This window comes from Fodinicola feengrottensis (genome assembly GCF_039530045.1).
Classification (GTDB): Bacteria; Actinomycetota; Actinomycetes; order Mycobacteriales; family HKI-0501; genus Fodinicola; species Fodinicola feengrottensis.
The window spans coordinates 114,039-197,096 of sequence record NZ_BAAANY010000031.1; the positions used below are offsets into that span (position 1 = coordinate 114,039).

Sequence of the window (83,058 nt, forward strand, 5' to 3'; positions counted from 1 at the left end):
CCCACACTGAGAGAGTCGTACGGCAGCCTCACGGCTCGACTCGTTCCCCTTTCCCCAACACCACGATGCCCGACTCGGTGACCCGGTGCCGGGTCCGGTCCGTTGCCAGGTCCACCCCGAGAGTGGCGCCCGGTGGCACCAACACATTCTTGTCCACAATGGACCGTCGCACCACAGCGCCCGGCCCGATGCGTACGCCCGGCATCAGAACCGAGTCGTCCACGGTCGCGCCGTCCGCGACGTGTACGTCGGGTGAGAGCACCGAATTGCGTACCGTCCCGTGGATGATGCAGCCGGTCGACACGATCGACTCGGCGGCCGTCCCGGACAGCACGAACTTGGCCGGCGGCAGTTGCGGCGGGTTGGTCAGGATCGGCCACTGCCGGTTGTAGAGATTGAAAATCGGGTGCACCGACACCAGGTCCAGATGCGCCTCGTAATACGAGTCCAGGGTGCCGACATCGCGCCAGTAGCCGCGGTCCCGGCTGGTCGCCCCGGGCACCTCGTTGTGGTCGAAGTCGTAGACCTCGGCGTCGGATTTGCGGACCATCATCGGAATGATGTTCGCGCCCATGTCGTGCGCCGAGCCCGGATCGGCGGCGTCGGCCCGCAGGGCCTCCAGCAACGCGTCCGTACGAAAGACGTAGTTGCCCATCGACGCGAAAGTGCTGTTCGGGTCGTCCGGCAGACCGGGCGGATCGGCCGGCTTCTCCAGGAAGCCGATGATCGTACGGCCGTCGGGCGCGGTGTCGATGACCCCGAACTCGCTGGCCTGGTCGCGGGGCACCCGGATGCCGGCGACGGTCACGCCGGCGCCGGACTCGATGTGCGCGTCGACCATCTGCCGCGGATCCATCCGGTAGACGTGGTCGGCGCCGAAAACCACAATATGGTCCGGATTCTCGTCGTACACCAGATTCAGCGACTGGTAGATCGCGTCCGCCGAGCCGGTGTACCAGCGCGGGCCGAGCCGCTGTTGCGCTGGTACGGGTGTGACGTAGTCGCCGAGCAGCGTGGTCATCCGCCAGGTCTGGGTGATGTGCCGGTCCAGCGAGTGCGACTTGTATTGGGTCAGCACGCAAATCCGCCGAAAACCGGCATTGACCAGGTTGGACAACACAAAGTCGACCAACCGGTATTGCCCGCCGAACGGGACAGCGGGTTTCGCGCGGTCCGCGGTCAGCGGCATCAGCCGCTTCCCCTCGCCGCCCGCGAGCACAATTCCCAACACCGACTGTCCGTTGCCCACGCAATGCACCCTAGTGTGATCCCCATGCGGCTGGCATTGCTGACCAACGAATATCCGCCGACCATTTACGGCGGCGCCGGGGTGCACGTGGACTTCCTGGTCCGCGAGCTGGCCCGGATGATCGATGTCGACGTGCACTGCCTGGGCCCGGACCGGGAAGGCGCCACCGCGCACCGGCCACCGGCCGAGCTGCTGGACGCCAACCCGGCACTGCGGACACTGGGCACGGACATGCTGATGGCCGCAGCAGTGGACAAATCCACCGATCTGGTGCATTCGCACACCTGGTACACAGGCCTCGCCGGTCACGTGACGGCCCTGCTGCACGACATCCCACATGTGGTGACCGCGCACTCGCTGGAACCGTCCCGGCCGTGGAAGGCGGAGCAACTCGGCGGCGGGTACGCGCTGTCCAGCTGGGCCGAGCGGGTGGCGTTCACCGCCGCCGACGCGGTGATAGCCGTCAGCGCCGGGATGGCCGGCGACATCCGCGGGGCGTACCCGGAGGTGAAACCGGAGCGCATCCACGTCATCCACAACGGCGTCGACACGGATTTCTACGCCCCTGACGACAATCCTGAGGGCGTACGCGCGCTAGGCGTGGACCCGGACCTGCCGTACGTCATCTACGTCGGCCGGATCACCCGCCAGAAGGGCCTGCCGCACCTGCTCGCGGCCTGCCACCAGCTTCGTCCGGGCGTCCAGATCGTGCTGTGCGCCTCCGCGCCGGACACCGCCGAGATCGCCGCCGAAGTACGGTCCGAAGTGGACTCGCTGACCGCCGCGCGCGGCGGCGGTGTGATCTGGCACCAGGAAATGCTGCCACGGCCGGAGCTCGTACGGCTGCTGTCCCACGCCACCGCCTTCGTGTGCCCGTCGATTTACGAACCACTGGGCATCGTCAACCTGGAAGCCGCCTCCTGCGGCACCGCTGTCGTCGCGAGCGACGTAGGCGGCATCCCGGAGGTCGTCGCCCACGAGAAGACCGGACTGTTGGTGCACTACGACAACACCGACATCCCGTCGTACGAGAGCGAGCTCGCCGCCGCCATCAACACCCTCCTGGACGACCCGACCCGCGCCAAGGAAATGGGCGCCGCCGGCCGCGACCGCGCCATCCGCGAATTCGGCTGGCACATCATCGCCGACCAAACCCTCGCCGTTTACAAATCCCTACTCCGATAGACCCACTGCGGCTCGAAACTGTCGTACCGATGCTGTTTTCTAGCCCCCTCCCTGATTTGGGTGGGGGGTGGGTTTGAGGACGCGCCCGCGTGAAATTTTCACCGCGCCGGGGCCTTGAAGTTGTTGATCTTCGTTACTTTGCCCACCCAAACCCGACAATTCGGTCTCATGTCCGTTTTGGGTAGGCGAAGTAACGAAGATCAACAACGAATATCGCAGCGGGTGAGCGGAATCTCCTCATCACGTGACGGTGAGTGTTCGCCAGCTCCGGAGTCCGGGCATCAGCGACACGCCGTAGCGGCGCAAAATTGTCGTACCCAGGCTGTTTTCTAGGCCCCCACCCAGTGAACGGGCGGGGGGTGGGTGTGAGGCAGACGTACTAATTTTTAGTTGTCAGTTTTCCTCTTACCCGCCCCCCACCCGTTTTGGGTGGGGGTGATTTTTCGGGGTGGGTACGACAGTTTTGCGCCGCATCCGCTGGACGGGTGCGGCAGATTTGTCGGTGGCTGGCGCGGGATCGGCCTGCGGAATGCTGACTGTGGGACTTTGTCATGCGCTCGGTGTCGATTGCGGGACATTGTTCCGCACCGGGCGGCTGACGGTGCCTGTTGTGACTCCTGGGCCCTACGGTGCCTCGTGAGTCACGTCATGGACGCCGCCGACCGGCGACCGCCGGCGCACCTCGTGAGGGACGGAGAAATCCCGGCGCTCACCGCTGAAAGACGGAGATTCTCCGCCACTGGACGCAAGGACTTATCGGGCGAACGTCCGGGTGGGCCACAGTTCTAGTCCCGCCCGGCGAGAGTCGCGGTCGGCGTCCAAAGTCACGTTTTCGGTGGCGGCCGGCGACTGACACGGTTTTCGAGCCACTCGGCGAGAGGCGGCGAGCCACAGCGGGCGAGCGTTGTCGTACGGGACGGCCATGATGTAGGGCATGACCGTTGACCTGTCCGCGAAGCAGCCGTTCGACCTGCGCAAGTCGCTGCGCGCGATGGCGTATTTCCGGCCGGCGGCCGGCGAGCAGCTCGTCGTGGACGACACGGTGCGCAAGGCGTTCGCGGTGCGGCGGGGCGCCGCGGATCACGCGGTCGTGGTGGAGGTGGCGCCGTCGCGGACGGGCGTGCGGGTGGCCGTTCACGGCGCCCAGGAGAGCGAGCTGGACGGGGTGCACCGCACCGTCGCCGACTGGCTGTCGCTGGACGACGACCCGACGCCGTTCCTCGCGATCGCCGAAAAGGATCCGCCGATGGCGGACATCCTGCGGGTCACCCGGGGGTTGCATCAAGTGCGGTTCGCCAGCCTGGCCGAGGGGGTGTGTTATTTCCTGCTGACCCACCGGACCTCGCAGGCGGTGGCCGCTGGCCGCAAGAGACGGCTGGCGGTCGCGTACGGACCGCGGCTGGCACTCGACGGGGTCGAGCACGTCGCGTTCCCGACGCTGGAGAACCTGGCCGGGCGGCCGGCCAGCGAGCTCCGGGCGTATGCGGCGAACGACCAGCAAGCCGAGCGGCTGACCGCCGCCATCGCCGGGGTGACCGACCTCGGCGAGGCGTGGTTACGGGAAGCGCCGACCGACGAGGTGCACGCCGCGCTGCTACGGATCCACGGGATCGGCGAGTTCACCGCGAGCGCCATCGGACTGCGGGTGTTGGGTCGTCCGATCGGGCCGCCGATCCAGATGCGGCAGTTCGCGGACACGGTCGCCACGGTGTACGGCGACGAGCGGACCGCGGATGACGTGCGGCGCGGGTACGGCGAACAGTTCGGCGTCTGGAGTTACGTCACCCGTACGGGCCTCGGCTGGCTGGATGACAAGGCCTGAACCCGTTCCCCAGGCACGGAACAGGCCCCGGCGAGCGTCGCCGGGGCCTATTCAGCACCGGTCTCAGCCGGTGACGTTCTTCAGTGCCTCACCAAGGTCGGTCGCCTCGTCGGCCGACATCTCGACGACAAGTCGTCCGCCCCCTTCCAGCGGAACGCGCATCACGATGCCGCGCCCCTCCTTGGTGACCTCGAGCGGACCGTCACCCGTCCGCGGCTTCATGGCCGCCATGTCGAAACTCCCCTCGACCGGTGGCCGCCGCGACACGACAGCCACTCCCTAACCGCCCGCGGTCAACCAGCGAAACCTGCAGCGCCAGCGCACGCTGCGGGAATGCCGGCCCGGCCACGGGACAACGGTCATTATTCTCCTGCATGAGGGCTGCCGGTCCCAAACCGGGGGATCATTGCCGGCGCGTCGGACCGAATTCCACCGGTAGTGTCGACACTGGCCACGAGCCAGACAACCGCCGCAGTCACCGGAAGGACAATCCGTGTCGGACTCGCTGATCGTCGACCGCACAGAGGCCGTCGCGACGGTAACTTTGAACCGCCCCAAGGCAATGAACGCCCTCAACCTGGAGCTCAAGGAAGCGCTGAAGCAGGCGCTGACCGAGCTCGCGGCGGACCGGGCGGTACGGGCGATCGTGCTCACCGGGGCCGGTGACCGGGCCTTCTGCGTCGGGCAGGACCTGCGTGAACACCTGCAGCTAATCGAGGCCAAGGACCCGGCGCCACTGTCCACAGTGACCGACCACTACAACCCGATCACCCTCGCGCTGGCGCAGGCACCCAAGCCGGTGATCGCCGCGGTCCGTGGCACCGCGGCCGGTGCCGGAGCGTCTTTCGCGTACGCCGCCGACTTCCGCCTCGGCGGACCGTCCACGTCGTTCCTGATGGCATTCGCCAACATCGGCCTGACCGCCGACTCCGGCGCCTCGTGGACACTGCAGCGGCTGGTCGGCTACGCCAAGGCCATTGACCTGATGATGGTGCCCCGCAAGGTCGAGGCCGCCGAGGCGCTGGAGCTGGGGCTGCTGACGACGGTGATGGACGACGACAACAAGGTCCTTATGGCAGCGCAGCAGTTCGCCGCCCGGATCGCCGCCGGGCCAACGGTCGCGTACGCGCAGATCAAGCGAAGCCTGGCTTTCTCGGCCACCCATTCGCTCGCCGACTCGCTCGCCCTGGAAGCGCAAGCCCAGGCGACCGCGGGTGCCACGGCCGACCACGCCGAGGCCGTCGCCGCGTTCGTCGCCAAACGCCAACCGAACTTTCGCGGTGAGTAGCTGAAATCAGCGGGTCGGCACGTGGCAGCCGGCGACGTGGTCGTCAAGCATGCCGGTCGCCTGCATCAGCGAATAGCACGTGGTCGGGCCGACAAACGCGAAGCCAGCCTTCTTCAGCTGCTTGGCCATCGCGACTGACTCAGCGCTGATCGTTGCCTGATCGTGCACCGACGCGGGCCGCGGTGGCCGCGGGTCCGGTGCGTACGACCAGAGGTGGTCCGAAAGCCCGGTCTCCAGGTCCAGCGCGGCCCGGGCGTTGCGGATCGCCGCGTGGATCTTGGCCCGGTTGCGGACGATCCCGGTGTCCGTCAGCAGCCGCTGCACGTCGTCGTCACCGAAGTCGGCGACCGCTTTGAGGGAGAAGCCGGCGAAGGCGGCCCGGAAGTTCTCCCGCTTGCGCAGGATAGTCAGCCACGACAGCCCGGACTGGAAGGCCTCCAGGCTGAGCCGCTCGAAAATCGCGTCGTCGCCGTGCAGCTCACGGCCCCACTCGGTGTCGTGGTACGCCCGATAGTCGGCGGTCGAGTTTCCCCAGGCGCAGCGCGCCACCCCGTCTTCGCCGAGCGCCAACCCGACCGGCAGCTCAGGCATCGTCACTGACCTGCTCGTCAACCCGGTGATAGCTCGCGGACAACTGGCTGAGCTCGTCCTCCAACGCGCGGATGTGGGTGTCCCGTACGTCGATGTCGTACGCGAGCCGGGTCAGCGCGTCGTCGACCTGGGCCATCCGGTAACCACGCAGCACCACGTCGAACCGGAGCGCGTGCACGTCCGCGCCGGTCGCCGGCCGGTCGTCGGGCAGCGAGGTGGGCACCATGTCCGGCGCGGGGTCGGCCATGCCGGGGGTCCGACCGATGGTGAACGCCGCCCCGGCGAACAACACTCCGGCCAGTACGACAGCCACCAGGACCGCGATAAGCACTTCATCCACGGTTTCATGGTGTCATGTGGCGGGAGCGCCCCGCGCCATGGGCGCGCGGAAACCGCGACGCCGGGTACGTACCGGCTGGATCCCGATAGACTCCGTAGGTTGTGCCGATGGCATCGGCGCCGGCCCCGGCCGGCTCCCGACTGGCTTCCGGGCTGGCCCGGCCGGCCCGGCTGGCTCTGTGGGCGGATGCCGCGCGACGTGAACCAGCTGAAAGGACCTCATGCCGGAGCTGACCTTGCGCGGCCGTGCCGTCTCGGCCGACCGTGCGCTGATCATGGCGATCATCAACCGTACGCCCGACTCGTTCTACGACCGGGGCGCCACCTTCGCCGAGGAGGTCGCCCAGCAGGCCATCAAGCAGGCGATCGAGGACGGCGCGGACGTGATCGACATCGGCGGGGTGTCGGCCCGGCCCGGCCCGGAGGTCACCGTCGCGATGGAGATCGAGCGAGTGGTGCCCACCATCGAGTGGGCCCGCGACCAGTTCCCGGACCTCGTCATCAGCGTGGACACCTGGCGGCACGAGGTGGCCGAGCAGGCGTGCCTCGCCGGCGCGGACCTGATCAACGACAACTGGGCCGCCGACGACCCGGAGATCATCGACGTGGCTGCGCAGTTCGGCGCCGGCTACGTCTGCTCGCACACCGACGGGCTGCCCGCTCGTACGTATCCGGTCAACCGCCCACAGTTCGACGACGTGGTCGCCGCGGTGATCGACGACTGCACCCGGCTCGCCGAGACCGCGGTCGCCAAGGGCGTCCCGCGCGAGGGCCTGATGATCGACCCGGCGCTGGACTTCGGCAAGAACACCATGCACAGCCTCAGGTTGCTGCGAGACCTGCGCAAAGTGGTCGACACCGGTTGGCCGGTGCTGATGGCCATCTCCAACAAGGGTTTCATCGGCGAGACGCTGGACGCGCTGATCGACGACCGGGTGGTGGGTACGCTCGCGTGCACGTCGATCGCCGCCTATCACGGCACCGCCATGTTCCGGGCCCACCAGGTTCGGGAAACCCGGCAGACCGTCGAGATGGTGGCCACCATCGCAGGCACCCGTCCCCCGGCCCGCCACCGGCCCTGATGTCGTCGCCGGCAACCGCCTTAAGAAGACTGGGCGCGGTCGAAGACGTAGCGGAGCAGGACTGTGTCGCCATCGGTCAGGGTGGAGGCCAGTCGTACCGGTGCCGGTGAGAGCGGCGGGCCGGCCGCGATCCGGCCAGCGGCCCCGCTGACCAGCTTGGGCGACACGGTCAGCCGCAGCTCGTCCACCAGCCCGGCGGCCAGCAGCGAGCCGAACAGGTGCGGCCCACCCTCGCCGGCGATCCGGCGCAGCCCGCGACCCTCCAGCTCCGCCAACGCGGCGGCGAGATCCACCCTGTCCTGCCCGGCCAACACCACCTCGGCACCGGCGGCTGCCCAGGCAGCGCGCACGTCGGACGGGGCGGACGCGCAGGTGAGGACGTACGTCGGCACTCGTACGTCAGTGACGACCAGCGCGTCCGGCGGCAGCGAGACCCCGGTGGTGACCACCGCGACCGGCGGCACCTCGGACAGGCCGTGGCGGCGCCGACGCTGGACGCCGATCTCGTCCGGCCGGATGCCTCGATAGCGCTCGGCAACCGCGGTGCCGGCGCCGATCAACACCACGTCGGCCAGGTCCGCCCCCAACCGGTAGACCCGCCGGTCGGCGGCATTGGACAGCTCGGCCGAGCGGCCGTTGACCGCGACCGCACCGTCGACGCTGGACACGAAGTTGATCGCCAGCCAGCGCCGGTCCGGCGGATACCCGTACAGGCGCTCGAGCTCGTCGTCGCTCGGCGGCATCTAGCCTTCGATCGGCTCGGCGGTCGGGTCCGCGCCGGACGGCGGCGGGTCCGCTGTGCCGGCCAACTGCTTCTCGGAATCCACGATGACCTGGACGGCTTCGTCGATCTCGTCGGTGACGGTGATCAGGTCCAGGTCGGCTGGGTTGATCTTGCCGTCAGTGAGCATCGTGGACCGCAGCCAGTCAATCAGACCGGACCAATACGACCGTCCTAAAAGGACGACTGGGAAGCGGGTCACCTTGCGGGTCTGAACCAGTGTCAGCGCCTCGAAAAGCTCGTCCATGGTGCCAAAACCGCCCGGCAGCACACAGAAAGCCTGCGAATATTTCACGAACATAGTTTTGCGGGCGAAGAAATACCGGAAGTTGATGCCGAGGTCGACATATTCGTTCAGGTGCTGTTCGAACGGCAGCTCGATGCCGAGGCCGACCGACGTGCCGCCGGCGTCGACGGCACCGCGGTTGGCGGCCTCCATGATGCCCGGGCCACCGCCGGTGATCACCGCGTAGCCAGCCGCCGCGAGGGCCGCGCCCAACCGGCGGGCCATCTCGTAGTCGGGACTGTCGGCATGCGTACGCGCCGAACCGAACACCGAGACCGCGCTGCCCAGTTCTGCCAGCGCGCCGAAGCCCTCCACGAACTCGGACTGGATCCGCAACACCCGCCACGGGTCGGTGTGCACCCAGTCAGTCGGACCGCGGCTGTCCAGCAGCCGCTGGTCGGTGGTACTGGCGGAGATGTGGTGCCGGCGCAGCGTGACCGGGCCACGCTGGCGCTGCGCGCCACGCCCGGTCGGCCGGGAGCCGTTGTTCTCGCTCATACCCCCACGGTAGACAGCCCAGGTAAACCCCCGGCAATCAGCTGGCCGCCATCGCACCCGCGGTACGCGTCCGCCGAACTTGGAAGCGCTCAGTTTAGACGAGGCCGACCCACGCGCGATGTAACGGCATGGCGAGGTTTTGTCCGTTTTGCGCACTGCTTCGTTGCATTCGCGAGTGGTTGAGCGCTCAGGAGTCACTCGAGTCGCAGGGGTAACGCTGAGCCTGGAGTGTGAGACTCTAATCCCGACATGTGGGAACTGGTCCGGTCAGCCGCATTCCGCCGTTCTTATTGGGACTGGTGGTACCAACTTTCACCGCCAGTAACCAGATTCCGCGAACATCGCCACCCACCATGTCCGTTTGTAACGTTGTTGCCCATCCTGGGCCCCAGAATGGGCAACAGCGTTCCAATCGGACATACCCCCACCCAGTACCCGGTCACCCACAGTCAAAAGCCGCACCCACACCAGGTCTTACCACCCCACAAACGTGACGCTGGTTCGCTCTCCCCGTCGGCGGGCGCAGCCCACCCGTCGACCCCGTTCTTCCTTGAGGCTTCGCCCGAAGGGCTCCCACCCACCCACCTGCACAGGGTGCGGCGCGAAACTGTCGTACCCACCCCGAAAAATCACCCCCACCCAGTGACGGGTGGGGGGCGGGTTCGAGGACCAATGTCCAACTAAAAATTAAAGTCCACCTCTCAACCCACCCCCCGCCCGTTCAAAGGGAGGGGGAAAGAAAAACAGACACCTACGACAATTTCGCGCCGCACCCGAGGGAATTACCCGGCGAGAAATCTCACCAGGGCCTCGGCGGCGGTGGTGATCTTCGGCATCTCGACGTATTCGTCGCGTTTGTGGGCCGTGTTCGGGTCGCCGGGGCCGAAGTTGACGGCTGGGATGCCGAGAGTGGCGAGCCGGCCCACGTCGGTCCAGCCATATTTTGCCACCGGGGTGCCGCCGATCGCCCTCACGAAGGCCTGCGCGGCCGGGGCGGACAGGCCCGGTGGGGCCGATGGCGCCGAGTCGGTGATTTCCACGTCGAAGCCGTCGAAAACCTCTTTGACGTGGGCGGCGGCCGCTTTCTCGTCACGGTCGGGGGCGAAGCGGTAGTTGACCGTCACGACGCACTCGTCCGGCACGATGTTGCCGGCCACGCCACCGGTGATGTTGACCGCGTTCAGGCCTTCGCGATAAGTGCAGCCCTCGATCGGCACCACCCGTGGCTGGTACGCGGACAGCCGGGTCAGGATCTCGGCGGCCGCATGGATCGCGTTCGAGCCGAGCCACGAGCGAGCCGAGTGCGCGCGCGTGCCGGTGGTCCTTACGACTGCACGCAAGGTGCCCTGGCAGCCGCCTTCGATCTGGCCGGAGGTCGGCTCCAGGACGATCCCGAAATCGCAGTCCAGCCAGTCTCGGAGCGTACGAGAAATCCGCCCGAGGCCGTTGCGATCGGACTCGATTTCCTCGCAGTCATAGAAAACGAGCGTCAGGTCGTACGCCGGTTCGGCCAGCACCGCGGCCGCGTGCAGCATCAGCGCGACGCCGGACTTCATGTCCGAGGTGCCGCATCCGTACATCCGATCACCGTCCACTGTGGACGGCACGTTGTCGGCGGTCGGCACGGTGTCCAAGTGGCCGGCGAGCAGGATGCGGCGCGGCTTGCCGGTGTTCGTACGCGCCAGCACCGCCTGGCCGTCGCGCAGCACCTCAAAGCGGCCAAGCGCCCGCACGGCCGCCTCGACCTGGTCGGCGAGCTCGCGCTCGTTGCCGGACACCGACTCGATGTCCACGAGCGCCCGGGTCAATGCGATGGGGTCAGCAGTCAGATCAAGAGTCACCCCTCTGACGCTAGCGGTCCGGCGGGAAAGCGCAGAACACGTTGCCCTCCGGATCGGCCATGATCGTCCACCACTGGTCACCGGCCGCCGGTCGCAGCACGGTCGCACCGGCCGCCACCAGGGCGGACGGCTCGATACCCGGCGCCAGGTCGACATCCCAGTGCCAGCGGTTCGGCCCGTTGCCGGGCTCGGGCTCCTCCTCGAACCACCAGCTTTCCCAGGGCAGGCTCGGCGCGCCACCCACCCATGCGCGCGCTCCGGACCGTGAGCTGCCGGTCTGGCCGCCGATCAAATCGGCCCACCAGGCGGCGAGCGCCCGGGGCTCGCGGCAGTCGACGGTGACCGTGCTGATGGTGGTCAGGCGCCGGCGTACGACAGTCAGCGAGAATTCGTTGCCCTCCGGGTCGGCCAGTGCCCACGGCTCGTCCGGGTCGGACGGGTCGTCCAGCACCTCGGCGCCCAGCATCAGCAGCGGCTTCAGATCCCAGTCTGGTACGACAAGATCCAGCCGCACCCGGTTCTGGTCTGCCGGCAGCTGGGCCGCGGTGTTGACCCATAACCGGCCCGGTGGCAGCTCAGCGCTGAGCGGCAGCTCGACGAAGCCCTCGGCGGACAGCGGACGGCGCAGCGCGGCCGCCCAGAACTCGCCAAGCGCGCGACCGTCAGTCGCGTACAGACACAGCGCACGAAAACTCGCGAGGCTCATATCGCCGGCACCACGCCGCACTGCCCGATGACCTCGGGATCCGCCGAATCGACGACGAGATCCATGAACTTCGCGATCACCATGATGCCAAGCCTCCTTGTCTAGCGGTCGATTTCATCATGGCGGACACGTCTGACACATTCTCTCCTGCTAGAATTCATACCATGCTGCCAATTTTTCGTACGGACAGTATAACGGGAGGTGAAAGGGATGATCGAGGTCGGCAAGCACGTCACGGCGACCTTCCTGGGCATGACCTTCAACTTGGACACCATCGCCGCGACGCTGGTGGCCGGCGCGATCGTCGTCGTGTCCGGGCTGCTGATCGGCCGGCGGGCACGCAGCGGCGTGCCGTCCAAGCCGCAGTTGCTGTGGGAGACTGTGGTCGGCCAGATCCAGGACCAGGTCCGGGAGAACATCGGCATCAAAACGGCCCCGGTCGTCGTGCCACTAGCGGTCAGCGTCTTCTTCTTCATCTGGGTGGCGAACTGGCTGGAGGTGATCCCGACCAATCACCTGCTGCCCGCCCCGACCGCCGACGTGAACCTGACCTACGCGCTCGGACTGTTCACGGTTGTGGTGGTGCATGTCGTGTCGATCAGACAGAAAGGCGTGCTGCGCTGGGCCGTCGACATCGCCAAAGGACACGAGCCGGGGATGGCACCGATCTGGATCTTCGAGGAACTGACCCGCCCCTTCACGCTGGCGCTGCGGCTGTTCGGCAACATGTTCGCCGGCGGCATCATGCTCAGCATCATCGCGCTGCTGCCGATCTACGTGTTCTGGCTGCCGGAGATCCTCTGGAAGCTCTTCGACCTGTTCGTCGGGGTCCTGCAGGCGGTCATCTTCGCGCTGCTGATCATCCTCTATCTCGGCTTCCAACTGGACGAGGAGTAGCTTCGGCAACCGTGCAACACCGCGGCACGTTCATCGAGCAGGCCCGGCGGGCCCAGATGGTCCAGTGCGCGGTCGAGGAAATCGCCGAAAACGGCTACCCGGCCGCCTCGCTGGCCGCCATCGCCCGCCGGGCCGGCGTCAGTCGCGGGGTGATCTCGTACCACTTCGCCGACAAGGACGACCTGGTCGAGCAGGTCATCGCCGACTTCTACCGGCTAGGCGCTGCGTTCATCGGCGAGCGTCTGAAAGGTCTCACCGGCGTACGAGCGATCGTGCGGGCGTTCATCGAGGCGAACGTCGAGTTCTTCGCCGCCTATCCGGTGCACGTACGGGCGTCCCGGGACATCGTCCTCACCTACCGCACCGCGGCCGGCGCCCGGATCGACCAGCGTCGGCCCGAGGCCGCGCAAGGCCGGGCCGCGCTGCTCGACCTTTTCGCCCAGGGCCAGGCGTCCGGCGACCTGCGCCGCTTCGACCGGGAGGCGATGGCCACCGCGATCCGGGCCGCCGTCGATGGCGCGGTCCCCGAGCTGACGCTCAACCCGGACTTCGACCTCACCGCGTACGGCCGCGAACTGGCCACCACCTTCGACCACGCCATTCGTTCCTAAGCGGTCCCGCGTACGAGTGCGGAACTCATCCACCACTGGCTGGCGCTGACCGCGCTTTTACGATGAACGGGAGCCGGCAGCCGGCGCTGTTTGCGGGTTTGAGCGCTCGTACCAACGCGAACCCGAGCACCGCGACCACAGCGACGACACCGACCACGGTCATGCCGACGTTCAGCCGCTGGGTGACCTCGACGCCGACCAGGTAGCCGAGCGTCACCAGGCTGGTCGCCCACAGCACCGCGGACGGCACGTTGGCGAGGGTGAACCGGCGCCAGGGCAGCAACCGGCCGGACAGCCACGGGGTGAGCATCCGCGCGCTGACCAGCCACTGTCCACAGGCGACGGACAACATCGGGTGACGGACCAGATATCCCTGCACCCGCTCGGTGATCCCGGCCGGCACCCGCGCCAACCACCGGGACGGCACCGCTCGCCGCCGGCGGCCGCGGAAATAGCCCACCTGCGGCCCGAGTACGGCGCCGACCGCGGCCGCCGCAAGCGCCGCCGCCAGGGGCACCATCCCGGCGTGGGCGCAGAACCCCAGTGCGAACAGCAGGGTCGTACCAGGCAGGAAGAATCCGATCGCGAGACCCGACTCCGGAATCAGCAGCAGGCCGGCGACCAGCAGCAGGACCGGGCCCTGCAGCGAGCTGAGGAATCCGACCAGGCCGGTCACCGGACCACCGGCCGCCGGCAGACGTAGGTCAGCGCCGGCGGCAGGTTGCGCCAGACCGTGCTGGTCACCACGACCTCGTCGAAAGCGTGCCGCAGCTGGCGGCGAAAACGCTGGCCTCGCGGCATCATCACCCCGGACAGGTACGCGATGGTGCTGAACGCCCCGCCGGGGCTCAGGACACCGGCGATCTGCCGTACGACCTGCGTCTGCAGTGCCGCCGGGAACAGCGTCCAAGGCAGCGCCGACACCACCGCATCGACCGCGCCCACGCCCGCGTCGGCCAGCAGTTTGCCCAGGTCAGCGGCATCACCAAGGAGAACTTCCAGGTCCGGCTTGGCGGTCCGCAAATGGGCCACCAGGGTCGGGTCGATCTCGACCGCCACGTGCCGGCCGCGACCTCCCAGCCGGCGCGAAATCACGTCGCTGACCGCGCCGGTGCCCGGCCCGAGCTCGACCACCACCGGGTCGCCGCTGCCCGGTACGACCTGCGCCAGCGCCGCGGACGACGCCTCGCCGGTGGGAAAGAACGTACCCATCTGGGACGGCTCCCGCAGCGCCGCGGCCGCGAACACCCGCCAGTCATGCTTCGGTCTATTGATCGTGCTCGTCATCGAGCCCTCCTCGGAATCCGTGACATCCCCTGCGTCAACCGTGCCGATTTGGACAGGTACGGCGCCATCGTGCTGCCCCATCTGCTGGTGGCGCGATTCCCTACCTTTCGTGGTGGGGTTAGCCCCACTGTGCCGATTCGGGTCACCGGGCCATGATCGACGGGAGGGAGGTGAACGGTGACCGAGCAGGTGCCCGCTTCTGCGGTCGGGCCGGGTTCCCGGCTGGGCCTGCGGCAGGGCGGGAGGGCGCTCGCCGGGCTCGGGCTGAACCTGTTCACCGGCTTCGTTGGCCTGTTCTTCCTGCTCATGGCGGGTATCGGGCTGGTCACCGCGATCGCTGGCGTCGGGCTGCCGATCCTGTACGAGGCGCTGCTCGGCATTCGCCGGTTGACCAGGCTGCAGCGTCGCTGGGCCGGTCAGCTGTCCGGGCGACCGCTGGCCAGCCCGTACGTCGGCGGCCTCGATCGCGGGATGTTCGCCAGTCTGCGGGCGGCGGCCCTGGATCCAGCCACCTGGCGGGACATCGGCTGGCTCGCCCTGCAACCCCTGGTCGCACTGGCTCTGGGCCTGGTGCCGCTTGCTCTGCTCATCAGCGCGTACAGCATCTTCGACTCGGCGATGGGGAACGGGCCTGCCCAGGACATGCTCGGGCTGGTGTTGATCAGCGCTCTGGTGGCGGCGACCTGGTGGTTGCTGCCGTGGCTGACCGCCGCCCAGTGCGCCTTCAGCCGCTGGCTGCTGTCACCGTCCAGCCGGACCGAGCTGACCGAGCGGGTCAGTCAGCTGTTCGCGTCCCGCGCGGACGCGGTGGACGCCCAGTCGGTCGAGCTGCGCCGGATCGAACGGGACCTGCACGACGGCGCGCAGGCCCGGCTGGTCGCGCTCGCGATGGACCTGGGGCTCGCCGAAAAGGCGATCGACGAGAACCCGGCGATCGCGAAGCAGCTGGTGTCCGCGTCCCGCGCGTCCGCCCAGCAGGCACTCGCTGACCTGCGCGGACTCGTACGCGGCATCCACCCGCCGGTACTGGCCGACCGCGGCCTCGCCGGCGCCATCGAGGCCGCCGCGCTACTGTGCCCAGTGCCCATCCGGCTGGACATCATCATTCCGGCCCGGCCAGAGCCGCCGGTCGAGTCGGCGCTCTACTTCGCCGCCGCCGAGGCGCTCACCAACCTGGCCAAACACAGCGACGCGACCCGAGGCTGGATCCGGCTGCGCTACCTCGACGGTGCCCTGCGGCTGGTCATCGGCGACGACGGCCGTGGTGGCGCGGCGCTGCAACCCGCCGGCACCGACGACTCCGGCGGGTTGGCGGGCATCGGACGGCGGCTGGCCGCCTTCGACGGCAGACTGGAGGTCGTCAGCCCGGTCGGCGGGCCTACCGAGGTCATCATGGAGCTGCCTTGCGCGTCGTCATCGCCGAAGACCTGAGCCTGCTCCGGGACGGGCTGATCCGGCTGCTGACCGCGAACGACTTCGACGTGGTCGACGCCGTCGACACCGGCCCCCGGTTGGCCGAGGCCCTGCGCCAGCACCGCCCGGACGTGGCCGTGGTGGACGTACGACTGCCGCCCACCCTCACCGACGAGGGCCTGCGGGTCGCCATCGCGGCCCGCCGCGAACAACCGGGCCTGCCGGTGCTGATCCTGTCCCAGTACGTCGAGCAGCTATACGCCCGCGAGCTGCTCTCGGACAACGCCGGCGGGGTCGGCTATCTGCTCAAAGACCGCATCGCCGACGTCGACCAGTTCGTCGACGCGGTCCGCCGGGTGGCCGCCGGCGGCACCGCCATGGACGCCGAGGTCATCTCCCAGCTGCTGTCCCGGCACCGCGCCGACCGCCCGATCGGCCAACTCACCCCACGTGAGCGCGAAGTCCTCGAACTGATGGCCGAAGGCCGCTCCAACGCCGCCATCGCCGGCCGCCTTTTCGTCACCGAGAAGGCCATCGGCAAGCACATCAACAATATTTTCGGCAAACTCGGCCTCGCTCAGTCCGAAGACGACAACCGCCGGGTGATGGCCGTCCTCGCCTTCCTCCAAGCCGACCCCCGCTAATGCCCAGCTGTAACGCGTACGAACAGCCGAGCCAAGAGGGGACGTAAGAAGGAGGGGAAAGGGGAAAGCATTTGAGTCAGCCACCGGATCCGGACGTGAGCCGGATCGGTCACGATCCCGACGCGTTCGAAGCCTTCTACCGCGCTCATGTCGAGGCGATCCAGCGGTTCGTCGCCCGCCGCGTCGAGGACCCGTACCTCGCCGCCGACCTGACAGCGGAGGTGTTCCTGGCCGCCATCGACTCGGCGCGTACTTACCGCGCGAGCCGCGGCCAGCCGATCGGGTGGCTTTATGGGGTGGCCCGCAATGTCATGGCCGCCGAACGGCGCCGGTCCGCCCGCGCGTTGCGGGCCGGGAACCGGGTCGCCGGGCGAGCCCTGGTCGACGGCGACGACCTCGTACGACTCGAGGAGCGCATCGACGCCGAGGCACGGACACGCGCGCTATACCGCGCGATGGATGAGCTGTCCGAAGCCGAACGCGCCGTGCTCGAGCTCGTCGCACTGGACGGTCTGGCCGTACAAGAAGCCGCGAAAGCCCTGGGCATAAGACCAGTGACCGCGCGCGTACGACTGCACCGCGCCCGCCAAACGCTCAAAGAACGGCTCTCCCCCGCCACCGCCGAACAGCTCACCATCCTGTCGGAGGCATCGTCATGAAGAACACGTACGAGGAACGGCTGCTCACCGAGCTGCGTCAGATCGTCGCCGAAAACGCCACCCCCGGTCCGGCTCGCCGGTTCGGCTGGAAGCCGCGACTGGTCGTCGGCGGGGTCGCCGCCGCACTGATCGCGGTCGGCGCGGTCGCCGTCATCGAAACCACCGCGACGCCAGCTTTCGCTGTGGACAAAAACAATGACGGCTCAGTAAGTGTCACGATCAACAAACTCAGTGACGCCGAGGGTCTGCAGCGCCAGCTGATCGCCGCTGGCGTCCCGACGGTCGCGAAGTATCTGCCGCTGGGCAAGAAATGCTCGGACGACTGGTATCGGCCAGCTCCCAGCGGCTCGATGTACACCAGCATGCGGATAGATCAAGACCACGTCACCTTCACCATCGGCCGGTATCAGCTTGGAAAGGGCCAGACGCTGGTGATCTCCACCGAGGGCGGGGTGGCTCCTGGCCCGAACGGCAAGCCGGCCGACGTTTCCGGAATCGGTCTGGGAATCGCCCAAGGCCCGGTCGGGGTGTGTCACGTGGTCGACATCAAGGTCCCGCCACCGGGACAGTCCGGCGCCGGCGGCGGCGCCGTCCGCGTCGACGGCAACGGATCCGGCAGCACACCGCTCAAGTAGCCCGTTCCCTCTCTCGGTACGGCCGCGTTGTCCGCATGCCCGCATGCGTGCTTTGGACGCACGCATGCGGGCATGCGGACATGGCGCGGTGACCGAAGGTGGCGGGCGGTCTCGTACGCTCACGGGTATGACCTCGAGCGAATCTCCGGCCAGTGCCTGGGGCATCGGCATCGCGACCGTGACCAACTCCGGGACCGTGCTCGACACCTGGTATCCGAGCCCCTCCATGGTGGTGGACCCCAAACCGGTGCAGCAGCTGGGCATCGGCGACGGCGGCACGGTGGCGCTGGACGACGAGCAGGGCGAGGCGATGCTCGGCGTCTCCGGCGACCTGCTCGGCTCCGATCCGCGCCGCGGGGTGCACCGCGACCTGGTCGTCACCCACGTCCGGGACCTCGCCAACCCACCGGCCGACGCGTACGACGCCTATCTGCGGCTGCACCTGCTCTCGCACCGGTTGGTCGCGCCACGCGAATTGTCGATGGAAAAGATCTTCACCGTGCTGTCCACTGTGGTCTGGACGAGCATTGGTCCGTGTGCGGTGGAAAAATTCGAGACGACCCGGCTGCGGCTGCGGGCCGCAGGCATCGCGGTGCAGGTTTATGGCGTCGACAAATTCCCCCGCATGACCGATTACGTGGTGCCTTCCGGCGTACGGATCGCCGATGCCGACCGAGTGCGGCTGGGCGCGCATTTGGCTGACGGCACCACTGTTATGCACGAGGGATTCGTCAACTACAACGCGGGCACCCTTGGCGCCGCCATGGTAGAAGGCCGCATTTCCGCTGGCGTGGTGGTCGGCGACGGCTCGGACATCGGCGGCGGATCGTCGATCATGGGTACACTTTCCGGCGGTGGCACCGAAATCGTACGGGTCGGCGAGCGCTGCCTGCTGGGCGCGAATGCCGGCATCGGCATTTCCCTGGGAGACGACTGCGTCGTCGAGGCCGGCTGTTATATCACCGCTGGCACCAAAGTCCTGCTGACCGATGGCCGAGTGGTGAAAGCGCGCGAGCTTTCCGGTGTTTCGGGTCTGCAGTTCTGGCGGAACTCGCAGTCCGGTGCGATCGAGGCCCGCAGTCGTACCAGCGAAGGCATCGCACTGAACGAGGACCTGCACGCGAACTAACTGCCCGAACGGGCCGACGTTAGGGATAGAGAATTTTTCCCTTAGTGGCCGCGATATGCGGATTTTGGCTGCGCCTGTCTACTTTGGATCCCGCGGGCCGCGTCAACACAACAGGCCTGGGCAATACCGGACAGGTAGCCTCGCATTTCTCGGTCACTCTATGAGGGAGATTTCATGCTGACTGCCCACCGCGGTCGACTGGCCACCGCCGGCGCGACCACGCTGCTGGCCGGCGCGGTCGCACTGGCGATCGCCGGCTGCGGCCCGACCAAGGGCGTCACGGCCGCGCCGGCCACCAGTGCCCCGGCCACCAACGCGCAGGTACCCGCGTCCGCGCCGCTGCCCAACCCGTGCGACGGCATCACGGACGCCGACATCACCTCGCTGACCACCCTGCCGGTGGACACGGACGGCAACGGCAATGGCGCCCAGCCGTACAAGGACGGCGACTCGCAGCGGGAGTGCGCGTGGGGCCTCAAGGGCGGCCATCTGCTGCTCGGTGTCCAGCACACCACCAAGGCGGAGTTCTCCCCTCCCGGCGCGGCGACGACCGTCGACGGCATCGGCGACCAGGCGTATTTCATCAAGGCCAACAACGAACTGCACGTGCTGCACGGCACGCTGGAGATCGTGGTCAGCTTCAGCAAGGACAGCAGCCCGTCCGACGACGAGACCCTCATCCCGACCCAGAAGGCGCTCGCCAGCAAAATCCTGGAAAAGGTCGGCTCCTAGGACACTAGTGTCGGCCCATGGTGACTCGGCAGCGGCGGGACGAGGTTCGGCGGGCCAGCGAGCGGTTCCTGCAGATGCACGGGCCGACCGTGATGGCGGACCAGCTGACGGATCTTGCCAGCCGGGCGCGGGGGCGGGATCGTGACTCGTACGGCACCGGCGAGCTGATCGAGGAGCTGGAGGGCCGGCTGGCCGACCTTTTCGGCACTGAGGCTGCGGTTTTCCTGCCCAGCGGGACCATGGCCCAGCAGATCGCGCTGCGGATCTGGGCGGAGCAGGCCGGCCGTGACACGGTCGGGCTGCACCCGCTGACCCACCTGGAAGTCCACGAACTCGGCGCGGTCTGGGAACTGCACCGGCTCCGGCCGCGCTTTCTCACCGACGCACCGCGCCAACCCACCCTCGACGACCTGGCCGCGGTCGCGGAGCCGCTGGGCAGCGTGGTGGTCGAGCTTCCGTTGCGGGAGGCCGATTTCCAGCTGCCGACCTGGGACGAGTTGTCGGGTTTCGCGGCGGCGGTGGGAGAACGTGGTGCGCGTCTGCATGTCGACGGTGCCAGATTGTGGGAAAGCACGGCACACCTGGGCCATTCGCTGGCCGAGATCGCCGGACTCGCCGACAGCGTTTACGTGTCGTTCTACAAAGTCCTCGGCGCGATGTCCGGCTCCGCCCTGGTCGGTCCGGCATCCTTTGTCGCCCAGGCTCGCCGTTGGCAGCGCCGCCACGGCGGAACGCTGTTCGCACAATATCCAGCCGTGTTGGGCGCACTGCGCGGACTCGACGAATACCTGCCGCGGGTGCCGACTTATGTCTCGTACGCCCAAAAACTGGCTGCCCGCCTCGCCGAACTTCCGCGCGTACGCGTCAACCCGAATCCCGTCCACACCAACGGCTTCGCCGTCTACGTCGACGCCGATTCCGATCGCCTGGACGAAGCCACCGTCGCGTACGCGGCAGAGAAGAAGACCACCACCTTCTGGTGGGGTCCGACGGTGGTCCCCGGCTGGTCGAAAACCGAGATCAGCGTCGGCGAGGCGACCCTGGGCTGGAAACCCGGCGAAATCGCCGACACCCTCCAAGAACTCGTCGACCGCGCCAGCTAGCCCAGGTGTTTCACCAGGAAGCGGGCCGGATCGGCGACCTCGTGCCGGACCCCGTCGTCGTCAAGGTAGTGGTATCGGTCCAAATACCGGCAGTCCACGTCCTGGTAGCCGATCCGAAGATAGAGCGCGGCGGCGGCTGGATTGTCGTCATCCACCCCGAGGCCGATCCGGTCGAAACCGCGCTCGACGGCGAGAGCCTCGGCGGCCCGGATGAACTGGCTGCCGATGCCCTGCGACCGGTGCTCGGCCGGCCAGATGGTCAGGCCGTTGATTTCAGGGCAGTCCGGAAAACGCCGCAGGACCTCCGGCGCTTCACAGCCCTCCCACCGAATCTCGCCGGAGCCGGTCGGAACGTCGTCCAACCAGGCGACCAGAAACGTGCCGACGCCCTGCTCCTGACGGCCAAACCGCATCTCGTTCACCTTGGTCCGTCCGGGACCGGGATGATATTTCTCCAACAGCTCGACATCCGCGGCCCGGCACTGCCGCAACTCAACCACCAACAACGGACACTCCCCCCGTCGGGACGACGACACAGCCGGCAAGTGCGTAAGACAAACTCGACTCTATCGCTGGCCTGCCGGCTGATCTCCCTGCCAGCTATCTACTTCTTCGGGCCCCGCGGTCCGCGCCTCGCGTTGTGGTACCTGTCGCAGTCAGCGCTCGGCCGCTGACCTGGGTCATGCTGGGGCACAGGCGTCCGCGACAAACTGGTCGCGGTCCATCTCACGCGGAAATTCTGGTCGCGGATCTGGCCGAAAAGATAGTCGGCCGCCCGCGGGATCATCGTGTGCGGCATGAACTGCGTGCTGCCCTTGGCAATCTCGATCGTACGAACCTGCCCGGCCCACGGGTAAACCTTGCCGAAGATTCGGCCGTGGATCGCCCCAAAACTGGCTGCCCACCTTGGCGGAGTCGCGTCGCCGTCATGACGGCCACGCGGCCGCGAGGTGCGTCAAGACGAAGTCAGCTCTTTCCCCGACCGGGACCAGTGGCAGCTCAACAAGATCGTAGCCATGATCCGCGTACGCACCAATGATCGCTTCGTACGTCCGCTGAGCTTCTGCGAAAGTCTGCTTACGCTCGGAGTCCTGGGCGTAGATCGCCGCCCAGGGTGGCGCGACGAAGACTTTCCGGTGGTACCGGAATTTCCTGATGGCGGCCTCGAAATGGGCCGGAACCGGACGCCGCAGGAGGCGCAGATATCCGGCGAGATCCGGCACCCCGCGATCGAAGAACACGATCCGGGCCGGATCGCGCTCAGCGCCACGATATGACCGCAACTCCCAGGTCAGCATGATTTCGGCGAACAGTGCGGTGTCGTCCCACGGCAATGCCAGGCCGCCGATCGCCACCTGCTCCCGGATAATCGCCCGCCCGGCCTCCTCGGTGATGCCAAAGCCTCGCCGGCCCAACGCCTCGATCAACGTCGTCTTCCCAGCCCCCGGCCCGCCGGTGACGACCACCAACCGATCCGGGTCTTTCGTTGCTACGTCAGCTGTTTTGTCGATCAAGGCACATCCGTTCGGCGAGGCCGCCCGCCGCCCAGCGTCGTGCACCCAGCACTGTGGACCCGACATTGCGGGAGCGGACAGAATTGGGATTTACGCTGGAGGAACCCTCAACAGCGGCGGCCGCACCAAACGGCCTACCGACCGACTCTAACGCACCAGCGCCTCGCCGTCAGCGACCGCCTCGGGGGCAGGTTCCAAACCTTAGGCCCGGAGGGACGCGTCGACGTACGCGACAGACTCAGCAGGGGTCGGCCTCGCTTCGTCCTGGTCTCCCAGGATTACCTCCCGCGACTGGCAGGTTTGGCAGGGTCAAGAGGCGGGGTCGGCGGACTTTTGTGGGGGCAGGGGTGGGAGGTTGCCGTCCTCGTCGAGGTCGAACTCGCCGTCCTTGGCGCCCAACACGAAGGCGTCCCACTCGGCCTGAGTGAAGGTCAGCACCGGACCGTCCGGCTCTGCGCCGTTGCGCATGCAGATCTTGTCCTCGACGAACGCGATCTCCACGCGGCTCTGGTCGGGGTCGGCGTCGTCGCCTTCGGCGCTCTGCCAGACGGCGTTCGTCAGGTCCGGCTGGATCTTGATCTCGGGCTGCGGTTCTGCTTCGGTCACAGGACAAATCTACCGGCTCGGCGGCGATGAATGCGTACCAGGCATCCATCCTTCAAGCATGAAAAAGCCCCCGACGAACCAGCAACTGAGTCGATGGTTCGTCGAGGGCAAAGCCGAGCGGTCAGGCGGTAGAGCCACCGCGGATTCGTGGATAGAGCGCGGCCGTCAGGCCGACCAGGATGATGCAGACGACGAGCGAGATTCCCCAGCGGATCCAGTCGACACCTGGCGTGCTGGCAACGTGGAAGAGTCCGGCGATGAAGTAGCCGATCAGCACTGCCACCACGCCGACGACGACGGTCAGCCACCACGGCATGGCCTGCCTACCCGGCATGACCAGCCGTGCCAGAACTCCGATGATCGCCCCGGCGATGATCGTCGTGATGATTGTCCACATGACGTGCCCCCTCTGCGAGCCGGCGATGTGCCCTCGCGATAGTTGTACCGCTTACCGCGTTGGCTCGCCCCTCGAGCGATGGCCCGTTATGCGTAGTACGTCCGGGATTGACTGACCAGTCGGTCACCTGGGTGAACAGTATTCGCAGCTCACCGGGCCTTGGTGAGAACCTGACTTATTTCTGCGCGGTCAGCCGGGCCGCGGCCGCGTCGACCCGCTCATCGGTGGCGGTGAGGGCGATGCGTACGTGCCGGCCGCCCGTTGGGCCGTAGAACTCGCCCGGCGCGACCAGGATCCCGCGCTCGGCGAGGAAGTCGACGGCCGCCCAGCAGTCGTCGCCGCGAGTCGCCCACAGGTAGAGGCCGGCGTCGGACTGCTCGACGGTGAACCCGGCGGCGCCGATCGCCGCTCGCAGCACCTCGCGTCGCCGGCGATAACGTTCGCGCTGCTCAGCGACGTGCTCCTGGTCGCCGAGGGCGGCGACCATGGCGGCTTGTACGGGGGCGGGGACGATCATGCCGGCATGCTTGCGGACTTCTAGCAATCGCTTGATAAGTGCCGGGTCACCGGCCACGAAACCGGCCCGGTAGCCGGCGAGGTTGCTGCGCTTGGAGAGCGAGTGCACTGCGAGGACACCGTGGTGGTCGCCGTGACACACGTCCGGGTGCAGCACGCTGACCGGCTCTGTTTCCCAACCCAGCTCGATATAACACTCGTCCGACACCACGATCGCGTCGCGCTCGCGGGCCCACGCGACCACCTTGGCCAGGTGCTCGGGCGGCAGCACTCGACCTGTCGGGTTGGACGGCGAGTTAATCCAGACCAGGGCGGGCGACCGGGGGCCAAGAGCCGTCGTGCTGTCGGCACGTACCAACTCGGCGCCCGCGAGACGTACGCCCACGTCATAAGTGGGGTAGGCCAACTCCGGCACGACGACCGTGTCACCAGCGCCGACGCCGAGCAGCGTGGGCAGCCAGGCGACCAGCTCCTTGGAACCGATGCTGGGCAGCACCCCATCGATGCCCACCGCGGCACCGAGCCGCTGGGTGCACCAGGCGGCCATCGCCGCACGCAGCTCCGGCGAACCGATGGTGGTCGGGTAACCGGGAGCGTCCGCGGCCGCCGCTAGCGCCCGCTGTACGACGACAGGCGTCGGGTCGACAGGCGTACCGATGGAGAGGTCAACCAGTCCGTCCGGGTGGACCGCCGCGGTGCGCTTGGCTGGCGCGAGGCGGTCCCACGGAAAGTCGGGGAGCTCGATGGCCCGGCCGCCTACTCGCCCTGCGGCGGCAGCGCGGCGACCAGCGGATGGTCCCGCTCGATCTTGCCGAGCTTGGAGGCGCCACCCGGCGAACCCAGCTCGGAGAAGAACTCCACGTTGGCGGTGTAGAAGTCCTTCCACTGGTCCGGCACATCGTCCTCGTAGAAGATGGCCTCGACCGGGCAGACCGGCTCACACGCTCCACAGTCGACGCACTCGTCGGGGTGGATGTAAAGCATCCGCTCGCCCTCGTAAATGCAGTCGACAGGGCATTCCTCAATGCACGCCTTGTCGAGCACATCGACGCAGGGCTCGGCGATGACGTAGGTCACGGATGCGGTCCTCTCGCTGCGGTTACGACACAAACCGTACGCGATATCGCGTTCTTACTGCTTAGTATCCTGCTCGGCCGAGCATGTTTGTAGTCCGGGGGTTAATGGTGGCATGGGACACAGCAGCGGTGGACGACCTTGAGCTGGAACGAGTCGCGGCGGCCGGCTGGCCGGGCCTGGAAACCAGGTGGCTGGGCGACTGGCGGCTGCGAGCTGGCCGAGGCTTCACCGGCCGGGCCAACTCGGCGCTGCCACTGGGCTCCCCCGGCCGGCCCGTTGGCGAGGCGCTGACGGCGGTGGCCGGTTGGTACGGGCAGCGAGGGCTGCCCGCGATGCTCCAGGTGCCGTTGCCCGTACGGGCCGAGCTGGTGCGGCCGCTAGAGGACGCCGGCTTCGTACGCGGACACGGGGCTCGGGTGTTGACCGCTTCGGTGTCGTCGGTGGCGGAGGCGGTGCGTACGGACCTGCCCGCCATCGAGTGGGCCGCCGCGCCGGACGATGGCTGGTTGTCGCTCTACCACTACCGCGGCGGGGACTTGCCGGACAGCGCGGTGCCGGTGTTGGTGGCCGGCGCGGACGTACGCTTCGGGACGCTGCGGATCGACGGTGCGGTGGCCGGGATCTGCCGTACCAGCTCGGCGTCGGGCTGGCTGGGGCTGACCGCCGTCGAGGTGTCGCCGGTGTTCCGGCGGCAGGGGTTGGCCACCCACCTGCTGAGGTCAGCCGCCGCCCGTACCGACGCCGAGGGTGTGTATCTGCAGGTCGAGCACGGAAACGCGACGGCCTTGGCGCTCTACGCACGCTGCGGCTTCACCGTCCACCACGAGTATTTCTACTGGCGTCTGGACGCCCTCTAAGAGGGTGTCTGGGAACTGTGGTGGGTCGAGAGTCGAGATCCAGGTGTTGTCTGGTGGTGCCGCCGGATCGAGTGCATACCGGTGTTGTATGTGCTCGGTCCGGCGGTGCCGCCAGGCGGGGCCTGGGCTCGGCTATCGCCCGCCACAGTTCCCAGACACCCTCTTAAGAGCGTGACGAGGACTTGGTGGGCTTGGACGGCTTAACGTTGTGGTGGGTGTGCGACTGCCGGCGGGACACCGACGGCTTCACCTCGGACTGCACCTTCCAGGCGCGGCTGACCGGGTCGAGGCCGAGGGCGATCGCACCGAGCACACCGGCCGCGAAGCCGATGATGAGCAGGCCGGCGTGCAGGGCGAGCTGCAGCCCGGTGGCGGTGAAGTCAAAAGACGGCTTGCCCGAGATGTACGCGGCGGCGAAGACCACCAGCAACGTGGACACCATGGTGACGAGTAGCAGGTCCAGGGCGGTGGGCAGCAACCGCTGCTGACGCGCCAGCCAGAAGCCGATCACCGCGGCGGCGACCACCGCGACCAGCAGCGAGATCAACGCCGGCGTCAGCGCGTCGACCGAAGCCGGCAACACGAACCGGCTGATCGCCCGGGCGATCACGTTGACGACCACGATGATCACCGTGGCGATCCCGATCCGGATGAGCCGCGATGACAGCGCTGGGGACATGCGTACCTCCGTGGCCGGCGGTGCGGCCGAGTCTGACAGTGGAAAGTACGCAGATCCTAGGCGCTCAGGTCACCGCCGGTCAGCCAGACCGGCAGACTTGACCTCAGCTTTTCCGATCTGTGGCCGATCGGGCCGAGCACCGATGAACAGTCCGACCGCGAAGGCGACCGCGCCGACGAAGACGGTCGCCAGCGCGACCCAGTCGTTGCCGACGATGACCAGGTCGCCCGCGCTCGTCTGGGTGCCCAGCAGGGCGATCGCCGCGAACCACGAGATCGCCGGCGCGACCGGCGCGAGCTTGTTGCCGGTGACATACCTGGTCCAGAGCGCGATGCCGGCATTGGCCACGATCGCCACCAGGATGGCGATCGGCACCCGCATCTCACCGGCGCGCAGCGGAATGAGGAAACCCTCGACCACGCCCGCGCCGAAGCCGGCGACGACCGCCACCACCCCACCGACGATCGCGATGACGAGGTTGGCGAGGCGTTTCACGCCCGGAGCGTAACTAAACGTCCAACCCCGCGAAGAGGTCGGTCTCCCAACCGCGCTCGTCGGTCTCGCCACGCTCGCCGTACGCGAGAGTGAAGTGTTCGGTGGCCCGGCCACCCATCTCGGCGACCTTGAACAGCCAGTCGTCGGTGGCGATCTGACTGGCGTGCGCCCGCATGGCGGCGAGCTTGTTCGGGACATACTTCTCGCCGTCGATCGCGGCGGCGATCAGCTCGTCCGGCGTACCGAAAGGGAGGTCGTCGACGGTCTTGATGTCCTTGAACGGGTTGTCGGCCGCGTCCGCGAAGTGCTGGAGACCCTCGAACATCTCTTTCTTGGGCACCGCGACCCAGTAGATCTTGGAGACCTGCCAGGGCTCGCCCTCGCCGGAGTCCTTGCCGGCGAGCTCGACCGCGCGCATGGCGACCCGGTGGGCCTGGATGTGGTCCGGGTGGCCGTAGAAGCCGTTCTCGTCGTACGTGATGACGACCTGCGGCCGGATCTCCCGGATGATGGGCACCAGGTAGTCGGCGGCGGTCGCGTCCACATCCGCTTTCCAGAAGCAGCGCGGATTGTCGTTGGCCGGGGTGTCGATCATGCCGGAGTCGCGGAACCGGCCAGGCCCGCCGAGGAATCGGTGATCGGTCACCCCGAAGGCGGCGCAGGCCTTCTCCAACTCCCCGATCCGGTAGCCGCCCAGCTGGTCCGCCTGGTCCGCGGCGAGCTGCGCGAGCTCAGGCACCCTGATCTCGCCCTCCTCGCCGAGCGTGCAGGTCACCAAGGTCACGCGCGCACCCTCGGCGGCGTATTTCGTCATCACCAGACCGCTGCCGGTCGTCTCATCATCCGGGTGCGCATGGACGAGGAGCATGCGGCGGGCCGGGAGCTGATCACTCATACCGACGAGCGTACTTCGCAGCACCGACAGTCCAGCCGCCTCGGTGCTGGGCACATCGGCTTTGGTCGTAGCCGAACTCAAGTGACGTGTTGACAAGAAACGAGTGTCGTCGCCGCCGACACGCCGGTTGGTGCGCGAAATTGTCGTACGTGTCTGTTTTTCTGTCCCCCTCCCTTTGAACGGGCGGGGGGTGGGTCGAGAGGTGGACCTTAATTTTTAGTTGAACATTGGTCCTCAAACCCGCCCCCCACCCGTTCTTGGGTGGGGGTGATTTTTCGGGGTGGGTACGACAGTTTCGCGCCGCACTCTGTCGAGGCTTGAGAATTTGACGCACTTTGTGAGCTATTTGTCCGGTTTGGATGGCTGGTTGGTCGTCGAGTGCGGCACAATGTCCCGCACTCGATGTCGAGTGCGGGACATTGTGCCGCGGTCGATGAGTCGCACGACCGGTCCAGCGGAGAAAACCCGGTTTAGCAGCGCAGGCGGGGTGCGAGGCCGGTGGTGGTGGCGGGGCGGTTGGTGTACGTGCGCTCGATGAAGGCGACCAGGCGCTCCACGTCCTCGACCGTGGAGACCAGGCCGAGCGACACCCGGACGGCGCCGCCGGTGGGCAGGCCGAGGCGGGTGAGGTAGTCGTCGATGGTCCGCGGGCGGCGGCCGATGGTGCCCCGGAGCGTACGGCGAGTGATGGCGAAAGCGTCCTCGCCGGCGCCCGGATTGCAGAAGCAGCCGGTACGCAGCGAAATGCCGGCGGCGGCGGATTCGGTGGAGACCAGCCGCTCGTCGATGAGTACGCCGGTGGGGTCCACGATGTTGAAGGTGACCGTGCCGCCGCGACCTACGGTGGTGGTAGGGCCGTAGATGCGGATCATCGGGCGGGAGTTTTCGTGGCGCAGCGACCGAAGTCGCTCGAGCAGCCAACCGGTCAGGGAGCGGACGCGGCGGCGGATCAGGTCGACGCCGATTTCCTGGATCCACCGGATCCCGACCTCGATGTCCGGGATAGCAAGGAAATTCAGCGTGCCGTCCTCGAAAGCGGACTCGTCTTCGGCCAGTACGTGCCAGTTTCCCTGCACGCTCACGGCCTGGATCGTGCCGCCGGCGAACCACGGGCGACGCAGTTGGGCGAGCGCGTCGCGGCGGGCCAGCAAGCAGCCAACGCCGGTGGGATAGCCGAAAACCTTGTACCAGCTGACCGGTACGAAATCCGGTTTGACCACGCTGAGATCGAGCGGATTCGTCGGCACGTACGCGGCCGCGTCCAGCAGCACCTGATAGCCGCGGCTATGCGCGAATTCGACCCAGTCCAACGGATGCTGCACGCCGGTGAAATTGCTTTGCGCCGGATAACAGAAAAGCCCGCGGCCGCGCAGCGTCCGGTCAATATCGGCAAATGACACTCGCAAATCGCCACCGCGCGACGGAACGTACCGTACGGACGCGCCGGCCGACCGGGCGAACTGCCGGATCCCGTTCACCGAATTGTGGTTGTCGAAAGTCAGCACACAGCGGCGGCCGCGGAAATGGTACGACTCCCCCACCAGCCGGCAGGCCGCCGAGGCGTTCGCGGTGAAAATCGCCGCGTACTCGGCCGGATCGGCGTTGAAAAAGGAAAGCACCGCACGGCGGGCGCTCTCGACCAACTCGGTGGACGCCCGCGAGGTCGGGTTTTCCGAGTGCGGGTTGCCATAACAGCCGGACCTCAGCCGATCGGCGTGCGCGCGATACTGCGACTCCGCCGCGACGCCCGCACCGGTGTAGTCGAGATAGATCCCGCCGCCCGCATCCAGATGGCTGTATTCGTTGGCCCGCAACAGATCCAGGGCGGCGGTGTCAGCATATTCGGGATGGCTGGCCAGGAACCCCGGTGGTACCGGTGCCAGACCGGTCATCGCACCGGCCTCCCGCCGCGCCGCGCGGCCTTGAGGGTAAGGATCAACCAGCAGGACACCAGGAAAACCACTGCCATGCCACCGATAATCAGCCAGTCGACCCAGGCCGGCCGGGAGAAGGTGTCCTCATAGGACGCCAGCAGCGGCGCGCCGAGCGGGGAGGCGCCACTGCTCCACAGTTTTTCCACCCCGGCGGTGTGGCCGAGCGCCTCGAATGCCCAGCGGTTCGACATCACGTAGCTCATCCAGCGGCCGACCAACGCCATCACCGGCACCGGCAGGAAAGCGCCGACGAAAAGGACCTGCGGGAAACACAGCATCGGCAACATGAGCGTTGCCTGGCCCGGCTCGGAAACCGCGGCCGAAGCCAGGAGGCCGAGCGCCATCGCGCACACCGAGGCCAGCAACAGGGTGCCGAAAAGCTCTGCCAATTGACCAAAATCACCCTTCGGCAACCGGTCCGTCCAGCGCAGCACCGCCAACAGCAGGGCGTCGACGAGAATCAACAGCGGCAACAACGCGGCGAGTTTGGACAGCACGTACGGCCAGATCCGTACGCCGGCAAACCGTTCTCGGAAGAAGATCGGGAATTCCGTACAGATCTGCAACAGCCCATACGTCAGACCGAAGAAGAACCCGCCGAATGCGATCCAGAACAGGATCATCGCCGACGTGTTCGGGATCGGATGCACGGGATCGAAGGCACCCGGCTTGAAAAGCATCAGGAACATCAGCAGGATCGCCACCGGCGACCCCAGCACGATCAACAGGGTCAGCCGGTTGTGGACGAGGATGTCCAACGCTCGTACGGTCAACAGGAACCACTGCCGGAACGGTCCAACCCGGCGCTCCTGCACCAGCTGCGGTTCCAGGATTTCGTTGAACGGCTCGGAAACGGACGTGGCCGTCGGGATGGCGAACAGGTCCGTACGACCGGCCCGGTCGTCGGCGAACCGGCGCAGCCAGTAGTCCCGGTTGTGCTCGACCAGCCGGGTGTAGATGCCGGTGATCGCCGGCACATCGAAGAACTCGCGCGCTTTCGCCGGTGTTCCACCAAACGCCAGCCCGCCGCCGGCCGCGATCACCAGCACCTCGTCGCAGAGGTCCACGTCCGGGGGATTGTGACTGGTCATGATCACCGTACAACCGGAGTCCGCGATTCGCCGCAGCGCTCGCATCAACTCGGCCGCGGTCGCCGGGTCGAGCCCGGAAGTTGGTTCGTCCAGGAAGAAAAACCGCGGCCGTGCCAGCAATTCGACAGCGATGCTGGCTCGCTTGCGCTCCCCACCGCTCAACCGGCCAACCCGGACCTTCTCCCGGTCTTTGAGCCGCAGCACGGTCAAAGCCGAGTCGACCGCCTCCTCGATCTCCGCATTTCCCACGCCGGCGGGCAACCGCAGCCGAGCCGCATAGCGCAAGACCCGCCCCAGCGGCAGGTCGCGGTGAATGATGTCTTCCTGCGGCACGAAACCGAGTGCACCCGAGCCGGCGCGGCGTACGACGCCGGTGCTCGCCGGGCGCAGGCCGGCCAACGTTTCCAGCAAAGTCGTCTTTCCCGCGCCGCTGGGCCCAATGATCGCGACCAACTGACCCGGCTCGACCACCAGCGACATCGTCCGCAGGATCGTCTGTTTGCCGCGTACGACCTTGCTAATCCGGTCAGCCGTCAACCGACCGGCCACCGCGCTCTGCGGCGCGGCCACGACCGCCGGCACGGCCGGGATGGCGGTCGGGCCTGCCGGCATGGTCGCCGCCGGCACCACCACGGGCATCGCCGTGGTCTGCGACGAGACTCCCGCGGACGCGGGCTCCGGGCGTACCACTGGCTGCGCGGTCGTCGGCAGCGTCGGACGGGTGACCGGCGGCAGCACCGAAGGACCCGCCGGCCGAATGACGGCCGGCGGTGCGGGCGGCTTGCCGGGCCGCACCACCGGAGGCATCAGCGACGGCACGGTCGCCGACGCCGGTGGCCGGCCCGCTGGCGGCCCAGGCTGAGCGGTCGGGGGTACGGCCGAAGGCGGCTCGGTTGGTCGAGCGGGCGGCCCTGCCGGTGCGCCTTGCGGCCCGGCCGGTCGGGCCGGCTGAGCACCATGTTGTCCCGGCTGTCGACCGCCCGGCCCGGTGGCGGGCGACGGTGGTCGTACGGCAGCGGGTCCCGCCGACGGCCGTACAGCTGCCGGCGAGGACGGCCGCACCGCGGCGGGTCCATCGGCTGGTCCCGCAGGGGGTGCGGTCGGCCGAGCGCCCGGCGCGGACGGATCACCGGCGGATCCGGCAGGCGCGGGCGGCGCGGTGGGCCACTGCGGCACCGCGGCGGCGGCATCGGCTGGTTCGTCCGGGTGTACGGCCGAAGGACCACCAGCAGCGGGCGACGTGGGCCGCTGGGCGGGGGACGGAGAGCCGGCTGGCGGCTGAGGGCGCGAAGCGCTCATAGCGGTGAGACTACGGACGGAACGGGCACCTCGGAATCGGATATTCGGCCGGATCCGGACGCCTCGGCAGGCCCGTTTGCGGCGCCATTTGACAGCATGGCTGGTGATGCTCCTCTGGTATCTCAACTGAGCCGACCCTACGAATAGGGGTCTTACCTGCAAAGACACGCCGGATGGCGCGAATACTTGCGTAGCATAGCGCTTTCAGTCAAGATACCGCTATGGCCTTCACCGCCGCCGAGCTACACACACTGCTCACCTCGTGGGCGCTGCACCTCCGCGCCGAACGCAAGTCGCCGAACACCGTATCCAGCTACACAACCGGCGTCCGGCTCTTTCTCGACTGGGCCGCCGAGACCGGCACGCCACCTGCACTGACCAAGGACATGCTGGCCGCGTTCACCGTCTCTCTACTAGATGGTGGGGCCGAACCGGCGACGGCACACAACCGACACAGGTCGGTCAAGCGGTTCTCGGCGTGGCTGGCGGAAGAGCGTGAGATCCCCGAAGACCACCTGGTCAACGCGCGCTCCCCGAAGGTCGACACGAAGGTCGTCGATCCGCTCACTTTGGATGAAGTGAAAGCGTTGATCAAGGCGTGTGACGGCCGGGATTTCCGGGAACGTAGGGACGAGGCGCTGGTGCGTTTCATGGCTGAGACCGGTACCCGCGCGGGTGAGACTGCCGCGTTGACGTTGGATGCGGTCGACCTGGCCGCCGGGCGGGCGACAATCGAGCGCGGCAAGGGCGGCCGCGGGCGGGTGGTGCCAGTCGGACCGCGCACAATACGCGCGCTGGACCGGTACCTCCGATTACGGGACAAGCATCGGCTCGCAGGCAGTCCCGCGTTCTGGCTCGGCGATCGAGGCAAAGGGTTCAGCTATCCCGGCCTGTACGAGGCATTGAAGCATCGCGCGGAACTGGCCGGTCTTAAGGACTTTCACCCGCACCGGCTCCGGAACACTTTCGCAACGCGTTGGTTGGCCGGTGGTGGGTCTGAGGGTGGTTTGATGGCGGTTGCTGGTTGGCAGCGCCGCGAAATGCTGGACCGGTACACGCGAGCGACGCAATCCGACCGGGCCGCCGAAGAAGCCGCCCGCTTGAATCTGGGGGACCTGTGATGACTGCTGATCGAACCGAGTCGAAAGTGCTTTGCGACCGGTCCAAGCGCCCCCATGTGATTGGCCAGGTAGTCGCGGCCGCGAGCGGACGGGCCGTGACATTCGCTGAATACGTGCCGCCGGGTGATCGGGAATTGCCGTGGTCGCGGGTCGCCGCTGATAGCCCGGACGCGGATTCTCTGCGAGTGGCGTGGTGTCGGCATTGCCGCCGGCAGTTCCCGCTGGTGCCCGCCGATCTCCTGCGTCAGCGCGAAAAAACTGTGACTCTGTGGCCGACCCCGACTCTGGACGATCCTTTCTTTGACGCGTCGATCGCTCGGCGTGTCATTCCCGGCAAGTAGAAGCACACCGCTGTAAGGTTCCCGTACTGCCGCTCTCCCGTAGGGATCTGAGGAACAGTTCGGATTGGCAACCGGCGACTCCTGATCGACAGGACTCGTCGTGCCTGGAAAACCCTCCCCCGAAGTCGCACACCTCCGAGCGAAAATCGCCGCCGAGACATCCTGGTCTCGCACCGTCGACCGCTCCGCGCGCACCCGCCCTGCCCGCGAGGCAAGCCTCAAACGGTTCGAGCAGCAGGTTGACCCGGATGGAACGCTACCGCCGGCCGTGCGTGCCCAGCGCGCCGAGCATGCGAAACGTGCGTACTTCGCCAAGCTGGCGTTGCTGTCCGCGCACGCCCGCCGCCGGAACAAGACTGCGGACGGTGCCGCATGAGCGCGGAAAACGGCCCCCCGGGGGGAACCGCCTCCCAGACACCCGCCGCCGCCAAGCCGCGAACCGTCACGCCGATTCTACCGCGTGACCTGCTGAAACCCGTGATAATCCCGCGCGACTCCGCTGAAGACGTGATCGTTCACTACGAGATTGGGTTTTCCGATGGGTACCGGCGCGCCATAAATGACGTGTGCGAGAACCGGATCTCAGAACTATGGTGCCCTGCCCCGGAACTGGACGCGGCCGCGCGCCGGCTCGGGCTGTCGGAGCGCCCGCGGTGACCGGGCCTCTGCACTACGAGGCGGACGAGCTGGACGAGCTGGACCAGGCGCCGCCGCTGTTCGTAGACGTGGCAGCGTTGCTGGCCGGCGGCATCCCGGAGCCACCCAAACCGGTCCTGCTGACGCGGGAGGACGGGCATTCTCTTTTCTACGCGGGGAAAACGAACATTCTGTTCGGTGACCCGGAGTGCGGCAAGTCGTGGATCGCATACTCGGCGGTCGCGGAAGCGCTGACCGACGGCCGGCGAGCGGCGATCGTTGACGCGGACCACAACGGAGCCGCCGAGATCATTCCCCGCCTGTTGGCGCTCGGGGTGCATCCGAAGATCCTCGGTGACCAGGACGTGTTTCGCCTTGCTGAGCCGGAGGAGTCCGAAGAGTTGCTAGCCGTGGTCGGGGAACTACGGGATTGGCGGCCGGCTGTTGCCGTAGTGGATAGTTTGGGTGAAATCATCCCGATGTTGCGGCTGTCGTCGAATAGCCCGGATGAGTACACGCAGGGCCACCGGTTGACGTTGAGCGCGCTGGCCAGCTCCGGCGCGGTCGTGGTTGCGATCGACCACTTGCCGAAGTCCGATGACGCCCGCGACAGGGGCGCTACGGGGACGCTGGCAAAACTTCGGGCGATCAACGGCGCCAGTTACCGCGTAACGGTGGCTGAGCCGTTCTCTCCGGGCCTGGGGGGCGCGGCGAGCCTCGTTGTCCACAAGGACCGCCCTGGGGGCGTGAGGGAGCACTGCACGGGCGAGAAACGGACCCTGGCGGGCCGGTACATCCTGGACGCGCTACCGAACGGTGGGGTGCGGTGGCGGATCGTCACCGCGACCTTGCCGCTACCACCGATGGACCGTTCGTACGCCGACGTGGCTGAAGTCGACGCATTGGACCCGCCGCCGAAATCCAAACGCGACGTGATGGACCGCACCGGTTGGGGCAGCGGACGGGCTCTCAGAGCGCTCCAAGACTGGCACAAGATGCAGTCTGATGAGGCGCGGTCCGGGGGGTGGTCCGGGTGATCATTTTGCTTCTCGTAAACGTGCAGGCCAGGGGGCGGTCCGGCGGTCCCCCTTATAGGGGGGGGGACCACCGGACCACCGCCCTGGGAAGTGGTCCCGGACCGGTCCGGGACCGGTCCGGACCACTCCTTTGACAAACACCCCACCAACTGACAGGAGACCGCCGCCATGTCCGCCGACCGCACCTCAACCACACGCAACTGGTTCGTCTATGGCATCGCCATTGGCGTTTCAGCCGGCCTCAACGCGGGGGCCCTGATCGTCATCATCAGCCAACACATCTGGGGCTGACCGCCGGCGGACCTGGCCTGCACTGAGCGCAGGTCGGGTCCGCCGGACTGTCACTGCTCCGCGTAAAAGGACACGGTCGCGAGGCTGAAATAGTTGACGCCGCCGGTTACGACAGCCGGTCCTTGCCAGACGATTTGACCAGCGCTGTTCACGTCGACGCGACCGAACACGTTGGCGCCAGCGTTTGTCCCGGCGACCGCGAACACCTCCGTACGTCCGGCGGCCGGACGAAACCCGGCAGGCAGTGTGGCGACGACCGCGCCCACCACCGACGCGGCACCACCAGTCACTTGCCCGCGCAGCGAGACACGCCCAAATGCGTCCCGGAAATACCCCGCCGGCGAGCCCCCGTCCTTGAAGCCGTTGACGTAGCTGGGTCCGGTCCAGGTCAAGGCGACGGTACCGCTCGCCGGCTGCAATGGCTGGCCGGCGATCTTAGGGGTGTGCGCGCCGCCGGGATATGGGGCGAGATTGCCGTCAAGATAGACGTTGCTTGCGCTCATGAAGATGGTGTCCGCGCTAGTGCTCAGCACCTCCGGCGTGGTCGCTCCGCCGACGATGACGTTGTCCCCGAGAAGACCGATTCGGCAGCCGAGACCGTCCGCGTTGTCGCCCTTGTTTCGCAGCAATATCTGCGATTGAGTGTCACCGACCTGGTTCGCATTCCAGGGCGAGAGTAGCGCCACACTAGCGCGAGTCGCGTCCGTTCCCGATGGGATGGTCCCGATAGCACCAGGATTCCAGGCCTGCCCACTGACGTTCTTGGGCTCCAAAGCTATCCACGCGCCCAAAAAAGGACCGCTAGTGGTCGAATAGCTGCCAGCGAAAGTCTTCACCTGCGAGCCGTCAGTGAACGTCACGATGACCGTTCCACCGTCGATCAGCAAGGACGCAAACTCAGCGGTGCCGTCCGCGTTGACCGACCATCCGGTCGACCCGGCCACATAGTTCGGACTCTTGATCGCACTTCGAACCAGCGCGGTGCCGGCGACGATCGGGTTGCTGAAGGGCACGGTCACTGCTCCAAGGGTGCTTGGCCGGGTGGGTACTGGACGACCTGACATACCAGCGTTGCCCTTGCGCCCGCGTCCCCACCGGCCCACACGCAAAACAACGTCTCGCCCTGGCGGAGCACGATCCGCGTGTTGGAAGAGTCGTTCGCGCCCGTGTATGAGCCTTCGATGAAGTTCACTTGGGCCGGGAAGTTCTTGAACAGCTTCGCGGTCGGTTGCAGCGTCGAACTGGACACCGAAACGCCCATGTTCACCAGGACCCAGTCACCGCCGGTCGGGGTGATGAGCACCTGCCCGGCGCCCGTCGCGTCCAGGGTCACTGACGATGCCTTTGGAAATTGCTGCTGCACTTACATCGCCGCCTGACGCTGGGCTGTGCGGGTCGCGGTGATCTTCGAGACGTGCGACGGGGATAGCTTCGTGGCCCGGGCGATGACTCGGATCCCCATCCGATCCGAAGCGTCCGCATCCTCGATCTCCCGGTCCCGTGCCTCTCTGTCCTCGGCTGCTATCTGGGCAGAGATCCGGGCGGCCTCGGCGAGTGCTTCGAGTCTTTCAATTGTTGCCATGTAGAACACCCTTCAGGGCCTGCAACGGATGCTAAATTCCTACCTCAAGGGTACCCCTACCCCGTACTAGTAGCGAACACTGATGTTAGGTGTCGGAACAGAAAGCAGGGTGTTCGTGACTGACACACCGAAACTCAGGGTTCGGGGTGCCTGTCCGAAATGTAAGCGGATCGTCAGCCACTTCGCCCCCAAAGGCCGCACCACTTGGCGCGGTCCCTGCCCGAAACCGGACTGCGGCGGGATCGTGTTCGCCCGCCGCATTCCCGACTCCGAAGCAGCGACCGCGCCGACCGCAACGCCGGACGGCGACCCGCCCACGGAGACACCGAAACCCACCGGCACACCACGCAAAAAGATTGTGAAGGTCCAAGCGTATGAGCGAGCCGTACGACCCGGAGCTGAGCTCGATCCCAACGTTCAGCCAACCCCGCCCCCTGGATCCCCCGATCCCGGAGCCGACGCCGGAAAACCCCGACCAGAGCAGCCCACCGCCGGAGGACCCGACCCCAAACCGGGGCCTCCTGTCAAGGCTGACCGGCCGGAAGTCGAATCGCACGACGTTTACGGCCGATACGGGTACTGAACCCCGCGCCAAGGCAACGGCGGCTGATGTTGAGGCCCTGATGGTCGGGGTCGTGGGGCTGGTTTTCCTTGGTGGCGCGTGGATGTACCGGCAACGGACCCGGCAGAAGCTCCGCATGCCCACCGACACCGAGTCCAGGCGGATCGCAGCCCCCCTGGGGCGCATCGCGGCCCGGCACGCCGACCTCGGCATCCTCGGCCCGGACCTCACTGACGTGATCCTCGCCGGCACAGCTTTCGGCGCGTACGTGAACAAAGCGCCACTCGCTGACGGTCCGGACATTAACCCCAACCTGGCAGAGCAGCCCGAACAAACCGACTACCTGGAGAACTGACATGCTCGCGAAACTTCGCGCAATCGCTCAACAGACCGATATGACCACCCTTCTTGCGGTGGCCGTGGTCGGCTGGGGCCTCACCCACCTCGGAAAGGCCCTCGCCGAGCGGCAGGACTCCGTCGCGGCTTTGACCAACAAAGCCGCCCAGGTGGCTGGGGAGCTGGCGCAGCGGGAACAGGAGCTGGCGCACGCAAACGCTCAACTGGCCGCCATCCGAGCGCAGGCCCGCGCGGAGGCGACTTACCCGACCGTGGAGGACGTTGACCCGCTGGCGACCGGGGAAAACTGACATGCTGTCCGTCTTTTGCGACATATGCGGGAAACGCTGATGGCGGGCACGTTCGACCAGCGCGGGCAGCTGGTCATCGGTGACGGCCGGATCATCTCTTGTTTCGGGAAAAAGCGGTCTGGTAAGTCGATCATGGGGACCCTGCTTTTCCGCTCGTACCCCGGCGACCGGATCGTGATTGACGTTGCCGGCGACGACGGGCCGATGGGTCCCGACGTGGTCGACCTCAAGGGCACCGTGGTGGATCTGCCGCGCCGCTGGCCGGAATCAAAGCGCAAGGACAAGGAGCGCATGACGCTCCGCTATGTCCCTGACCCCGGCTCGCCGACGAGGCTTGAGGACGTAGACGCCGTGGTCGCGCTCGCGCTTTCGCACGGTGACTGCGCTCTGCTCATCCACGAGGTCAACTATGTGGCCCCGTCCGGGCGGGTGCCGGCGCACATGTCCCGTCTGCTGCACCAAAACCGGCACCGCAACGTGACCGCGATCCTGTGCGACCCGCGCCCGATCACCGTCGACGCGTTGGTGTTGGCGCAATCCGATGTGGTGTACGTGTTCGAAATGAACGTCGTGCAGGACCGCGAACGGATCGCGCAAACGATCGGGTGGAACACGAAAGACTTCGCTGAGGGTGTGACCGATCTCGGGCCGCATGAATACCTGCGGTACGACGCGAACCAGCCGAAACCCGCCAGCGACGACGACCCCGACTACCGCCTGGTGCACTTCCCGGCCCTGCCGGAGGACGTAGCCAAGCAAACGTACGACTGGGCCCACGGAGGCAAATAGTGGAAAAGCATCCCGATGGTGAGGACCGCGTCCAGATCGACGGCTACGTGTGCTCGGACTGCGGCGGCAAGAACAACTTTTGCCGCTGGTGCTTCGGAACCGGCATCCTCTCCGAGGAGCGCCTGGCCGCGCTGAACTGGCACTACACCCAGATCATGGCCAAGGGGGCGGAGTGATGGACGAGCAGACCGTACGCGTGATCCTGGTGAAGGCGCCCCGCAAGACGGAGCCCTGGGAGAAGGCTCTCTGCGTGGCCCTGGTCGTGATGGCTGCCTACGAGATGGTCAGGCCGCACCGATGACCGATGTTGGTTACGCCCGGGTATCGACCGTGGACCAGGACCCGGAACTTCAGGTCAGTGCACTGAGGGCCGCCGGGGTGGAGAAGGTGTTTACCGAGCACGCCAGTGGGGCCAAGGTCGACCGACCGGAGTTGGCGGCGGTACTGGACTACTTGCGGCCGGGTGACACGCTGAAGGTCTGGAAGCTGGACCGGCTCGGGCGGTCACTGCCGCACTTGATCCAGATCATCACGGACTTGGACGCGCGTGACATTGAATTCGTGTCACTGACGGAAGGTTTCGACACTCGCACGGCCATGGGCCGGCTCATCTTTCAGATCATGGGCGGCCTGGCTGAATTTGAGCGCGAGCTGATCCGGGAACGCACCATTGCCGGGCTCGCGGTCGCGCGCGCGAACGGCCGGTTCGGTGGCCGGCGGCGGGTGCTGAATGGCGCACAGGTCCGTCAGGTGCTCCGGATGCGGGACGAGAAGATCCCCGTTGCTGAGATCGCGCGCGTGTTTGGGTGCGGCCGGGCGACCGTGTACCGGGTACTGGACGCGGCATAATCAAGGCTGACGCTCCCCAGGGGATGTTCCTGGGCCAGGTCGGGAGTGCTGCCGGACGACCACAGCCAAAGAAGGCAGATGTGCCCCTGGGGAGCCGTTGTCCGAATCCCAGAGTGCCTGGAGAATGCGAGGCATTCAATTGAGACGGCTTTTCGGACGCATGGAATCCCTGTAGCGGGACGGAAAGCGTCCACTGTTCGGCATTGCCCGTTTACGGACAATTCCCGAAGTACCTTTCTGATGATTGGTCGCCGAGCGCGGCCACAATCACAGAGAGAGGTGTTCACACAGTGAACATGAAAAGCATCGCCACCTCTGCGGTGGTCGCGCTGATCGTCGTCATCGCGTACGACCAGGTCAAGGCTCGGACGGGAAAGTAACCGTGAGCATCAGGCTCGCCGGTAAGCGAGCGTCCTTCTGGATCGCAGTGGGCGGCGTGGCTCTGCTGGCGAACTTCGCCGCCGAGCTGGCCGCTCAGAAGATCCCGCTGCCCGGCCTCCGCAAATTCGTGGCCTTCACCCACTGCGGACCCACCAAAGGAGAGAACCAGTAATGGCTGTTGGAGCCGCAGTTAACCCAGGGTCCGCGCTCGTGCAGAGCGTGCAGGGTGTCCAGTCCCCCGGAATGGTCTTCAACCCGGATTTGTTCTTCAAGGCCACGCGTCGGCAGCGTTTCCCTATGCAGCCGAAGAAAGCCATCAACGGCATCGGGTCAAGCGATGTGATCACGCTGACCCAGGAAGGCATCGTTTCGGCGCTGGAAGTGCGCGTGTCGGGAACGGTGACCTTCGGCGGAACGATCGGCACGACCACGATGTCGTACGAATGGCCGCTGAACTTGATCAAGAACCTCGCGCTTTCCGCGAACGGGCAGAGCACCCTGATTTCCGCGCGTGGCCTGCTCTTGCGGTCGGTGGAGTTCATCGCGAACCCGAAGCTCGATGATAATGGGCTGGCCGCGACTTTCGGCACCACGGCGGTCACGTCCGGGTCGCTGAAATTCCCGACCGACGACTGGGGCACCTCGGCGGGTAACTCGCTGAACCCGGGCGCGAACGTCCCGGCGGTCGGCACCTACACCGTCGACTTGACATTCTTGGTTCCGATCGCAGCGGATCAGCGGTCGCTGGTGGGATCGCTGTTCGCGCAGACCTCGGCGTCGAACCTGACCTGCACGATCAACTGGAACACTCAAGGCGCGGCGGCCGGCGGCACCTCATCGTCCGGTCTGATCTCGGCGATGGGCGCGTCGGCTACGTTCGCGTCGGCGCTGAACGTTGAGGTAGTGGGCCTGGCGTACAGCATCCCGATCGTCAATGGCACCCCGGTCATTCCGGACCTGTCGACTTTCCACGGTCTGAACGAAATCCAGTACGGCGGGCTGACCCAGGGAACCAACGGGCCGATCCTGTCGGGTACCGGCGTTGGCCGGACCATGCTTCGTCTGATTTCCCAGGTCACGACCGGCGCGACCGCGACCGTCCCGCTGGCCGTCAACGACACCAACTACGCGACGGTCGGTTGGGGTTACGGCGGAAATACTGTCCCGGAGTCGTACGATCGGGGTGGTACCTGGAATGTTCAGACGTACCGGACTGCTGGCGTCAACCTCGGCGTGAACTGGGGCGTCGGGCTGTGGGACTTCTGCTCGGATAACGCCGTTCGCGACGTGATCGACCAGGGCACCACTTCTAGCCTCCGGATTCTCCTGGGTCTGGTCGCTGCGCCGACCCAGGGCATCGCGTACATCACCCAAGAAACCCTGTTCGCTGGCGCGGTCGGCGCGTAAAGGAGATCGACCATGCTCGCAGATGGAAGCCCGTTCACCGACTCGTCGCATCTGACGGCGAGCGGTCTGTACGGCTACGCGGGTCAGGGTCCGACCTACGGCATCGCGTCGCCGATCCAGCAACTGGCGTCCGATGAACTGGACCAGGGGTGGCGGGCTCTCATCGACCCGCATAATCCCTTGGTTTGGTTCGGGGCGCTGCTTCTGGTGACGGTCGGCGCGGTCGGTGTGGCCGGCTCTGTGAAGCTCGGGCCGGCGAAGGTGTCGGCGTCGGTCGGTAAGAGCTGACATGTCCGCTCGCGGTGCCGAAGCCATCCTGAAAGCCAAGGGTCTCACGCCCCCAAAGCCGAAACCGATCAATGGACCGGGTTCTGACTCTGGGGATTCCGCGAAACCTCAGGAGGATGGCTCTGGGACAACTCCGAACCGCGCGGTTCGGGGAACAGCGCGCCAGCAGGTCACCGATGAGAACATCCGACCGAAACTCAACGCGGCCAAGGAAGCCGCCGATGAGGCCGAGGACGACGGCAGCGGCCGAGCGTCGGCAGTCGGCGAAAAGGTCGGCAAGGCCGTAGGGCAACCGATCGGCGCTGGTTTGTCGATGGGCAATGAGGCCGCCGGGTTCATCCTCGGGCTGATGGTCTGGGGCTGGGTGGTGCGGCCGTTCCTTCAGAAGGGCGTGCCGGGTGTCAAGGCGGTGCTGATGGCGAAGTTCTTCAACAAGAAGGCTGATGGGAGTGACCTGACATGACTGGTGGACTGCTGCTGGTTGTCGGCGGCATCTGGGTGCTTTGCCAGGTGTTTGGCGGTAAAGCTCTTCAGCGGCTCGCGATCCTGCCGCCGGCCGGGAGCTGACCGTGTGGGGTTTCTTGTCCGGGACGCTGCTGTTGATCGTCATTCAGCAGGTTGTGCAGCCCGGCGCGTCCGACCGGCTAGCGGCTGGCGGTGGGGTCATCGCCAGCGCGCTGTCCCGGCTGTTGTCCGAGAGCGTGGCCGGCGTCCCCAAGACCAAGGGCGCGAAGGCGGCCGAGTCGGCTGCGACGAGCCAGCAGGGCAACGGGGTGGTGCCGGGCAACGTGCTGCCCGGTTGGGGTGCGCTGGGGCAGACCGGCTCGCCGGGGCCTAATGCGACACCGGAGCAGCTTCAGCAGTGGGCCGGGAAAATGTTCAATGGATAGGGGAAAGTGATGCTGCGTAAGGGACTTCTCTACACGGCGGCCCTGGTCGGTGTGTACCTGTTGGTCGCGAACGCGACCGGCGCTGGGCGGGTCATCTCCGCTGGCGCGGCCGGGTACGCGACCGGCGTCAAAGCACTCCAGGGGCGCTGAACCGTGGCCTTCTCCTTCAAGCGCCGCAGGACGGTGCCCGGCAACGGAACCGTCGTACCGGTGCCGGTTTACGGCCCCGATCAGCTGGCGGTCGACCGCGCGAACAGCATGTTCGTGTCCAGCAACCCATCCTCGCCGATGTCCCGGGGTATCTACGAAGGGCAGCCGGCGTTCCTGTCCGGTGACCGTGGCTCCGGAATCTCCGGCCACAAATACTCCGGTGGGGTATACGTGGACGGGCACAACGTGCAGGTCCAAAACTTCTATTCCGCCGTCCACCCGCAGGCAAACCCGATGGACGCGTTGGTCGGGGTTTCGAGCCTGCCCAACACCGGCAGCGTCACCGGGACCGGCGGCACCGCGAGCGCGGTCGCGCTGATGGGTCTTGGTCAAGGCTCGCTGGGTCTGGGGAACTGACGTGCCTTTCAACCTGGACGAGATCAAGGGCGTGTTCAAGAACAAGTACGCGCTCGCGGGGGTCGCTGTGGCGGTCGGTGCCGGCGGGTATGTGCTCTACCGGCGGAGCAAGGTGTCAGCTGGCACTGGGTCAACCACCCCGGATGCTTCTACGGCGACCGGGGTTACCGGGGTTGGCAGCGGCACCGCCGACACCACCGGCAACGACGTGGCCACATGGCTGGGGTCGTACTCGCAGAACTTGCAAAACACCCTGAACCAGCAACTGTCCGCGTACGGCACGACCCTCAACGACGCCCTGAAGGGGATCACGCCGACCACGCCGGCGCCGACCACCACGGACGTTGGCCCGTACCCCGGCACCCCGCGACCGACCGGGACGACCGCGTATGTCACCAAGGCCGGGCAGGGATGGGCTGACGTGCTGTCCGCGCTCGGGTTCTCCGGTACGTCGGACGCGACTGCCCTGGAGCAGTGGAACCGTACCCACGGGACGACTGCGGTCGTGAACGGAAAGGCTCAGAAGAGCAACGCTGCCGCATCCGGCTACCAGACGTTCGGCGTCGGCACGGTGCTCGCGGTCCCGACCTCCAGTCCCGGGAAGCTGTAGGCGCGCCGTGACGACCCGGTCCCCGGAGCAGGTCTATGTTTTGGCGCGGCAGGCGGGATTCACCGACCAAGGCGCGGTGATCATGACCGCGATCGCGGGCGCGGAGTCCGGGTACGATGACGCGGACCTCGGCGACGTTGGACTGGAGAACGAGACCTGGGGGCCGTCCTATGGCCTGTTCCAGGTCCGTACGCAGAAATCGGCGACCGGCACGGGCGGCGACCGTGACCAGACTTGGCTGGCGGCCTCGGACCTGAACCAGGCCAAGGCCGCGTACGCGATCTCCAGCGGCGGCACGAACTTCGGGCCGTGGACCACCTACACCAGCGGCAAGTACCAGTCGTTCCTGTCCGGCGCGAAGGCAGCGGCCAGTTCCGTGGGCGCCAACCTGGGGTCGTTCGTTGACGGCCTAGGCGACGCCTTGACGAACCCGCTGGGAGCCGCGCAGAGCGCGGCTACCTCCACCCTGGACGCCGTCATCACCCCGCTGCTGGAGGGCGGCAAACAACTGGGCTTCACCGCGGGCTTTGCCGCGCTCGGTGGGCTGCTGCTCATCGGCGGCCTGGTGGTGTTCGTCTACCCGCACGCGAAGAAGAACGCGGCGACGGTCGCCAAGGTCGCGGGGGCCGCGATATGAGCGGTCTGGACACGTTCCTGGCGCTGGCGGCCTCGGAGGTTGGCAAGCCGTACGTTTTCGGCGCGACCGGCCCGAACACTTTCGACTGCTCCGGGCTGGTGCAGTTCGCGCTGTCCGCAGTCGGGATCAAGGCGCCCCGGCTCGCGCTCGACCAGGAGCACTGGACCACCCCCGTAACCAACCCCCAGCCCGGTGACCTGGTCTTTTGGGGCAATGGTGACCACGAGAGTGCGCATGTCGCGATCTACGTCGGCGGCGGCAAGGTGATCTCGGCGCCACAGCCCGGCGAGAACGTGAAAATCCAGAACGTCTGGCAGGGCGACGCGTCGCAACCAGGCCCCCGGTACGGGCGGGTCCCAGGCCTGGGAGCGGCCACCGCCGGCCTGGTCGGCAGCGTGCAGGGCGCAGCGGGCAACCTGGCCAGCTCCGTCAGCAGTTCGTTTGTCGGGCCGCTCCTGGACGGCCTCAAGGGCATCGTGATGCCGCTCGGGTTCGCCGGGATCGGCATCGCTCTCGTGGTGGCCGGCGGTTTCCTGGTCGCCCGGCCACAGATCAAGAAGCAGACCGACCAGCTAACGGAGGCACTCACATGAGCGTGATCGATGTAGGCGGTCTGCCCGCTGGCTCCGCGCGCGGCAAGACCGCTGAGCGGATCCTGTTCGCGGAGATGCTGTCCCGGCTGGAAGCGATGCAGGCCAGCCAGACCAGCTTTATGGAACGGTTCCAAGGCCGGCTGCTGAATAGTGTTCTCGCTGTTGAGACGGCGATTTTCGACGCGTCGGGGATGATTTCCAGGAACTACCACGCCCCGGCTGGTTGCATCCAGGTCCGGAACCCCGGCGTGCACATGATCACCGTCTCATCGGCCGGCCCCACCGGTTCCGCTCCGCAGGTCGGTCCGGGGGTGTGGCAGATCCCGGCCGCGTCACGTGACACGGTCTCGCTGGGGTCAACGATTTTCACCTTGTACGGCACCGCCGGGGACACCGTCTCGTTTCAGGTGTTCACGATCGGACCGCAGCCGGGGGCCGTGTGATGGCCGTCCCGAAGCCGCTGTTCAAAGACAAGAACGTGGCGGTGGCGGTCGGGGTGGCGCTGTTCCTCGGCGGGTCGTTCTGCCTCTACGACGCGTGGGAGCGCCGGGGCGGCAAGACACCGCTCGTGGCGCGCTGGGCGACGTGGTGGTGACGGTGGATCTCGTAGCGTTGTCCAGCGTCCTCGGTGGGTTCGCGGGCGCGGCCGTGGTCATCGGGGGCGCCGTGAAGTTCATCGTGTGCCCGCTCCGGAAGTTGATCCGGCAACAGGAAGAGTTCCGGGAGGACTGGTACGGCGAGCTGGCGCGGCCCGGCCGGCCGGCTGTTCCCGGCGTACCGGAGCGAATCCGCGCGATCGAGGCAGAGTTTCAGCCCGACCACGGCGGGTCGATGCGCGACGCAGTCAACCGGCTGGAGCTGGGTCTGACGGAGCACATCAGCCATCACCAAAACCCCTGATCAGACCGTCAGTCGGCGGCGATCTGGTAGACGAGCTGGTAGCGCTCGCTGGACATGACCATCCGGTTCGCCTCGATCGGCCGGTCTCCGGCGTACGCGACCCGGATGACCTCGATAACGGGGTACGCGGCGGGGATCTGTAGCTGTTCGCTCTCGCGTGGGCGTGGCGGGCGCGCGGACACGAGTTCCGTGTAGTGGGTCAGGTGGGTGCCGGACTCTTCGATCCGGGCGTACATGCCGCCGGGGCCGGTGTCGGTTTTCTCGATGCCGGCGGCTTCCGCGATGTCCACGGGGATGTACGAGACGGCCAGCTGCACGGTCTCGCCGTCTGCGCGCATGATCCGGTCACGTACGGCCACGTCGGTGCCGGGCTCGATGTCCAGGTACTTGGCGATGTCCGCCGGTACGGCCTCGCGGTAGATCTTCACCGTGACCGCTGGTTTCCAGTTGCCGGTGGCGGCGTCGGACATGAACGTCCCGCGCCCGGCGGCGCGCTCGGCGGCGGAGAGCCGGTTGCGGGATAGGCGTATGACGGGTTTGCGTTCGGACACGAACCAGCCGCGTCCGGAGACGCTGACGACCAGGCCCTCGGCGCGTAGCTGGTCAATCGCGTTTTGGATGGTGTTGCGGGCGACTCCGAAGCGCTGCATCAGTTCCGTACCGGACGCCAGCCGAGCGCCGGGGGCGCTGCCCGCGATCTCCTGGCGGAGCGTGTCAGCGATCTGTGACCACGGTCGTACAGCCATCCGGAGAGCGTACCTGAGCTACTTGCGTAGCCGGTGTGGCGACGCTACGTTAGCCACCTATCTGCGCTACTTAGATAGGTGGTCCGATGCAGAGGCACTACCTCGGAGGCCCGTTGTCCCCACGTGGCGTACGCAACGCGTTCTTGGTGACTTTCCCCAGCAAGGACGCGAACACTGCCGAACGTGCCCTGTCTGGCTGGTACGCCACCCTCACCCGCGAAGCCAAGACCCGGCACGAGATCCAATGGCTGAGCGCGACGGGCATCGCGTACACGCCACGCGAGATGGACACGGCCCGCGTCCAGCAGCTCCTGGAAGACCTGATGAACGGCCTTCGGGCGATATGACCGGCCAACACGAGCAGCCTGGCTCAGAGCCGTCCCGGGAGGTCCCTTCGGGTGAGGTCCGTGCCGATTACCTCGCCCGAGCTGAGGACGCCGAGCGTCGGGGGCTCCACTACGTCGCGTACCTGTGGCGCACGCTGGCCGATGGCCGGAAACCGAACTACGGCTACTGGCGCGGCTAACGAGCCGCTGGCTCCCTGCTGCCGCAGCGTCGCGAGGCGGGGAGCCGGCAACCAACCCTCCGGGCACCACCCGGAGCGGACCGAACGACCCCACCGGTAAGGGGGCCCCGGTGGGGTCGTTTGCTGCCCGCCTACGACTGGTCCTCAGGCGTCTTGACGGGCTGGATGCCGAGCGCGGCCAGGACCATGCTGGCCCCGATGACCGCCCTGTCCATCTCTTGGCTGGTGAGGAGCGGGTGCAAGCCCTTGCTGGCGAGCAACGTCATTACGTCGCCGATGAAGACATGCGGGCTGTAGTTTTCGGGCATGGGGACCGGCTTTCCGGGCCGATCTCAGTTGAGGATATTTCAGGCCACAGCGCTACCGTCGTTTACGTGTGTTCCGTGTCCACGTACAGCGCTGAGCGGCCGATGCTCCTCTGGTATGTCAGCTACGGGTCCAACCTGAGCGCAGCGCGGTTCGGCTGCTACCTCTATGGCGGCCGCCCGACCGGTGCCCGGCGAACCTACCCGGGCTGCCGTGACCGCTCGGCGCCGCGCCGGACCGAGCCGGCCTGGCTGCCCGGTGGCGTCTATTTCGCCACCGAGTCGCCGACCTGGACCGGTGGAGTGGCTTTCCTGGATGCCACTATCGCAGATGCGGTGGCGGCGCGCCGCTACCTGGTGACGCCCGGTCAGTTCGCCGATGTGGTGGCACAGGAAATGCGCCGGCCTCCCCAGGCGGATCTCGACCTCACCGAGCTGCTCGATACCGGCCGGCAGCGGCTCGGAGGCGGTCGCTACGAGACGCTTGTACGGGTCGGCGAGCACGCCGGTTTTCCGATGGTCACTTTCACCGCGCCCTGGTCATTATCCGATGTGGACACCCGCGCCCCGTCCGCGGCTTATCTGCGGATGATCGGGCTGGGCCTGATGGAAACACATGGCTGGGATCCACTTCGTACGGCCGACTACCTGTGCGCTCGCCCCGGCGCGGCCGGGCATTGGTCGGTGGATGAGGTCAGTTCCCTGCTTTCTTCCTAAACTGTCCGCCAAACCGAAACCACCGCTACTGTCGGGCGTATGGCTGCTGTCGATGTGGCGCAATGCGAGGAATTCGTACGAACTGAGCTCGCCGAGCTGACCGGCGAGCCCGACACCGCCGCCGCGGAGGCGTTTCTGCAGCTCGGCGGTGATTCATTGCGGGCCGAGTTACTGGCTGGCGCGATTGAGGAAAGGTACGGCATTTCGATCGACACCGTGGCGATTCTGCATGCCGGCTCGATTCGGGCGCTGGCCGAACTCGTCGCCGCCAGTTAGCGCCATCGCAGGTCTGGTGACTCCAGTCCGGATGCCAGCATTGCCTGCCAATCCTTGGCAATCCGCTCGACCGACGACCGTGAGATCAACCGCGGCGCGAACCGCAGGATGACCCGCAACTCGCTGCCCTCGTCCAGGATCTGGATCCACAGGGCTCGGCGGGCGGTGAAGTTGAAGGCCCATTCCGAGGTCACCCGCAAGCCGGGAAAGTCCAGATCGCGGCGGTGACCGCGATAGCTCAGCGCGATCGCCGGTCGCACGCCACCGCCGCGGACCGCGCGATTCACTGGAATACGGCGAAATCGCTGCAACTCCCGCATTCTCGTATGCAGTGCCGTAGACAGCGCCCGAAAACTCCCGCCGAGGTGACCGGGCGCGGCCAGTGGCACCTCCTCGGCGAACATTCCGATGCTGTTGATCGTCGACCGCGTCCGGAGCCCGACCGCTACCCCGACGACCGGTTCCGGGTTTCCGTACCGATAAAGAATTCCGTAGAGCGCGGTTTGTATCAGCTCGAACAACGTGACCCCTAAGGCACTGCCGACCTCACGCATGTGGGCACGGGTGGCGCCGTCGAGGACGAACTCGTAGTAGTCGCCTGGATCGGTTTCCGGCGGCACCGCCGAAAGGCCGGGCAAGATGACCTCATCTGGCCGTCTCCAGTGTTCTCGCCAGAACTCCCGAGCCGCTGGCAGCATTTCGGTGAGATGCCTCTGTTCGTCCTGGAAATATTCGTCGTACTGGTAAGGCGGCGGGAAGGTCGACTGACCACTACCGGACACGATTGCCGCGTACGCCCGGGAAAGTTGCCGGCCGAAAAACTCCATCGATTCGCCGTCGAAGACGATGTGATGTGCTGTCACCAAAAGAACATGACATTTGTCATCGACAGCCACCAGTGTCATCCGCAGGAGCGGGCCTCGATCCAGCTCGAAGGGGCGGATCGTACGCTCCCGCAGCACCTCGGCGAGATCACCGCCAGCGGGCAGTTTCACCTTCTCCACAAACGGAAGCTCACCGCTCGCTCGCACAAAGGGCTCACCGTCGCGCTCGGGCAGCACGCTTGTCAGGACCGGATTGGCGGCGACCACCGCCCGGGTCGCGGCCAGCAAAGCCGACTCGTCCAGGACGCCTTCGAAGGTAAGTGTGAAGGGAAGGTGATACTGCGTCCGCACCTGGCCTCGGCGCTCACTGAGCCAGACGCCCTGTTGCGCCAACGAGGCCGGACCGTCCGCTGGCGCGGGTGCGTTCACCATTCACACTCCCTCACTATCCTTGTGCGGCAACAGAATGCGCGCACCACCATGGGCGGGGAAAGCAGAATCGTACGCCACCGTGGCACGGCCTGGTCATCTTGCGGACGTCCTGGGACATATCCGGCCGAGCTTCCTTCGTTAGTTTAATTCTTTCTGTTGACGACATGATTTTGCCGCAGTAGCGTCGCCACAACGCCGTGGCAGGAATATTTCCTGCGGCGGCGCTGTCCACGGGGAGGTTGGGCGAGAGAGAGCGCGGATTTCGGTACCACGCTGACAAACCCAAAACGAGCACGGGCGCTTTCGCATGCCCGTAAATAGCCTTGTGTCAAAAGAAGCAGGAGCAGGACAAAGATGACCGACCTGTCCGCGCGCACGGCGGGACAGTCGGCTGACCGCCGTTCCCTGGTGGCCGAGCGGTTGCGCCGGCGCGCGGCGCAGGGACCCGGGACGATCGGACGACTCGATCCGGACGGGCCCATCCGGATGTCTTTCCAACAGGAACGTCTGTGGTTCATGGACCAACTCGCGCCGGAGTCAACCGCGTACACGATTCCGCTCGCCGCTGCGCTTCACGGCCAGATGGACCCGGCGCGACTGCGACGTGCGCTCGCCGCGCTGGCCGCCCGGCACGAGGTGTTACGGATGTGTTTCCCGGCCGCCGCGACCGGCGAACCACGGGTGGAAATCCAGGAGCGGACCGAAATTCCGCTGATCGTACGCGCGGCGCAGAGCCAGGCTGAGGCCCAGGACATTATCCGGTCCGCCCATCTCGAGCCGTTCGATCTGGCGACCGGGCCGCTCGCGCGAGCGGTGCTGGTCCGCCTCGGCGCAGACGAGCACCAGTTGGCCTTGCCGATCCACCACATCGCGAGCGATGGCTGGTCCACCGCGCTCGTGCTTTCCGACCTGATCGCCCTCTACAACGGCTCAACACTCCCGGACCTGCGCTGCTCGTACTCGGACTACGCGTACCGGCAGCGAACCCAGCCGGTCCAGCTGCAGCTGGCCTACTGGAAGGAGCGGCTGGCCGGGCTGCCCAGGCTGGAACTGCCCACCGACCACATTCGGCCAGCGATCCAGACGTACGCTGGCGCGGCCCATCATTTCGTTGTCGACCCGGCGCTTTCCACCGAGCTGGCGGCGTTCGCGAACACCCATCGCGCCACCCTCTACATGGTTATTCTGGGTGCCTTCCAGGCACTCCTGGCACGCGCCAGCGGCCAGCACGACTTCGCGGTCGGCTCCCCGGTGGGCGGTCGTTTCCTTCCAGAGACCGAAGACCTCGTCGGCTGCTTCATCAACATGATCACGATGCGTGCCGACCTTTCCGGCGATCCATCGTTCGCCGAGCTGCTGGGCCGTACCCGTGACCATACGTTGGACGCCCTCGCGCACCAGGAGCTTCCGTTCGAAAGGCTCGTACAGGAACTGAACGTGCCCCGTGACGCAGCGCGGTCACCGCTTTTCGGGGTTATCTTCGCCTTGCAGAACTATCAGAACATCGACCAGCCTGCGATCGGGCCACAGCTGGAAATCCTGCCGGCCGAGCTCACCTCGACCCGATTCGACCTGGAGCTTTACTGCGCCGAGAACGCGAGGGGCATTGCCGGGACTTTCGTCTACAACACCGACCTCTTCGAGGCCGGAACGATTGCCCGGCTCGGCGATCAGCTGATCCGACTGCTCCACGAGGTGGTACGCCGACCGACCGCTCGGCTGTCCGAAGTGGACCTCAGCGACCCCGCCGAACGGGAACTGCTGGCCAGCTGGAATGCGACCACCGCCGATTTCCGGTCGAACGCCACCCTGCATTCACTGATCGAGCAACAGATCGCTCGTACGCCCGATGCTCCCGCCCTGTCTTTTGACGGCCAGACCGTCAGCTATCGCGACCTCGACGATCGCGCCAACCGGCTGGCGTTCAGGTTGCGTGGACTCGGCGCCGGTCCCGGCGTACTGGTGGCCGTGTGTTTGGAACGGTCGGAAGAACTCGTGATCGCGCTGCTCGCGACGCTGAAGACCGGCGCCGGATATGTGCCGCTGGATCCGGGATATCCACCGGCCCGACTGGCTTTCATGCTGGCTGACTGCGCGGCACCGATCGTACTGACTCATACACAGGCGGTGGCCTCGCTGCCCGAAACGGCTGCGACGATCGTCCGACTCGATGGGGACTTTCCCGACAGCGCAGGAATTCCGCTGCCTGCGGTGGATTCGTCGAACATCGCGTACGCGATCTACACGTCCGGAACCACCGGGCAACCCAAGGCCGCGATGATCAGCCACCGCGCGATCGTCAACCGGCTGGAGTGGATGCAGAAAGAATATCCCCTTGGTCCGGGCGACGCCGTTTTACAGAAGACACCGGCGAGTTTCGACGTGTCCGTCTGGGAATTCTTCTGGCCGCTGCTGACCGGCGCCCGGCTCGTACTGGCGCAGCCGGACGGGCACCGAGATCCCGCCTATCTGGTAAAGACCGTTCAGACCGAGTCGATCACCACGATCCATTTCGTCCCGTCCATGCTGGCGATGCTGTTGGCCGAGGAGGGGGTGACAAGCTGCCACGGCCTGCGGCGGATTTTCTGCAGTGGCGAAGAGCTTCCCGTCGACCTGGCCCGCAAATGCCTGGCGACTCTGCCGGCGGCCCTGCACAATCTGTACGGACCAACCGAAGCCGCCGTTGACGTATCTGCCTGGCACTGCACCGCCGACCAGCTCGCCGGCCTCGCCCGGGTGCCGATTGGCCGGCCAATCCAGAATATCCAGCTGTACGTACTCGACGACACCCTTCGCCAGCTGCCGGTCGGTATGCCCGGCGAGCTGCACATCGGCGGAATCGGGCTGGCCAACGGCTATCTCGGCCGTCCATCGTTGACCGCAGAGCGATTCATCCCGAATCCATTCGGCGCGGGCCGGCTCTATCGGACCGGCGACCTGGCTCGGTGGCGGCCGGACGGCACGCTGGACTTTCTCGGTCGAATCGACGATCAGGTGAAAATCCGCGGCCAACGCATCGAGCTCGGCGAGATCGAGGCCGCACTGCGCGAACTCTCCGGGGTCACCGATGCGGCCGCCGCCGTTCACGAATTTTTCCCCGGTGACAAGAGAATCGTGGGCTACCTCGTCGCCAAGGACTCGATCGCCAAGGACCGGGCCCAGCTCCAGCAAGCGCTGAAGAAGCGGCTACCCGCGTATATGGTGCCGGCCGCTTTCGTCGAGCTCACAGCACTTCCGCTTTCCTCCAGCGGAAAGCTGGACCGCCGCGCGTTGCCAGCGCCGCCTCCGGACGACACCGAAAGCGGTGACTACCGGGCTCCAGCAGCCGGCACCGAGACTGTCATCGCCCAGGCATGGGCGCAAGTGCTGGGAAGAAAGGGCATCGGGGCTGACGACAACTTCTTTGATCTGGGCGGCCATTCCTTGGTTGCCACCCAGGTCGTCGCCAAGGTGCGCGCGGCTACCGGCGTCGCGCTGTCGGTGATGGATCTGTTCACCTCGCCCACTATTCGTGAACTCGCCACGCTCGTCGATAGGCCTGCGGACACCCATCGGCCTCGGCCGCTGTTGTACGAACTGACCGCTCCGGTGCCGGCCGGGCAACGGGTTCTCAGTTATGTCTGCATCCCGTACGGCGGCGGGACCGCGGCGATTTTCCAGCCACTGGCGCAGGCGCTGCCGGCCGGGCATCGGCTGTTCGCGGTCGCCGCGCCCGGCGACGAGGTGGGCCTCGCGGAAGAATCGATCCCGCTTGACGAGCTGGCGACCAAGTGTGTCAACGAAATCCTCGTGCGGGTCGACGGGCCGATCGCACTTTATGCGCACTGCGCCGGAGCGGCGCTCGCCGTGCAGATCGCGCGCCGGCTGGAAACCGCCGGGCGTACCGTGACGGCGATCTACTTCGGCGCGGTCTTTCCCTTCGCCAAGCCCGGAAAACGGGTCTGGTCCGGATTGAGCACACTCGCCGGCATGAAACGGTTGCGGGCCGACCAGGCTTTCGCGAACTGGTTGGCGGTCATCGGCGACCTGGATCCGGCCAGCGCCCGGCAGGTCGTACGCATTGCCCGCCGAGCGGCGGTCCGTGCTGAGGAGTTCTTCACGGACCTTCTGCGGGAACCAAAAGATCGCCTGCGCACGCCGATCATCTCGGTCGTTGGCGAGCACGACCCGGACACCGAATTCGCCGCCGAACGCTATCGTGAATGGCATTTCCTCACCGACACGACCGCGTTGGCGACCCTCGACGAGGCCGGCCACTTCTTCGTGACGTACCGGGCCAAGGAACTGGCCGATATCGTCACCACCGCACATCATCAGCTCGCCGACGAAGAACCGGGCCCTGTTGGCGACGAAAACTGGCGGATAGCAGGTGTTTCCCGGTCCGCCGCCACGGTCATCGGCCCACAGCCGAGCATGCGCAGATTTCTCACGGTGGCCTCCGGCCAGCTCGTCTCGATCGTCGGGTCGGCACTGACCGAATTCGCCCTGCCGATGTGGATCTACCTGAAAACCGGCTCACTGCTCAGTTTCGCTTTGCTGGCGGTGGCCGGCCTGCTGCCGGGAATGGTGGTCGCACCGCTGGCCGGCGCACTGGTCGATCGCTACGACCGTCGGCTGATCATGCTCCTTGGCGACTGCGCGGCCGGCGGCACCCAGCTGGCGCTCGGGATTCTGTTCTTTTCCGGGCATCTCCAGCTGTGGCAGATCTACCCGCTGGTGGGTCTGTTATCGGTGGCCCTTTCGTTCCAGCGCCTCGCCTACGGCTCGGCCGTAGCGCAGCTGGCGCCCAAACACTATCTCGGCCACGCCAACGGGGTGGTCCAGATGATCGGCGGCGCGTCACAGGTCCTGGTGCCGCTGGTCGCGGTCGGGCTGTTGGCCTCGATCGGCCTCGGCGGCATCCTCATTTTCGATGTCGCCAGCTATGTTTTCGCGATCGCCGTGGTTTCGCTCGTACGCTTCCCCACCACGCTCGCCCGGCACCGCAAGGAACCACTGTTGGCCGAGACAGTCAACGGCTTCCGGTTCTCCTGGGGGCAGCGCGGCTTCCGTGCCATGCTGCTGTTTTTCATGGTGCTGAACATCTTCTTGGCGCCGATGTTCATGCTCGTCTCACCGACCGTACTTTCCTTCGCCAGCCTCGCCGACGCTGGCCGGGTGGCTCTCGCGGGCGGAGTGGGGGTGCTGCTGGGCGGGCTGGTGATGGCTTTCTGGGGCGGCCCACGGCACCAGCGACTGCGCGGCGTTTTCCTCTGTGCGTTGGCATGCGGAGCCGCCTGCGTGATCACCGGCCTGCGGGCCAACCTCTGGGTGCTGGCGGCCGGCGCGCTGTTGATGTCGCTTTGTGTGACCCTGCTCAACAGCCTCTACGCCACCATCGTGCACGTGAAGGTGCCGCAACGATTCCACGGCCGGGTTTTCGCGGTGAACACCCTGATCGCGTGGTCCACGCTTCCGCTGGGATGGGCGATTATCGGACCGTACGGGATCCATCTCCTGCAGCCGCTGATGAATCCAGGCGGCGCGCTGGCCACCAGTGTCGGCGCGGTCATCGGCACCGGACCGGGCCGGGGCGCCGGTCTCGCCTACTTGCTGTTCGGCGCGGCAATCATCATCCTGGTGCTGGTGTCCATGCGCATTCGGTTGCTGAGGAATTTCGACACGGATGTACCAAACGGTGCCATGGATGACCTCGTCGGATATGAGATCATCCGGCAACGAACGGAAAACCGGTGACGAGCGGGTTGGCGGCCGCCCGCCGGGGCCACACCGTACCCGACCTGCTCGCCGCCAGAGCCGCCCACCAACCCGACCGGTTGGCTCTCGCGGTTGGCGCGCACTCGCTGACTTTCGGCGAGTGGGAAGCAAAGTCCAGCGTGGTCGCGGGGGCGCTGCGTCATCGAGGCGTCGAGCGCGGCGAGCGAGTGGCGCTGGTGTACGGGACGCGGCACTGGATCGACTTCGCGGTGGCTTTCTGCGCTGTACAGAAGGCCGGCGGAGTGCCCGTACCGGTGTCCGAACGGCTGGCCCCAGCCGAACGCGACTATATTCTGCACCACTGCACCGCGGCCGGCGTCCTGCATGCCGAAGATGTCCATGTCACAGCGGAAAATGCGTGGTCCGCGACACTGGCGAAATGCCAGGACGGATCCGAGCCAGTCAAGGGGACGGCCTCGCCGTCCGACCTGGCCCAGATCATCTACACGTCCGGAACGACCGGCCGCCCCAAGGGCGTCAGTGCCACTCACGGCAACCTGACTTTCGGCTGCACGACCGGCGAGCGTCGAGTGAAGCTGGCGCATTCGGACCATTTCCTGCACGCCTTTCCGGTCGGCACCAACGCCTGTCAGACCGCGCTTTTGACCGCTCTGGATGCCCGGCCGGCCGGTGTCGCAATGTCCCGGTTCACCCCGGGCCACCTCGGCCGGCTCATCGAGAAATACCACCCCGGAACACTCTTTCTGGTGCCCACCATGGCGATCGAGGCACTCACCGCCCGCCTTGCCGAGCGGTTCGACCTGTCCTCGGTAGTCATGGTCGGCGTGAGTGCGGCGGCGCTGCCCCCGGCGGTCGCGGTGGCCCTCACCGAAGCCTTCGAAAACGCGACCGTGGTCAACACTTACACCTCAACCGAGGCGGCTCCGGCGCAGACCACCATGGTGTTCGACCCGCGCCGGCCGACGGCGTTGGGCCGGCCGGCATCAGCGGCCGACCTTCAGATCGCTTCGTCAGAAGGAAAGCCCGTACCGGCCGGCGAAGTGGGCGAGGTCTGGTTGCGGTCACCGGTCCGGCCACGGGAGTACTACGCCGATCCGGCCGCGACCGCCGCGGTTTTCCGGGGCAGCTGGGTGCGGATGGGCGACCTCGGCCGGCTTGACGAGGAGGGCTATCTCTACCTGGTTGACCGGGAGTCGGAAGTACTCAAGTCTGGCGCCGAAAAAGTCTCGACGCTGCAGGTGGAGGCGGCCCTTTACGAGCATCCCCGGATAGCCGAGGCTGCTGTTTTCGGTATCCCTCATCCAGTGCTGGGCACCGCCATCGCGGCCGCCGTGGTGCCACGCGGCGAGGTCGTGCCGAGCGAATTACGTGCCTTCCTGGCCGGGCGGCTCGCCAGCCATCAACTGCCCAGCACGATCCACGTACGGGATGCGTTGCCCCACAACGAGAACGGCAAAGTGCTCAAGCGGGCGCTGCGAGATCAGCTGATCGCCGAGCAGGAAGGCAACTGAATGTCCGAGCAGCTCAGCGTCACCCTCCAAGACACCGTCCTGGACCATTTCCTTCGCAGCGCACAGCAAACTCCGGAAGCCGTGGCGGTGGTCTTCGACCAGACCCGGCTGACCTACCGAGAGCTGGACGCGGCGGCGAATGCGTTGGCCGCACGACTCTGGGCGGCCGGAGTGCGGTCGGGCGGCTTGGTCGGTGTCCACATGGGACGCTCGGCCGAGCTGGTGGTGGCGGTGTTGGGCATTCTGCGAGCTGGCGCGGCTTATCTGCCACTGGACCCCTCCTACCCCACCGAACGGATCGCTTTCATCGCCGCCGATGCGGCCGCTCCGGTCATGGTGACCCGGTACGGCGAGGAATCACCGTTGCCTGGGAAGGTGGTGACGGTCGATCTGGCAGAACTTCTCCGCACGCCGGATCTGCCCCCGCCTCAGGAAAATGGCGACCTCGCTTACGTGATCTACACGTCCGGATCGACTGGACAACCCAAGGGCGTGGAGATCGGGCATCGGGCCCTCGCCAACCTGATTGGCTCTTTTTCTGCCGAATTAGGGGCTTCGCCGGCGGACCGCTGGCTCGGGCTGACCTCACTGTCGTTCGACATCGCGGCTTTGGAGATATTCCTGCCGTTGACGTCCGGCGGCCGACTGGTCATGGCGCCGGACACGGCCGTACGGGATGGCCGCGCGCTCGCGAGGATGATCCGCGACCAGGCCGTCACGCATGTGCAGGCCACTCCGTCGAGCTGGCGACTGCTGGTTCCTGAACTCGGCGGCGAGCCCACCCTGGTCGCACTGTGCGGCGGAGAGCCGCTGCCGGTCCCGCTGGCGAAAGAAATCCGGGTACGGGTTCGCCGCCTCCTGAATGTCTACGGCCCGACCGAAACCACGGTCTGGTCCACAGTGGACGATCTGCCCGCCGACCCGGACACCGTTACCATCGGCCGCCCGATAGCCAACACTGACCTCTACGTGCTGGATGAGTCGCTCGCGGCCGTCCCGGCCGGCTCCCCCGGCGAGCTTTTCATTGGCGGTGCAGGACTTGCCGCCGGCTACCACAACCAGCCGGAGTTGACCGCCACGCGGTTCGTGTCGAACCCGTACGGGCCGGGCCGGATCTACCGCACTGGTGATCTCGCACGCATCCGGGCGGACGGTCGGCTGGATTTCCTTGGCCGGCTGGACGATCAGGTCAAGATCCGCGGTCACCGGATCGAGCTGGGCGAAATCGAGGCCCGACTGCTGTCCCACCCGACCGTGGCCGAGGCGGCGGTCGCGGCCGTTGGCGAAGAAGATCCGCAGCTGGTCGGATACGTGGTGGCGGCCGCCGGATCCACCGTGGACAGTGCGGTGTTGTCCGACCACCTGAGCCGATCGCTGCCGGCGGTGATGGTGCCCAACGCGTACGTATGGCTTGGCTCGCTTCCGTTGACTCCGAACGGGAAACTCGACCGATCGGCGCTGCCGGCTCCGCCGCGTACGCGAGATGTCGAGGCGGCGCCCGCGTACACCGGAGTCGCCGCCCAGGTGCAAGAAGTCTGGTGTGAGGTGCTGCGGATCGACGACATTGGGCCGAACGAGGACCTTTTTGACCTCGGCGGCCACTCGTTGACGATGACCAAGATCATCGCGCGGCTGCGGTCGCGGCTCGGGGTGGAAGTCCCACTCGATGTTTTCTTCGACACGCCCACCATCTCCGGCGTGGTGGCGGCCGTCGTCGGACTCCAGCAGGAGATGGCCGAATGAGCGTCCGAGAGAAAGTGGCCGCACTGGTGGCCGCGGCGTGCGATCACACGATCGGCGCCGACGACGTGCTCGCGCACGGTGATTCGTTGGCATCGCTGGGCGTCGGCTCGCTGGCATATCTGCGGCTCATCGACTCACTGGAGTCCGAATACGACGTGCGGATCGACTTGGACGCGGACGTGACCTTCCTGGAAAGTCTGGACGCGATGGTCGAGCAGCTGGCCAGGCTCGGCGTACGAGAAACCGGGACCTAACCGTGCGAACGGTCGGATCAGGCTTTCTGGGTCAAAACCTGGCGGCCATCGCGAGCCGGCACCCGGACGCGGTGGTCTTCGCGGCCGGGCCGTCCAGTGGCGCGTCAACGGAAACCTCGGATTTCGACCGGGAAGCCGTACGGCTGCGGGAAACCCTCGCTCATTGTACGACTTCCGGCGAACGTCTGGTCTATATCTCCACCGCATCGGCCGGGCTTTACGGCCGTGCCGAACCGGTCAGCCGAGAGTCGGGTCCGGCGCGACCTGAATCGCCCTACGGACAACACAAACTCCGAATGGAGGACATTGTCGCCAAGGCCGACCCAGCACATCTGACTGTCCGGCTGGCCTATCCGGTGGGCCGCCGGCAGCCAGCGCACCAGCTCGTGCCGGCGTTGGTCGCGAACATCCGGTCCGGCAAGGTGAAAGTCCTGTCCGGAGCCCGTCGAGACCTCATCGACGCGGCCGATTTCGTTCGTACGGTGGACAGTCTGCTCGACGCCCGAGTGACCGGTGTGGTCAATGTCGGGTCCGGTCATCCGGTGCCGGTGTCCGAACTGGTCGCCGAGCTGGAGAAACGGCTGGGTATCACGGCCACTATCGAGCTGGTGGCAAGCCCGGCGGATCCCCGGATCTGTACGGAAAAGCTCCGCCAGCTGGTGCCTGCGGTGGCGGATTTCGGTTTCGGCGCGGACTACTTCCGCCAGGTCCTTGATCGGTACGTGCTCCGATGAACCAGCGAAAGCGCCACACCGTGGGAGTCGTCATCGCCGCGATGAACTCGGCGGAGTTCCTCGACCAGGCGCTCGGGTCGTTGGCCACCCAGACCCGGCCGGCCGACCAGATCGTGGTGGTCGACGACTGTTCCGACGACGACACCGAAAAGCTGGCTCTGCGGTGGGCCACGGTGCTGCCGGTCACGGTTATCCGTACGCCCCAGCGGCTGGGAATCTGGGGTGGCCGGCGGACCGGCATCGCCGCACTGACCACCGATCTGGTCGCGCAGCTCGACGCCGACGACATGGTTCTGCCGCATCACCTGGAAATCCTGTCCGACGCGTACGCGGAACGGCCGGGCCTGATCAGCCCGCGACCGCTCAGCTGGACCGGCTCCGGCCCGGCCAGCCCCGCCACGTACACGAAAGATCGCTTTCCGCTGCCGGGAGACCAGCTCGCCCAGTTGCTCGTCACCAACTACGTGCTCGTCGGCGCCCTCTACTCTCGCGATCTTTACCATCGGATAGGCGGATACCGACAGATCGCGCTCGGCGAGGACTGGGACCTCTGGGTGCGGCTGGTGGCCGGTGGTGCGCCGATCACCAAGGTGCCCGACCCCAGCTATCTCTATCGAGTCCGGCCAGGCAGCTACTCCACTCGGTTCGATCGGAACACCGCACAGACCGAAGTGTTGAGCAAATTCTTGGAAAGTTGTGCAGATCCGAACTACCGCCGAGTTGCCAAGTTGGCCATCATCCAACGACTGGGAACCGGTTACGATGGCGCCGACAGCGATCCCGACCTCGGCCGGATCGTTCGGACGGCGGACCGGATCGAGGTTTACGACCGAGACGATCGGCGGCTGTTGGCCATGCACGGTCGCGAAATCGAGTACGTGTACGACGAAACGCTGCGCCGGGACACCTCGTCCTTGCGCGACATCCTGGGAGATGGCCGGTGATCGTGACCTTCACCGGCATGCGGGCCACCGCGGCGCCGCTCAGCTGGGGACAGTCCATTGTGTACGACGCGCTGTTGCGGCGGACCGCGGACGAGGACTACAACTACAACCTCACCCGAGTGGTGCCGGTGCCGGCTGGATGCACCTCCGACGACGTGGCCACGGCGGTGGCCGCGCTGGTCCGCCGGCACGACTCGCTGCACACCATCTTTCCCGGCCGGACCCAGGAAGTGATTGCTGCCGGCGAACTGGAGATCCGCGTCGGCCACGCGGATACCGCCAGCGCGGTCGAGAAGCTGGCCGCTGAGCCGTTCGATCCTGCCCACGACTGGGGAATCCGCGCCACCCTGGTGTGTTTTAACGGCCAGCCACGGGAAATCGTGCTGGGCCTGTCACATCTGGCGGTTGACGCCTGGGCGGCTGGCATGCTGACCGCGGAGTTACGCCGGCTGTTGCGGCGCCCGGACGTACGCTTACCGGCCGCATGGCAGCCGGCGGATCAGGCTCGACACGAACAAAGCGAGGCAGGCATCCGGCGCAGCGAACGCGGGCTGGAGTATTTGCGATCGGTAGCTGGCGGCGCGGCGCCCACCGGACCGCTTGAAAACGTGCCGAGTCTGCGACATGGCGAACTGCGTTCGCAGGTGGCTGAGGTAGCTGCGGCCCGTCTCGCCGAACGCTGTCGTACGTCCGATTCGACCGTCTATCTCGCCGCTTTCGCTCACCAGCAAGCGAAGATCGCCGACACAGACACCTGTTTCCTGAAAACCGTGGCATACAACCGGACAACCGACAACGAACGCGGCTGCGTGGCTCCTTTCGCGCTGGACGCGTTCGTGTCCGTATCAGTCGCCGGACCCGATGGCTTCGCGGGGCTGGTCAAGCGATCGTGGGCCGCGTCCATGCGGGCGTACCAACACGCCCAATGTGACCCGGCGGCTGCCCGGGAGCTGGTCGAGACCGCCGGGGTGAATCCGCCGGTGATGTTCAACGATGCCCGCTCACCGGTCCGGCCGAGCCCGCCGCGCCAGCCAACCGGCACAACTTTTCGCTGGCTACCTGATTTTCGACCACCGGGCCTGCGGTGCTATCTCGCGATCGCCGACGACAGGGACGGCCAGACGCTGTCACTGCTGGCCGACCATCGGGCCGACGTCGTCCGGGATTTCCTTTATAGGATGGAAGAACTGCTGATGAGGGCGGCATGAGGACCGAGACGCTCCAAGCCGTCGTCGACTTCGACCGGTGGTGGGCGCAGCGGCAGGTAACGCACGACTTCACCGTCCGGCGGATCCCGCTGAACGACTTGCGCGGCTGGCGGTTCGCGCCCGGCAGTGGCAACCTGTGCCACGACAGCGGGCGTTTCTTCACTGTCCGCGGGCTGCGGGTGACAGATCCCAGTGGTCCGGTGAAAAACTGGTCGCAGCCGATCATCGACCAGCCGGAGATCGGCATTCTGGGGATCCTGCTGAAGCGGATCGATGGAGAACCGCATTGCCTCATGCAGGCGAAAATGGAGCCTGGGAACGTGAACATGCTCCAGCTCGCACCGACTGTGCAGGCCACCCACAGCAACTACACGGGAGTGCACGGCGGCGCGGACGTACGCTATCTGGAGTTCTTCCGTTCGCCACGGCCCGGCCGGGTGCTGGTGGACACCCTGCAGTCCGAACACGGCTCGTGGTTCTACCGCAAACGCAATCGAAACATCGTCGTCGAAATCACTGACGAGTTGGTTCCGACGCACGAGGATTTCCGCTGGATTCCGCTCACCGAGCTCGGCGGACTGCTGCGGCTCGACAACCTGGTGAACATGGACGCCCGTACGGTGTTGGCGTGCCTTGCGGCGGCCGGCGCACCGCACCCGGACACCGAACTGCTGAGCTGGATCACCGAGGCGAAATCCCGGCATCCGCAGGCCAGTGAGCTGATCGATCTGGCCGATGTCCGGGACTGGTACCGATATCCGGACGAGATCGCCCGGACCGACCGCCGGCATTTCAGCGTACTGGCGGTGTCCGTGCGGGCCGGCACCCGGGAAGTCACCCATTGGACCCAGCCGCTCTTCCGGCCGCACGGGCAGGGGGTGGCGGCTTTCCTGTCACGGCGCCGTAACGGCATCGCCGAGGTTCTCGTGCGGGCCCGAGCCGAGGGTGGCCTGCGCAACGGCGTGGAACTGGGGCCAACCGTCCAATGTGTACCCAACAGCTATGCCGATCTGCCGGCGCCGCCGTATTTTGACCTCGTGCTCACCGGGCGGGCCCGTTATGACACGGTGCTTTCCGAGGAAGGAGGCCGATTCTATCGCGCTCAGACTCGCTATCGGGTGGTCGATGCACCGCCCGACCTCCCGCCCCCACCACCGGACTACCGGTGGCTCGCGGTCGATCGGCTGACCGGATTGTTGCGGCACCCACATTATGTGAATGTGCAAGCCCGAACCCTGGTGGCGGGGTTGAACCTGTGCTGAGATTTGGCGTGCTGGGCTGCGCCTCGATCGCCCGCCGGCGGATGCTGCCGGCACTCGCCGACGCAGCCGGCATCGAGGTGACGGCGGTGGCCAGTCGGGATCTGCGTCGTGCGCAGGAAACCGCCGCGCCGTACGGCTGCGCGTCGGTCGAAGGCTACGACAACCTGCTGGCCCGCGATGATGTCGACGCCGTCTATCTCCCGCTGCCCACTGGACTTCACGCCGAGTGGATCGAAAAGGCGCTGCTCGCGGGAAAGCATGTGTTGTCCGAGAAGGCTTTGACCGTACGGCTGGAAGAAGCCCAGTCGCTGGTGGCATTGGCCCAAGCACACGGTCTGCTGCTGGTGGAGAATTTTGCTTTCCTGCACCACTCCCAGCATGCCGTCGTACGGGAAAGCCTCCCGAGAATCGGGGAGATCAGGGCTTTCAGCGCAGCCATGGGAATTCCGCCGTTGGAGCCCGAGAACCCCCGCTATCTGCCGGATCTTGGCGGCGGAGCGCTCCTGGACGTAGGCGTCTATCCGATCCGAGCCGCGCAGCTTTATCTCGGATCGGAACTGGAAGTCGTCGGCGCGGTGCTGCGACGAGACCCGGGCGCACGGGTCGACGTGGCCGGGAGTGTGCTGCTGACCACTTCTGCCGGAGTGACCGCGCAGCTAGACTTTGGTTTCATACATGCATACCGGACCGTCTGTTCGATCTGGGGAAGCCAGGGATCGCTGGAGTTGCGGCGACCATTCACGCCGCCAGATGATTATCCGCCGGTCCTGCGAATGGAGGTCGCCGGCGAGGTGACCGAGCGGGTGCTCCCGGCGGACCGGCAGTTCGTCAAGGCCGCCGAGGCCTTCGCCGCGGCGATCGCCGCCGGCACCGACGGCGCGCAAATCCTGCGCCAGGCGGCCCTGGTCGAGGCGGTTCGGTCCAGCGCCCGCTGGGTGGATGCCCTCCACTAGTAGCGTGGCGTTTCTAAGTTTGGCGATATTTGTTGGCGTGAATCTTCTCAAGTTTCACAGCAGTCACAGGAGCAACCGCACAGTCCGTCTGATGGGTTCACCACCCAACAATCGGAGCGCCGTCGCTGGGGCGAGCCACTCCAACACCAGCGGCCTCAAAATATCAGCGCCACGCTACTGGGTCATTGCGTCTGAGAGACTGTTGGGTATGTGACTGGTTACGCTGCGAATTTGGTCTCTATGGTGAGTCGTCGGGCTGCTTCGCGTTCGGTGGCGTTGGGCCAGCGGATGGTCTGGCCGGACAGCCGATTGGCCATGAGCTGAATCATCGCCAGTTTGATCATGGTTTCGGAATTGCTGGTGAGGCGTTCATAGTCTCGGGCCAGGCGGCGGTTGCGGATCAGCCAGCCAAAGGTGCGCTCGACGACCCATCTCCGCGGTAATACTTGGAAGCCTTTGACGTCATCGTTACGTTTCACGATTTGTAACAGCAGGCCGAGTCTTTCCTGTGCCCAGGCCACCATGCTGTTGTCGATCGAGTTGGCGTATCCGCCGTCAGCCCACACCAGGGCGATCGAAGGAAATCGGGAGGCCCCATATTGCAGAATCCGGCGTCCACCGGGGCGGTCCTGCACGGATGCGGCGGTGACTATCACGGTCAGCAGCAAACCCAGAGTATCGACAATGAGATGCCGTTTACGGCCGGTGGTTTTCTTGCCCATGTCGAACCCGCGGGCCTGCCCGCCCTCGCTGCTCTTGATCGACTGGGCGTCCAGAACGGCGGCTGACGGATTCGGGTCGCGACCGGCAGCGACCCGAATCTGATCGCGAAGCGCGTCGTGGACACGATCGAACGTCCCGTCCTTAGCCCAGGACCGATACCAGCGGTAGGCGGCGTCCCACGACATCAAGTCATGCGGGATCATCCGCCACTGACAACCCGAACGCCGCACAAAGAAGATCGCATCCAGCACCAACCATCACCATATTTCCTTACCATACCGCCCTTTTACTGATCACGGACCGGCATCAACGGCGCCAGCAGCGCCCACCCGCGATCGGACAAACTGGACGGATAACATGGACGTGGATCATACCCACCAGGCTGACAGTTGCACACAACGTGATCTTGGTGGGAATGATCTTTTTACCCGCCGACACGCCGATCATGATCAACATCACCACCGGACGTCACGACTCAGTTACCCCAACAGTCTCTGAGGCCCAGCGCTCGCGCCCGCAAAGACTTGAACGCGCGCGCTCTATGTTTCGTTGGGGTTATTGTGAAAGTATCCAATTCCTGATCACCCGTACGCGACCAAACTGTCGGCGCCGGCGGTAGAATTAATGTCATGGCCGCCGGCGACGAAGTCACCTCTCCAGAGCTCTGGAGGTGTGACCCGGATGAGCTAGGTGAGTTGCTGCAGGAGAAAGAAAAAGCGGTCCGGCTGCTGCAGGTCGAGGTGCTGGACATTGTCGCGGCGATCCACCGGGGAAACGTCGGCAAGACGCTCGGGCACCGCAACACCCTGGGGATGCTGCAGGATCTCCTTCGACTGTCCCCCACAGAGGCGACCCGGCGCTACAAACGAGCCCTGAACCTGTGCCCCAGCCAAGCCCTCACCGGTGAAACGCTCGCGCCCACACTCAGTATCGCCAGTGAGGCGATGCGCCGCGGCGAACTCGCGGACTCCCAAATCGACACCATTGTTGGGGTCGTGACCAGGCTCCCGGCCAGGGTGACCATCAAAGACCGCGAAGAAGCCGAAGCGTCCCTGGTGGAACACGCGAAACGCTACACCGCACCAGGCCTAGCCAAAGTCGGCAGGCGCATCCACGATCACCTGGACCCCGACGGACCCGCGCCCTCCGAACACGAAAACCAGAAACCACGCCGCGAACTATCCCTCCACACCGGACGGGACGGGCGCCTCAACTTCACCGGCTCCTTCGACAGTGAAACCGGGACCCTCTTCAGCGAAATCCTCAGCCCGCTGGCCAAACCCCGGCCCGCTGAGAACGGGACCCCTGATCAGCGGTCAGTGTCCGAACGCAACGGGGACGCGCTCGCGGAAGCCCTGAATCTGATCGCGGACTCCGGGAAACTCCCCACCCAGGGCGCCGAGCGACCGCATCTCACCATCACCATCAACTGGGACATGCTCCGCGACCGCCTCGGAGTCGCTTACCCGCACAGTGGCGCACCTATTTCCCCAGAGGGCGTCCGGCGGCTCGCTTGTGACGCGGACATTATCCCGATGGTGCTGGGCAGCGACAGCGTACCGCTGGATGTCGGACGCAACGAACGACTCATCACACCAGCCCTACGCAAAGCCCTTATAGCACGAGACAAAGGCTGCGCCAGATGCGGCCGACCACCCCGCTGGACACGAGGGGGCACCACGTGCAGCACTGGGCCGATGGTGGGCATACTTGCCTTGACAATTGCGTGCTCCTGTGCGACCGCTGCCATCGCTTAGTGCACCACGGCGGCTGGGACGTACGCATCGTCGACGGAATCGTTGAATTCCTGCCGCCCGCGTACGTTGACCGCGAACGAAGACCCATCCGCGGGATTAATCAACTCGCCGCATAGAAAACCCACCTGGCCGCCGGGCACTATCACGCCCGGCGGCCCACAACTCTGCAGACGAACCATCACCGATCGTCCTCAGCAGACCTGAACCCGAGAACCTCGGACAAGCAGCGCCAGATTTAGGAGCGACACGCTACTGGTGTCCCGCGCCTGAAGTCCGTTGAGGATATCGTGCGAGAGAGTTGAGGATCTCTTCGGCGCTCTTCTTCCAGACGAATGGCTTGGGATCCTCGTTCCAGATCTTGATCCATTCACGGATGCCCTTTTCCAGCGTTTTCACGCTTTTGTGGACGCCTCGCTGCAGGAGTTCGGTGGTCAGGTAGGCGAACCAACGTTCTACTTGGTTGACCCAGGACGATCCGGTCGGGATGAAGTGCGGGTGGAACCGGGGATGCACAGCGAGCCATTCGTGGATGGCAGGGGTCTTGTGAGTGGACAGGTTGTCGCAGACCAGGTGCACGTCTAGTCCGGCTCGAGGAACTTGACGAGAAATGGGGGAAACAGCATGGCGCGATGATCCGCCTGTGGCGCAACGCGTGGGAAGAATTCATCCCTTTCCTGGATTACGATGTCGAAATCAGGAAAGTCATCTGCTCCACGAACGCGATCGAGTCACTCAACGCTCGACACCGACGCGCGGTACGCGCACGCGGGCACTTCCCAACCGAGCAGGCAGCCATGAAGTGCCTGTACCTTGTGACACACGACCTGGACCCCACCGGAACAGGCCGCGCCCGACGGACGATGCGCTGGAAGCCCGTGCTGAACGCCTTCGCCATCACATTCGGTAACCGCTGGCCGGCCGCCGAAACGTACTAACGCAAACGCCAGAAACACCGTTCGTGTTGCGGACCCAGACGTCCTGCCGAGCGCGGGAGTCTGCGGATGGAGGTTGTGGATGTTTGAGGCTGGTGTCTCTTACTCACTACTGGCTTGGTAGGACAGCAAATTCGCTACCTCCGCGTCGGAGAGTTCGTCGACAGCGGCGGTGAGCAGCACCTCTACGTGAGCGGCGAAAGCGGTCAGCGTTGAGTAGTCGAAGACGGCGCGTACGGGCACGTCGATTTCCAGAGTGGCGCGCAGCCGGGAAATGACCCGAGTGGCCAAGAGCGAATGGCCGCCGAGGGCGAAAAAGTCGTCGGCGGCACCGACTCGTTCGACGCTGAGCACCTCGGTCCAGATTTCGGCGACCAACTGCTCGGCATCGGATTCCGGTTCACTCCACTGCACGGCGACCACAGCGGCCGGATCGGGCAGCGCTCGTATGTCCACCTTCCCATTGTTTGTCAGGGGAAGTTTTTCCAGTCGTACGAACAGATCGGGCACGAGGTAACTGGGCAGCGTACGAGCGAGGCCGGCCCGCATTGCCTGGTCCGTGGCTGTCCCGACGAGGTAGCCGACGAGCCGGTCCTGGTGAGCAACGACGACGGCCTGATCGACACCGGGCTCGGCCTCCAATGCGGCGCGCACCTCGGCCGGTTCGATCCGGTGACCGCGAACCTTCACCTGATCGTCGAGACGGCCGAGAAATTCCAGCTGGCCGTCTGGTCGCCAGCGGCAGCGATCCCCGGTCGCATACCAACGAATCCCTTCCGTTACTGGGAAATCCGGTTGGCCCAGATATCCCTGCGCCACCCCCGCGCCGCCAATGTGCAGTTCTCCAGACACCCCGGGTGGCGTCAGATTTCCGGCCGGATCCAGCACTTTGACCACGGTGTCGGCGATCGGGCAGCCAATAGGCGGACGTGCGGCGGCGTTCGGCACGAGATCGCATGCCGTGGCGATAATGGTCGCTTCGGTCGGACCGTACGTGTTTACCAGCCGGGTACGCGAACCCCACCGCGCAACCGCTTCCGCTGATGCTTGTTCGCCGCCGAGGATCACCAGCCGCAACCCGTCGGGCCAGCGGACAGCTTCCGGGCTGGCGACCAATTCATGCCAGTACGCGGTGGGCAGGTCGAGCACAGTGACCGCGCGGCCCTGGGCAGACCGCAGGAAATCCGGCAGTGCCGCGGACTCCGTGACCACCTCGACCCGCGCCCCAGCTACCAGTGCTGGGTAGATTTCCTCGGCGTGGGTGTCGAAACCCCAGGACGCGACCTGCGCGACGCAATCATCCGGAGTCAGCGCGTAGACGCCGGTCATCCAGGCCACCCTGGCTGCCAGTGCGCCATGCGACACCGCGACCGCTTTCGGGGTGCCAGTCGATCCGGACGTGTAAATCACGTACGCGAGCCACTCGGGCAGCACCTGCACGGCAGTCATCGCTGGCGCGGTGGCGGAAGGGGAAACCCTGACCACACCCGGAAGTGGCTCGTCGGAGATGACGACCTCGACTCCACTTCCGACGATCATCAGGTCTTTCCGGGCTGCCGGCAATGCGGGATCCAGAGCAAGGTAAGCAGCCCCAGCGAGCCAGGTGGCGAGCAAGGCGATCACACCATGGGGCGAGCGCGGCAAATGTACGCCAACAACGCTCCCCGGACCGACACCGGCTTCCCGCAGCGCGCCAGCCAGCTTTTCGGCGCGCGACAACAGTTCCGCGTACGTTAGGGACCCCACCGCCACGGCGTCCGACGCCTTGATCAATAAAGGGACCACCGCGGGAACCGGTTGCCCAGGCCCGGTGCCCCAGGCGGACAACTTATCCAACTCACCTGCGGCCAGGCATTCCAGCTCACCGATGCGAGCGTCAGGGCGTCGTACGATATCTCGCAGCAGGACCAAGAAACGTGCGGCTATGCCGGCCACTGTGGCTGCGTCGAAGACGTCGTCGCGGTAGCCAAAGGCGGCGCTGAGACCTCCGTCCGCCAGCGGAAACAACTGCAAGGTCAGATCCAGCATGCTCTGCCCGAAGCCGGTGCCGAACCACTCGAGTTCCAGGTCGCCGAACGAACTCAGCGCGAAACCGGTCTCCTCCGGCGAATTCAGAACCATGATTGTCTGGAACTGTGCGGCTAAAGGCACGTCCGGCCGGCCGAAGGTCCCTAATACATCGGACCGGGTTTTTCTCAACAGCCGGGAGAATTCCGGGTCACCAGAGAGGTCGCCCCGGAGCACCTGCAGCTGGGTGAAATACCCGACGATCGTCTCCCAGGCCAGCTCCGTACGCGAGGCCATCGGCGTGCCCACACAAATGTCGTGCTGGCCGGTGTGCCGGGACAACAGCAGCTGGTACGCACTGAGCAGGACCATAAAAAGCGAACAGCGTTCCCGTCGGGCCAACGCCACCAGGTCAGCAACCACATCGGCGGGCAGCGTGACGGTTTCGAAGCCACCGCTGGTAGACCGCTCGGCGGCGGGTGGCCGGTCCGTCGGCAACGCCAACTCTGTCGCGCCGATCGGCCGATCCCGCCAACGGGCCACCTCAGGCGCCGGATCGACGGCCCGCTGAGCAGTGACAAAATCGCGGTAGGTCGCCGAAAGCGGCGGCAGCTCGCGACCCCGATACAGCTCAATCAACTCACTGTTGAGCAGGTTCAGCGACCACCCGTCGCCGATGATGTGGTGCAACACGACACTCAGTACGTGATCGCGTGGGCCGAGCCGTACCAGCAACAACCGGATCGGCGCGGCCGCGGCCAGCTCGAAAGCGCCGTTCGCCTCAGCCGACACCAGTTCCCGCGCGTGATTCTCGTCGCGGGCGTCCACCATCCGCAGCGGAGCCGACCCAGGTGGGCTGAGCACAGCCACCGGACTGCCATCCACGTCCGGAAATCGCGTCCGCAACATTTCATGCCGCGTCACCAGCGCATCGAGAGCATTCCGCAACGCGCCGACATCCAAAGAACCGCGCAGTCGCAGCGCCTCACACAGATTGTACGAGGCGTCACCGGGCTGTAACCGGTCGAGAAACCACAGTCGCTGCTGGCCGTACGACAGACGTTCCGTCATTTCCGGATGATCTACCAGCGACGAAGGCCCTGACAAGGCCCGAGCGTCCAACGACGCTGGCCTTGCCACCGATGTCAGGGTTTAGCGTCCGATGGTGGACAACCACGACTCAAGAATGGACCCCAGGTGCAGAACCTGCTTACTTTCGATCAGAAGTTCTTCGAAGCGCTCACCAACGGTGACACCAAAACCCTCGGCGACCTGCTCGCCGACGATTTCCTGCTGGTCTCGATCGCCGACGGTGCGATGGTGTCCAAAGTGGACCTGATCGGCGCGATCACGTCCGGCGCTGTCCAGTTCGGCGAGATCCAGTCCTACCCCGAAGAGGCTTTCGTCCGGCACGTCGGCGACATCGGCATCGTGGTCGGGCGTACGAAGATGACCTTCACCGGCGTCACCGCCGCCAGCCGCTACACCCACGTGTTCGTCCGGGTGCGCAGCGGCTGGCGGTTACTTTCGGCGCAGGGCACCGAGATTAAGGACTAGTTCTTCGGGGGGCGGTTCTTGCGGCCGCGGAGCTTTTCCCGGTCCTGCGCGGCCAGCGTGACCTTGCGGATGCGGACGAAGCCGGGGGTGACCTCGACGCATTCGTCTTCGCGGCAGAACTCCAGGGCCTGTTCCAGCGACAGCACCCGGTGCGGGATCAGCGGCACCAGGATGTCGCCGGAGGACTGGCGCATGTTGGTGAGCTTCTTTTCCTTGGTCGGGTTGACATCCATGTCGTCCTGACGGGAGTTCTCACCGACGATCATGCCCTCGTAAACGTCGGTGCCGGGACCGACGAACATGGTGCCGCGCTCCTGCAGGTTGGCCAGCGCGAAACCGGTGGTCGGGCCGCGTCGGTCGGCGACCAGCGAACCGGTCGGGCGGGTCCGCAGCTCGCCGACCCACGGCTCGTACCCGTCGAAGACGTGGTGCATGAGGCCGGTGCCGCGGGTCTCGGTGAGGAACTCGGTACGGAAGCCGATCAGGCCACGGGCCGGCACCCGGTATTCCATCCGGACCCAGCCGGTGCCGTGGTTGATCATCTGCTCCAGCCGCGACTTGCGCAGCGCCATCAGCTGGGTCAACACGCCGAGGTAGTCCTCGGGGGCGTCGATCGTCAGCCGCTCGACCGGCTCATGCACCGCGCCGTCGATCAGCCTGGTGACGACCTGCGGCTTGCCAACGGTCAGCTCAAAACCCTCGCGGCGCATAATCTCGACCAGGATCGCCAGCTGCAGCTCGCCACGGCCCTGCACCTCCCAGGTATCCGGCCGCTCAGTCTCCAGCACCCGGATGGACACGTTGCCGATCAGCTCGGCGTCCAGCCGGTTCTTCACCAGCCGGGCGGTCAGCTTGTTGCCGGAGGTGCCGGCCAGCGGCGAGGAGTTCGTCCCGACCGTCATCGAGATGCTCGGCTCGTCGACGGTGATCACCGGCAGCGGGCGCGGGTCCTCGGGGTCGGTGAGGGTCTCGCCGATGGTGATCTGCGGGATGCCGGCGATCGCGATCAGGTCGCCCGGCCCGGCGGTCTCGACCGCCACCCGATCCAGCGCCTCGGTCATCAGCAGCTCGGTGATCTTGACCCGCTGGATGGTCCCGTCCGTACGGCACCAGGCGGCCTGCTGGCCCTTGCGGATGGTGCCGTTGCGAATCCGGCACAGCGCGAGGCGACCCAGGTACGGCGACGAGTCGAGGTTGGTGACGTGCGCCTGCAGCGGCGCGCCCTCGTCGTACTGCGGCGGCGGCACGGTCTTCTTGATGATGTCGAAGAGCGGTTCGAGGTCTTCCGAGTTCGGGCTTTCGCCGTCCAGCGGGCGCTCCAGCGACGCCTTGCCGGCCTTGGCGTGGCAGTAGACGATCGGGAAGTCGATCTGCTGCTCATCCGCGTCCAGGTCCAGGAACAGCTCGTACGTCTCGTCGACGACCTCGGCGATCCGGGCGTCCGGCCGGTCCACCTTGTTGATCACCAGGATCACCGGCAGCCGCAGCGCGAGCGTCTTGCGCAGCACAAACCGGGTCTGCGGCAGCGGGCCCTCGCTCGCGTCCACCAGCAGCAGCACACCGTCCACCATGGACAGCGCGCGCTCCACCTCGCCACCGAAGTCGGCGTGGCCGGGGGTGTCGACGATGTTCAGCGTCAGGTCGCTGTGCTTGACCGCGGTGTTCTTGGCCAGGATGGTGATGCCCTTTTCGCGCTCCAGGTCCATCGAGTCCATCACCCGGTCGTCGACCGAGGAGCCGACCCGGAAAGCGCCGGACTGCCAGAGCATCGCGTCAACCAACGTCGTCTTACCGTGGTCGACGTGCGCGATGATCGCGACATTGCGCAGGTCATCACGAGTGGGCATGGAGTACTCGATCCTTGTCGGCGGGCGAAGCGGCCCGTACGGAGTGCTGGCCAGCGGCTGGCCTCATCCTCGCCGAGTGTACGGACCGGTCGGTCAGCGCTGGTCACCCAGCCGCTTCGTCCAGTGGGTCAGGGCACCATTCGCCGCGCACCCGAGGCTCTTGTTCACCGCAATCATAGGAGCGTTGTCGTCAGCGTTCCAGGTGGTCACCAGGGTGGTGACCGGAGACACGTCGGCGAGCTGGCGCAGGTTCGCCACCTTCATCCACGCGCCGAGCCGATGACCACGGTGTTCACGGCGTACGAGGGTGTCCCACTGGTAGCCGCGCTCGGGCGCTCGCAGCGGGAATCCGACCTCGGTGAAGCCGACCATCCGGCCGGACGCCTGGTGGATGGCGCCGACCGCGACCCAGCTCCGGTTCTGCGCGAGCTGCAGCCCTTCCCGGTCCCGGACTCGGTCGGCGTCCCAGTGCTCGGCGGCCCGCTCGAGGTCGCCCATCGGCGCGTCCGTACTCATCCGAGCGGCCAGTACGGCCCGGTCGTCCACCAGGTCCTGCGGGCAGCGGTCTCGCCAGGTGCGCAAGGCATAGCCGCTGACGTACCGGCGGCACTGGACCTCCAGCGTGTCGATCCGCTCGCGGTCGGCCGGCAACGTGAGGTCGCGGCGTACGGCCACCTGCGCGCACTCGAAGCCGTGCCGGCCGGCGAAGATCCGGCCCGGATCCGGCACCTCCGGCCAACCGGGTTCGTCCAGGTCGGCCTCCAGCAGGTCCCGGCCGGCCGCGGTGGCCAGCCGCTCGACCTCGGCAAGCAGTGCCGTTCCGATACCCGCCCGCCGCCGGTCCGGCCGTACGGCGAGCTGGGACAGGCCAACCAATCGCAAGTTTTCCAGCAGTGGCAACCCCAAGCGGGCGGCTCCGACCACGGCGCCGTCGTCGATCGCCGCCACGTCAACGAAACGCTCGGCCTTGGAGCCGCGCCCGCGCGCCTGCAGCTCCTCCAACAGCCAGTTCCGCTCGCCCGGCCGGTCGTGCTGATACGACGCCTCGACGACCGAGAACCAGCCGGCGAAAGCCTGGTCGTCGTTGGGATCCACTGTTCGCAGCCGCACCCAGACACGGTGTCAGCAACAAGGCGTACCGGCAAGCAAGGACTTTTCCCGGGATCGTGGAAAGAAGCTTGATTAAGCTGGCGCGCCCTGCATACGGTGACGGTTCATAACGTATTCGGAAGGACACACCCTGTGACCGCCACCGAGGAACTCCCCCAGCTGCCGTTCGCACACGGTGACACCGTGCTGGATGTCCCGCCGACCTACCTCGCGCTGATGCGCGCCGAGCAGCCGATCGCCCGGGTGCGGACGGCCGTCGGCGACCTCGCCTGGAGCGTCACCCGCTACGACGAGGTGCGTACGCTGCTCGCCGACCCGCGGCTCGGCCGGTCCCATCCGGAGCCGGAAAAAGCCTCCCGGTTCACCGAGTCGGCGATCCTGGGTGGACCGCTCGGCGACTACGCCACCGAGAAGCAGGAGCACGTACGGCTGCGCCGGGTGCTGACGCCGGCCTTCTCAGCCCGCCGGATGACCGCGCTCCGGCCCCGAGTGGCCCGGCTGGTCGCCGAACTGCTGGACCGGATCGCCGACCAGGGACCGCCGGCCGACCTACATGAGGAGCTCGCTTTTTCGTTGCCGGTGCTGGTGATCTGCGAGCTGCTCGGGGTGCCGGCCACGGACCGGGCCAAGTTTCGGGTCTGGTCCACGAAAATGGCCAGCATGCTCGATGGCGAGTCGGCCCAGGACGCGCTGGCCGAATTCTCCGCGTACATGCGAGACCTCATCGAACGCAAGCGGGAGGACCCCGCCCAGGACGTGATCAGTGACGTGATCGCCGCTGACGAGGAATGGCATTTCGGCATCGACGAGATGACTTTCCTTGCGGTAGCGCTGCTTTTCGCCGGCCACGAAACGACCATGGCACGCATCGACATGGGTACGGTGCTACTGCTCAGCAATCCTGCCCAGGCCGCCGCGCTGCGCGACGACCCGTCGCTCGTACCGACCGCTGTCGAGGAAATTCTCCGGATGACGGTTGGCGGCCAGTCCGGCGGCGTCACCCGCTATGCGCATGCCGACATCGAGATCAGCGGCATGACGATCCCGGCCGGCGACGCGGTCCTGCTCTCCACCGACGCTGGAAATCGGGACACCAGCGCCTTTCCCGAACCGGACACCTTCGATATCGCCCGGCACAGCACGACGGCCCACCTCACTTTCGGCCACGGCCCGCATTTCTGCATCGGCGCGAGCCTCGCCCGGATCGAGCTACAGGAGGTGTTTTCGGTGCTGTTGCAGCGTTTCCCCACGCTGCGACTGGCCGTCCCACTGGAGTCACTGCAAGCACGTACGGAAACCACCACCGCCGGCCTGCGCGCCCTCCCCGTCACCTGGTAGCCGACGGCTCTCGTGGCTATCGTGAGGGCATGGCGGTGTTGAGTGCGGATGAGGTTGCGGCGGCGCTGGCTGGGTTGACTGGCTGGGAGGGTGACGCGGCGGCGATTCGGCGTCAGGTCGAAGCTGCCGATTTCCCGACCGCGATCCAGATCGTCGACGACATCGCGGTGGCCGCTGAGCAGGCCGATCACCATCCAGACATCGACATCCGGTGGCGCACCCTGCGGCTGGTGTTGGCGACCCACTCCGAGGGCGGGGTCACCGCCAAGGACCTCGAACTGGCCCGCACCATCGACGGGATCGTCGCCGCCCACTCCTGAGGCGCCGATAGGGTGATCGGAGCGGGTACGGGGAGGCGGTCTGGTGGCTGGTGCGGTGGGCACCCTCAGCGTCGCCGGCGGCATCACGGTCGCGCCCCGGGACGGGCTGGTGCTGCGGTTCGGCCGCAACCGCGGCGAGGTGGACATCTGCGTCGGCGAGGACGACCTGCGGATCAGCCGGGTGCACGGGACCCTCACCTGCCGCGGCGAGCAATGGTGGCTGGAGTGCTCCGGACGTACGCCGATCCGGCTGCCGCACTCGGTGCTGCTCCATCACGACGCCGAGCCGGTGCCGCTGCCCACCGGCTACACGCCCCTGCAGCTGGGCGGCTCGCGAGGCCGGGAGCACCTGCTGGAGCTGTACGTCGCCGGAGCCACTGGCGGCCGGCCGCCGGTTCGACCGGCCGACGAGACCGAGAAGCCCAGGCGTTGGCGGCTCACCCCGGACGAACGACTGGCCGTGGTCGCGCTCGGCCAGCGCTATCTGATGAACGACCCGTACGCGCAGCCGCAGTCTCGCCAGCAGGCCGCCGCCGAACTCGCCGAGCTCGACCCCGATGGCCGGTGGACGCACAAAAAAGTGGAGCATCTGGCGGCCGGGGTGCGCCGACGACTGTCCCAAAGTGGGGTGCCCGGCCTGCGGATGGACGAGGTGGGCGACCCCGTCGGCCTCACCCTGGTGGCGAACCTGCTGCGCGAGTTGATGAACTCGGCCACCCTCGGCGCTCAGGATCTGGAGCTCCTCGAACGCGAGAGCTGACCAGTTGGCTGTGGGCAGTCGCGGTTGGGGCCGCGATGCCTCATCGCGACCAGATCAACCCGGGAGTTGAGGAAAATCGGGACGCTCCGGGCTACTTTGGGACCGTGACCACGACTGAAAAACTCCCCCAGCTGCCGTTCCAGCCTGGCAAGAACGTGATGGATGTGCCGCCGGGTTTCCGGCAGCTGCTCGCCGACCGGAAAATCACCAAGGTGCGTACGACCGCGGGTGACGTCGCGTGGATCGCGACTCGCTATTCGGACGTTCGCGCGCTCTTCGCCGACCCGCGCCTTGGCCGCTCGCACCCGGAGCCGGAGAAGGCGGCCAAGATCTCCGCCTCGGCGATCCTGGGCGGCGCGACCGACAACTACGAGACCGAGCGCGAGGACCACACCCGGATGCGCCGGCTGCTCACGCCGGCCTTCTCGGCTCGCCGGATGGGCTTGCTGCGTCCCCAGGTCAGTGGCTTGATCGCCGACTTGCTGGACCGGATGGCGGCCGGCCAGAAGCCCGCCGACCTGCATGAGCAGCTCTCGTTTCCACTGCCCGTGCTGGTGATTTGCGCGCTGCTCGGGGTGCCGGCCGCGGACCGGGAGAAGTTCCGGTCCTGGTCGGTGGCGATGGGCAATCTGGTGGACGCGCCACTCGCGCAGGCCGCGATGGGCGAGTTCTTCACGTACATGCGGGATCTGGTCGAACACAAGCGGTCCGACCTGGGCGAGGACGTGATCAGTGACCTGATCTCGGCCGCGCCGGAGTGGAAGCTGGAGACCGACGAGATCGCCAGCCTGTCCACCGGCCTGCTGTTCGCCGGCCACGAGACGACCATGACCCGCATCGACATGGGTACGGTCCTGCTGCTCAGCAACCCCACCCAGGCCGACGCGCTGCGCGCCGATCCGGCCCTGGTGCCGTCCGCGGTGGAGGAGATCCTCCGGCTCGGCAGCACCGGCGGCGGCAGCGGCGGACTGGTCCGCTATGCCCGGGAGGACCTGGAAATCTCCGGAGTCACCATCCGGGCCGGCGAGGCCATCCTGCTGTCCGCCACCACCGCGAACCACGACGAGACGGCGTTCGACGACCCGGACACCTTCAACATCACTCGCAAGAGCGCCAACCAGCACATGTCTTTCGCCCACGGCGCCCACTTCTGCATCGGCGCGAGCCTCGCCCGGATCGAGCTGCAGGAGGTGTTCTCGGTGCTGCTGAACCGTTTCCCGACGCTGCGTCTGGCCGTACCGGTGGAGGAACTGCGATTGCGAAAGGACGCGTTGACCGGTGGCCTGATGGGCCTGCCGGTCACCTGGTAGACGATGGGGCAGGGCGGCGGATCCACCCCGGAGTTGAAGAAAGCCGACTTTGGCCGGCATAGCGTGGGAAACCTGTCCACCTCCGGAAGGATCCGCTGCCGTGACCACCACCGAAGACCTCCCCCGCCTGCCGTTCGCACCGGGCGCGAATGTGCTCGACATCGCCCCGAAATACCGTGAGCTGCTGGCCGACCGGCAGGTCACCAGGGTGCGTACGTACGCCGGCGACGTGGCATGGATCGCGACCCGGTACGACGACGTACGAACGCTGTTCGACGACCCGCGGCTCGACCGTTCGCATCGAGAGCCGGCCAAGGCCGCCCGGGTGTCCCAGTCGCAGGTGCTGGGCGGTCCGAGCGACAACTTCGACACCGAGCCGCGGGACGCGCAGGTGATGCGGCGGTTGCTCACGCCGGCCTTCTCTGCTCGCCGGATGAACGCCTTACGCCCGAAAATCGGCGAGATCATCACCGACATCATGGCCCGTCTGGAAGCCGGACCGCGGCCAGCGGACCTGCACGCGAACCTGTCCTTTCCGTTGCCAGCACTGGTGATCTGCGCGCTGCTCGGCGTCCCGTACGAGGACCGGGAACGGTTCCGGGCCTGGTCGGTGGACATGGGCAACATGGTCGACGCGCCGCTCGCGCAGGCCGCGATGGCCGAGTTCTCCGGCTACATGCTGGAGCTCGCCGACCGCAAGCGGGTCGAGCCCGGCGACGACGTGATCAGCGACCTGGTGGCCGCGCAGGACGAGTGGAAGTTGGACTCGTCGTACATCGGCCGGCTGTCCACCGGGCTGCTCTTCGCCGGCCACGAGACGACCATGACCCGCATCGACATGGGTACGGTTCTGCTGCTCAGCAACCCAGCGCAGGCCGACGCGCTGCGCAGGGACCCGTCGCTGCTGCCCACCGCCGTCGAGGAGATCCTGCGGGTCACCAGCACCGAGAGCAACGGCGGCGCGCTGGTCCGCTACGCCCGCGAGGACATCCAGATCGGCGACGTGACGATCGCGGCCGGCGACGCCGTACTCCTGCCGTTCGGCATCGCGAACCGCGATGACACCGCCTTCGACGACCCGGACACCTTCGACATCACCCGCAAGTCGCGCGTACCGCACCTGTCCTTCGGCCACGGCCCGCACTTCTGCATCGGCGCGAGCCTCGCCCGGATCGAGCTGCAGGAGGTGTTCTCGGTGCTGCTGAACCGTTTCCCGACCTTGCGCCTCGCCGTACCGGTGGAGGAACTGCAGCTGCGCAAGGACGCCATCACCGGCGGCCTGAAGGCGTTGCCCGTCACCTGGTAGGACCTGCACGAGAGTTGACACCCACCTGCTGGTTCAGATTCCGTGCCGTACGCGCAGACCGTCGACGACCCGCTGCCAGGCCCGGGTAAAGGCTCGGGGTGGGCCCCTCGGACGTAACACGCGCGACCTCGGAGTTCGGTTGCGGACGTACGACCGTGGCTGCATATACGTTGGACGCATGCGGTGCGGGCCGGCACTGTTTTGACTTACGTTTTCGGTGGAAACAACTAAACCGCCACCTGGTATTTCAGAATGGTTTGCCGGCTCGCGTAGGGTCCACGAATGGGTGTGCGAAAGGGAGGCAGTGTGACGGCAGGTGCCAGTCCCGGCGATGTCCGGCACGAGTTCGACGTGGCCGCCGCGGCCGTGCAGGCCGCTCTGGACGCCGGAGCCCGGTATGCCGACGCGCGGCTGATGCACCGCCGGAGCGAGTCGATGGCCGCCCGCAACGGGGTGGTCGAGGCGCTCAGCCAAATCGAGTCGACCGGGCTCGGGATCCGGGCACTGGTCGGCTCCTCCTGGGGCTTCGCCGCGGTCCCCGACCCGACCGATGCGACCGCCCGCGGCATCGGCGCGCAGGCCACCGCGATCGCCGCCGCGAGCGCGCAGGTGCCTGGCCCGAAGGTCCGCCTGCTCGGCGCGCCTGCGGTCACCGACAGCTGGTCAAGTACGTGCGAGAAGGACCCTTTCGCGGTGCCGCTGGCCGCCAAGGCCGAGCTGCTGTCCGGGGTCACCCAGACGATGCGCGAGCACGGCGCCGATCTGGCTGAGGCCTCGTACGACCTCTGGTTCACCGACAAGTGGTTCGTCTCCAGCGAAGGCCACCGGATCCATCAGCGGATCATCGAGTCCGGCGCCGGCATGAACGCGACCAGCATCGGCGAGAACGAGTCGCAGCGCCGGTCGTATCCGAGCGTACGCGGCCAGTTCGGCACCGCCGGCTGGGAGCTGATCGAGCGGCAGGACCTGCCTGGCAACGCGGCCCGGATCGCCGAGGAGTCGCGCGCGCTGCTGACCGCACCGCGCTGCCCGGCCGGCGAGACCACGCTGATCCTGGGCTCCGAGCAGATGGCGCTGCAGATCCACGAGTCGGTAGGGCACGCGGTCGAGCTGGACCGGATCCTGGGCTGGGAAGCCGCCTTCGCCGGCACGTCCTGGCTGGACCTCTCCCAGTTGGGCAGCCTGAAGTTCGGTTCGGACCTGATGACGATCACGGCGGACGCGACGCTGCCGGGCGCGCTCGGTTCGTTTGGCTATGACGACGAGGGCAGCCCGGCGACGCCGGTCGACATCGTCCGCAATGGGGTGTGGACCGGCGTACTGGCCGGCCGCGACTCGGCCGCGGTGGCCGGCCTGGACTACGCCGGGGCCGTACGAGCCGACGGCTACGCACGGCTGCCGATGGTCCGGATGACGAACGTCGGCCTGCTGCCCGGCGAATCCAGTCTGGACGACATGATCGCCGCCACCGACGACGGCATTTTCATGGACACCAACCGATCCTGGTCGATCGACGACCGCCGGCTGAACTTCCAGTTCGGCTGCGAGATCGGCTACGAGATCAAGAACGGAAAACGCGGGCGGATGCTGCGCAACCCCACCTACACCGGGATCTCGCCGCGGTTCTGGGGATCCATGGACATGACCGGCGACCGCGACCACTGGGTCTTCTGGGGCACCCCGAACTGCGGTAAGGGCCAACCGGGGCAGATCGGCCACACCGGCCACCCGTCGGTGCCGGCCCGCTTCGCCGGCGTCCGGGTGGGGGTGACCGGATGACCTCCGCCGCCGATCAGGAGCTTGGCGAACGCGTCCTCGCCGAAGTTCGCCGGACCGCGCCGGGAGCCGAGGCCGACGTGCTGGTCACCACCTCCACGCTCGCGCTGACCAGGTTCGCCAACTCCGCGATCCACCAGAACGTCACCGACACCGGCACCTCGCTGTCGCTGCGGGTCAACGTCAACGGGCGTACGGCCGCGGCCAGCCTGACCGTCGCCCCGGACCAGGCCGCCGCCGACGCGGTGCGCAGCCTCGCCGAACGCGCCGTCGCGGCCTGCGAGGTGTTGCCGGTCGATCCGGGCTGGCCGGGCCTGACCACCTCCGGGAAGCTCGCGCACAGCGGAAACTACGACGAGGAAACCGCGCACGCGGCCCCGGCCGTACGAGCGGACATGGTCCGCGCTTTCATCGACGGCGCCAGTGGACTGTCCGCCGCCGGGGTCTGCCAGACCAGCTCGGTCGCCCGTACGTACGCGAACACCGCCGGTCACCAGGTCAGCGGCCTGGCCAGCGAGTCCACAGTGGACGGCATCGCCCGGGCGGCCCGAGACGGCGGCGGTTTCGCCGACGGCGTCGCGAAACTCACCGCCGTCCGACTCACCGACATCGACCCGGCCGCGCTCGGCGCCACCGCCGCCGCCAAGGCCACCGCGAGCCTGTCGCCGGTGGACCTCGCACCGGGCCGCTACGAGGTGGTCATCGAGCCGAGCGCCGCCGCGCAGGTGCTCTTCTACCTGGGCATGTATGCCTTCAACGGGAGGGCCGTCAACGAGGGCCGCTCGTTCGTACGACCCGGACAGCCGCAGTTCGACCCGTCCCTCACGCTCCTGGACGACCCTGAGTCCGAAGACGCCGTAGGCATGCCCTTCGACGCCGACGGCACCGTCAAACGACGGCTCACCCTGATCGACGCCGGCGTCACCGCCACCGCCGTGCACTCCCGCCGTACGGCCGCCGAAGCCGGCGCCGAGAGCACCGGCCACGCCATCCCCGGCGGCGACCGGTTCGGCGCGCTGCCGCTGCATCTGCGAGTCCCCGGCGGAGCCGGCGGGACCGTCGACGACCTGGCCTTCGAGGTGACGGACGGGCTGCTGGTCAGCGACTTCTGGTATGTCCGCGTGCTGGACCCACGCACCCTGGTCACCACCGGCCTCACCCGCAACGGCCTCTGGCGCATCCAGGACGGGCGAGTCACCGAGCCGGTCGGCAACCTGCGTTTCACCCAGTCGTACGCGGACGCCTTCGGCCCCGGCAACCTGCTCGCCATCGGCTCCGACCCGGTCGGCATCAGCCCCACCGGCTACTCCATCGACACCGCCAACCGGATCGCGGTGCCGTCACTGCGACTCGCCTCATGGAATTTCACCGGCGGCTCCGCGGGCTGATTTTCCTTTCGTACGAGCGAAGGCTGACGTCGGTTGCTGCTTGGACTTGAGGTGGACCTGCTCGACGGTCTCGACTGCGGTTGGGGTTGTCTTGGTGAGCGGCGACCCACGGTAGGTGTCGCTGGGTGCGCGGGGTTACAGCCTGGGTAAAAGCGGGGACCGCTGGGGAATGAGCGACTTGGGTAAAGCAGTGTCCGCTGGGAAATGAGCGACTTGGGTAAAAGCGGTGACTGCTGGGAAATGAGCGACTTGGGTAAAAGCGGTGACCGCTGGGAAAAGAACGCCCTGGGTAAAAGCGGTGACCGCTGGGAAAAGAACGCCCTGGGTAAAAGCGGTGACCGCGAGGGTGCGGTGCCTCGTCTACCAGCCACAAGAAAACCCCGCCCCGCCACCAAAGACCGGTGGCGGGGCGGGGTTTTCTTGTGGTTACTGCCGATGGCCCCCTGTGTTTCTGGCGCCTTCGGCGCGGGCGCTGTCGACTACGGCTACGAGAGTCCGCCTTTGTAGG

96 protein-coding genes and 1 pseudogene (1 of these 97 cut by a window edge) are annotated in these 83,058 nt (G+C 66.6%); 63 read left to right on the plus strand and 34 right to left on the minus strand.

The genetic code is table 11. The features are described from left to right. Both ABD301_RS32145 and glgC read right to left on the minus strand, forming a co-directional pair. Positions 1 to 32, minus strand: the start of a protein-coding gene (locus ABD301_RS32145) for a hypothetical protein (RefSeq protein WP_163573797.1). The gene continues 280 nt to the left of window position 1, outside the view; only the first 32 of its 312 coding nucleotides appear in the window; it begins with the start codon at positions 30 to 32; the stop codon falls past the left edge of the window. Next, positions 29 to 1,249: a glucose-1-phosphate adenylyltransferase gene (gene glgC, locus ABD301_RS32150; RefSeq protein ID WP_344314036.1), complete on the minus strand. Its 1,221-nt coding sequence runs from the start codon at positions 1,247 to 1,249 to the stop codon at positions 29 to 31. Before glgC ends, ABD301_RS32145 begins: the two co-directional genes overlap by 4 nt. A 24-nt stretch (positions 1,250 to 1,273) precedes the next feature. Here glgC and glgA point away from each other — a divergent pair, with 24 nt between their 5' ends. After that, positions 1,274 to 2,434, plus strand: a complete 1,161-nt coding sequence (gene glgA, locus ABD301_RS32155; RefSeq protein WP_344314037.1) for a glycogen synthase — start codon at positions 1,274 to 1,276, stop codon at positions 2,432 to 2,434. A 753-nt stretch (positions 2,435 to 3,187) separates the two neighbouring features. Here glgA and ABD301_RS32160 read toward each other — a convergent pair. Then, the gene (locus ABD301_RS32160) at positions 3,188 to 3,370 is read right to left on the minus strand and encodes a hypothetical protein (RefSeq protein ID WP_344314038.1); all 183 of its coding nucleotides are present in this window, start codon (positions 3,368 to 3,370) and stop codon (positions 3,188 to 3,190) included. Between ABD301_RS32160 and ABD301_RS32165 the strand changes: the two genes are divergently transcribed. After that, positions 3,369 to 4,256, plus strand: a complete 888-nt coding sequence (locus ABD301_RS32165) for a DNA-3-methyladenine glycosylase family protein (protein WP_344314039.1) — start codon at positions 3,369 to 3,371, stop codon at positions 4,254 to 4,256. The two genes, ABD301_RS32160 and ABD301_RS32165, sit on opposite strands and share 2 nt — an antisense overlap. 63 nt (positions 4,257 to 4,319) lie before the next feature. On the opposite strand, the gene ABD301_RS32170 is transcribed toward ABD301_RS32165, so the two are convergent. After that, positions 4,320 to 4,487: a DUF3117 domain-containing protein gene (locus ABD301_RS32170; RefSeq protein ID WP_163573807.1), complete on the minus strand. Its 168-nt coding sequence runs from the start codon at positions 4,485 to 4,487 to the stop codon at positions 4,320 to 4,322. Between the two features lie 262 nt (positions 4,488 to 4,749). Between ABD301_RS32170 and ABD301_RS32175 the strand changes: the two genes are divergently transcribed. Beyond that, positions 4,750 to 5,544, plus strand: coding sequence for an enoyl-CoA hydratase/isomerase family protein (locus ABD301_RS32175; protein ID WP_344314041.1), 795 nt, complete (start codon positions 4,750 to 4,752; stop codon positions 5,542 to 5,544). Between the two features lie 6 nt (positions 5,545 to 5,550). Here the strand turns inward: ABD301_RS32175 and ABD301_RS32180 are convergent, their stop codons facing one another. Together ABD301_RS32180 and ABD301_RS32185 are read right to left on the minus strand one after the other, a co-directional pair. Continuing rightward, positions 5,551 to 6,135, minus strand: a complete 585-nt coding sequence (locus ABD301_RS32180) for a DNA-3-methyladenine glycosylase I (protein WP_163573801.1) — start codon at positions 6,133 to 6,135, stop codon at positions 5,551 to 5,553. Beyond that, positions 6,128 to 6,475 carry a DivIVA domain-containing protein gene (locus ABD301_RS32185; RefSeq protein ID WP_163573802.1) on the minus strand — a complete coding sequence of 116 codons (348 nt, stop codon included), beginning with the start codon at positions 6,473 to 6,475 and terminating at the stop codon, positions 6,128 to 6,130. Before ABD301_RS32185 ends, ABD301_RS32180 begins: the two co-directional genes overlap by 8 nt. A 220-nt stretch (positions 6,476 to 6,695) precedes the next feature. On the opposite strand from ABD301_RS32185, the gene folP reads away from it, so the two are divergent. After that, a complete protein-coding gene (folP, locus tag ABD301_RS32190) occupies positions 6,696 to 7,556 on the plus strand; it encodes a dihydropteroate synthase (RefSeq protein WP_163573803.1) in 861 nt (286 codons plus the stop codon). Positions 7,557 to 7,576: 20 nt separating this feature from the next. Here folP and ABD301_RS32195 read toward each other — a convergent pair whose 3' ends face one another. The 4 genes from ABD301_RS32195 to ABD301_RS32210 all read right to left on the minus strand — a co-directional run bounded on the left by ABD301_RS32195 (position 7,577) and on the right by ABD301_RS32210 (position 11,668). Next, positions 7,577 to 8,299 carry a pyrimidine reductase family protein gene (locus ABD301_RS32195; protein WP_344314042.1) on the minus strand — a complete coding sequence of 241 codons (723 nt, stop codon included), beginning with the start codon at positions 8,297 to 8,299 and terminating at the stop codon, positions 7,577 to 7,579. Further along, a complete protein-coding gene (locus ABD301_RS32200; protein WP_163573804.1) occupies positions 8,300 to 9,121 on the minus strand; it encodes a TIGR00730 family Rossman fold protein in 822 nt (273 codons plus the stop codon). 782 nt (positions 9,122 to 9,903) lie between these two features. Then, on the minus strand, positions 9,904 to 10,962 hold the full coding sequence (gene dapE, locus ABD301_RS32205) for a succinyl-diaminopimelate desuccinylase (RefSeq protein WP_344314043.1): 1,059 nt from the start codon (positions 10,960 to 10,962) through the stop codon (positions 9,904 to 9,906). 10 nt (positions 10,963 to 10,972) lie between these two features. After that, positions 10,973 to 11,668, minus strand: a complete 696-nt coding sequence (locus ABD301_RS32210; RefSeq protein ID WP_344314044.1) for a VOC family protein — start codon at positions 11,666 to 11,668, stop codon at positions 10,973 to 10,975. Between the two features lie 210 nt (positions 11,669 to 11,878). On the opposite strand from ABD301_RS32210, the gene atpB reads away from it, so the two are divergent. Further along, positions 11,879 to 12,565, plus strand: coding sequence for a F0F1 ATP synthase subunit A (atpB, locus tag ABD301_RS32215; protein WP_163573806.1), 687 nt, complete (start codon positions 11,879 to 11,881; stop codon positions 12,563 to 12,565). 11 nt (positions 12,566 to 12,576) lie between these two features. Beyond that, the gene (locus tag ABD301_RS32220; protein ID WP_279581677.1) at positions 12,577 to 13,176 is read left to right on the plus strand and encodes a TetR/AcrR family transcriptional regulator; all 600 of its coding nucleotides are present in this window, start codon (positions 12,577 to 12,579) and stop codon (positions 13,174 to 13,176) included. A 25-nt stretch (positions 13,177 to 13,201) separates the two neighbouring features. Here the strand turns inward: ABD301_RS32220 and ABD301_RS32225 are convergent, their stop codons facing one another. Together ABD301_RS32225 and ABD301_RS32230 are read right to left on the minus strand one after the other, a co-directional pair. Further along, positions 13,202 to 13,852 (minus strand): DedA family protein, encoded by a 651-nt coding sequence (locus ABD301_RS32225; protein ID WP_344314045.1) that lies wholly within the window; start codon positions 13,850 to 13,852, stop codon positions 13,202 to 13,204. After that, the gene (locus ABD301_RS32230; protein ID WP_163570695.1) at positions 13,849 to 14,463 is read right to left on the minus strand and encodes a class I SAM-dependent methyltransferase; all 615 of its coding nucleotides are present in this window, start codon (positions 14,461 to 14,463) and stop codon (positions 13,849 to 13,851) included. Before ABD301_RS32230 ends, ABD301_RS32225 begins: the two co-directional genes overlap by 4 nt. A 177-nt stretch (positions 14,464 to 14,640) precedes the next feature. Between ABD301_RS32230 and ABD301_RS32235 the strand changes: the two genes are divergently transcribed. The 7 genes from ABD301_RS32235 to ABD301_RS32265 all read left to right on the plus strand — a co-directional run bounded on the left by ABD301_RS32235 (position 14,641) and on the right by ABD301_RS32265 (position 20,778). Further along, on the plus strand, positions 14,641 to 15,894 hold the full coding sequence (locus ABD301_RS32235; protein ID WP_279581678.1) for a sensor histidine kinase: 1,254 nt from the start codon (positions 14,641 to 14,643) through the stop codon (positions 15,892 to 15,894). After that, a complete protein-coding gene (locus ABD301_RS32240; RefSeq protein WP_163570698.1) occupies positions 15,867 to 16,520 on the plus strand; it encodes a response regulator in 654 nt (217 codons plus the stop codon). The genes ABD301_RS32235 and ABD301_RS32240 overlap by 28 nt, the downstream gene beginning before the upstream one ends. A gap of 71 nt (positions 16,521 to 16,591) precedes the next feature. After that, positions 16,592 to 17,179 carry an RNA polymerase sigma factor gene (locus tag ABD301_RS32245; protein WP_163570699.1) on the plus strand — a complete coding sequence of 196 codons (588 nt, stop codon included), beginning with the start codon at positions 16,592 to 16,594 and terminating at the stop codon, positions 17,177 to 17,179. Then, entirely contained in the window at positions 17,176 to 17,814 is a 639-nt protein-coding gene (locus ABD301_RS32250; protein WP_344314046.1) for a hypothetical protein, read from the plus strand. Before ABD301_RS32245 ends, ABD301_RS32250 begins: the two co-directional genes overlap by 4 nt. A 127-nt stretch (positions 17,815 to 17,941) precedes the next feature. Further along, positions 17,942 to 18,943: a 2,3,4,5-tetrahydropyridine-2,6-dicarboxylate N-succinyltransferase gene (gene dapD / locus ABD301_RS32255; protein ID WP_344314047.1), complete on the plus strand. Its 1,002-nt coding sequence runs from the start codon at positions 17,942 to 17,944 to the stop codon at positions 18,941 to 18,943. 174 nt (positions 18,944 to 19,117) lie between these two features. Continuing rightward, positions 19,118 to 19,675, plus strand: a complete 558-nt coding sequence (locus tag ABD301_RS32260) for a hypothetical protein (RefSeq protein ID WP_344314048.1) — start codon at positions 19,118 to 19,120, stop codon at positions 19,673 to 19,675. 17 nt (positions 19,676 to 19,692) lie between these two features. Then, positions 19,693 to 20,778 carry a threonine aldolase family protein gene (locus ABD301_RS32265; RefSeq protein ID WP_344314049.1) on the plus strand — a complete coding sequence of 362 codons (1,086 nt, stop codon included), beginning with the start codon at positions 19,693 to 19,695 and terminating at the stop codon, positions 20,776 to 20,778. Here the strand turns inward: ABD301_RS32265 and ABD301_RS32270 are convergent. From ABD301_RS32270 to fdxA, 6 genes are all read right to left on the minus strand, one after another. Further along, positions 20,775 to 21,278, minus strand: a complete 504-nt coding sequence (locus ABD301_RS32270) for a GNAT family N-acetyltransferase (protein WP_344314144.1) — start codon at positions 21,276 to 21,278, stop codon at positions 20,775 to 20,777. The genes ABD301_RS32265 and ABD301_RS32270 overlap by 4 nt on opposite strands. A 426-nt stretch (positions 21,279 to 21,704) precedes the next feature. Next, positions 21,705 to 22,358 carry an AAA family ATPase gene (locus ABD301_RS32275; protein ID WP_163570715.1) on the minus strand — a complete coding sequence of 218 codons (654 nt, stop codon included), beginning with the start codon at positions 22,356 to 22,358 and terminating at the stop codon, positions 21,705 to 21,707. 243 nt (positions 22,359 to 22,601) lie between these two features. Beyond that, positions 22,602 to 22,898, minus strand: a complete 297-nt coding sequence (locus tag ABD301_RS32280; protein WP_344314050.1) for a DUF397 domain-containing protein — start codon at positions 22,896 to 22,898, stop codon at positions 22,602 to 22,604. Positions 22,899 to 23,019: 121 nt separating this feature from the next. Beyond that, entirely contained in the window at positions 23,020 to 23,295 is a 276-nt protein-coding gene (locus ABD301_RS32285; protein WP_344314051.1) for a GlsB/YeaQ/YmgE family stress response membrane protein, read from the minus strand. 175 nt (positions 23,296 to 23,470) lie between these two features. Further along, positions 23,471 to 24,556: a succinyldiaminopimelate transaminase gene (dapC, locus tag ABD301_RS32290; protein WP_344314145.1), complete on the minus strand. Its 1,086-nt coding sequence runs from the start codon at positions 24,554 to 24,556 to the stop codon at positions 23,471 to 23,473. An 11-nt stretch (positions 24,557 to 24,567) separates the two neighbouring features. Beyond that, a complete protein-coding gene (gene fdxA / locus ABD301_RS32295; RefSeq protein WP_163570721.1) occupies positions 24,568 to 24,888 on the minus strand; it encodes a ferredoxin in 321 nt (106 codons plus the stop codon). Positions 24,889 to 25,016: 128 nt separating this feature from the next. On the opposite strand from fdxA, the gene ABD301_RS32300 reads away from it, so the two are divergent. Further along, positions 25,017 to 25,745 carry a GNAT family N-acetyltransferase gene (locus ABD301_RS32300; RefSeq protein ID WP_344314052.1) on the plus strand — a complete coding sequence of 243 codons (729 nt, stop codon included), beginning with the start codon at positions 25,017 to 25,019 and terminating at the stop codon, positions 25,743 to 25,745. A 163-nt stretch (positions 25,746 to 25,908) separates the two neighbouring features. Here ABD301_RS32300 and ABD301_RS32305 read toward each other — a convergent pair whose 3' ends face one another. From ABD301_RS32305 to ABD301_RS32325, 5 genes are all read right to left on the minus strand, one after another. Further along, complete coding sequence (locus ABD301_RS32305) at positions 25,909 to 26,424, minus strand: hypothetical protein (RefSeq protein WP_344314053.1); 516 nt, start codon at positions 26,422 to 26,424, stop codon at positions 25,909 to 25,911. A 69-nt stretch (positions 26,425 to 26,493) separates the two neighbouring features. Further along, positions 26,494 to 26,919: a hypothetical protein gene (locus ABD301_RS32310; RefSeq protein WP_163570731.1), complete on the minus strand. Its 426-nt coding sequence runs from the start codon at positions 26,917 to 26,919 to the stop codon at positions 26,494 to 26,496. A 13-nt stretch (positions 26,920 to 26,932) separates the two neighbouring features. Further along, on the minus strand, positions 26,933 to 27,814 hold the full coding sequence (gene mshB / locus ABD301_RS32315; protein ID WP_344314054.1) for an N-acetyl-1-D-myo-inositol-2-amino-2-deoxy-alpha-D-glucopyranoside deacetylase: 882 nt from the start codon (positions 27,812 to 27,814) through the stop codon (positions 26,933 to 26,935). A gap of 470 nt (positions 27,815 to 28,284) precedes the next feature. Continuing rightward, a complete protein-coding gene (locus tag ABD301_RS32320) occupies positions 28,285 to 29,706 on the minus strand; it encodes an aminotransferase class V-fold PLP-dependent enzyme (protein ID WP_344314056.1) in 1,422 nt (473 codons plus the stop codon). Next, the gene (locus ABD301_RS32325) at positions 29,703 to 31,451 is read right to left on the minus strand and encodes an ABC transporter ATP-binding protein/permease (protein WP_344314057.1); all 1,749 of its coding nucleotides are present in this window, start codon (positions 31,449 to 31,451) and stop codon (positions 29,703 to 29,705) included. Before ABD301_RS32325 ends, ABD301_RS32320 begins: the two co-directional genes overlap by 4 nt. On the opposite strand from ABD301_RS32325, the gene ABD301_RS32330 reads away from it, so the two are divergent. The 7 genes from ABD301_RS32330 to ABD301_RS32360 all read left to right on the plus strand — a co-directional run bounded on the left by ABD301_RS32330 (position 31,429) and on the right by ABD301_RS32360 (position 35,564). Further along, positions 31,429 to 31,701: a hypothetical protein gene (locus ABD301_RS32330; RefSeq protein WP_344314058.1), complete on the plus strand. Its 273-nt coding sequence runs from the start codon at positions 31,429 to 31,431 to the stop codon at positions 31,699 to 31,701. The two genes, ABD301_RS32325 and ABD301_RS32330, sit on opposite strands and share 23 nt — an antisense overlap. After that, on the plus strand, positions 31,673 to 32,140 hold the full coding sequence (locus ABD301_RS32335; RefSeq protein ID WP_344314059.1) for a hypothetical protein: 468 nt from the start codon (positions 31,673 to 31,675) through the stop codon (positions 32,138 to 32,140). The genes ABD301_RS32330 and ABD301_RS32335 overlap by 29 nt, the downstream gene beginning before the upstream one ends. 219 nt (positions 32,141 to 32,359) lie before the next feature. Further along, positions 32,360 to 33,259 carry a tyrosine-type recombinase/integrase gene (locus ABD301_RS32340; protein WP_344314060.1) on the plus strand — a complete coding sequence of 300 codons (900 nt, stop codon included), beginning with the start codon at positions 32,360 to 32,362 and terminating at the stop codon, positions 33,257 to 33,259. After that, complete coding sequence (locus tag ABD301_RS32345; protein WP_344314061.1) at positions 33,259 to 33,600, plus strand: hypothetical protein; 342 nt, start codon at positions 33,259 to 33,261, stop codon at positions 33,598 to 33,600. The genes ABD301_RS32340 and ABD301_RS32345 overlap by 1 nt, the downstream gene beginning before the upstream one ends. Before the next feature lie 100 nt (positions 33,601 to 33,700). Next, positions 33,701 to 33,976 carry a hypothetical protein gene (locus tag ABD301_RS32350; RefSeq protein ID WP_163570751.1) on the plus strand — a complete coding sequence of 92 codons (276 nt, stop codon included), beginning with the start codon at positions 33,701 to 33,703 and terminating at the stop codon, positions 33,974 to 33,976. A 277-nt stretch (positions 33,977 to 34,253) separates the two neighbouring features. Beyond that, the gene (locus tag ABD301_RS32355) at positions 34,254 to 35,273 is read left to right on the plus strand and encodes a recombinase RecA (RefSeq protein ID WP_344314062.1); all 1,020 of its coding nucleotides are present in this window, start codon (positions 34,254 to 34,256) and stop codon (positions 35,271 to 35,273) included. Positions 35,274 to 35,441: 168 nt separating this feature from the next. Next, complete coding sequence (locus ABD301_RS32360; RefSeq protein WP_344314063.1) at positions 35,442 to 35,564, plus strand: hypothetical protein; 123 nt, start codon at positions 35,442 to 35,444, stop codon at positions 35,562 to 35,564. A 50-nt stretch (positions 35,565 to 35,614) separates the two neighbouring features. On the opposite strand, the gene ABD301_RS32365 is transcribed toward ABD301_RS32360, so the two are convergent. Genes ABD301_RS32365 through ABD301_RS32375 form a run of 3 tightly spaced genes read right to left on the minus strand, consistent with a single transcriptional unit; the run spans position 35,615 to position 37,146 of the window. Beyond that, a complete protein-coding gene (locus ABD301_RS32365; protein WP_279581684.1) occupies positions 35,615 to 36,583 on the minus strand; it encodes a hypothetical protein in 969 nt (322 codons plus the stop codon). Continuing rightward, positions 36,580 to 36,897, minus strand: coding sequence for a hypothetical protein (locus ABD301_RS32370; protein WP_163570759.1), 318 nt, complete (start codon positions 36,895 to 36,897; stop codon positions 36,580 to 36,582). The genes ABD301_RS32365 and ABD301_RS32370 overlap by 4 nt, the downstream gene beginning before the upstream one ends. Before the next feature lie 30 nt (positions 36,898 to 36,927). Continuing rightward, positions 36,928 to 37,146, minus strand: coding sequence for a hypothetical protein (locus ABD301_RS32375; protein ID WP_163570761.1), 219 nt, complete (start codon positions 37,144 to 37,146; stop codon positions 36,928 to 36,930). Positions 37,147 to 37,769: 623 nt separating this feature from the next. Between ABD301_RS32375 and ABD301_RS32380 the strand changes: the two genes are divergently transcribed. From ABD301_RS32380 to ABD301_RS32470, 19 genes are all read left to right on the plus strand, one after another. After that, a complete protein-coding gene (locus ABD301_RS32380) occupies positions 37,770 to 38,063 on the plus strand; it encodes a hypothetical protein (RefSeq protein ID WP_344314064.1) in 294 nt (97 codons plus the stop codon). Positions 38,064 to 38,103: 40 nt separating this feature from the next. Then, positions 38,104 to 38,355: a hypothetical protein gene (locus tag ABD301_RS32385; protein ID WP_163570766.1), complete on the plus strand. Its 252-nt coding sequence runs from the start codon at positions 38,104 to 38,106 to the stop codon at positions 38,353 to 38,355. A gap of 39 nt (positions 38,356 to 38,394) precedes the next feature. Next, positions 38,395 to 39,144, plus strand: a complete 750-nt coding sequence (locus ABD301_RS32390) for a hypothetical protein (RefSeq protein WP_344314066.1) — start codon at positions 38,395 to 38,397, stop codon at positions 39,142 to 39,144. Continuing rightward, entirely contained in the window at positions 39,144 to 39,320 is a 177-nt protein-coding gene (locus ABD301_RS32395) for a hypothetical protein (RefSeq protein WP_163570773.1), read from the plus strand. Before ABD301_RS32390 ends, ABD301_RS32395 begins: the two co-directional genes overlap by 1 nt. After that, on the plus strand, positions 39,320 to 39,445 hold the full coding sequence (locus tag ABD301_RS32400; RefSeq protein ID WP_279581685.1) for a hypothetical protein: 126 nt from the start codon (positions 39,320 to 39,322) through the stop codon (positions 39,443 to 39,445). Before ABD301_RS32395 ends, ABD301_RS32400 begins: the two co-directional genes overlap by 1 nt. Then, positions 39,442 to 39,993 (plus strand): recombinase family protein, encoded by a 552-nt coding sequence (locus ABD301_RS32405; RefSeq protein WP_344314067.1) that lies wholly within the window; start codon positions 39,442 to 39,444, stop codon positions 39,991 to 39,993. Before ABD301_RS32400 ends, ABD301_RS32405 begins: the two co-directional genes overlap by 4 nt. A 382-nt stretch (positions 39,994 to 40,375) precedes the next feature. Beyond that, positions 40,376 to 40,546: a hypothetical protein gene (locus tag ABD301_RS32410; protein WP_163570775.1), complete on the plus strand. Its 171-nt coding sequence runs from the start codon at positions 40,376 to 40,378 to the stop codon at positions 40,544 to 40,546. Further along, positions 40,546 to 41,781 (plus strand): hypothetical protein, encoded by a 1,236-nt coding sequence (locus tag ABD301_RS32415; protein ID WP_344314068.1) that lies wholly within the window; start codon positions 40,546 to 40,548, stop codon positions 41,779 to 41,781. The genes ABD301_RS32410 and ABD301_RS32415 overlap by 1 nt, the downstream gene beginning before the upstream one ends. Positions 41,782 to 41,793: 12 nt before the next feature. Continuing rightward, positions 41,794 to 42,069 (plus strand): hypothetical protein, encoded by a 276-nt coding sequence (locus ABD301_RS32420; protein WP_163570780.1) that lies wholly within the window; start codon positions 41,794 to 41,796, stop codon positions 42,067 to 42,069. A 1-nt stretch (position 42,070) separates the two neighbouring features. Further along, positions 42,071 to 42,532 carry a hypothetical protein gene (locus ABD301_RS32425; protein WP_163570783.1) on the plus strand — a complete coding sequence of 154 codons (462 nt, stop codon included), beginning with the start codon at positions 42,071 to 42,073 and terminating at the stop codon, positions 42,530 to 42,532. A gap of 106 nt (positions 42,533 to 42,638) precedes the next feature. Beyond that, positions 42,639 to 42,959 carry a hypothetical protein gene (locus ABD301_RS32430; RefSeq protein ID WP_163570784.1) on the plus strand — a complete coding sequence of 107 codons (321 nt, stop codon included), beginning with the start codon at positions 42,639 to 42,641 and terminating at the stop codon, positions 42,957 to 42,959. 6 nt (positions 42,960 to 42,965) lie between these two features. Continuing rightward, on the plus strand, positions 42,966 to 43,109 hold the full coding sequence (locus ABD301_RS32435; protein WP_344314069.1) for a hypothetical protein: 144 nt from the start codon (positions 42,966 to 42,968) through the stop codon (positions 43,107 to 43,109). Positions 43,110 to 43,112: 3 nt separating this feature from the next. Beyond that, complete coding sequence (locus ABD301_RS32440; RefSeq protein WP_344314070.1) at positions 43,113 to 43,526, plus strand: hypothetical protein; 414 nt, start codon at positions 43,113 to 43,115, stop codon at positions 43,524 to 43,526. Position 43,527: 1 nt separating this feature from the next. Then, positions 43,528 to 44,136, plus strand: a complete 609-nt coding sequence (locus tag ABD301_RS32445) for a hypothetical protein (RefSeq protein WP_344314071.1) — start codon at positions 43,528 to 43,530, stop codon at positions 44,134 to 44,136. Positions 44,137 to 44,143: 7 nt separating this feature from the next. Further along, positions 44,144 to 44,773, plus strand: coding sequence for a transglycosylase SLT domain-containing protein (locus tag ABD301_RS32450; protein WP_163570792.1), 630 nt, complete (start codon positions 44,144 to 44,146; stop codon positions 44,771 to 44,773). Further along, positions 44,770 to 45,366, plus strand: a complete 597-nt coding sequence (locus ABD301_RS32455; RefSeq protein ID WP_344314072.1) for a C40 family peptidase — start codon at positions 44,770 to 44,772, stop codon at positions 45,364 to 45,366. The genes ABD301_RS32450 and ABD301_RS32455 overlap by 4 nt, the downstream gene beginning before the upstream one ends. After that, positions 45,363 to 45,809 (plus strand): hypothetical protein, encoded by a 447-nt coding sequence (locus ABD301_RS32460; RefSeq protein WP_344314073.1) that lies wholly within the window; start codon positions 45,363 to 45,365, stop codon positions 45,807 to 45,809. Before ABD301_RS32455 ends, ABD301_RS32460 begins: the two co-directional genes overlap by 4 nt. Next, positions 45,809 to 45,961, plus strand: a complete 153-nt coding sequence (locus ABD301_RS32465) for a hypothetical protein (RefSeq protein WP_163570802.1) — start codon at positions 45,809 to 45,811, stop codon at positions 45,959 to 45,961. Before ABD301_RS32460 ends, ABD301_RS32465 begins: the two co-directional genes overlap by 1 nt. After that, positions 45,952 to 46,266 (plus strand): hypothetical protein, encoded by a 315-nt coding sequence (locus tag ABD301_RS32470; RefSeq protein WP_163570805.1) that lies wholly within the window; start codon positions 45,952 to 45,954, stop codon positions 46,264 to 46,266. The genes ABD301_RS32465 and ABD301_RS32470 overlap by 10 nt, the downstream gene beginning before the upstream one ends. 8 nt (positions 46,267 to 46,274) lie before the next feature. Here ABD301_RS32470 and ABD301_RS32475 read toward each other — a convergent pair whose 3' ends face one another. After that, positions 46,275 to 47,012 (minus strand): GntR family transcriptional regulator, encoded by a 738-nt coding sequence (locus tag ABD301_RS32475; RefSeq protein ID WP_163570807.1) that lies wholly within the window; start codon positions 47,010 to 47,012, stop codon positions 46,275 to 46,277. 86 nt (positions 47,013 to 47,098) lie between these two features. On the opposite strand from ABD301_RS32475, the gene ABD301_RS32480 reads away from it, so the two are divergent. After that, a complete protein-coding gene (locus ABD301_RS32480; RefSeq protein ID WP_163570811.1) occupies positions 47,099 to 47,359 on the plus strand; it encodes a hypothetical protein in 261 nt (86 codons plus the stop codon). A 310-nt stretch (positions 47,360 to 47,669) separates the two neighbouring features. Here ABD301_RS32480 and ABD301_RS32485 read toward each other — a convergent pair whose 3' ends face one another. Further along, positions 47,670 to 47,846, minus strand: a complete 177-nt coding sequence (locus tag ABD301_RS32485; protein WP_163570814.1) for a hypothetical protein — start codon at positions 47,844 to 47,846, stop codon at positions 47,670 to 47,672. A 66-nt stretch (positions 47,847 to 47,912) separates the two neighbouring features. On the opposite strand from ABD301_RS32485, the gene ABD301_RS32490 reads away from it, so the two are divergent. Continuing rightward, positions 47,913 to 48,560, plus strand: coding sequence for a histone deacetylase (locus tag ABD301_RS32490; protein WP_344314074.1), 648 nt, complete (start codon positions 47,913 to 47,915; stop codon positions 48,558 to 48,560). A 39-nt stretch (positions 48,561 to 48,599) separates the two neighbouring features. Further along, on the plus strand, positions 48,600 to 48,836 hold the full coding sequence (locus ABD301_RS32495; protein WP_163570816.1) for an acyl carrier protein: 237 nt from the start codon (positions 48,600 to 48,602) through the stop codon (positions 48,834 to 48,836). Here the strand turns inward: ABD301_RS32495 and ABD301_RS32500 are convergent. Then, complete coding sequence (locus ABD301_RS32500; protein ID WP_344314075.1) at positions 48,833 to 50,092, minus strand: condensation domain-containing protein; 1,260 nt, start codon at positions 50,090 to 50,092, stop codon at positions 48,833 to 48,835. The two genes, ABD301_RS32495 and ABD301_RS32500, sit on opposite strands and share 4 nt — an antisense overlap. Positions 50,093 to 50,446: 354 nt before the next feature. On the opposite strand from ABD301_RS32500, the gene ABD301_RS32505 reads away from it, so the two are divergent. The 9 genes from ABD301_RS32505 to ABD301_RS32545 are packed head-to-tail and all read left to right on the plus strand — an operon-like array spanning position 50,447 to position 64,419. Further along, positions 50,447 to 55,828 (plus strand): non-ribosomal peptide synthetase/MFS transporter, encoded by a 5,382-nt coding sequence (locus ABD301_RS32505; RefSeq protein ID WP_344314076.1) that lies wholly within the window; start codon positions 50,447 to 50,449, stop codon positions 55,826 to 55,828. Further along, positions 55,825 to 57,321 (plus strand): class I adenylate-forming enzyme family protein, encoded by a 1,497-nt coding sequence (locus ABD301_RS32510; RefSeq protein ID WP_344314077.1) that lies wholly within the window; start codon positions 55,825 to 55,827, stop codon positions 57,319 to 57,321. Before ABD301_RS32505 ends, ABD301_RS32510 begins: the two co-directional genes overlap by 4 nt. Then, a complete protein-coding gene (locus tag ABD301_RS32515) occupies positions 57,322 to 59,064 on the plus strand; it encodes a non-ribosomal peptide synthetase (RefSeq protein WP_163570825.1) in 1,743 nt (580 codons plus the stop codon). It begins immediately after the preceding gene. Continuing rightward, positions 59,061 to 59,318 carry a phosphopantetheine-binding protein gene (locus ABD301_RS32520; RefSeq protein ID WP_163570828.1) on the plus strand — a complete coding sequence of 86 codons (258 nt, stop codon included), beginning with the start codon at positions 59,061 to 59,063 and terminating at the stop codon, positions 59,316 to 59,318. The genes ABD301_RS32515 and ABD301_RS32520 overlap by 4 nt, the downstream gene beginning before the upstream one ends. Before the next feature lie 2 nt (positions 59,319 to 59,320). Beyond that, positions 59,321 to 60,052 carry an NAD-dependent epimerase/dehydratase family protein gene (locus tag ABD301_RS32525; protein WP_163570830.1) on the plus strand — a complete coding sequence of 244 codons (732 nt, stop codon included), beginning with the start codon at positions 59,321 to 59,323 and terminating at the stop codon, positions 60,050 to 60,052. Then, positions 60,049 to 60,996, plus strand: coding sequence for a glycosyltransferase family 2 protein (locus tag ABD301_RS32530; protein ID WP_163570833.1), 948 nt, complete (start codon positions 60,049 to 60,051; stop codon positions 60,994 to 60,996). The genes ABD301_RS32525 and ABD301_RS32530 overlap by 4 nt, the downstream gene beginning before the upstream one ends. After that, entirely contained in the window at positions 60,993 to 62,204 is a 1,212-nt protein-coding gene (locus ABD301_RS32535) for a hypothetical protein (RefSeq protein ID WP_163570836.1), read from the plus strand. The genes ABD301_RS32530 and ABD301_RS32535 overlap by 4 nt, the downstream gene beginning before the upstream one ends. Then, positions 62,201 to 63,466 (plus strand): NDP-hexose 2,3-dehydratase family protein, encoded by a 1,266-nt coding sequence (locus tag ABD301_RS32540; protein WP_344314079.1) that lies wholly within the window; start codon positions 62,201 to 62,203, stop codon positions 63,464 to 63,466. Before ABD301_RS32535 ends, ABD301_RS32540 begins: the two co-directional genes overlap by 4 nt. Beyond that, a complete protein-coding gene (locus ABD301_RS32545; RefSeq protein WP_344314080.1) occupies positions 63,460 to 64,419 on the plus strand; it encodes a Gfo/Idh/MocA family protein in 960 nt (319 codons plus the stop codon). The genes ABD301_RS32540 and ABD301_RS32545 overlap by 7 nt, the downstream gene beginning before the upstream one ends. 218 nt (positions 64,420 to 64,637) lie before the next feature. Here ABD301_RS32545 and ABD301_RS32550 read toward each other — a convergent pair whose 3' ends face one another. Further along, complete coding sequence (locus ABD301_RS32550) at positions 64,638 to 65,393, minus strand: IS5 family transposase (RefSeq protein WP_344314081.1); 756 nt, start codon at positions 65,391 to 65,393, stop codon at positions 64,638 to 64,640. A 378-nt stretch (positions 65,394 to 65,771) separates the two neighbouring features. Between ABD301_RS32550 and ABD301_RS32555 the strand changes: the two genes are divergently transcribed. Together ABD301_RS32555 and ABD301_RS42605 are read left to right on the plus strand one after the other, a co-directional pair. After that, complete coding sequence (locus ABD301_RS32555) at positions 65,772 to 66,899, plus strand: DUF222 domain-containing protein (RefSeq protein ID WP_344314082.1); 1,128 nt, start codon at positions 65,772 to 65,774, stop codon at positions 66,897 to 66,899. Beyond that, positions 66,824 to 67,015: an HNH endonuclease gene (locus tag ABD301_RS42605; RefSeq protein WP_163570849.1), complete on the plus strand. Its 192-nt coding sequence runs from the start codon at positions 66,824 to 66,826 to the stop codon at positions 67,013 to 67,015. The genes ABD301_RS32555 and ABD301_RS42605 overlap by 76 nt, the downstream gene beginning before the upstream one ends. A 133-nt stretch (positions 67,016 to 67,148) precedes the next feature. On the opposite strand, the gene ABD301_RS32565 is transcribed toward ABD301_RS42605, so the two are convergent. Then, complete coding sequence (locus ABD301_RS32565) at positions 67,149 to 67,475, minus strand: transposase (protein ID WP_313885808.1); 327 nt, start codon at positions 67,473 to 67,475, stop codon at positions 67,149 to 67,151. Positions 67,476 to 67,486: 11 nt separating this feature from the next. Between ABD301_RS32565 and ABD301_RS32570 the strand changes: the two are divergent. Continuing rightward, positions 67,487 to 67,834, plus strand: a pseudogene (locus ABD301_RS32570) (transposase); the annotation flags it as partial. 99 nt (positions 67,835 to 67,933) lie between these two features. Here ABD301_RS32570 and ABD301_RS32575 read toward each other — a convergent pair. Beyond that, positions 67,934 to 70,909, minus strand: a complete 2,976-nt coding sequence (locus ABD301_RS32575) for an amino acid adenylation domain-containing protein (RefSeq protein ID WP_344314084.1) — start codon at positions 70,907 to 70,909, stop codon at positions 67,934 to 67,936. A 126-nt stretch (positions 70,910 to 71,035) separates the two neighbouring features. On the opposite strand from ABD301_RS32575, the gene ABD301_RS32580 reads away from it, so the two are divergent. Then, entirely contained in the window at positions 71,036 to 71,395 is a 360-nt protein-coding gene (locus ABD301_RS32580; RefSeq protein ID WP_163570858.1) for a nuclear transport factor 2 family protein, read from the plus strand. Here the strand turns inward: ABD301_RS32580 and typA are convergent. Both typA and ABD301_RS32590 read right to left on the minus strand, forming a co-directional pair. Beyond that, entirely contained in the window at positions 71,392 to 73,242 is a 1,851-nt protein-coding gene (gene typA, locus ABD301_RS32585; RefSeq protein WP_344314085.1) for a translational GTPase TypA, read from the minus strand. The two genes, ABD301_RS32580 and typA, sit on opposite strands and share 4 nt — an antisense overlap. Positions 73,243 to 73,335: 93 nt before the next feature. After that, positions 73,336 to 74,352 (minus strand): GNAT family N-acetyltransferase, encoded by a 1,017-nt coding sequence (locus ABD301_RS32590; RefSeq protein ID WP_344314086.1) that lies wholly within the window; start codon positions 74,350 to 74,352, stop codon positions 73,336 to 73,338. Between the two features lie 132 nt (positions 74,353 to 74,484). Here ABD301_RS32590 and ABD301_RS32595 point away from each other — a divergent pair, with 132 nt between their 5' ends. The 7 genes from ABD301_RS32595 (at position 74,485) to ABD301_RS32625 (ending at position 82,550) form a co-directional block, all read left to right on the plus strand. Next, positions 74,485 to 75,690, plus strand: a complete 1,206-nt coding sequence (locus ABD301_RS32595) for a cytochrome P450 (protein ID WP_344314087.1) — start codon at positions 74,485 to 74,487, stop codon at positions 75,688 to 75,690. Between the two features lie 29 nt (positions 75,691 to 75,719). After that, on the plus strand, positions 75,720 to 76,010 hold the full coding sequence (locus ABD301_RS32600) for a 4a-hydroxytetrahydrobiopterin dehydratase (protein ID WP_344314088.1): 291 nt from the start codon (positions 75,720 to 75,722) through the stop codon (positions 76,008 to 76,010). Between the two features lie 43 nt (positions 76,011 to 76,053). After that, positions 76,054 to 76,770 (plus strand): FHA domain-containing protein, encoded by a 717-nt coding sequence (locus ABD301_RS32605; RefSeq protein WP_344314089.1) that lies wholly within the window; start codon positions 76,054 to 76,056, stop codon positions 76,768 to 76,770. A 104-nt stretch (positions 76,771 to 76,874) separates the two neighbouring features. Beyond that, on the plus strand, positions 76,875 to 78,080 hold the full coding sequence (locus ABD301_RS32610) for a cytochrome P450 (RefSeq protein ID WP_344314090.1): 1,206 nt from the start codon (positions 76,875 to 76,877) through the stop codon (positions 78,078 to 78,080). 100 nt (positions 78,081 to 78,180) lie between these two features. Next, the gene (locus ABD301_RS32615) at positions 78,181 to 79,386 is read left to right on the plus strand and encodes a cytochrome P450 (RefSeq protein ID WP_163570870.1); all 1,206 of its coding nucleotides are present in this window, start codon (positions 78,181 to 78,183) and stop codon (positions 79,384 to 79,386) included. A gap of 306 nt (positions 79,387 to 79,692) precedes the next feature. Then, a complete protein-coding gene (locus ABD301_RS32620; RefSeq protein WP_344314091.1) occupies positions 79,693 to 81,165 on the plus strand; it encodes a TldD/PmbA family protein in 1,473 nt (490 codons plus the stop codon). Next, positions 81,162 to 82,550 (plus strand): TldD/PmbA family protein, encoded by a 1,389-nt coding sequence (locus ABD301_RS32625; protein WP_344314092.1) that lies wholly within the window; start codon positions 81,162 to 81,164, stop codon positions 82,548 to 82,550. The genes ABD301_RS32620 and ABD301_RS32625 overlap by 4 nt, the downstream gene beginning before the upstream one ends. Positions 82,551 to 83,058: the final 508 nt, after the last annotated feature.

Bases quoted from the DNA above. Each gene is read 5' to 3' on its own strand.
- glgA (WP_344314037.1), top strand. From the start codon at position 1,274: ATGCGGCTGGCATTGCTGACCAACGAATATCCGCCGACCATTTACGGC.
- ABD301_RS32165 (WP_344314039.1), top strand. From the start codon at position 3,369: ATGACCGTTGACCTGTCCGCGAAGCAGCCGTTCGACCTGCGCAAGTCG.
- ABD301_RS32160 (WP_344314038.1), bottom strand. From the start codon at position 3,370: ATGCCCTACATCATGGCCGTCCCGTACGACAACGCTCGCCCGCTGTGG.
- ABD301_RS32170 (WP_163573807.1), bottom strand. From the start codon at position 4,487: ATGGCGGCCATGAAGCCGCGGACGGGTGACGGTCCGCTCGAGGTCACC.
- ABD301_RS32180 (WP_163573801.1), bottom strand. From the start codon at position 6,135: ATGCCTGAGCTGCCGGTCGGGTTGGCGCTCGGCGAAGACGGGGTGGCG.
- folP (WP_163573803.1), top strand. From the start codon at position 6,696: ATGCCGGAGCTGACCTTGCGCGGCCGTGCCGTCTCGGCCGACCGTGCG.
- ABD301_RS32195 (WP_344314042.1), bottom strand. From the start codon at position 8,299: ATGCCGCCGAGCGACGACGAGCTCGAGCGCCTGTACGGGTATCCGCCG.
- ABD301_RS32200 (WP_163573804.1), bottom strand. From the start codon at position 9,121: ATGAGCGAGAACAACGGCTCCCGGCCGACCGGGCGTGGCGCGCAGCGC.
- ABD301_RS32210 (WP_344314044.1), bottom strand. From the start codon at position 11,668: ATGAGCCTCGCGAGTTTTCGTGCGCTGTGTCTGTACGCGACTGACGGT.
- atpB (WP_163573806.1), top strand. From the start codon at position 11,879: ATGATCGAGGTCGGCAAGCACGTCACGGCGACCTTCCTGGGCATGACC.
- ABD301_RS32230 (WP_163570695.1), bottom strand. From the start codon at position 14,463: ATGACGAGCACGATCAATAGACCGAAGCATGACTGGCGGGTGTTCGCG.
- ABD301_RS32250 (WP_344314046.1), top strand. From the start codon at position 17,176: ATGAAGAACACGTACGAGGAACGGCTGCTCACCGAGCTGCGTCAGATC.
- dapD (WP_344314047.1), top strand. From the start codon at position 17,942: ATGACCTCGAGCGAATCTCCGGCCAGTGCCTGGGGCATCGGCATCGCG.
- ABD301_RS32260 (WP_344314048.1), top strand. From the start codon at position 19,118: ATGCTGACTGCCCACCGCGGTCGACTGGCCACCGCCGGCGCGACCACG.
- ABD301_RS32265 (WP_344314049.1), top strand. From the start codon at position 19,693: ATGGTGACTCGGCAGCGGCGGGACGAGGTTCGGCGGGCCAGCGAGCGG.
- ABD301_RS32275 (WP_163570715.1), bottom strand. From the start codon at position 22,358: ATGTCGGGTCCACAGTGCTGGGTGCACGACGCTGGGCGGCGGGCGGCC.
- ABD301_RS32285 (WP_344314051.1), bottom strand. From the start codon at position 23,295: ATGTGGACAATCATCACGACGATCATCGCCGGGGCGATCATCGGAGTT.
- ABD301_RS32305 (WP_344314053.1), bottom strand. From the start codon at position 26,424: ATGTCCCCAGCGCTGTCATCGCGGCTCATCCGGATCGGGATCGCCACG.
- mshB (WP_344314054.1), bottom strand. From the start codon at position 27,814: ATGAGTGATCAGCTCCCGGCCCGCCGCATGCTCCTCGTCCATGCGCAC.
- ABD301_RS32320 (WP_344314056.1), bottom strand. From the start codon at position 29,706: ATGACCGGTCTGGCACCGGTACCACCGGGGTTCCTGGCCAGCCATCCC.
- ABD301_RS32330 (WP_344314058.1), top strand. From the start codon at position 31,429: ATGGCGGTCGGGCCTGCCGGCATGGTCGCCGCCGGCACCACCACGGGC.
- ABD301_RS32325 (WP_344314057.1), bottom strand. From the start codon at position 31,451: ATGCCGGCAGGCCCGACCGCCATCCCGGCCGTGCCGGCGGTCGTGGCC.
- ABD301_RS32340 (WP_344314060.1), top strand. From the start codon at position 32,360: ATGGCCTTCACCGCCGCCGAGCTACACACACTGCTCACCTCGTGGGCG.
- ABD301_RS32345 (WP_344314061.1), top strand. From the start codon at position 33,259: ATGACTGCTGATCGAACCGAGTCGAAAGTGCTTTGCGACCGGTCCAAG.
- ABD301_RS32360 (WP_344314063.1), top strand. From the start codon at position 35,442: ATGTCCGCCGACCGCACCTCAACCACACGCAACTGGTTCGTCTATGGC.
- ABD301_RS32375 (WP_163570761.1), bottom strand. From the start codon at position 37,146: ATGGCAACAATTGAAAGACTCGAAGCACTCGCCGAGGCCGCCCGGATC.
- ABD301_RS32380 (WP_344314064.1), top strand. From the start codon at position 37,770: ATGGTCGGGGTCGTGGGGCTGGTTTTCCTTGGTGGCGCGTGGATGTAC.
- ABD301_RS32385 (WP_163570766.1), top strand. From the start codon at position 38,104: ATGACCACCCTTCTTGCGGTGGCCGTGGTCGGCTGGGGCCTCACCCAC.
- ABD301_RS32390 (WP_344314066.1), top strand. From the start codon at position 38,395: ATGGCGGGCACGTTCGACCAGCGCGGGCAGCTGGTCATCGGTGACGGC.
- ABD301_RS32400 (WP_279581685.1), top strand. From the start codon at position 39,320: ATGGACGAGCAGACCGTACGCGTGATCCTGGTGAAGGCGCCCCGCAAG.
- ABD301_RS32405 (WP_344314067.1), top strand. From the start codon at position 39,442: ATGACCGATGTTGGTTACGCCCGGGTATCGACCGTGGACCAGGACCCG.
- ABD301_RS32415 (WP_344314068.1), top strand. From the start codon at position 40,546: ATGGCTGTTGGAGCCGCAGTTAACCCAGGGTCCGCGCTCGTGCAGAGC.
- ABD301_RS32420 (WP_163570780.1), top strand. From the start codon at position 41,794: ATGCTCGCAGATGGAAGCCCGTTCACCGACTCGTCGCATCTGACGGCG.
- ABD301_RS32425 (WP_163570783.1), top strand. From the start codon at position 42,071: ATGTCCGCTCGCGGTGCCGAAGCCATCCTGAAAGCCAAGGGTCTCACG.
- ABD301_RS32455 (WP_344314072.1), top strand. From the start codon at position 44,770: ATGAGCGGTCTGGACACGTTCCTGGCGCTGGCGGCCTCGGAGGTTGGC.
- ABD301_RS32460 (WP_344314073.1), top strand. From the start codon at position 45,363: ATGAGCGTGATCGATGTAGGCGGTCTGCCCGCTGGCTCCGCGCGCGGC.
- ABD301_RS32465 (WP_163570802.1), top strand. From the start codon at position 45,809: ATGGCCGTCCCGAAGCCGCTGTTCAAAGACAAGAACGTGGCGGTGGCG.
- ABD301_RS32475 (WP_163570807.1), bottom strand. From the start codon at position 47,012: ATGGCTGTACGACCGTGGTCACAGATCGCTGACACGCTCCGCCAGGAG.
- ABD301_RS32480 (WP_163570811.1), top strand. From the start codon at position 47,099: ATGCAGAGGCACTACCTCGGAGGCCCGTTGTCCCCACGTGGCGTACGC.
- ABD301_RS32485 (WP_163570814.1), bottom strand. From the start codon at position 47,846: ATGCCCGAAAACTACAGCCCGCATGTCTTCATCGGCGACGTAATGACG.
- ABD301_RS32495 (WP_163570816.1), top strand. From the start codon at position 48,600: ATGGCTGCTGTCGATGTGGCGCAATGCGAGGAATTCGTACGAACTGAG.
- ABD301_RS32500 (WP_344314075.1), bottom strand. From the start codon at position 50,092: ATGGTGAACGCACCCGCGCCAGCGGACGGTCCGGCCTCGTTGGCGCAA.
- ABD301_RS32505 (WP_344314076.1), top strand. From the start codon at position 50,447: ATGACCGACCTGTCCGCGCGCACGGCGGGACAGTCGGCTGACCGCCGT.
- ABD301_RS32515 (WP_163570825.1), top strand. From the start codon at position 57,322: ATGTCCGAGCAGCTCAGCGTCACCCTCCAAGACACCGTCCTGGACCAT.
- ABD301_RS32520 (WP_163570828.1), top strand. From the start codon at position 59,061: ATGAGCGTCCGAGAGAAAGTGGCCGCACTGGTGGCCGCGGCGTGCGAT.
- ABD301_RS32530 (WP_163570833.1), top strand. From the start codon at position 60,049: ATGAACCAGCGAAAGCGCCACACCGTGGGAGTCGTCATCGCCGCGATG.
- ABD301_RS32540 (WP_344314079.1), top strand. From the start codon at position 62,201: ATGAGGACCGAGACGCTCCAAGCCGTCGTCGACTTCGACCGGTGGTGG.
- ABD301_RS32555 (WP_344314082.1), top strand. From the start codon at position 65,772: ATGGCCGCCGGCGACGAAGTCACCTCTCCAGAGCTCTGGAGGTGTGAC.
- ABD301_RS32575 (WP_344314084.1), bottom strand. From the start codon at position 70,909: ATGACGGAACGTCTGTCGTACGGCCAGCAGCGACTGTGGTTTCTCGAC.
- typA (WP_344314085.1), bottom strand. From the start codon at position 73,242: ATGCCCACTCGTGATGACCTGCGCAATGTCGCGATCATCGCGCACGTC.
- ABD301_RS32600 (WP_344314088.1), top strand. From the start codon at position 75,720: ATGGCGGTGTTGAGTGCGGATGAGGTTGCGGCGGCGCTGGCTGGGTTG.
- ABD301_RS32625 (WP_344314092.1), top strand. From the start codon at position 81,162: ATGACCTCCGCCGCCGATCAGGAGCTTGGCGAACGCGTCCTCGCCGAA.